Annotated in this window: 117 protein-coding genes, 1 tRNA gene and 3 pseudogenes (1 of these 121 only partly in view); 80 read left to right on the top strand and 41 right to left on the bottom strand. The window is 67.3% G+C overall.

From position 1 onward, the window contains the following. Positions 1-107 precede the first annotated feature (107 nt). From secE to rpoC, 9 genes are all read left to right on the top strand, one after another. Complete coding sequence (gene secE, locus DBV35_RS17165; protein ID WP_108661527.1) at positions 108-293, top strand: preprotein translocase subunit SecE; 186 nt, start codon at positions 108-110, stop codon at positions 291-293. Between the two features lie 46 nt (positions 294-339). Continuing rightward, positions 340-870, top strand: a complete 531-nt coding sequence (gene nusG, locus DBV35_RS17160) for a transcription termination/antitermination protein NusG (RefSeq protein ID WP_108661526.1) — start codon at positions 340-342, stop codon at positions 868-870. A 124-nt stretch (positions 871-994) separates the two neighbouring features. Then, on the top strand, positions 995-1,423 hold the full coding sequence (gene rplK / locus DBV35_RS17155) for a 50S ribosomal protein L11 (protein ID WP_108661525.1): 429 nt from the start codon (positions 995-997) through the stop codon (positions 1,421-1,423). Then, a complete protein-coding gene (gene rplA / locus DBV35_RS17150; RefSeq protein WP_108661524.1) occupies positions 1,423-2,124 on the top strand; it encodes a 50S ribosomal protein L1 in 702 nt (233 codons plus the stop codon). The genes rplK and rplA overlap by 1 nt, the downstream gene beginning before the upstream one ends. Before the next feature lie 546 nt (positions 2,125-2,670). Next, positions 2,671-3,225: a 50S ribosomal protein L10 gene (gene rplJ, locus DBV35_RS17145; RefSeq protein ID WP_108661523.1), complete on the top strand. Its 555-nt coding sequence runs from the start codon at positions 2,671-2,673 to the stop codon at positions 3,223-3,225. Between the two features lie 39 nt (positions 3,226-3,264). Then, positions 3,265-3,657 (top strand): 50S ribosomal protein L7/L12, encoded by a 393-nt coding sequence (gene rplL / locus DBV35_RS17140; protein WP_108661522.1) that lies wholly within the window; start codon positions 3,265-3,267, stop codon positions 3,655-3,657. A gap of 163 nt (positions 3,658-3,820) precedes the next feature. Next, a complete protein-coding gene (gene rpoB, locus DBV35_RS17135; RefSeq protein ID WP_108661521.1) occupies positions 3,821-7,963 on the top strand; it encodes a DNA-directed RNA polymerase subunit beta in 4,143 nt (1,380 codons plus the stop codon). Positions 7,964-7,970: 7 nt separating this feature from the next. Beyond that, complete coding sequence (locus tag DBV35_RS17130; RefSeq protein ID WP_108661520.1) at positions 7,971-8,699, top strand: sulfotransferase family protein; 729 nt, start codon at positions 7,971-7,973, stop codon at positions 8,697-8,699. 49 nt (positions 8,700-8,748) lie between these two features. Then, positions 8,749-12,963 carry a DNA-directed RNA polymerase subunit beta' gene (gene rpoC, locus DBV35_RS17125; RefSeq protein WP_108661519.1) on the top strand — a complete coding sequence of 1,405 codons (4,215 nt, stop codon included), beginning with the start codon at positions 8,749-8,751 and terminating at the stop codon, positions 12,961-12,963. A 74-nt stretch (positions 12,964-13,037) separates the two neighbouring features. Here the strand turns inward: rpoC and DBV35_RS17120 are convergent, their stop codons facing one another. The 3 genes from DBV35_RS17120 to DBV35_RS17110 all read right to left on the bottom strand — a co-directional run bounded on the left by DBV35_RS17120 (position 13,038) and on the right by DBV35_RS17110 (position 15,485). After that, positions 13,038-13,667, bottom strand: a complete 630-nt coding sequence (locus DBV35_RS17120) for a YbjN domain-containing protein (RefSeq protein WP_108661518.1) — start codon at positions 13,665-13,667, stop codon at positions 13,038-13,040. A 36-nt stretch (positions 13,668-13,703) separates the two neighbouring features. Next, entirely contained in the window at positions 13,704-14,465 is a 762-nt protein-coding gene (locus tag DBV35_RS17115) for a sulfotransferase family protein (protein ID WP_157961813.1), read from the bottom strand. Positions 14,466-14,528: 63 nt separating this feature from the next. Further along, complete coding sequence (locus DBV35_RS17110) at positions 14,529-15,485, bottom strand: phytanoyl-CoA dioxygenase family protein (RefSeq protein WP_170134962.1); 957 nt, start codon at positions 15,483-15,485, stop codon at positions 14,529-14,531. Positions 15,486-15,939: 454 nt separating this feature from the next. On the opposite strand from DBV35_RS17110, the gene rpsL reads away from it, so the two are divergent. From rpsL to rplQ, 32 genes and pseudogenes are all read left to right on the top strand, one after another. Next, positions 15,940-16,311: a 30S ribosomal protein S12 gene (gene rpsL / locus DBV35_RS17105; protein WP_075219909.1), complete on the top strand. Its 372-nt coding sequence runs from the start codon at positions 15,940-15,942 to the stop codon at positions 16,309-16,311. Beyond that, positions 16,311-16,619, top strand: a complete 309-nt coding sequence (locus DBV35_RS17100) for a DUF4189 domain-containing protein (RefSeq protein WP_108661515.1) — start codon at positions 16,311-16,313, stop codon at positions 16,617-16,619. Before rpsL ends, DBV35_RS17100 begins: the two co-directional genes overlap by 1 nt. A gap of 88 nt (positions 16,620-16,707) precedes the next feature. Continuing rightward, positions 16,708-17,178, top strand: a complete 471-nt coding sequence (gene rpsG, locus DBV35_RS17095) for a 30S ribosomal protein S7 (RefSeq protein ID WP_108661514.1) — start codon at positions 16,708-16,710, stop codon at positions 17,176-17,178. 26 nt (positions 17,179-17,204) lie between these two features. Next, on the top strand, positions 17,205-19,280 hold the full coding sequence (gene fusA, locus DBV35_RS17090) for an elongation factor G (RefSeq protein WP_108661513.1): 2,076 nt from the start codon (positions 17,205-17,207) through the stop codon (positions 19,278-19,280). A 119-nt stretch (positions 19,281-19,399) separates the two neighbouring features. Then, positions 19,400-20,590, top strand: a complete 1,191-nt coding sequence (gene tuf, locus DBV35_RS17085; RefSeq protein WP_108661512.1) for an elongation factor Tu — start codon at positions 19,400-19,402, stop codon at positions 20,588-20,590. A 237-nt stretch (positions 20,591-20,827) separates the two neighbouring features. Continuing rightward, positions 20,828-21,136, top strand: coding sequence for a 30S ribosomal protein S10 (gene rpsJ, locus DBV35_RS17080; RefSeq protein WP_205648713.1), 309 nt, complete (start codon positions 20,828-20,830; stop codon positions 21,134-21,136). A gap of 50 nt (positions 21,137-21,186) precedes the next feature. Further along, on the top strand, positions 21,187-21,975 hold the full coding sequence (rplC, locus tag DBV35_RS17075) for a 50S ribosomal protein L3 (RefSeq protein ID WP_108661510.1): 789 nt from the start codon (positions 21,187-21,189) through the stop codon (positions 21,973-21,975). After that, on the top strand, positions 21,975-22,637 hold the full coding sequence (gene rplD, locus DBV35_RS17070; protein ID WP_108661509.1) for a 50S ribosomal protein L4: 663 nt from the start codon (positions 21,975-21,977) through the stop codon (positions 22,635-22,637). Before rplC ends, rplD begins: the two co-directional genes overlap by 1 nt. Beyond that, positions 22,637-22,933: a 50S ribosomal protein L23 gene (locus DBV35_RS17065; protein ID WP_108661508.1), complete on the top strand. Its 297-nt coding sequence runs from the start codon at positions 22,637-22,639 to the stop codon at positions 22,931-22,933. The genes rplD and DBV35_RS17065 overlap by 1 nt, the downstream gene beginning before the upstream one ends. 4 nt (positions 22,934-22,937) lie before the next feature. Continuing rightward, on the top strand, positions 22,938-23,771 hold the full coding sequence (gene rplB, locus DBV35_RS17060) for a 50S ribosomal protein L2 (protein ID WP_108661507.1): 834 nt from the start codon (positions 22,938-22,940) through the stop codon (positions 23,769-23,771). After that, on the top strand, positions 23,772-24,050 hold the full coding sequence (gene rpsS / locus DBV35_RS17055) for a 30S ribosomal protein S19 (RefSeq protein ID WP_108661506.1): 279 nt from the start codon (positions 23,772-23,774) through the stop codon (positions 24,048-24,050). Further along, on the top strand, positions 24,050-24,430 hold the full coding sequence (rplV, locus tag DBV35_RS17050; RefSeq protein WP_108661505.1) for a 50S ribosomal protein L22: 381 nt from the start codon (positions 24,050-24,052) through the stop codon (positions 24,428-24,430). Before rpsS ends, rplV begins: the two co-directional genes overlap by 1 nt. Next, the gene (gene rpsC / locus DBV35_RS17045; RefSeq protein ID WP_108661504.1) at positions 24,430-25,152 is read left to right on the top strand and encodes a 30S ribosomal protein S3; all 723 of its coding nucleotides are present in this window, start codon (positions 24,430-24,432) and stop codon (positions 25,150-25,152) included. Before rplV ends, rpsC begins: the two co-directional genes overlap by 1 nt. A gap of 15 nt (positions 25,153-25,167) precedes the next feature. Further along, entirely contained in the window at positions 25,168-25,581 is a 414-nt protein-coding gene (gene rplP / locus DBV35_RS17040) for a 50S ribosomal protein L16 (protein ID WP_108661503.1), read from the top strand. 3 nt (positions 25,582-25,584) lie between these two features. After that, positions 25,585-25,797: a 50S ribosomal protein L29 gene (rpmC, locus tag DBV35_RS17035; RefSeq protein WP_108661986.1), complete on the top strand. Its 213-nt coding sequence runs from the start codon at positions 25,585-25,587 to the stop codon at positions 25,795-25,797. Between the two features lie 7 nt (positions 25,798-25,804). Further along, positions 25,805-26,032 (top strand): annotated as a pseudogene (rpsQ, locus tag DBV35_RS31125) (30S ribosomal protein S17); the annotation flags it as partial. A gap of 272 nt (positions 26,033-26,304) precedes the next feature. After that, positions 26,305-26,673, top strand: coding sequence for a 50S ribosomal protein L14 (rplN, locus tag DBV35_RS17025; protein WP_108661501.1), 369 nt, complete (start codon positions 26,305-26,307; stop codon positions 26,671-26,673). Then, positions 26,674-26,991 carry a 50S ribosomal protein L24 gene (gene rplX, locus DBV35_RS17020; RefSeq protein ID WP_108661500.1) on the top strand — a complete coding sequence of 106 codons (318 nt, stop codon included), beginning with the start codon at positions 26,674-26,676 and terminating at the stop codon, positions 26,989-26,991. It abuts the gene before it with no gap. Between the two features lie 4 nt (positions 26,992-26,995). Beyond that, on the top strand, positions 26,996-27,574 hold the full coding sequence (rplE, locus tag DBV35_RS17015) for a 50S ribosomal protein L5 (RefSeq protein WP_108661499.1): 579 nt from the start codon (positions 26,996-26,998) through the stop codon (positions 27,572-27,574). Positions 27,575-27,584: 10 nt separating this feature from the next. Beyond that, the gene (gene rpsN / locus DBV35_RS17010; RefSeq protein ID WP_108661498.1) at positions 27,585-27,890 is read left to right on the top strand and encodes a 30S ribosomal protein S14; all 306 of its coding nucleotides are present in this window, start codon (positions 27,585-27,587) and stop codon (positions 27,888-27,890) included. 10 nt (positions 27,891-27,900) lie between these two features. Next, positions 27,901-28,299 (top strand): 30S ribosomal protein S8, encoded by a 399-nt coding sequence (gene rpsH / locus DBV35_RS17005; RefSeq protein WP_108661497.1) that lies wholly within the window; start codon positions 27,901-27,903, stop codon positions 28,297-28,299. Positions 28,300-28,311: 12 nt separating this feature from the next. Further along, positions 28,312-28,845, top strand: coding sequence for a 50S ribosomal protein L6 (gene rplF, locus DBV35_RS17000; RefSeq protein ID WP_108661496.1), 534 nt, complete (start codon positions 28,312-28,314; stop codon positions 28,843-28,845). Then, positions 28,842-29,204, top strand: a complete 363-nt coding sequence (gene rplR, locus DBV35_RS16995; protein ID WP_108661495.1) for a 50S ribosomal protein L18 — start codon at positions 28,842-28,844, stop codon at positions 29,202-29,204. The genes rplF and rplR overlap by 4 nt, the downstream gene beginning before the upstream one ends. A 42-nt stretch (positions 29,205-29,246) precedes the next feature. Next, positions 29,247-29,834 (top strand): 30S ribosomal protein S5, encoded by a 588-nt coding sequence (gene rpsE / locus DBV35_RS16990; RefSeq protein ID WP_108661494.1) that lies wholly within the window; start codon positions 29,247-29,249, stop codon positions 29,832-29,834. After that, entirely contained in the window at positions 29,834-30,064 is a 231-nt protein-coding gene (gene rpmD, locus DBV35_RS16985; protein WP_108661493.1) for a 50S ribosomal protein L30, read from the top strand. The genes rpsE and rpmD overlap by 1 nt, the downstream gene beginning before the upstream one ends. Beyond that, positions 30,065-30,547, top strand: a complete 483-nt coding sequence (rplO, locus tag DBV35_RS16980) for a 50S ribosomal protein L15 (RefSeq protein ID WP_108661492.1) — start codon at positions 30,065-30,067, stop codon at positions 30,545-30,547. It abuts the gene before it with no gap. A gap of 579 nt (positions 30,548-31,126) precedes the next feature. Beyond that, on the top strand, positions 31,127-32,458 hold the full coding sequence (gene secY, locus DBV35_RS16975; RefSeq protein WP_108661491.1) for a preprotein translocase subunit SecY: 1,332 nt from the start codon (positions 31,127-31,129) through the stop codon (positions 32,456-32,458). Next, positions 32,455-33,057: an adenylate kinase gene (locus tag DBV35_RS16970; RefSeq protein ID WP_108661490.1), complete on the top strand. Its 603-nt coding sequence runs from the start codon at positions 32,455-32,457 to the stop codon at positions 33,055-33,057. Before secY ends, DBV35_RS16970 begins: the two co-directional genes overlap by 4 nt. A 229-nt stretch (positions 33,058-33,286) precedes the next feature. Beyond that, positions 33,287-33,655 (top strand): 30S ribosomal protein S13, encoded by a 369-nt coding sequence (gene rpsM / locus DBV35_RS16965; protein WP_108661489.1) that lies wholly within the window; start codon positions 33,287-33,289, stop codon positions 33,653-33,655. 52 nt (positions 33,656-33,707) lie between these two features. After that, positions 33,708-34,097, top strand: coding sequence for a 30S ribosomal protein S11 (gene rpsK / locus DBV35_RS16960; protein ID WP_108661488.1), 390 nt, complete (start codon positions 33,708-33,710; stop codon positions 34,095-34,097). A gap of 62 nt (positions 34,098-34,159) precedes the next feature. After that, positions 34,160-35,185 (top strand): DNA-directed RNA polymerase subunit alpha, encoded by a 1,026-nt coding sequence (locus DBV35_RS16955; protein WP_108661487.1) that lies wholly within the window; start codon positions 34,160-34,162, stop codon positions 35,183-35,185. Positions 35,186-35,301: 116 nt separating this feature from the next. Then, positions 35,302-35,718, top strand: coding sequence for a 50S ribosomal protein L17 (rplQ, locus tag DBV35_RS16950; RefSeq protein ID WP_108661486.1), 417 nt, complete (start codon positions 35,302-35,304; stop codon positions 35,716-35,718). A 95-nt stretch (positions 35,719-35,813) separates the two neighbouring features. Here the strand turns inward: rplQ and DBV35_RS16945 are convergent, their stop codons facing one another. The 7 genes from DBV35_RS16945 to DBV35_RS16915 all read right to left on the bottom strand — a co-directional run bounded on the left by DBV35_RS16945 (position 35,814) and on the right by DBV35_RS16915 (position 40,629). Continuing rightward, a complete protein-coding gene (locus tag DBV35_RS16945) occupies positions 35,814-36,323 on the bottom strand; it encodes a YciE/YciF ferroxidase family protein (protein ID WP_108661485.1) in 510 nt (169 codons plus the stop codon). 223 nt (positions 36,324-36,546) lie between these two features. Continuing rightward, positions 36,547-37,032 (bottom strand): F0F1 ATP synthase subunit B family protein, encoded by a 486-nt coding sequence (locus DBV35_RS16940; RefSeq protein ID WP_245943969.1) that lies wholly within the window; start codon positions 37,030-37,032, stop codon positions 36,547-36,549. Further along, a complete protein-coding gene (locus DBV35_RS16935; RefSeq protein ID WP_108661483.1) occupies positions 37,025-37,645 on the bottom strand; it encodes a F0F1 ATP synthase subunit B in 621 nt (206 codons plus the stop codon). Before DBV35_RS16935 ends, DBV35_RS16940 begins: the two co-directional genes overlap by 8 nt. A gap of 20 nt (positions 37,646-37,665) precedes the next feature. Beyond that, positions 37,666-37,893 carry a F0F1 ATP synthase subunit C gene (locus tag DBV35_RS16930; protein WP_108661482.1) on the bottom strand — a complete coding sequence of 76 codons (228 nt, stop codon included), beginning with the start codon at positions 37,891-37,893 and terminating at the stop codon, positions 37,666-37,668. 47 nt (positions 37,894-37,940) lie between these two features. After that, positions 37,941-38,708, bottom strand: coding sequence for a F0F1 ATP synthase subunit A (locus DBV35_RS16925; protein WP_108661481.1), 768 nt, complete (start codon positions 38,706-38,708; stop codon positions 37,941-37,943). 59 nt (positions 38,709-38,767) lie between these two features. Beyond that, entirely contained in the window at positions 38,768-39,097 is a 330-nt protein-coding gene (locus DBV35_RS16920; RefSeq protein WP_108661480.1) for an AtpZ/AtpI family protein, read from the bottom strand. A gap of 131 nt (positions 39,098-39,228) precedes the next feature. Then, positions 39,229-40,629, bottom strand: coding sequence for a glycoside hydrolase family 3 protein (locus tag DBV35_RS16915; RefSeq protein WP_108661479.1), 1,401 nt, complete (start codon positions 40,627-40,629; stop codon positions 39,229-39,231). A gap of 340 nt (positions 40,630-40,969) precedes the next feature. Between DBV35_RS16915 and DBV35_RS16910 the strand changes: the two genes are divergently transcribed. Then, a complete protein-coding gene (locus DBV35_RS16910) occupies positions 40,970-42,406 on the top strand; it encodes a hypothetical protein (protein ID WP_108661478.1) in 1,437 nt (478 codons plus the stop codon). A 730-nt stretch (positions 42,407-43,136) separates the two neighbouring features. Here DBV35_RS16910 and DBV35_RS16905 read toward each other — a convergent pair. Beyond that, positions 43,137-45,038 (bottom strand): ABC-F family ATP-binding cassette domain-containing protein, encoded by a 1,902-nt coding sequence (locus DBV35_RS16905; protein ID WP_108661477.1) that lies wholly within the window; start codon positions 45,036-45,038, stop codon positions 43,137-43,139. A gap of 150 nt (positions 45,039-45,188) precedes the next feature. Between DBV35_RS16905 and DBV35_RS30280 the strand changes: the two genes are divergently transcribed. The 3 genes from DBV35_RS30280 to DBV35_RS16890 all read left to right on the top strand — a co-directional run bounded on the left by DBV35_RS30280 (position 45,189) and on the right by DBV35_RS16890 (position 47,171). Continuing rightward, positions 45,189-45,932, top strand: coding sequence for an MBL fold metallo-hydrolase (locus DBV35_RS30280; protein ID WP_157961810.1), 744 nt, complete (start codon positions 45,189-45,191; stop codon positions 45,930-45,932). A 205-nt stretch (positions 45,933-46,137) separates the two neighbouring features. After that, on the top strand, positions 46,138-46,560 hold the full coding sequence (gene ndk, locus DBV35_RS16895) for a nucleoside-diphosphate kinase (protein ID WP_108661475.1): 423 nt from the start codon (positions 46,138-46,140) through the stop codon (positions 46,558-46,560). Next, a complete protein-coding gene (locus tag DBV35_RS16890) occupies positions 46,560-47,171 on the top strand; it encodes a glutathione S-transferase family protein (RefSeq protein ID WP_108661474.1) in 612 nt (203 codons plus the stop codon). Before ndk ends, DBV35_RS16890 begins: the two co-directional genes overlap by 1 nt. Here the strand turns inward: DBV35_RS16890 and DBV35_RS16885 are convergent. Both DBV35_RS16885 and DBV35_RS16880 read right to left on the bottom strand, forming a co-directional pair. Beyond that, on the bottom strand, positions 47,159-48,025 hold the full coding sequence (locus DBV35_RS16885; protein ID WP_108661473.1) for an HpcH/HpaI aldolase/citrate lyase family protein: 867 nt from the start codon (positions 48,023-48,025) through the stop codon (positions 47,159-47,161). The genes DBV35_RS16890 and DBV35_RS16885 overlap by 13 nt on opposite strands. Next, positions 48,025-48,492 carry a MaoC family dehydratase gene (locus tag DBV35_RS16880; protein ID WP_108661472.1) on the bottom strand — a complete coding sequence of 156 codons (468 nt, stop codon included), beginning with the start codon at positions 48,490-48,492 and terminating at the stop codon, positions 48,025-48,027. Before DBV35_RS16880 ends, DBV35_RS16885 begins: the two co-directional genes overlap by 1 nt. Positions 48,493-48,828: 336 nt before the next feature. Between DBV35_RS16880 and DBV35_RS30670 the strand changes: the two genes are divergently transcribed. Then, a complete protein-coding gene (locus DBV35_RS30670; protein WP_108661471.1) occupies positions 48,829-50,862 on the top strand; it encodes a calcium-binding protein in 2,034 nt (677 codons plus the stop codon). A 23-nt stretch (positions 50,863-50,885) separates the two neighbouring features. Here DBV35_RS30670 and DBV35_RS16870 read toward each other — a convergent pair whose 3' ends face one another. Both DBV35_RS16870 and mobA read right to left on the bottom strand, forming a co-directional pair. Continuing rightward, a complete protein-coding gene (locus tag DBV35_RS16870) occupies positions 50,886-51,659 on the bottom strand; it encodes an NAD kinase (protein ID WP_245943968.1) in 774 nt (257 codons plus the stop codon). A gap of 87 nt (positions 51,660-51,746) precedes the next feature. Continuing rightward, positions 51,747-52,385 (bottom strand): molybdenum cofactor guanylyltransferase, encoded by a 639-nt coding sequence (gene mobA / locus DBV35_RS16865; RefSeq protein WP_157961809.1) that lies wholly within the window; start codon positions 52,383-52,385, stop codon positions 51,747-51,749. A 69-nt stretch (positions 52,386-52,454) separates the two neighbouring features. Here mobA and DBV35_RS31305 point away from each other — a divergent pair, with 69 nt between their 5' ends. Continuing rightward, on the top strand, positions 52,455-53,672 hold the full coding sequence (locus tag DBV35_RS31305; protein WP_108661468.1) for an Mrp/NBP35 family ATP-binding protein: 1,218 nt from the start codon (positions 52,455-52,457) through the stop codon (positions 53,670-53,672). Positions 53,673-53,676: 4 nt separating this feature from the next. Here the strand turns inward: DBV35_RS31305 and DBV35_RS16855 are convergent, their stop codons facing one another. Together DBV35_RS16855 and moaA are read right to left on the bottom strand one after the other, a co-directional pair. After that, entirely contained in the window at positions 53,677-54,885 is a 1,209-nt protein-coding gene (locus tag DBV35_RS16855) for a multidrug effflux MFS transporter (RefSeq protein ID WP_157961808.1), read from the bottom strand. A gap of 289 nt (positions 54,886-55,174) precedes the next feature. Further along, positions 55,175-56,176 (bottom strand): GTP 3',8-cyclase MoaA, encoded by a 1,002-nt coding sequence (gene moaA, locus DBV35_RS16850; RefSeq protein ID WP_108661466.1) that lies wholly within the window; start codon positions 56,174-56,176, stop codon positions 55,175-55,177. A gap of 83 nt (positions 56,177-56,259) precedes the next feature. Here moaA and DBV35_RS16845 point away from each other — a divergent pair, with 83 nt between their 5' ends. The 3 genes from DBV35_RS16845 (at position 56,260) to DBV35_RS16835 (ending at position 57,558) form a co-directional block, all read left to right on the top strand. Beyond that, positions 56,260-56,640 carry a gamma-butyrobetaine hydroxylase family protein gene (locus DBV35_RS16845; protein WP_108661465.1) on the top strand — a complete coding sequence of 127 codons (381 nt, stop codon included), beginning with the start codon at positions 56,260-56,262 and terminating at the stop codon, positions 56,638-56,640. 80 nt (positions 56,641-56,720) lie between these two features. Next, positions 56,721-57,230: a GNAT family N-acetyltransferase gene (locus DBV35_RS16840; RefSeq protein WP_108661464.1), complete on the top strand. Its 510-nt coding sequence runs from the start codon at positions 56,721-56,723 to the stop codon at positions 57,228-57,230. A gap of 28 nt (positions 57,231-57,258) precedes the next feature. Beyond that, complete coding sequence (locus tag DBV35_RS16835) at positions 57,259-57,558, top strand: MmcQ/YjbR family DNA-binding protein (protein ID WP_108661463.1); 300 nt, start codon at positions 57,259-57,261, stop codon at positions 57,556-57,558. Positions 57,559-57,573: 15 nt separating this feature from the next. Here the strand turns inward: DBV35_RS16835 and DBV35_RS16830 are convergent, their stop codons facing one another. Next, a complete protein-coding gene (locus DBV35_RS16830; protein WP_108661462.1) occupies positions 57,574-58,389 on the bottom strand; it encodes a helix-turn-helix transcriptional regulator in 816 nt (271 codons plus the stop codon). A 96-nt stretch (positions 58,390-58,485) separates the two neighbouring features. Here DBV35_RS16830 and DBV35_RS16825 point away from each other — a divergent pair, with 96 nt between their 5' ends. Continuing rightward, complete coding sequence (locus DBV35_RS16825; RefSeq protein ID WP_108661461.1) at positions 58,486-59,367, top strand: SDR family oxidoreductase; 882 nt, start codon at positions 58,486-58,488, stop codon at positions 59,365-59,367. A gap of 13 nt (positions 59,368-59,380) precedes the next feature. On the opposite strand, the gene DBV35_RS16820 is transcribed toward DBV35_RS16825, so the two are convergent. The 3 genes from DBV35_RS16820 to DBV35_RS16810 form a co-directional block, all read right to left on the bottom strand. Next, positions 59,381-59,950 (bottom strand): manganese efflux pump MntP, encoded by a 570-nt coding sequence (locus tag DBV35_RS16820; protein WP_108661460.1) that lies wholly within the window; start codon positions 59,948-59,950, stop codon positions 59,381-59,383. 292 nt (positions 59,951-60,242) lie between these two features. Beyond that, positions 60,243-61,088 carry a peptidyl-prolyl cis-trans isomerase gene (locus tag DBV35_RS16815; RefSeq protein ID WP_108661459.1) on the bottom strand — a complete coding sequence of 282 codons (846 nt, stop codon included), beginning with the start codon at positions 61,086-61,088 and terminating at the stop codon, positions 60,243-60,245. Between the two features lie 139 nt (positions 61,089-61,227). Further along, positions 61,228-63,150 carry a DUF3604 domain-containing protein gene (locus tag DBV35_RS16810; protein WP_108661458.1) on the bottom strand — a complete coding sequence of 641 codons (1,923 nt, stop codon included), beginning with the start codon at positions 63,148-63,150 and terminating at the stop codon, positions 61,228-61,230. Between the two features lie 317 nt (positions 63,151-63,467). On the opposite strand from DBV35_RS16810, the gene DBV35_RS16805 reads away from it, so the two are divergent. After that, positions 63,468-63,541, top strand: a tRNA-Gln gene (locus DBV35_RS16805). 690 nt (positions 63,542-64,231) lie between these two features. Here DBV35_RS16805 and DBV35_RS16800 read toward each other — a convergent pair. From DBV35_RS16800 to DBV35_RS16790, 3 genes are read right to left on the bottom strand one after another with little or no spacing between them, the layout of a single operon-like run. Continuing rightward, positions 64,232-64,450 (bottom strand): hypothetical protein, encoded by a 219-nt coding sequence (locus DBV35_RS16800; protein WP_157961807.1) that lies wholly within the window; start codon positions 64,448-64,450, stop codon positions 64,232-64,234. Next, on the bottom strand, positions 64,447-64,677 hold the full coding sequence (locus DBV35_RS16795) for a hypothetical protein (protein WP_108661456.1): 231 nt from the start codon (positions 64,675-64,677) through the stop codon (positions 64,447-64,449). Before DBV35_RS16795 ends, DBV35_RS16800 begins: the two co-directional genes overlap by 4 nt. A gap of 59 nt (positions 64,678-64,736) precedes the next feature. Then, complete coding sequence (locus DBV35_RS16790; protein WP_108661455.1) at positions 64,737-65,078, bottom strand: HupE/UreJ family protein; 342 nt, start codon at positions 65,076-65,078, stop codon at positions 64,737-64,739. A 62-nt stretch (positions 65,079-65,140) separates the two neighbouring features. On the opposite strand from DBV35_RS16790, the gene DBV35_RS16785 reads away from it, so the two are divergent. The 9 genes from DBV35_RS16785 (at position 65,141) to DBV35_RS16745 (ending at position 73,988) form a co-directional block, all read left to right on the top strand. Further along, positions 65,141-65,458, top strand: a complete 318-nt coding sequence (locus DBV35_RS16785; RefSeq protein WP_108661454.1) for a metal-sensing transcriptional repressor — start codon at positions 65,141-65,143, stop codon at positions 65,456-65,458. A 7-nt stretch (positions 65,459-65,465) separates the two neighbouring features. Continuing rightward, entirely contained in the window at positions 65,466-65,777 is a 312-nt protein-coding gene (locus DBV35_RS31300) for a hypothetical protein (RefSeq protein WP_108661453.1), read from the top strand. Positions 65,778-65,834: 57 nt separating this feature from the next. Further along, on the top strand, positions 65,835-67,205 hold the full coding sequence (locus DBV35_RS16775; protein WP_108661452.1) for an MFS transporter: 1,371 nt from the start codon (positions 65,835-65,837) through the stop codon (positions 67,203-67,205). A 213-nt stretch (positions 67,206-67,418) separates the two neighbouring features. Continuing rightward, the gene (locus tag DBV35_RS16770) at positions 67,419-67,796 is read left to right on the top strand and encodes a hypothetical protein (RefSeq protein WP_108661451.1); all 378 of its coding nucleotides are present in this window, start codon (positions 67,419-67,421) and stop codon (positions 67,794-67,796) included. Positions 67,797-67,853: 57 nt separating this feature from the next. Next, entirely contained in the window at positions 67,854-68,594 is a 741-nt protein-coding gene (locus DBV35_RS16765; protein WP_108661450.1) for a HupE/UreJ family protein, read from the top strand. 13 nt (positions 68,595-68,607) lie between these two features. Beyond that, the gene (locus tag DBV35_RS16760) at positions 68,608-69,519 is read left to right on the top strand and encodes a hypothetical protein (protein WP_342752375.1); all 912 of its coding nucleotides are present in this window, start codon (positions 68,608-68,610) and stop codon (positions 69,517-69,519) included. Positions 69,520-70,402: 883 nt separating this feature from the next. Beyond that, positions 70,403-71,440 carry a sugar ABC transporter substrate-binding protein gene (locus DBV35_RS16755; RefSeq protein WP_205648712.1) on the top strand — a complete coding sequence of 346 codons (1,038 nt, stop codon included), beginning with the start codon at positions 70,403-70,405 and terminating at the stop codon, positions 71,438-71,440. Positions 71,441-71,442: 2 nt separating this feature from the next. Continuing rightward, positions 71,443-72,978: a sugar ABC transporter ATP-binding protein gene (locus tag DBV35_RS16750; protein ID WP_108661449.1), complete on the top strand. Its 1,536-nt coding sequence runs from the start codon at positions 71,443-71,445 to the stop codon at positions 72,976-72,978. After that, positions 72,975-73,988, top strand: a complete 1,014-nt coding sequence (locus DBV35_RS16745) for an ABC transporter permease (RefSeq protein ID WP_108661448.1) — start codon at positions 72,975-72,977, stop codon at positions 73,986-73,988. The genes DBV35_RS16750 and DBV35_RS16745 overlap by 4 nt, the downstream gene beginning before the upstream one ends. A gap of 60 nt (positions 73,989-74,048) precedes the next feature. Here DBV35_RS16745 and DBV35_RS16740 read toward each other — a convergent pair whose 3' ends face one another. Beyond that, on the bottom strand, positions 74,049-74,375 hold the full coding sequence (locus DBV35_RS16740) for a DUF4870 family protein (protein WP_108661447.1): 327 nt from the start codon (positions 74,373-74,375) through the stop codon (positions 74,049-74,051). Between the two features lie 201 nt (positions 74,376-74,576). Next, entirely contained in the window at positions 74,577-75,461 is an 885-nt protein-coding gene (locus DBV35_RS16735) for a LysR family transcriptional regulator (RefSeq protein ID WP_108661446.1), read from the bottom strand. Positions 75,462-75,615: 154 nt separating this feature from the next. On the opposite strand from DBV35_RS16735, the gene DBV35_RS16730 reads away from it, so the two are divergent. From DBV35_RS16730 to DBV35_RS16710, 5 genes are all read left to right on the top strand, one after another. Further along, a complete protein-coding gene (locus DBV35_RS16730; RefSeq protein WP_108661445.1) occupies positions 75,616-76,278 on the top strand; it encodes a pyridoxamine 5'-phosphate oxidase family protein in 663 nt (220 codons plus the stop codon). A 47-nt stretch (positions 76,279-76,325) separates the two neighbouring features. Then, a complete protein-coding gene (locus DBV35_RS16725; protein ID WP_108661444.1) occupies positions 76,326-77,207 on the top strand; it encodes an alpha/beta fold hydrolase in 882 nt (293 codons plus the stop codon). 215 nt (positions 77,208-77,422) lie between these two features. Next, complete coding sequence (locus DBV35_RS16720) at positions 77,423-78,319, top strand: LysR family transcriptional regulator (protein ID WP_108661443.1); 897 nt, start codon at positions 77,423-77,425, stop codon at positions 78,317-78,319. A 118-nt stretch (positions 78,320-78,437) separates the two neighbouring features. Continuing rightward, entirely contained in the window at positions 78,438-79,601 is a 1,164-nt protein-coding gene (locus DBV35_RS16715) for a mandelate racemase/muconate lactonizing enzyme family protein (RefSeq protein ID WP_108661442.1), read from the top strand. Between the two features lie 171 nt (positions 79,602-79,772). Then, positions 79,773-80,735: a hypothetical protein gene (locus DBV35_RS16710; RefSeq protein WP_108661441.1), complete on the top strand. Its 963-nt coding sequence runs from the start codon at positions 79,773-79,775 to the stop codon at positions 80,733-80,735. A gap of 9 nt (positions 80,736-80,744) precedes the next feature. Here DBV35_RS16710 and DBV35_RS16705 read toward each other — a convergent pair whose 3' ends face one another. Together DBV35_RS16705 and DBV35_RS16700 are read right to left on the bottom strand one after the other, a co-directional pair. After that, positions 80,745-84,017, bottom strand: coding sequence for an adenylate/guanylate cyclase domain-containing protein (locus tag DBV35_RS16705; RefSeq protein WP_170134961.1), 3,273 nt, complete (start codon positions 84,015-84,017; stop codon positions 80,745-80,747). 79 nt (positions 84,018-84,096) lie between these two features. Then, a complete protein-coding gene (locus DBV35_RS16700; RefSeq protein WP_108661439.1) occupies positions 84,097-85,080 on the bottom strand; it encodes a GlxA family transcriptional regulator in 984 nt (327 codons plus the stop codon). Between the two features lie 68 nt (positions 85,081-85,148). Between DBV35_RS16700 and DBV35_RS16695 the strand changes: the two genes are divergently transcribed. After that, positions 85,149-85,463 carry a DUF1272 domain-containing protein gene (locus DBV35_RS16695; RefSeq protein ID WP_108661438.1) on the top strand — a complete coding sequence of 105 codons (315 nt, stop codon included), beginning with the start codon at positions 85,149-85,151 and terminating at the stop codon, positions 85,461-85,463. 11 nt (positions 85,464-85,474) lie between these two features. Here DBV35_RS16695 and DBV35_RS16690 read toward each other — a convergent pair. Then, positions 85,475-85,975, bottom strand: a pseudogene (locus DBV35_RS16690) (cysteine hydrolase family protein); the annotation flags it as partial. 2 nt (positions 85,976-85,977) lie between these two features. Between DBV35_RS16690 and DBV35_RS16685 the strand changes: the two are divergent. From DBV35_RS16685 to DBV35_RS31400, 4 genes and pseudogenes are all read left to right on the top strand, one after another. Further along, positions 85,978-86,580: a nitrilase-related carbon-nitrogen hydrolase gene (locus DBV35_RS16685; RefSeq protein ID WP_108661436.1), complete on the top strand. Its 603-nt coding sequence runs from the start codon at positions 85,978-85,980 to the stop codon at positions 86,578-86,580. Further along, on the top strand, positions 86,577-87,269 hold the full coding sequence (locus DBV35_RS16680; RefSeq protein ID WP_108661435.1) for a type 1 glutamine amidotransferase: 693 nt from the start codon (positions 86,577-86,579) through the stop codon (positions 87,267-87,269). The genes DBV35_RS16685 and DBV35_RS16680 overlap by 4 nt, the downstream gene beginning before the upstream one ends. 55 nt (positions 87,270-87,324) lie before the next feature. Next, positions 87,325-87,441: pseudogene (locus DBV35_RS31295) on the top strand (helix-turn-helix domain-containing protein); the annotation flags it as partial. A 12-nt stretch (positions 87,442-87,453) separates the two neighbouring features. Continuing rightward, positions 87,454-87,822, top strand: a complete 369-nt coding sequence (locus tag DBV35_RS31400) for a cupin domain-containing protein (protein WP_342752387.1) — start codon at positions 87,454-87,456, stop codon at positions 87,820-87,822. On the opposite strand, the gene DBV35_RS16670 is transcribed toward DBV35_RS31400, so the two are convergent. From DBV35_RS16670 to DBV35_RS16635, 8 genes are read right to left on the bottom strand one after another with little or no spacing between them, the layout of a single operon-like run. Then, positions 87,809-88,996, bottom strand: coding sequence for a M24 family metallopeptidase (locus tag DBV35_RS16670; RefSeq protein ID WP_157961806.1), 1,188 nt, complete (start codon positions 88,994-88,996; stop codon positions 87,809-87,811). The genes DBV35_RS31400 and DBV35_RS16670 overlap by 14 nt on opposite strands. Next, positions 88,996-89,940 carry an NAD-dependent epimerase/dehydratase family protein gene (locus tag DBV35_RS16665; RefSeq protein ID WP_108661432.1) on the bottom strand — a complete coding sequence of 315 codons (945 nt, stop codon included), beginning with the start codon at positions 89,938-89,940 and terminating at the stop codon, positions 88,996-88,998. The genes DBV35_RS16670 and DBV35_RS16665 overlap by 1 nt, the downstream gene beginning before the upstream one ends. Before the next feature lie 3 nt (positions 89,941-89,943). Next, a complete protein-coding gene (locus tag DBV35_RS16660; protein ID WP_108661431.1) occupies positions 89,944-90,903 on the bottom strand; it encodes an acetamidase/formamidase family protein in 960 nt (319 codons plus the stop codon). Beyond that, complete coding sequence (locus DBV35_RS16655) at positions 90,900-91,673, bottom strand: SDR family NAD(P)-dependent oxidoreductase (protein ID WP_108661430.1); 774 nt, start codon at positions 91,671-91,673, stop codon at positions 90,900-90,902. The genes DBV35_RS16660 and DBV35_RS16655 overlap by 4 nt, the downstream gene beginning before the upstream one ends. A 38-nt stretch (positions 91,674-91,711) precedes the next feature. Continuing rightward, positions 91,712-92,758, bottom strand: a complete 1,047-nt coding sequence (locus tag DBV35_RS16650; protein ID WP_108661429.1) for an ABC transporter ATP-binding protein — start codon at positions 92,756-92,758, stop codon at positions 91,712-91,714. 6 nt (positions 92,759-92,764) lie between these two features. Beyond that, the gene (locus tag DBV35_RS16645; RefSeq protein ID WP_157961805.1) at positions 92,765-94,498 is read right to left on the bottom strand and encodes an ABC transporter permease subunit; all 1,734 of its coding nucleotides are present in this window, start codon (positions 94,496-94,498) and stop codon (positions 92,765-92,767) included. Between the two features lie 13 nt (positions 94,499-94,511). Beyond that, a complete protein-coding gene (locus DBV35_RS16640) occupies positions 94,512-95,564 on the bottom strand; it encodes an ABC transporter substrate-binding protein (RefSeq protein WP_157961804.1) in 1,053 nt (350 codons plus the stop codon). A gap of 5 nt (positions 95,565-95,569) precedes the next feature. Further along, complete coding sequence (locus DBV35_RS16635; protein WP_108661426.1) at positions 95,570-96,823, bottom strand: M20 family metallopeptidase; 1,254 nt, start codon at positions 96,821-96,823, stop codon at positions 95,570-95,572. 101 nt (positions 96,824-96,924) lie between these two features. Here DBV35_RS16635 and DBV35_RS16630 point away from each other — a divergent pair, with 101 nt between their 5' ends. The 7 genes from DBV35_RS16630 to DBV35_RS16600 all read left to right on the top strand — a co-directional run bounded on the left by DBV35_RS16630 (position 96,925) and on the right by DBV35_RS16600 (position 103,433). Continuing rightward, positions 96,925-97,683: a GntR family transcriptional regulator gene (locus tag DBV35_RS16630; protein WP_108661425.1), complete on the top strand. Its 759-nt coding sequence runs from the start codon at positions 96,925-96,927 to the stop codon at positions 97,681-97,683. 151 nt (positions 97,684-97,834) lie between these two features. After that, positions 97,835-98,728, top strand: coding sequence for an NAD(P)-dependent oxidoreductase (locus DBV35_RS16625; protein WP_108661424.1), 894 nt, complete (start codon positions 97,835-97,837; stop codon positions 98,726-98,728). 29 nt (positions 98,729-98,757) lie between these two features. Next, a complete protein-coding gene (locus DBV35_RS16620) occupies positions 98,758-99,591 on the top strand; it encodes a sugar phosphate isomerase/epimerase family protein (RefSeq protein WP_108661423.1) in 834 nt (277 codons plus the stop codon). Continuing rightward, positions 99,588-100,376: an SDR family oxidoreductase gene (locus tag DBV35_RS16615; protein WP_205648711.1), complete on the top strand. Its 789-nt coding sequence runs from the start codon at positions 99,588-99,590 to the stop codon at positions 100,374-100,376. The genes DBV35_RS16620 and DBV35_RS16615 overlap by 4 nt, the downstream gene beginning before the upstream one ends. Before the next feature lie 10 nt (positions 100,377-100,386). Next, positions 100,387-101,151 carry an SDR family NAD(P)-dependent oxidoreductase gene (locus tag DBV35_RS16610; protein ID WP_108661422.1) on the top strand — a complete coding sequence of 255 codons (765 nt, stop codon included), beginning with the start codon at positions 100,387-100,389 and terminating at the stop codon, positions 101,149-101,151. A 210-nt stretch (positions 101,152-101,361) separates the two neighbouring features. Further along, positions 101,362-102,183 carry an IclR family transcriptional regulator gene (locus DBV35_RS16605; RefSeq protein ID WP_108661421.1) on the top strand — a complete coding sequence of 274 codons (822 nt, stop codon included), beginning with the start codon at positions 101,362-101,364 and terminating at the stop codon, positions 102,181-102,183. A gap of 338 nt (positions 102,184-102,521) precedes the next feature. Continuing rightward, entirely contained in the window at positions 102,522-103,433 is a 912-nt protein-coding gene (locus DBV35_RS16600; protein WP_108661420.1) for an NAD-dependent epimerase/dehydratase family protein, read from the top strand. Positions 103,434-103,594: 161 nt separating this feature from the next. On the opposite strand, the gene DBV35_RS16595 is transcribed toward DBV35_RS16600, so the two are convergent. The 4 genes from DBV35_RS16595 to DBV35_RS16580 all read right to left on the bottom strand — a co-directional run bounded on the left by DBV35_RS16595 (position 103,595) and on the right by DBV35_RS16580 (position 108,291). Next, a complete protein-coding gene (locus DBV35_RS16595; RefSeq protein ID WP_108661419.1) occupies positions 103,595-105,115 on the bottom strand; it encodes a tripartite tricarboxylate transporter permease in 1,521 nt (506 codons plus the stop codon). Positions 105,116-105,129: 14 nt separating this feature from the next. Continuing rightward, on the bottom strand, positions 105,130-105,657 hold the full coding sequence (locus DBV35_RS16590; protein WP_157961803.1) for a tripartite tricarboxylate transporter TctB family protein: 528 nt from the start codon (positions 105,655-105,657) through the stop codon (positions 105,130-105,132). A 65-nt stretch (positions 105,658-105,722) separates the two neighbouring features. Next, complete coding sequence (locus DBV35_RS16585) at positions 105,723-106,733, bottom strand: tripartite tricarboxylate transporter substrate binding protein (protein WP_108661417.1); 1,011 nt, start codon at positions 106,731-106,733, stop codon at positions 105,723-105,725. Positions 106,734-106,833: 100 nt separating this feature from the next. Continuing rightward, the gene (locus tag DBV35_RS16580; RefSeq protein ID WP_205648710.1) at positions 106,834-108,291 is read right to left on the bottom strand and encodes an aldehyde dehydrogenase family protein; all 1,458 of its coding nucleotides are present in this window, start codon (positions 108,289-108,291) and stop codon (positions 106,834-106,836) included. A gap of 192 nt (positions 108,292-108,483) precedes the next feature. Between DBV35_RS16580 and DBV35_RS16575 the strand changes: the two genes are divergently transcribed. Together DBV35_RS16575 and DBV35_RS16570 are read left to right on the top strand one after the other, a co-directional pair. After that, positions 108,484-109,152, top strand: a complete 669-nt coding sequence (locus tag DBV35_RS16575; protein WP_108661415.1) for a hypothetical protein — start codon at positions 108,484-108,486, stop codon at positions 109,150-109,152. 67 nt (positions 109,153-109,219) lie between these two features. Beyond that, positions 109,220-109,686, top strand: partial view of a Gfo/Idh/MocA family protein gene (locus DBV35_RS16570; RefSeq protein ID WP_108661414.1) — the 5' portion only. 595 nt of this gene lie beyond the right edge of the window; only the first 467 of its 1,062 coding nucleotides appear in the window; the start codon lies at positions 109,220-109,222; its stop codon lies off the right edge, out of view.

The following is a 109,686-nucleotide window of genomic DNA, read 5'->3' as shown; positions in this document are numbered from 1 at the left end:
CTCGCCGCTCAGACGATCGGTGGTGAATGAGCCTTGTGACAGCGTCGCAAGGCTTCGCTGCGTCTGGTGAGACAATCTCGCCTCGTCTGGCGAATAGAGGGGTCCTCGTGGCGACGAATCCGTTCCAATTCATCCAGGAAGTCCGGACCGAGACGAAAAAGGTGGTCTGGCCGACCCGGCGCGAGACGATGATCACCACCGTGATGGTGTTCATCATGTGCGCGTTCGCGTCGCTCTTCTTCTTCCTGGTCGATCAAGTCCTCGGCTACGGGGTCGGTTTGGTTCTTGGTTGAAGCACTCTACCAGGCTGCGCACCACGGACCATCGAGGCAAGAGCGAATGAAGAAGCGCTGGTACATCGTCCACGCCTACACGAACTTTGAGAACAAGGTGCGCGACGCCATCGTCCAAGAGGCGGAGATGCGCGGCCTGACCGACATGTTCGAGGCGGTTCTCGTCCCCAAGGAGAAGGTGACCGAGGTTCGCCGCGGCCGCCGCGTGGACACGGAGCGCAACTATTTTCCGGGCTACGTCCTGGTGAAGTGTGCGCTGACCGACGAGGTGTTCCATCTCATCAAGAACACGCCGAAGGTCACGGGGTTCCTGGGTGCGACCCAGCGCCCGCAGCCGATCCCCGACCGCGAGGCCGAGCGGATCCTGCACCAGGTGACCGAAGGGGTCGAGCGTCCGCGCCCGACCGTGTCGTTCGAGGTCGGCGAGCAGGTCCGCGTGTCGGACGGTCCGTTCGCCTCGTTCAACGGCTATGTCGAGGAAGTGGACGACGAGCGGGCGCGCGTGAAGGTGGCGGTGTCGATTTTCGGCCGGCCCACCAATGTCGAGCTCGAGTACGCGCAAGTCGAGAAGATCTAGGCGCCGCGTTTCGCGCGCCGACGAGTTGCGGGAGGTGAACCGGGCGGCCAACCCGGCGATCCTGAACCGCGAACGGGCATGGGGCCCGAATTTGGCAGGACCTTCGGGTCCGAAGGAGTGAAGAATGGCAAAGAAGGTTGCCGGCTACATCAAGCTGCAGGTGCCTGCCGGCGTCGCGACCCCGTCGCCGCCGATCGGCCCGGCGCTCGGTCAGCGCGGTCTGAACATCGTGATGTTCACGAAAGAGTTCAACGCGAAGACCCAGGACATGGAAAAGGGCGCGCCGTGCCCGACCGTGATCACCTATTACACGGACAAGTCCTTCACCTTCGAGATCAAGACGCCGCCGGTGTCCTTCTTCCTGAAGAAGGCGACGGGCCTGAAGTCGGGCTCCAAGGCGCCTGGCAAAGAAGTCGCCGGCAAGGTCACGAAGGCGCAGGTGAAGGAAATCGCCGAGGCCAAGATGAAGGACCTCAACGCCGACAGCGTCGAGCAGGCGATGAAGATGGTTGAGGGCTCCGCCCGCTCCATGGGTCTGGAGGTCGTGGAATAATGGCCAAGATCACGAAGCGCATGAAGGCTGTCTATGACGGCCTCGACCGCAACAAGTCGTACGGCCTCGAAGAGGCGGTGAAGCTCATCAAATCGCGCGCGTCGGCCAAGTTCGACGAGAGCGTGGAGCTCGCCATCAATCTCGGCGTCGACCCCCGTCATGCCGACCAGATGGTCCGCGGCGTGTGCGTTCTTCCGAACGGCACCGGCAAGGACGTGAAGGTTGCCGTGTTCGCCCGTGGCGACAAGGCCGAAGAGGCGAAGGCCGCCGGGGCCGACATCGTCGGCGCCGAGGAGCTCGTCGCAGAAGTGCAGGCCGGCAACATCAACTTCGAGCGTTGCATCGCGACGCCGGACATGATGCCGCTCGTCGGCCGTCTCGGTAAGGTTCTGGGCCCCCGCGGCCTGATGCCGAACCCGAAGGTCGGCACCGTGACCCCGGACGTGGCGCAGGCCGTGCGCGACGCCAAGGGCGGCGCCGTCGAGTTCCGCGTCGAGAAGGCGGGCATCGTGCACGCCGGCGTCGGCAAGGTCTCGTTCGACGACCAGAAGCTCGTCGAGAATATCCGCGCCTTCTGGGACGCGGTGAACCGTGCGAAGCCGACGGGCGCCAAGGGCACCTATATGAAGAAGGCCGCGATGAGCTCGACGATGGGCCCGGGCGTGAAGCTCGACCTGTCGACGATGGTCGCCGACGCCTGAGACACGAGGCGCACCGTCTCGCTCCGGCGAGGCGGTGCTGCCGTGAGCTGGAGATCGCATGACGTCAGGCGGGAAACAACCGAGCCGCATCCAGCGCATGGTGCTGGGCGCGTGCGTGGCCGCCGCAACCGTCTTCGTCATCCGCCTCGCGCAGATTTTTCTGGGCTGAGGCGCGGCCGGCGGTCCCTGCGGGGACGGTGTCCGGCGCCGCGCCAGGCTGAGAACGGGCCGACCGTGCCGAGAGGGCCGGGGGCCGGATCTAGAGAGAGTTCTGCGGACCACGGTCCGCGTCAGTGCTTCGTGAGGCCATGGCTTCGCGAGGGTCGCTCCGGCCAACCCTTCGGGGGCGTGTCGGGGCAGCCTGTCCGAGACTGCAGGTGGGATCCTTAGGGATCGCTTAATCGCCCTGCATAGACGGGGGTCGGAACGGGATACCGTTCGCCTTCGGGACGGGTTTTAGCCGTCCGTCCTGGTTCACCACCAGGCCGGGCAAATCGAGCGGATGGGACCTCGCAAAGGTGACCATCCATTGTCTTGGAGAGAACGGTGGACAGAGCCGCAAAGCGCGAAATGGTGAGCTTCCTCGATGAGGTGTTCGCCAACTCCGGCTCCGTGGTCGTGACCCAGTATGCGGGTCTGACCGTCGCCGAGATGACTGAACTGCGTCGCCAGATGAAGCAGGCTGGTGCGAAGTTCAAAGTCATCAAGAACAGGCTCGCCAAGATTGCGCTCGAGAATGTCGACAGAAGCGTGGTGGCGCCGCTCTTCACCGGTCCCGTGGGCATTGCCTATGGGGTTGATCCGGTCGCGGCTCCGAAGGTTCTGACGGAATACGTCAAGAAGAACGAGAAGCTCATCATCATCGGCGGCCTCCTCGGCACGTCGGCGATGGATCAGAAGGGTGTCGAGGCGCTCGCCAAGATGCCCTCGATCGAAGAGCTTCGCTCCAAGCTTCTGGGCTGCATGTTGCAGCCGGGGACCAATCTGGCACGCGTGCTCAACGCGCCGGGCAACAAGCTTGCCTCGCAGCTTAACGCACCCGCCCAGAACCTCATCGGCGTCTTCGCGGCGCAAAAGGCGAAACTGGAAGCGGCGGCTTAACGGCCACTCGAACCGACAACCTGAAAGAGAAGTAGAAACATGGCCAATCTCGAAAGCCTGTACGAAGAGCTGTCGAAGCTGACGGTTCTCGAAGTGTCCGAGCTCGTGAAGAAGCTCGAAGAGGGTTGGGGCGTCTCCGCTGCGGCGGCCGCTCCCGCCATGGCGATGGCGATGCCGGGCATGGGTGGCGGTGCTGAAGCCGCTGCTCCGGTTGAAGAGAAGACGGAATTCGACGTCGTTCTCGACAACGCCGGCGACAAGAAGATCAACGTCATCAAGGAAGTCCGTGCCATCACGGGTCTTGGCCTGAAGGAAGCCAAGGACCTCGTCGAAGGTGCGCCGAAGACGGTGAAGGAAGCCGCGTCGAAGGACGAGGCCGAGAAGATCAAGAAGCAGCTGGAAGAAGCCGGCGCGAAGGTCTCCCTGAAGTAAGGGGGCCGTGCCGGGCCGCTGTTCTGGCCCGCAAGGTGGCGCACGCGCCACCATCCGATGATCTGCCGGCGCTCCTCATGCGAGCGCCGGCCTTTCGCGTCGTTGGGGGCGGCGACGCGGCGAAGGCGCGGGGAAGCCGCGCAGAAGGGGCAAAAAGCACGATATGACGCAAGCGTTCAGCGGTCGTAAGCAGGTCCGGAAATTTTTTGGCTCGATCCGTGAAGTCACGGAGATGCCGAACCTGATCGAGGTGCAGAAGGCATCCTATGATCAGTTCCTCTTGGTCGACAAGCCCGAGGGCGGGCGGGGCGACGAGGGCATGGAAGGCGTCTTCCGGTCCGTTTTCCCGATCTCCGACTTCGCCGGCACCGCGATGCTCGAGTTCGTGGACTACGAGTTCGAGGCGCCGAAATTCGACGTGGACGAGTGCCGGCAGCGCGACATCACGTTCGCTGCGCCGCTGAAGGTGAAGCTTCGCCTTGTCGTCTTCGACGTCGACGAGGACACGGGCGCCAAGAGCCCGAAGGAATTCAAGGAACAAGACGTCTACATGGGCGACATGCCGCTCATGACCGAGAACGGCACGTTCATCATCAACGGCACCGAGCGCGTCATCGTCTCCCAGATGCACCGCTCGCCGGGCGTGTTCTTCGACCACGACAAGGGCAAGACCCACTCCTCGGGCAAGCTCCTGTTCGCGGGCCGCATCATTCCTTATCGCGGCTCCTGGCTCGACATCGAGTTCGACGCCAAGGACATCGTGCACGCGCGTATCGACCGCCGCCGCAAGATTCCCGTCACCAGCCTGATGATGGCGCTCGGCTTCTCGCCGGAAGAGATCCTGCACACCTTCTACGACCGGATCGCCTACACGCGCGACGGCGACGGCTGGCGCATGCCGTTCGACGGCGACCGGATGAAGGGTCTGAAGGCCCACACCGACCTCATCGACGCCGACACCGGCGAGCTCGTGATCGAGGAGGGCCGCAAGATCACGGCCCGCACCGTCAAGCAGCTCACCGAGAAGGGCGTGAAGGCGCTGCGCGTCACCGATGACGAGCTTTATGGCCGTTATCTCGGCGACGACATCGTCAACTTCGAGACGGGTGAGATCTTCGCCGAGGCCGGCGAAGAGATCGACGAGAAGATGCTGAAGCGCCTTCTCGATACCGGCCTTGCCGAGATCACCGTCCTCGACATCGACCACGTCACCAAGGGCGCCTACATCCGCAACACGCTCTCGGCCGACAAGAACGAGACGCGCGAGCAGGCCCTCTTCGACATCTATCGCGTGATGCGTCCCGGTGAGCCCCCCACCATCGAGACCGCCGAGGCGATGTTCGAGTCGCTCTTCTTCGACCCGGAGCGCTACGACCTCTCCGCCGTCGGCCGCGTGAAGATGAACATGCGCCTCGACCTCGATGCCCCCGACACGCAGCGGACGCTGCGCAAGGAGGACATCATGGCGGTCATCAAGACGCTGATCGACTTGCGCGACGGCAAGGGCGAGATCGACGACATCGACAATCTCGGCAACCGCCGCGTGCGTTCGGTCGGCGAGCTCATGGAGAACCAGTATCGTCTGGGTCTCCTGCGCATGGAGCGCGCCATCAAGGAGCGCATGTCGTCCGTCGAGATCGAGACGGTGATGCCGCAGGACCTCATCAACGCGAAGCCCGCTGCGGCCGCGGTGCGTGAGTTCTTCGGCTCCTCGCAGCTCTCGCAGTTCATGGACCAGACGAACCCGCTCTCCGAGGTGACGCACAAGCGCCGTCTCTCGGCGCTTGGCCCGGGCGGTCTGACCCGCGAGCGCGCCGGCTTCGAGGTGCGCGACGTGCACCCGACCCACTATGGCCGCATCTGCCCGATCGAGACGCCGGAAGGCCCGAATATCGGCCTCATCAACTCGCTCGCGACCTTCGCGCGCGTGAACAAGTACGGCTTCATCGAGGCCCCGTACCGCAAGGTCGTCGACGGCAAGGTGACGGACGACGTCGTCTACCTGTCGGCGATGGAGGAATCGAAGCACGCGGTCGCCCAGGCGAACGCGCAGCTTCTGGACGACGGCCGCTTCGCCGACGAGCTCACCATCGCGCGTCACCAGGGTGACGTGTCGATGATGCCGTCCGAGCGCGTCGACCTCATGGACGTGTCGCCGAAGCAGCTCGTGTCGGTCGCGGCCGCGCTCATCCCGTTCCTCGAGAACGACGACGCGAACCGCGCGCTGATGGGCTCGAACATGCAGCGTCAGGCCGTGCCGCTGGTGCGCGCCGAGGCGCCGTTCGTCGGCACCGGCATGGAAGCGACCGTCGCCCGTGACTCGGGCGCCGCGATCGCGGCCCGCCGCACCGGCGTCGTCGACCAGGTGGACGCGACCCGTATCGTCATCCGCGCGACGGAAGATCTCGACCCGACCAAGTCCGGCGTCGACATCTACCAGCTGATGAAGTTCCAGCGGTCGAACCAGAACACGACCGTCAACCAGCGTCCGCTGGTGTCGGTCGGCGACCAGGTCGCGAAGGGCGAGATCATCGCCGACGGGCCGTCCACCGAGCTCGGCGATCTCGCGCTCGGCCGGAACGTGCTCGTCGCGTTCATGCCGTGGAACGGCTACAACTTCGAGGACTCGATCCTCCTGTCCGAGCGCATCGTGCGCGACGACGTCTTCACCTCGATCCACATCGAGGAATTCGAAGTCGCCGCCCGTGACACCAAGCTCGGGCCGGAAGAGATCACGCGCGACATCCCGAACGTCTCTGAAGAGGCGCTGCGCAATCTCGACGAGGCGGGCATCGCCTATATCGGCGCGGAAGTGCAGGCGGGTGACATCCTCGTCGGCAAGATCACGCCGAAGGGCGAAAGCCCGATGACGCCGGAAGAGAAGCTTCTGCGCGCCATCTTCGGCGAGAAGGCGTCGGACGTGCGCGACACGTCGCTTCGCGTGCCGCCGGGCGTGACGGGCACCATCGTCGAGGTGCGCGTCTTCAACCGCCACGGCATCGAGAAGGACGAGCGCGCCCAGGCGATCGAGCGCGAGGAGATCGAGCGTCTCGCGAAGGACCGCGACGACGAACAGGCGATCCTCGACCGCAACGTCTATGCGCGTCTGCGCGAGGTGCTGACCGGCCAGACCGCCGTGTCCGGCCCCAAGGGCTTCCGCAAGGATTCGGAGATCACCAAGGAGGTGCTCGACGACGCCCCGCGCAGCCAGTGGTGGACGTTCGCGCTGACCGACGAGAGCCTGCAGGCCGACATCGAGGCCATGCGCGAGCAGTATGACGATGCCCGCAAGCGCTTCGAGGAGCGCTTCATGGACAAGGTCGAGAAGCTGCAGCGCGGCGACGAGCTGCCGCCGGGCGTCATGAAGATGGTCAAGGTCTTCGTGGCGGTGAAGCGCAAGATCCAGCCGGGCGACAAGATGGCCGGCCGTCACGGCAACAAGGGTGTCGTGTCGAAGATCGTGCCGATCGAGGACATGCCGTTCCTGGAAGACGGGACGCACGTCGACATCGTGCTGAACCCGCTCGGCGTGCCCTCGCGCATGAACGTCGGTCAGATCCTCGAGACGCACCTTGGCTGGGCGTGCGCGGGTCTCGGCAAGCGCATCGGCGAGCTCGTGCGTCTCGCGAAGGAGAGCGGCGACACCGCGCAGCTCAAGACGACGATGATCGACATCTATGATGGCGGCACGTCGGAGCCCATCGCGGAGTATGACGACGAGTCGGTCCTGGCGCTCGGCCAGCAGCTGTCGAAGGGTGTGCCGATCGCGACGCCGGTGTTCGACGGCGCGCGCGAGCCGGACATCGTGGAGTTGCTCGAGAAGGCCGGTCTCGACCGGTCGGGTCAGTCCATCCTCTATGATGGTCGGACCGGCGAGCAGTTCGATCGCCCGGTGACGGTCGGCTACATCTACATGCTGAAGCTGCACCACCTGGTCGACGACAAGATCCACGCGCGTTCGATCGGCCCGTACTCGCTCGTCACCCAGCAGCCGCTGGGCGGCAAGGCGCAGTTCGGCGGCCAGCGCTTCGGCGAGATGGAGGTGTGGGCCCTCGAAGCCTACGGCGCCGCCTACACGCTGCAGGAAATGCTGACCGTGAAGTCGGACGACGTCGCGGGCCGCACCAAGGTCTACGAATCGATCGTCCGCGGCGACGACACGTTCGAGGCCGGTATCCCGGAGAGCTTCAACGTTCTCGTGAAGGAAATCCGGTCGCTCGGTCTCAACGTGGAGCTGACGGACGTCGAGCGGGATCTGGTGATCAACAACGACATCGACGCGCGCAAGCTCTACGCCGCGGAGTGAGCCACGGTTGTCGCAACCGAAGACGATTTTGTTCGTGGGGGGATGCCCGCGGTCCGGCACGACGGCGCTCACGCGCCTTCTCAACTGTCACCCGGACATCCTGCTCGGCAACGAGCGCTACTACTGGCCCATGGACAAGCACCATGCGACGCCCGATCTGTTCGACCGGGCGCGCTTTCTCGAGATCCGGGAGGGAGACACGCACAGTGGCGCCCGTGACCCATACGCAGGATCGGACGCAGACCAGAAGTTCGACGGCGCGCGCTATGTGGGGGACAAATATCCCCCCATCTATCGCGCCTACGACTTCCTGGCCGAGCGCTTCCCGGACGCGCGGGTCATCGCCATCGTGCGCAATCCCTTCTCGGTGGCCGAGAGCTACGAGGTGCGAGCGCGCAATGACGGGGACGACTGGCGGCGTGACCACGCGCAGGGGATCCGGGACTGGAGCGCCTCGGTCGTGCGCACGGCAAAGGCGGTCGAGAGCGGCATGAAGGTGACGGTCGTGAGCTACGAGCGCCTGTTCGCGGCGGGGGCGGATATTTCGCCCCTCTACGCGGCGCTCGGCCTCGATCCCGCCCCGGCCTTTCCCGCCGCTGACGGCATTCTGCAACACGCGCAGCGGGTTGGCGCGAAACCCGCACCGCGCAACGACACCATCCGGTTCGAGGTCGCCCTCAAGGCGCAGTTCGGACCCTATCGCAAGCTCGTCACCGAGCACTGCATTTTTGGTTGACGGCCCTCGCTGACAATTCGGCAGCCAGGGGGACAAGAGGAGAGACGCCTTGAACCAGGAAGTGATGAACCTGTTCAACACGCAGGCGCCCACGCAGACCTTCGACCGGATCCGGATCTCGATCGCGAGCCCGGAGAAGATCCGCTCGTGGTCGTTCGGCGAGATCAAGAAGCCGGAGACGATCAACTACCGCACGTTCAAGCCAGAGCGGGACGGTCTGTTCTGCGCCCGTATCTTCGGCCCGATCAAGGACTACGAGTGCTTGTGCGGCAAGTACAAGCGCATGAAGTTCAAGGGCGTCATCTGCGAAAAGTGCGGCGTCGAGGTGACCCTCTCGCGCGTCCGGCGCGAGCGGATGGGCCATATCGAGCTTGCCGCCCCGGTCGCCCACATCTGGTTCCTGAAGTCGCTGCCCTCGCGCATCGGCCTTCTGCTCGACATGACGCTGAAGGACCTCGAGCGCGTCCTCTACTTCGAGTCCTACATCGTCACCGAGCCCGGCATGGTGACGTCGATCAAGAAGGGCCAGCTCCTGTCCGAGGACGAGTATCTCTCGCTCCAGGACGAGTATGGCGAATCCTTCACCGCGATGATCGGCGCCGAGGCGATCCGTGAGCTTCTCCTCCAGCTCGACCTCGAGCGGGAACGCGAGCAGCTGCGCAAGGAGATCGCCGAGTCGACGTCCGAGCTGAAGCCGAAGAAGCTCGCCAAGCGGCTGAAGATCGTCGACGGGTTCCTGGAGTCGGGCAACCGTCCGGAATGGATGGTCATGACGACGATCCCGGTGATCCCGCCGGATCTGCGTCCGCTCGTCCCGCTCGATGGCGGCCGCTTCGCGACGTCGGACCTCAACGACCTCTATCGCCGCGTCATCAACCGCAACAACCGCCTGAAGCGGCTGATCGAGCTGCGTGCGCCGGACATCATCATCCGCAACGAGAAGCGGATGCTGCAGGAGTCGGTTGACGCGCTGTTCGACAACGGCCGTCGTGGCCGCGTCATCACGGGCGCCAACAAGCGTCCGCTGAAGTCGCTCAGCGACATGCTGAAGGGCAAGCAGGGCCGCTTCCGCCAGAACCTCCTCGGCAAGCGCGTCGACTATTCGGGCCGTTCGGTGATCGTGGTGGGTCCGGAGCTGAAGCTCCACCAGTGCGGTCTGCCGAAGAAGATGGCGCTCGAGCTGTTCAAGCCGTTCATCTATTCGCGCCTCGACGCGAAGGGCTACTCGTCGACCGTCAAGCAGGCGAAGAAGCTCGTCGAGAAGGAGAAGCCCGAGGTTTGGGACATCCTCGACGAGGTGATCCGCGAGCACCCGGTTCTCCTGAACCGCGCGCCGACGCTTCACCGCCTCGGCATCCAGGCGTTCGAGCCGAAGCTCATCGAGGGCAAGGCGATCCAGCTTCACCCGCTGGTCTGCACCGCCTTCAACGCGGACTTCGACGGCGACCAGATGGCCGTGCACGTCCCGCTGTCGCTGGAAGCGCAGCTGGAAGCGCGCGTCCTGATGATGTCGACGAACAACATCCTGCATCCGGCGAACGGCCAGCCGATCATCGTGCCGTCGCAGGACATCGTCCTCGGCCTCTATTATCTCTCGATCCTGTCGGAGAATGAGCCGGGCGAGGGGATGACGTTCGGCTCGATGGCCGAGCTGCAGCATGCGCTCGACGCGAAGGTGGTGACCGTGCACTCCAAGGTGCGCGTGCGCTACAAGACCGTCGACGAGGACGGCAACCCGATCTCGCAGATCCACGAGACGACGCCGGGCCGCGCCCTCATCGGCGACCTGCTGCCGCGTTCGCCCAAGGTTCCCTTCGACATCTGCAACCAGCTGATGACGAAGAAGAACATCTCCAAGATGATCGACGCGGTGTACCGCTCGACCGGTCAGAAGGAGACGGTGATCTTCTGCGACCGCGTGATGTCGCTCGGCTTCTCGAACGCCTTCAAGGCGGGCATCTCTTTCGGCAAGGACGACATGGTCATCCCCGAGGAGAAGTATCGCGTCGTCGAGGAGACGGCCGAGCTCGCGAAGGAATACGAGCAGCAGTACAACGAAGGCCTCATCACCCAGGGCGAGAAGTACAACAAGGTCATCGACGCCTGGGCGAAGTGCACGGACCGTGTCGCCGCGGCGATGATGGAGAAGATCTCTGCCGTGGAGAAGGACCCGGAAACGGGCCGGACCAAGCAGATGAACTCGGTCTACATGATGAGCCACTCGGGTGCCCGTGGTTCGCCGACCCAGATGCGTCAGCTGGCGGCGATGCGCGGCCTCATGGCCAAGCCCTCGGGCGAGATCATCGAGACCCCGATCACGTCGAACTTCAAGGAAGGCCTCACCGTTCTGGAGTACTTCAACTCCACCCACGGTGCGCGTAAGGGCCTTGCCGACACCGCGCTCAAGACCGCGAACTCGGGTTATCTCACCCGCCGTCTCGTGGACGTGGCGCAGGACGCGATCATCTCCGAGGTGGATTGCGGCTCGACCCGCGGCATCACCATGGAGCCGATCGTCGACGCCGGTCAGGTCATCGCGACGCTCGCGAGCCGCGTTCTCGGCCGCACCGCGGCGGAAGACGTGCTCAACCCGTCGACGGGCGAGCTGATCGCGCCGAAGGGCAAGCTGCTCGACGAGAAGGATGTCGATGTGATCGAGGCCGGGCGCCTCCAGAGCATCAAGATCCGCTCGGTGCTGACCTGCGAGACGCGCAACGGCGTCTGCGCGGCCTGCTACGGGCGCGACCTTGCCCGCGGCACGCCCGTCAACATGGGTGAGGCGGTCGGCGTCATCGCGGCGCAGTCGATCGGCGAGCCGGGCACGCAGCTCACGATGCGTACCTTCCACGTCGGCGGCACGGCGCAGGTGGTGGACTCCTCGTTCATCGAGTCCTCGTTCGAGGGCACGATCGCGATCAAGAACCGCAACCTGGTGCGCGACTCCGACGGCAACCTCATGGTCATGGGCCGCAACGTCCAGGTCGCGGTGATCGACACCGACGGCACGGAGCGCGCGAGCTACAAGCTGACCTACGGTGCGAAGCTGCACGTGGACGAGGGCGATGCCATCCGCCGCGGCCAGCGCATCGCGGAGTGGGACCCCTACACCCGCCCGATCCTCACCGAGGTGGAAGGCACGGTGGACTTCGAGGATCTCGTCGATGGCATCTCCGTCCTGGAGGCGGCCGACGAGGCGACGGGTATCACCAAGCGCGTCGTCACCGACTGGCGCACGCACACCCGCGGCTCCTCGCTGCGGCCGGCCGTGATCGTGAAGGGCTCGGACGGCAGCATCCTGAAGCTGCCGCGCGGCGGTGACGCCCGTTATCTCCTCTCGGTCGACACGGTGCTGTCGGTCGACACGGGCAACAAGGTCCACGCCGGTGACGTGCTGGCGCGTATTCCGCTGGAAAGCGCGAAGACGCGTGACATCACGGGTGGTCTGCCGCGCGTCGCCGAACTCTTCGAGGCGCGTCGTCCGAAGGACAACGCGATCATCGCGGAGATGGACGGCACGGTCCGCTTCGGGAAGGACTTCAAGAACAAGCGCCGGATCATCATCGAGCCGGCGTCGGATTCGGGGCTCGAGCCGATCGAGTACATGGTGCCGAAGGGCAAGCACATTCACTTGCAGGACGGCGACCCGATCGAGAAGGGCGACTACATCCTCGACGGCAACCCGGCGCCGCACGACATCCTGGCGATCCACGGCGTTGAGGCGCTCGCCGCCTACCTCGTCAACGAGATCCAGGGCGTCTACCGCCTCCAGGGCGTCGGCATCAACGACAAGCACATCGAGGTGATCGTTCGCCAGATGCTGCAGAAGGTCGAGATCTCGGATCCGGGCGACTCCGATCTCCTCGTCAACGAGCAAATCGACCGTCTGGAGCTCGACGAGCTCAACGACGTGCTCCTCGAGGACGGCAAGAAGCCGGCTTCGGGCCAGCCGGTCCTTCTCGGCATCACGAAGGCCTCGCTGCAGACGCGGTCCTTCATCTCCGCGGCCTCCTTCCAGGAGACCACCCGCGTGCTGACCGAGGCCGCCGTCTCCGGCAAGGCCGACCAGCTCGAGGGTCTGAAGGAGAACGTCATCGTTGGCCGTCTCATCCCGGCCGGCACCGGCGGCATGATCAACCGCATCCGCGAAGTCGCCGCCAAGCGCGACGACCTCATCGAGGAGGCGGAGCGTCAGGCCCAGCGTGCTGGCGAGGGCGCCCAGATGATCGCGGACATGCGCGACACGAGCCCGGTGCCCGGCGAGTAAGCCGAGCGCACCTGTGAACAACGAAACGGCCGCCTTCGGGCGGCCGTTTTGCGTTTGGGGCGCCGCGTCCCGGCCTATTGCGGGTTGGCGCCCTCGATCGGGGGGATGAAGTCGCGCAGGAAGTTCGGGAGCTTGATCTCGGGCGTCGGCTTGCCAGGCGCGCTCTCGGGGAGCCCCGCCTCGATCTGCTCGGTGAGCGGGGAGATCTCCTCCGTCGCCGGCTCGGCCTCCAGGTGCTCCTTGAACTCGCCGAGCGTCACGCGCCACCAGTCGAACGTGTCGTCGAGGTTGCGAGGCGTCACGCCGTAATCGAGGTTCACGTCATATTCGAGGGTCGGATAGCCCTCGTTGTTGATGTAGCCGGTACCGAATCGGTGGTCCCTGTTCCAGGCGTTCATCGATTCGAGCGTCGTCTCGCGCCCGAAGGTGGAGCGGAACTGGATCGCCCGGCACTCCTTGTTGTCCACGCAGCCGTAGAAATAGACGAGATAGGCGACACCCTCGATGCGGCCGCGAATCAGCGGATCGTCGATCTCGTCGGTCTCCATGAGGGCGGAGCCGTAGCCGCGGGCGATGTTGAGGATCGCGTCCGGGTCACGCCCGTCGATGACGTCCTGCGCGAGCGCCGCGCCGGGCAGGAGGGCGAGGAAGGCGAGGGTGCGCGCGAGGCGCCGGCGGTGCGGGGAAGGGATCGGGGCGTGCATCGAAACACCTCATGAGCCTCGAGCGCGGGGTTGCGGTCAGGCGCCGATCTCGGGCGGGTAGCCGAAGAGGGCGAAATCGCGCGCGAAGCGCCTGACGACGCGCTGCTCCATCTCACAGGTATAATGCATGCGCAGCTTTTCGTCGGCCCCCGTTCGATGCGCGTCCTGGCGCGAGGCGTAGAGGGCGGGGTCGATGCCGACCCGGTTCAGCACCGCCGCGAAGTCCGCCTCGAAGCGCTCGGCGCGGCCGATGAAGTCGTAGCGCACGTCCTCGATCATCGTCTCGGTGCTCTGGGGACGCCAATGGAGGTCCATCGCCTCGTCGTCCTGGTCGCAGACGATGGCGACGAAGGTCTCGAACGGGACGGGGTGGGAGAAATCGTCCTCCGGGCGGCCGAGTGCGCCGAGGATCTTCGCCTTCTGCGGCTTCCCGCCGGCGATCTTGTCGAGATAGGCCGACAGGAGCCGGCTGAACGGGTTGCGCACGAAGCAGAAGCGGAAGAAGTCCGGCGCGGTGAAGACGTCGACCGCGGCGAACTGCTCGGGCCGCAGGAGGGGCGAGAGCTCGCGCCGGTGGACGTCCTGCGGATGGGCGTAGCGCAGGCCCGGGCGGCCGAACTCGGCGCTCTGCAGCGTCTGCTTGATGCTGGAGCAGGCGACCTTCGCCGTCTCCACATAGACGTAGCGGTAGCGCGCCGAGATGTTCGTCTTATAGTTGAGGCGATGCCGGCCGTAACGGGCGGCATAGCGCCCGTAGCTCGCGCGAAAAGACTGCTCGATCGTCCGCGCCTGTTCCACCCGCCGCCTTTCGCTCGCCGCAACCTTTGCGCGAGCGATCAAGCCACCGGACGACGCCCGCCGTCAAGTCTCGGGGAGCGTCTCGGCGAGAATCGTTCCGGCATTCTCATAGACGATCGACTTGCCGGCCTTCGCCCGGCGGTCCTGCATCTGGAGGTGCGTGCGCATGACGCGGTTGCGCAGGACCGGGAGATCGAGCGCGTCAACCCCGTTCCACGGCACGAACGGATTGCGCCGCAGCACGCCATAGAGCGACGTGCGCACCGTGCGGTGCGGGCTCGGGCAGCGCCGGTGGAAGCCGTACGTGTCGGCGACGACGAGGGTGTTTCCCGCGACCGGCATCGGCCGCACGCCGCCATGATAGCCGAGCGAGGGAAGGTCCTCCTCGGCGAGGCGGAAGGAGCCGGCGGCGTGGTGACGGTCGTCCCCGGCCGTCGCGAAGAGGGCCTGCTGGTGCTCCCACTCCAGCCGCTCAGGCGTCAGGATGTGGGAGCCGGGGGCGTATGCGAACGGCCCGTCCTCCTCGCCGACATCGTGCAGGAAGAGCCAGAGCTTGGCGGTCGGGTGGAAGGTGTCGGCGTGGAGATTCGCCTGAGGGTCGGCATCGCCCGAGGGGGGATCGACGGCGATCGTCTGGAGCATCCCGACGATGTGGCCGGAGCGCCCGGCCGCGTAGCCCATAAGATTGCGGATGTCGGGCCTCGCGAGATAGCGCGCGAGCGCGGCCATCGCCGACCCGTCGGACTTTGCGGGGAGGGGCATCACCCGATTGACGGCCTGACCCTGGCGCATCTGCCATGCAGGACGCGGGACGCTCGCGACCTCATCGCGCACGCGCTGCAGGAGATCGGCGGGAAGGGCGTTTGGGCGGACGGCGAATCCGTCCCGGTCGATCGATTCGCGCTCGGCCGAATCGATTCGGCCGGCGAGCGCGCGGCGCCGGCGCTGCGACATCGCGTAGGCCCAGGCGACGCGCTGGCGGTGCAATCCCCGCGCATTCAGGGACTTCGACCCGATCACGGGATTCTTTCGGAACGATTTTTCCGACGTGAACACCGCGGGCGCTGCAAGGGAGAGGCGGAGAATGTCGGCCGTCTTCATTGTCATATGCTTGTCGCTGGAGCCATGCAGGCTTACTATACGGCCCCAATAGGTACGGCAATCGGCGGGCCCCGTCGCCCGTTTTCAAGGCAAATCGCCCTTGCGAGAGGCTTGACGCTGCCCGGCCGACCCTCTATGTGAGCCGAACCGAATGACAGGCTGTCGGTGCGGCTCCTGCGGCGCACGCGAAACGCTGTCCGGCACCCCGTTTCGAGTTTGGCCCATTGCGTGTCAGGGGGCCGCTCACGTTCGCGCTGGCTCGGCTTCTACGAATGAGGCCGTGGCGGCGTGCTTGTCCGTATGGGTTTGAACGCCCGGAATTTTGGGTCCTTTGACCCGCGAGTGCGGTGAAAGCCGCGTTTGGGAAGGTGTAATGCCGACGATCAACCAGTTGATCCGCAAGCCGCGCGTCGCCCCGGTGAAGCGCAACAAGGTTCCGGCGATGGAGGCGAACCCGCAGAAGCGGGGCGTCTGCACGCGCGTCTACACGACGACGCCGAAGAAGCCGAACTCCGCGTTGCGTAAGGTGGCCAAGGTTCGCCTCACCAACGGGTACGAGGTGATCGGCTACATTCCGGGTGAGGGTCACAACCTCCAGGAACACTCGGTCGTCATGATCCGTGGTGGCCGCGTGAAGGACCTTCCGGGTGTGCGCTATCACATCCTGCGCGGTGTCCTCGACACGCAGGGCGTCAAGAACCGCAAGCAGCGCCGTTCGAAGTACGGCGCGAAGCGTCCGAAGTGATGCGCGCCGGCGTTCTCATCGCGCTCATGATCCCGCTGGCGCTCGGCGCCGGCGGTGTGGCGACGGCTCAGACCGGCGCTGGCGCGGGGGCTTCCTCCGCGACGTCGGGCGGTGAGGGCGCCAATGCCGGGCTTCCGGCGCTTCCCAAAGGCTGCGCGGCGATTGCGATCGACGCGGCCAAGGGCGGCGAGGGGAACGGCACCGGCGCAACGCTGGCCGAGGCCGAGCGGAGCGCCATCGAGCAGTGCAAGCAGAGCGGTGGCGTGAACTGCACGATCGAAACGAGCGACTGCAACCCCGACGGCTAGCGCCGCGGCGACGACAAACGAATTGACCAGAGAGTGGTGGGGCGTGGGTCGCGCGGGACCCCTGGCCTCGGTGAGGAATTGAAGACGAATGTCACGACGTCATAGCGCTGAGAAGCGGGAAGTTCTGCCGGATCCGAAGTACGGCGATGTCATCCTGTCGAAGTTCATGAACGCCATCATGTATGACGGGAAGAAGTCGGCTGCCGAGAAGATCGTCTACGGTGCGCTCGACATCTGCCAGTCGAAGTCCCGTACCGATCCGGTGCAGATGTTCCACGACGCCCTGTCGAACGTGGCCCCCCAGGTCGAGGTCCGCTCCCGCCGCGTCGGTGGTGCGACCTACCAGGTTCCGGTCGAGGTTCGTCCCGAGCGCCGTCAGGCTCTTGCGATCCGCTGGCTGATCACGGCCGCGCGCAAGCGCAACGAAAAGACCATGGTGGACCGGCTCTCTGGTGAGCTGATGGACGCCGCAAACAACCGCGGCACCGCGGTCAAGAAGCGCGAAGACACGCACAAGATGGCGGAAGCCAACCGCGCCTTCTCGCATTATCGCTGGTAGCCGAAGCACGAATTTCCGAGAGCATCATGTCCCGCACTCATAAAATCGAAGATTATCGCAACTTCGGCATCATGGCGCACATTGATGCCGGGAAGACCACGACCACCGAGCGCATCCTCTTCTACACCGGCCGCAGCCATAAGATCGGCGAAGTCCACGACGGCGCCGCGACCATGGACTGGATGGAGCAGGAGCAGGAGCGGGGCATCACGATTACCTCCGCCGCGACGACCTGCTTCTGGCAGGACAAGCGGCTGAACATCATCGACACCCCGGGCCACGTCGACTTCACCATCGAGGTGGAGCGTTCGCTGCGCGTGCTCGACGGTGCGATCGCGCTCCTCGACGCCAACGCCGGCGTTGAGCCCCAGACCGAGACCGTGTGGCGCCAGGCGGACAAGTACGCCGTTCCGCGCATGATCTTCGTCAACAAGATGGACAAGACCGGCGCGGACTTCTTCCGCTGCATCAAGATGATCGAGGAGCGCCTCGGGGCGAACCCGCTCGTCATGCAGCTGCCGATCGGCGCGGAGAACGAGTTCGCGGGTTGCGTCGACCTCGTGAAGATGAAGGGCATCGTCTGGCAGGACGAGTCGCTCGGCGCGAAGTTCGACTATGTCGACATCCCGGCCGACCTTCAGGACCAGGCCGTCGAATATCGCGAGAAGCTGGTCGAGGCCGCCGTCGAGCTCGATGAGGGCGCGATGGAAGCGTATCTCGAGGGCAACGAGCCCGACGAGGACACGCTGAAGGCGCTCGTCCGCAAGGGCACGATCGAGAACGCGTTCACCCCGATCTTCACGGGCTCCGCCTTCAAGAACAAGGGCGTGCAGCCGCTGCTCGACGCCGTCGTCGACTATCTGCCGTCCCCGGTGGACGTCGAGTCGATCAAGGGCATCGACGCGAAGACCGAAGAGCCGGTGAAGCGCCGTTCGTCCGACGAGGCGCCGCTCGCCATGCTCGCCTTCAAGGTGATGAACGACCCGTTCGTGGGCACGCTCACCTTCTGCCGTATCTATTCGGGTGTCCTCGAGCAGGGCGCCACGCTGATGAACACGGTGAAGGAGAAGCGCGAGCGCGTCGGCCGCATGCTGCAGATGCACTCGAACTCCCGCGAAGAGATCAAGATCGGCTATGCCGGTGACATCGTGGCGCTCGCCGGTCTCAAGGAGACCACCACGGGCGACACGCTGTGCGACCCGTCCGCCCCGGTGATCCTGGAGCGCATGGAGTTCCCGGATCCGGTCATCGACATCGCGATCGAGCCGAAGACGAAGTCCGACCAGGAGAAGATGGGCATCGCGCTCAACCGTCTCGCGGCCGAGGACCCGTCTTTCCGCGTGAAGTCGGACCCCGAATCGGGCCAGACGATCATCTCGGGCATGGGCGAGCTTCACCTCGACATTCTCGTCGATCGCATGAAGCGCGAGTTCAAGGTCGAGGCGAACATCGGTCAGCCGCAGGTCGCCTATCGCGAGACGATCACGCAGTCGGCCGAAGTCGATTACACCCACAAGAAGCAGTCGGGTGGTTCGGGCCAGTTCGCGCGCATCAAGCTCGTCGTCGAGCCGAACGAGACCGGGCTCGGCTTCGAGTTCGCCTCCGAGATCGTCGGCGGCTCCGTGCCGAAGGAATACATCCCCGGCGTCGAGAAGGGCATCTCCTCGGTACTCACGTCGGGTCCCATCGCGGGCTTCCCGATGGTGGATATCAAGGCCCGTTTGATCGATGGCGCCTATCACGATGTTGACTCTTCGGTCCTGGCGTTCGAAATCGCCGGCCGTGCCGCCTTCCGTGAGGCGTGCCAGAAGGCGAAGCCGAAGCTTCTCGAGCCGATCATGAAGGTCGAGGTCGTGACGCCCGACGAGTTCGCCGGAACCGTGATGGGGGACATCAACTCCCGCCGCGGCCAGATCCAGGGCACTGAGACCCGCGGCGTCGCGAGCGTTGTGAACGCCTTCGTGCCGCTGGCCAACATGTTCGGCTACGTGTCGAACCTGCGGTCGATGACCCAGGGGCGCGCGCAGTACACGATGCAGTTCGACCACTACGAGCAAGTGCCGCAGGCGGTCGCTGAAGAAGTTCAGGCCAAGTACGCCTGATCCTTTGCCGCCCGGTGCCGCCGGGCGGCGCCGAGTTAACCGCCGCCCCAGCCGGGGCGGTGCCACCTTGACTTATCTAGCGTCAGCGCCGGACCCAAGAGGACAGTGGAGAATCGCCAATGGCGAAGGAGAAGTTTCAGCGTAATAAGCCGCACCTGAACATCGGCACCATTGGTCACGTCGACCATGGCAAGACGTCGCTGACAGCGGCGATCACGAAGGTGTTGGCGGAAACGGGCGGCGCGACGTACAAGGCTTACGACCAGATCGACGCAGCTCCCGAAGAGAAGGCCCGTGGCATCACCATCTCCACGGCCCACGTGGAGTATGAGACGGAAAACCGTCACTACGCGCACGTCGATTGCCCGGGTCACGCCGACTACGTGAAGAACATGATCACCGGCGCGGCGCAGATGGACGGCGCCATCCTGGTGGTCTCGGCCGCCGACGGCCCGATGCCCCAGACCCGCGAGCACATCCTGCTCGCCCGTCAGGTCGGCGTCCCGGCGATCGTGGTGTTCCTCAACAAGGTCGACCAGGTCGACGACCCGGAGCTCCTCGAGCTCGTCGAGCTCGAAGTTCGTGAGCTCCTGAGCTCTTACGAGTTCCCGGGCGACGACATTCCGATCGTGAAGGGTTCGGCTCTCGCGGCTCTCGAAGATTCCGACAAGACCATCGGTCATGACGCGATCATCGAGCTCATGCGCGAAGTCGACGCCTACATTCCGGAGCCGGAGCGTCCGATCGACGGCGCCTTCCTGATGCCGATCGAAGACGTGTTCTCGATCTCCGGCCGCGGCACCGTCGTGACCGGCCGTGTCGAGCGTGGCATCGTGAAGGTGGGTGAGGAAGTCGAGATCGTCGGCATCCGCGACACCACCAAGACGACCGTCACGGGCGTCGAGATGTTCCGCAAGCTGCTCGATCAGGGCCAGGCTGGCGACAACATCGGCGCGCTCCTTCGCGGCGTTGGCCGTGAAGACGTCGAGCGTGGCCAGGTCCTGTGCAAGCCGGGCTCGGTCAAGCCGCACAAGAAGTTCAAGGCTTCCGCCTACATCCTCACGAAGGAAGAGGGCGGCCGCCACACCCCGTTCTTCACCAACTACCGTCCGCAGTTCTACTTCCGCACGACCGACGTGACGGGCGTGGTGACGCTGCCGGAAGGCACCGAGATGGTGATGCCGGGTGACAACGTCGAGATCAACGTCGAGCTGATCCAGCCGATCGCGATGGAAGAGCAGCTCCGCTTCGCTATCCGCGAAGGTGGCCGCACCGTCGGCGCCGGCGTCGTCGCGACGATCGTCGAGTAATCTCGAAGGCAAGATCAGAGGCGCGGCCACGGCCGCGCCTCTTCCCGTACCCGGCGTCATCTTTTTGTCATCGGGGTGCAGAAAATGCTGGCAATTGGCGCGATCGTTGATTACGTTTCGCGCCGCCCCATACGGATGGGGCGTCAGCCATCGAGTCATGATTTCCAGGTCTGTCGGTCCTCACTCTGAGGGGATCGGGCAGGCGAAGTCGTCCGTTGCGGCGGGTGCAAGAAGAGCGTGATGAACCAGAATATTCGCATACGCCTGAAAGCGTTCGATCACCGTGTGCTCGACAGCTCCACCAAGGAGATCGTGCAGACGGCGCGGCGGACGGGTGCTCAGGTACGCGGGCCGGTCCCGCTTCCCACTCGTATCGAACGATACACCGTGAACCGTTCGCCGCACATCGACAAGAAGAGCCGCGAGCAGTTCGAAATTCGCACGCACAAGCGGCTCCTCGACATTGTCGACCCGACGCCGCAGACGGTCGACGCGCTGATGAAGCTCGACCTTGCAGCGGGCGTTGATGTCGAGATCAAGCTCTAAGCTTGGTCGATCTGAGTTTTGACGAGGCCTTAGGGCGGAAGGGTAGAGCGATGCGTTCGGCGATCATCGCAAAGAAGATCGGGATGACCCGCATCTACAACGATGCGGGCGAGCATGTGCCTGTGACGGTTCTGGCGCTGGATGGCTGCCAGGTCGTGGCGCAGCGGACGGCCGAACGCGACGGCTATGTGGCGCTTCAGCTTGGCGCCGGTCGCGCCAAGGCGAAGAACACCACGAAGGCGATGCGCGGCCATTTCGCGAAGGCGAATGTGGAGCCCAAGCGTGCGCTGGCCGAGTGCCGCGTGTCGGCGGACAACCTCATCGAAGTGGGCGCGGAGATCACCGCCGACCATTTCCTCGAGGGTCAGTTCGTGGACGCGACGGGCACATCGATCGGCAAGGGCTTCGCGGGTGCGATGAAGCGGCACAATTTCGGTGGTCTTCGGGCCTCCCACGGTGTGTCGATCTCTCACCGCAGCCACGGTTCGGTCGGCCAGTGCCAGGACCCCGGCAAGATCTTCAAGGGTAAGAAGATGGCCGGTCACATGGGCTCCGAGCGCGTGACCACGCAGAACCTCACGATCGCCCGCGTCGACACGGCGCGCGGCCTGGTTCTGGTGAAGGGCGCGGTTCCGGGGTCCAAGGGCTCCTGGGTGATGCTGCGCGACGCGGTGAAGAAGCCGGCCCCCGAGGGTGCGCCGATGCCGGGTGCGTTCCGCATGCCGGACAACGACGAGACGCCGAAGGCAGAGGCCGTCGCCGCTCCGGAGGCCGAGGTCAACGAGGCCGTCAACGACGCGCCCGCGACCGTTGAAGACACGAACAAGGGTGATGCGTGATGGACATTGTCGTCAAAACGCTCGCCGGTGAGGACGCGGGTACGGTTAGCCTGCCCGATGAGACGTTTGGTTTGGAGCCCCGCGCGGATCTTCTCCACCGAGTTGTGCGCTGGCAGCTCGCCCGTCGGCAGGCTGGTACGCACAAGTCGCTGACCCGCGGCGAGATCAACGCCACCGGCAAGAAGATGTACCGCCAGAAGGGGACGGGCCGCGCCCGTCACTCCGACAAGAAGGCGCCGCAGTTCCGCGGTGGCTCGAAGGCGCACGGGCCGAAGGTTCGTGACCATTCGCACGAGCTGCCGAAGAAGGTCCGCGCGCTCGGCCTGCGCCACGCCCTCTCGGCGAAGGCAAAGGGCGCGACGCTGATCGTGCTCGAGAACGCGGCCGTCGATGCGGTGAAGACCAAGGCGCTGCGCGAGCAGTTCGCCGCGCTCGGCCTGTCGAACGCGCTGATCATCGATGCGGACGTCGACGCGAACTTCGCGAAGGCCGCCCGCAACATCCCGATGATCGACGTTCTGCCGGTCGCCGGCCTCAATGTGTACGACATCATGCGTCGCGACACGCTGGTCCTGACGCGTTCGGCCCTTGACGGGATCGAGGCGCGCCTCGCCGGTGCCGGCGCCGCGGCAATCAACGCCGCCGAAGGGGAGGCGGCCTGATGGCGATCGCGCTCAACCACTATGACGTCATCGTCTCTCCGGTGATCACCGAGAAGTCGACCGAGGCGTCCGAGAACAACCAGATCGTCTTCCGCGTGACGAAGACGGCTTCGAAGCCGGAGATCAAGGCCGCCGTCGAGGCGCTCTTCTCCGTGAAGGTGACGGCCGTCAACACGCTGGTGCGCAAGGGCAAGGTGAAGCGCTTCCGCGGCGTCAAAGGGCGCCAGTCGGATGTGAAGCACGCCATTGTCACGCTCGCCGACGGTCAATCCATCGACGTGACGACGGGGCTCTAATCCGATGGCACTGAAGACATTCAATCCGACGTCGCCCGGCCAGCGCCAGCTCGTCATCGTCAAGCGGGACGGCCTTTACAAGGGCAAGCCCGAGAAGTCGCTGACCGAAGGTCTGACGAAGTCCGGCGGCCGCAACAATGTCGGCCGCAAGACGAGCCGTCATCGTGGCGGCGGTCACAAGCGCGCTTATCGCATCGTCGACTTCAAGCGTCGCAAGTTCGATGTGCCGGCCACGGTCGAGCGCCTCGAATACGACCCGAACCGTTCGGCCTTCATCGCCCTCATCAAGTATGAGGACGGCGAGCTCGCCTACATCATCGCGCCGCAGCGCCTTTCGGCCGGCGACACGGTGATCTCGGGCGCGAAGGTTGACGTGAAGCCGGGCAACGCGATGCCGCTCTCGTCGATCCCCGTCGGCACCATCATCCACAATGTGGAGATGAAGCCGATGAAGGGTGGCCAGATCGCGCGCGCCGCCGGCGGCTACTGCCAGCTCGTCGGCCGTGACGGCGGCTATGCCGTCCTGCGCCTGCAGTCGGGCGAACAGCGCCGCGTGCCGGGGGCCTGCATGGCCACCTGCGGCGCGGTGTCGAACCCCGACCACGGCAACATCAATCTTTCGAAGGCGGGCCGCTCGCGCTGGCTCGGCCGTCGCCCGCAGACGCGCGGTGTCGCGATGAACCCGTTCGACCACCCGCACGGTGGTGGTGAAGGCCGCACCTCGGGTGGCCGTCACCCGGTGACCCCGTGGGGCCAGCCGACGAAGGGCAAGCGCACCCGCTCCAACAAGTCGACGGACAAGTACATCGTCCGCTCGCGTCACGCACGGAAGAAGTAAATGACTCGCTCAGTCTGGAAAGGTCCGTTCGTCGACGGATACCTCCTGAAGAAGGCGGAGAAGGTCCGCGAGGGCGGTCGCAACGAGGTCATCAAGATCTGGTCGCGTCGTTCGACCATTCTGCCTCACTTCGTTGGTCTGACGTTTGGCGTTTATAACGGTCAGAAGCACATTCCGGTGCTCGTGACCGAAGACATGGTTGGTCACAAGTTCGGCGAGTTCTCGCCGACGCGCACGTACTACGGACACGGCGCCGACAAGAAGGCGAAGAGGAAGTAATGGGTAAGGCAAAACGCCCCCGCGCCCTCGCCGAAACCGAGGCGCGTGCCGTCAACAAGATGATCCGCGTCAGCCCCCAGAAGCTCAACCTGGTGGCAGCCATGATCCGTGGCAAGCCGGTTTCGAAGGCGCTGGCGGATCTGGAGTTCAGCCGCAAGCGGATCGCGGTCGACGTGCGCAAGACGCTCGAGTCGGCCATCGCGAACGCCGAGAACAACCACGACCTCGACGTCGACGCGCTGGTCGTGAAGGAAGCCTATGTGGGCAAGGCGCTTGTCATGAAGCGCTTCCGTCCGCGTGGCCGTGGTCGTGTCGGCGGCATTGAGAAGCCGTTTTCGCACCTCACCATCGTGGTGCGGGAAGTTGAGGAGGCAGCCTGATGGGTCAGAAAGTTTCGCCGATCGGCCTGCGGCTCGGCATCAATCGCACCTGGGATTCGCGCTGGTACGCCGAGGGCGGCGAGTACGGCAAGCTCCTGCATGAAGACATCGCCATCCGCGCGATGCTCATGAAGGAACTGAAGCAGGCTGCGGTTTCGAAGATCGTGATCGAGCGCCCGCACAAAAAGTGCCGCGTGACGATCCATTCTGCGCGTCCGGGGGTTGTGATCGGCAAGAAGGGCGCCGATATCGATCGCCTGCGCAAGAAGGTGTCGGCGATGACCGACTCGGAAGTGCACATCAACATCGTTGAGGTGCGCAAGCCCGAGGTCGACGCGACGCTGGTCGCGGCCTCCATCGCGCAGCAGCTCGAGCGCCGTATTGCGTTCCGCCGCGCCATGAAGCGCGCGGTGCAGACCGCGATGCGCATGGGCGCCGGCGGCATCCGCATCAACTGCGGCGGTCGTCTGGGCGGTGCCGAAATCGCGCGGACGGAGTGGTATCGCGAAGGTCGCGTGCCGCTGCACACGCTGCGTGCGGACATCGACTACGGGATCGCGACCGCGGAGACCGCTTACGGGACCTGCGGCGTGAAGGTTTGGATCTTCAAGGGTGAGATCCTGGAGCACGACCCGATGGCGTCCGAACGGCGCGCCACCGAGGCGTCGAACCAGGGCTCGTCCGGTCGCCGTCGCGGTGATGACCGCGGCGACCGCGCGTAAGAGGGGGCTCTATCAATGTTGCAGCCGAAGCGGACGAAATTCCGCAAGCAGCACAAGGGCCGCATCCACGGCGTCGCGAAGGGCGGCACGGATCTCAATTTCGGCACCTTCGGCCTGAAGGCCATGGAGCCGGAGCGGGTGACGGCCCGTCAGATCGAGGCGGCCCGTCGCGCGATGACCCGTCACATGAAGCGTCAGGGTCGCGTGTGGATCCGTATCTTCCCGGACGTGCCGGTGTCGAAGAAGCCGACCGAAGTGCGTATGGGTAAGGGCAAGGGTTCGGTCGAATATTGGGCGGCGCGCGTGCATCCGGGCCGCATCATGTTCGAGATCGACGGTGTTTCGGAAGAGATTGCGCGCGAGGCGTTCCGCCTGGCCGGCGCGAAGCTCCCGATCAAGACGCGCTTCGTGCAGCGCATTGCGGAGTAGATGATGCGGGCAGAAGAGGTTCGTGCGAAGACGTCCGACGAGCTCGTCGACCAGCTTCGCGATCTGAAGAAAGAGCAGTTCAACCTGCGCTTCCAGCGGGCCACCGGCCAGCTGGAGAACACCGCGCGGGTTCGCGTGATCCGTCGCGACATTGCGCGGATCAAGACGATTTTGGGCCAGCGTCGCGCCGCGGAAGCGGCGACGTCGGCTGAGTGAGGGTTTCATGCCGAAGCGTAACCTTGAAGGGATCGTGACCTCCGACAAGGGCAACAAGACGATTGTTGTCTCTGTGGAGCGCCGCTTTGCGCACCCGCTGCTCAAGAAGACGGTGCGTCGCTCGAAGACCTATCACGCGCATGACGAGACCAACCGGTACCACGTCGGTGACCGCGTTCGGATCGAGGAATGCCGTCCGATTTCGAAGCTGAAGTCCTGGCGGGTCGTCGGTGCGCTGACGCCGGCCGGTGAACTCATCGCTGCGGATGCCGAGGCTCAGGCCGCGGCGGCTGCGGTGTCGGCCGCCGGCGGTGACGCCCAGGCGGTCGAGCGCGCCGCGCATGAGGCGGAAGCCCATGCGGGCGAGGGGACGGCCTGAGGCCGGACCTGGAGGCTCGCGCATTCTTTGCGCGTTTGGTGATTTGGATCGCTGGAGCCGGTTCTGCCGCTCCGGCGGTTGCGACTTGAGTGCCGGACCGCTGTGCGGTCCCAACATGAGATGAAGCTATGATCCAGATGCAAACTAACCTCGCCGTCGCCGACAATTCCGGCGCTCGCCGGGTCATGTGCATCAAGGTGCTGGGCGGCTCGAAGCGCAAGTACGCTTCCGTCGGGGACATCATCGTGGTGTCCGTGAAGGAAGCGAGCCCGCGCGGTCGAGTGAAGAAGGGCGATGTGGCGAAGGCCGTCGTCGTTCGCACGTCGAAGGACATCAAGCGGGCCGATGGCTCGGTGATCCGCTTCGACGGCAATGCGGCCGTCCTTGTGAACAACAACAAGGAGCCCATCGGCACCCGCATCTTTGGCCCGGTGCCGCGCGAGCTGCGCCAATCGAACCACATGAAGATTATTTCGCTCGCGCCGGAGGTTTTGTAGATGGCCGCGAAAATTAAAAAGGGCGACCGGGTGGTCGTTCTCGCTGGCCGCGACAAAGGCAAGTCCGGCGAGGTCTCCAAGGTCATGCCGAAGGAGGGCCGCGCCCTCGTCAACGGCGTGAACACCGTGCAGCGTCATCAGCGTCAGACGGCCCAGACCGAAGGCGGTATCATCGCCAAGGCTGCGCCGATCGACCTGTCGAACCTGGCCATCGCGGACCCGAAGGACGGCAAGCCGACCCGCGTCGGTTTCCGCATCAATGACGACGGGACGAAGGTTCGCATCGCGAAGCGTTCCGGGGAGGTGATCGATGGCTGATGTCATGGACGCGCCGGAGACCGTGGGTCTCCCGGAAGGCTATGAGCCGCGCTTTGCCAAGTTCTACCGCGAGACGGTGGTTCCGGGCCTGAAGGAAAAGTTCAACTACACCAACCCCATGATGATCCCCCGCCTCGACAAGGTGGTCATCAACATGGGCGTCGGTGAGGCGACCTCCGACACCCGCAAGGTGCAGTCGGCGATGAAGGACCTCACGCTGATCGCCGGCCAGCAGCCGGTCATGACGCGTGCGAAGAACTCGATCGCGGGTTTCAAGGTCCGCGAGCAGATGCCGCTCGGCTGCAAGGTCACGCTGCGTCGGCAGAAGATGTTCGAGTTCCTCGACCGGTTCGTGACCATCGCGCTCCCGCGGGTGAAGGACTTCCGTGGTCTCAACCCGAAGAGCTTCGACGGTCGCGGCAACTTCGCTTGCGGCATCAAGGAACATCTGGTGTTCCCCGAGATCGTCTACGACAAGGTCGATCAGGTCTGGGGTATGGACATCATCGTGGCGACGACCGCCAGGACGGACGGCGAAGCGCGCGAAATGTTGCGCTTGTTCAACTTTCCGTTTCGGCAGTAAGGGGCGAGACATGGCCAAGAAAGGCAAGATCGAGAACAACGCCAAGCGGAAGAAGCTCGTCGACCAGTATGCGGCGAAGCGGGCAGCCCTGCGCGAGATTACGCACAACCAGGATCTTCCGATGGAAGAGCGGTTTGCGGCTCAGCTCAAGCTCTCCGCGCTTCCGCGCAACTCCGCTCCGAACCGCGTGAAGAACCGTTGCGAAGTGACGGGTCGTCCGAAGGCGTATTACCGTAAGCTCAAGATGAGCCGTATTGCGCTGCGCGAACTCGGGTCTGCCGGCAAGGTGCCGGGCCTCGTGAAGTCGAGCTGGTAAGGCAACGGCGATGAATCTGACTGATCCCCTGGGTGATATGCTGACGCGTATCCGCAACGCTCAGATGCGCAAGCGTTCGAGTGTCCAGACGCCGGGCTCCAAGCTTCGCGTCAACGTTCTCGATGTTCTGAAGGCCGAGGGTTATATCCGCGGCTACTCGGTGACCACGCACGACAACGGCCGGTCCGAGATCGACATCGAGCTCAAGTACTATGACGGCGCGCCCGTGATCCGCGAGATCAAGCGCGTCTCCAAGCCGGGCCGCCGGGTCTACTCGTCGGTGACGACCTTGCCGCGGGTTCGCGACGGTCTCGGCATCTCCATCCTGTCGACGTCCAAGGGCGTCATGAGCGAGCACCAGGCGCGCGACGAAAATGTCGGCGGCGAAGTGCTCTGCCAGATCTTCTAAGGGAGGGCGCCAGTGTCGCGAATTGGCAAGCTGGCGGTTCCGGTCCCGAAGGGGGTCACCGCCAAGATCGACGGGCAGACGGTATCGGTGAAGGGTCCGAAGGGCGAACTGTCCTTCACCGTTCCCGACCTCGTCACCGTCAAGGAGACGCCGGACGGCATCAAGGTCGATCCGGTGAACGAAGAGCAGCGGGCGCGCGCCATGTGGGGTCTTTCCCGCACCATGGTCGCGAACCTGGTGACCGGCGTGACGGAAGGCTTCTCGAAGGCCCTGCAGATCAACGGCGTCGGTTATCGCGCCGCGGTCCAGGGCAAGGACCTCGTCCTCGCGCTCGGCTACTCGCACGACGTGAAGTATGCGATCCCGGACGGGATCGACATCAAGTGCCCGAAGCCGACGGAGATCGTCGTGTCGGGCATCGACAAGCAGCGTGTTGGTCAGGTCGCCGCCGAGATCCGCAAGTGGCGTCCGCCGGAGCCCTATAAGGGCAAGGGCGTGAAGTATGCGGACGAGACGATCGTGCGCAAGGAAGGTAAGAAGAAGTGAGCCGGGAACGCATTCGCTCCGATCGGCGCCGCGCCCGCGTCCGCCGTCATCTCAAGACTGCCGCCAACGGCCGTCCTCGCCTTTCTGTGTTCCGGTCCTCGCAGCATATCTATGCGCAGGTGATCGACGATCTCGATGGGCGCACCGTCGCCTCCGCGTCGACGATCGAGAAGTCGCTGCGTGATGAGCTGAAGACGGGGGCGGACACGTCGGCCGCGGCGCGCGTCGGCGCGCTGATCGCCGAACGGGCCAAGGCCGCGGGCGTCGAGAAGGTGATTTTCGACCGCGGTGGCCGTCTCTATCACGGCCGTCTCAAGGCGCTGGCGGATGCCGCGCGCGAAGGCGGTCTGGACTTTTAACGCCCGGTACGCGGGGCACCGAACGGCCGGGAAGGGGTAAGTATGGCAGACGAACGTAGGGGTCGCCGGCGCGACCGCGACGAAGAGGACAACGAGTTCACCGACAAGCTCGTCCACATCAACCGTGTGGCGAAGGTGGTGAAGGGCGGCCGGCGCTTCGGCTTTGCCGCGCTCGTCGTTGTGGGTGACACGAAGGGCCGGGTCGGTTTCGGCCACGGCAAGGCGCGCGAAGTGCCTGAGGCGATCCGCAAGGCGACGGACTCCGCGAAGCGCACGCTCATCCGCGTGCCGCTGCGCGAAGGCCGCACGCTGCATCACGATGTGGCCGGCCGCTGGGGTGCGGGCAAGGTCTTCCTGCGTGCCGCCCCTCCGGGCACCGGCATCATCGCGGGCGGTCCGATGCGCGCCGTGTTCGAGACGCTGGGCGTCCACGACATCGTGGCGAAGTCGCTCGGCTCCTCGAACCCGTACAACATGATCCGTGCGACCTTCGAGGCGCTGAAGGATCAGGATTCGCCGCGTTCCGTGGCGGCCCGTCGCGGTCTCAAGGTGTCGGCCCTCCAGGCCCGTCGCCGCGATGCCGAGCATGACGCGCCGGTGGCGGACGAGAGCCAGGCGGAGATGGCCTGATGCCCGACTTTCGTGAGACCGAAGGGGCGAAGGCGGCGAAGGCCGCCGGCCGTCCCGTCATCACGGTCGAGCAGATCGGCAGCCCGATCCGTCGGCCGAGCGAGCAGCGCCAGACCCTCATCGGTCTTGGCCTCAACAAGATGCACCGCCGCCGCGTGTTGGAAGACACGCCGGCCGTGCGTGGCATGATCCACAAGGTCCATCACCTTGTGCGGATCGTGGAGGCGTAAATGAAGCTGTCCGATCTTCGAGACAATCCGGGTGCGGCGAAGCCGAAGCGTCGCCTCGCCCGTGGTATCGGCTCTGGCCGCGGCAAGACCGCCGGCCGGGGTGTGAAGGGTCAGAAGTCGCGTTCGGGCGTCGCCATCAAGGGGTTTGAGGGCGGGCAGATGCCCATCCACATGCGCCTGCCGAAGCGTGGCTTCAACAACATCTTCGCCAAGAGCTACAACATCGTCAGCCTCGGCCGCCTGCAGCAGGCGGTGGAAGCCGGCAAGCTCTCGGCGGGTGAGACGGTGACGGCCGAGAGCCTCGTCGCCGCGGGCGTTCTGCGCCGCGCGAAGGACGGGGTCCGGGTCCTGGCCGACGGCGAGCTCACGACGGCGCTGAAGCTGTCGGTAGCCGGCGCGTCCAAGGCCGCCGTCGAGGCGATCGAAAAGGCGGGCGGCTCGATCGAGCTTCTCGTCAAGGCGCCGGAAACCTCCGAAGCCTGATCCTGATTGTGACCATGACGGCCCGGTCGGCATCCCCGTCCGGGCCGTTTTGCGTTTCCCGCCCGCGACGGCCGGGATCGACGGCGCGCCGATCGTCCCGGTGTGGTGATACCGCCCCGCGCCACGCGGGTGCCAGCGCATCCGCGCCGAGATCGCACATCCCCGATTGTCGGCCACCGGCAGGGCAGGGCGCTCGCGCGCCTTCCATACGCCGTCTGGAGGACGCTGGAGCACGCTCTCGTTGGAGGCGGTGCCCGAATTCGTCCGCAGATTGGGCCGGCCACCTGTGGCCCTCAGCGGCCGCGCGTGGGGTTGCCGACGAGGGCGCGAGCGACCCGCTTGTCACTTTGCGGGGACGTGGCACATTGTTCCCCGACGCTGCGCTTGATAATTGCGCCGTCGTGTTGATATGGGGAGAGGGCCACGGGGCGTTCCTCCGCGGCCCCTCTTGTCGTGCGTGAGAGCGTCTTGCGTCTCATGCCGGTGATTCGCGTGGATCGATCCGGTTCATCTGCGTGTGACGGCGTGCTCGTGTCTTGTCGCGAACTGCCAGCTTTTTATTGAGTCTCGGAGCCGCAAATGGCGTCAGCCGCCGAACAACTTGCCGCCAACCTCAACTTCAAGGCGTTCGCGAAGGCCGATGAGCTGAAGAAGCGCATCTGGTTTACGCTCGGGGCCTTGGTGGTCTACCGGCTCGGAACCTACGTGCCTCTGCCCGGGATCGATCCCGTGGCGCTTGAGGCGGCCTTCAACCAGGCCCAGTCCGGCCTCCTCGGCATGTTCAACGTGTTCGCCGGTGGCGCGGTCGGCCGTATGGCCATCTTCGCGCTCGGCATCATGCCGTACATCTCCGCCTCCATCATCATCCAGCTCCTGACGACCGTGGTACCGCGGCTCGAGCAGCTGAAGAAGGAAGGCGAGCAGGGCCGCAAGGTCATCAACCAATACACCCGCTACGGCACGGTGATCCTGGCGACCGTCCAGGCCTACGGCATCGCCGTAGGGCTCGAGACGGCGGGCAATATCGTCATCGATCCGGGCATGTTCTTCCGCTTCACGACGGTCGTGACCCTCGTCGGCGGCACCATGTTCCTCATGTGGCTCGGCGAGCAGATCACCTCGCGCGGCGTCGGCAACGGCATCTCGCTGATCATCTTCGCCGGCATCATCGCGGGCCTGCCGACGGCGGTCGCGGGCATGCTGGAGCTCGGCCGGCAGGGGGCCTTGTCCACACCCATCATCCTCGCCGTCATCATCATGGCGGTGGTGGTGATCGGCTTCATCGTCTTCGTGGAGCGCGCGCAGCGGCGCCTCCTCATCCAGTACCCGCGCCGTCAGGTGGGCAACCGGATGTTCCAGGGCGATTCCTCGCACCTGCCGCTGAAGCTCAACACCGCGGGCGTCATCCCGCCGATCTTCGCGTCCTCGCTGCTCCTCGTGCCGGCGACGCTCACGAGCTTCGGCAATTCCGACGGCAGCGGCATCCTCGGGACGATCCAGGCGCTCCTCGGCCACGGCCAGCCCCTCTACATGCTGGTCTACGCCTCGCTGATCGTCTTCTTCGCCTTCTTCTACACGGCCATCGTGTTCAATCCGGTCGACACGGCCGACAATCTGAAGAAGCACGGCGGCTACATCCCCGGCATCCGTCCCGGTGAGCGCACGGCGCAGTACATCGACTATGTGCTGACCCGAATCACCGTGATCGGTGCGATCTACCTGGTGATCATCTGTCTCCTGCCGGAGTTCATGATCTCCGCGACCGCCGTTCCCTTCTACTTCGGCGGAACTTCGCTGCTCATCGTGGTCAGCGTCACGATGGACACAGTCGCTCAGGTCCAGGGGCACCTGCTGGCCCACCAATATGAGGGCCTCGTGAAGAAGGCCAAGCTTAAAGGGAAGCGTCGATGAGGTTGATCTTGCTGGGACCGCCTGGCGCAGGAAAAGGCACCCAGGCCAAGCGCCTGATGGAAGAACACGGCATACCGCAGCTGTCGACCGGTGACATGCTGCGGGCCGCGGTGCGGCACGAGACCCCGGTGGGGCTGAAGGCCAAGGACATCATGGCGCGCGGCGACCTCGTGCCGGACGATGTGGTCGTTCAGATCGTGTCGGACCGGATCGAGGAAGAGGATTGCCGTCCCGGCTTCATCCTCGACGGGTTTCCGCGCACGGTCGCCCAGGCCGAGGCGCTGGAGGCCATGCTGCACGAGCACGGCAAGGATCTCGACGCCGTGATCGAGCTGCAGGTGGACGAAGAGGCCCTTGCCGAACGCGTCGAGACTCGGGCGCGCGAATCGGGCGAGGCGGTCCGCGAGGACGACACCGTCGAGGCGCTGAAGAATCGCCTCTCGGTGTATCGGGCCCAGACGGCGCCGCTGATCGACCATTATGCGCAGATCGGGAAGCTGTTAACCGTTGATGGAATGCAAGAGATCGAAGCGGTTTCTGCGGACATTCGGCGGATCCTGAGCGAGGCTCAGAACGAGAAAGTGCGCGCAGCCGGATAAACTCTTGACGGGGGGCTTGCACAACGCTAGGCAGGCTCCCTAACTGGAGAAGTCGCGGAGCTTTTGTTGCTTTTGCGCATCTGGTTCAGGGCACACACCCCAAAGCGTCATGGCTGGTCGCGCCGTCGCCCAACGGCGGAGCCAGCCCGTTGCACGTTCGGAGCAACGCAGTGGGCAGGGGTGGCCTGGTGAATTTTAGGCCGGCCGCGGGACCGGTAGTGGAGGCAATGTGGCTCGTATCGCAGGCGTTAATATCCCAACCAACAAGCGCGTCGTCATCGCGCTGCAGTACATTCACGGCATCGGGCCGGCGAAGGCGCAAGAGATCATCGAAAAGGTGAACATCACGCCGGAGCGTCGCGTCAACGAGCTGTCCGACGCCGAAGTGCTGCACGTTCGTGAAGTGATCGACCGTGACTATCTGGTCGAGGGTGATCTCCGTCGTGAGACGGCGATGAACATCAAACGGCTGATGGACCTCGGCTGCTATCGCGGTCTGCGTCACCGCCGTGGCCTTCCGGTCCGTGGCCAGCGCACGCACACCAACGCCCGCACCCGCAAGGGCCCCGCGAAGCCGATCGCCGGCAAGAAGAAGTAATTCGGAGCCAGTGCCGGTGCGACCCGGCGGCCCGCTGCAAACGAGGAATTGAATGGCGAAAGAAGCCACGCGCGTTCGGCGCAGGGAGCGTAAGAACATCACGTCGGGCGTGGCCCACGTGAACGCCTCCTTCAACAACACGAAGATCACGATCACCGACGCGCAGGGCAACGCCATTTCGTGGTCCTCTTCCGGCGCGATGGGCTTCAAGGGTTCGCGCAAGTCGACCCCGTACGCCGCGCAGGTCGCCGCCGAGGATGCCGCCAAGAAGGCGTCCGAGCATGGCATGCGCACCCTCGAAGTCGAAGTGACCGGTCCCGGTTCGGGTCGCGAATCGGCGCTCCGCGCGCTGCAGGCAGCCGGCTTCACGATCACCTCCATCCGTGACGTGACGCCGATCCCGCACAACGGCTGCCGCCCGCCCAAGCGCCGCCGCGTCTGACGCTTTCGTCGCGACCGCCCGCGATCAATCCGGGTCGTGGGAAAACAATGAGGCATTGATCCGTGACGACAAACCAGAAGAATTGGCAGGAGCTGATTCGTCCCAACAAGCTCGACGTGACGCCGGGCTACGACCCGAAGCGCATCGGCACGGTCGTCGCCGAGCCGCTCGAGCGCGGCTTTGGCCTCACGCTCGGCAATGCGCTTCGTCGTGTGCTCCTGTCCTCGCTCCAGGGCGCGGCCGTCACGTCCGTTCAGATCGACGGGGTTCTGCACGAATTCTCGTCGATGTCGGGCGTGCGTGAGGACGTCACCGACATCATCCTGAACGTGAAGGAAATCGCCGTTCGCATGTCGGGCGAGGGCCCGAAGCGCATGGTCCTGCGCAAGCAGGGTCCGGGCGCGGTGACGGCCGGCGACATCCAGACCGTTGGCGACGTGTCGATCCTCAACCCCGAGCACGTGCTCTGCACGCTCGACGAGGGCGCCGACATCCGCATGGAATTCTCGGTCAACACCGGCAAGGGTTACGTGCCGGCCGACCGCAACCGGCCCGAAGACGCGGCGATCGGCCTGATCCCGGTCGACAGCCTCTACTCGCCGGTGAAGAAGGTGTCGTACCGCGTCGAGAACACCCGCGAGGGCCAGGTTCTCGACTATGACAAGCTGACCATGCAGGTCGAGACGGACGGCTCGCTGTCGCCCGAGGACGCCGTGGCCTACGCCGCGCGCATCCTGCAGGACCAGCTGTCGATCTTCGTCAATTTCGAAGAGCCGCAGAAGCCCGAGGTCCACGAGGACGTTCCGGAGCTCGCCTTCAACCCGGCGCTGCTCAAGAAGGTCGACGAGCTCGAGCTGTCGGTCCGCTCGGCGAACTGTCTGAAGAACGACAACATCGTCTATATCGGCGACCTGATCCAGAAGTCCGAGGCGGAGATGCTCCGCACGCCGAACTTCGGCCGCAAGTCGCTGAACGAGATCAAGGAAGTGCTGGCGCAGATGGGGCTGCACCTCGGCATGGAAGTGCCGAACTGGCCGCCCGACAACATCGAAGAGCTCGCCAAGCGCTACGAAGACCACCACTATTGATCACCCGAGCCCCGGTTCTCCGGGGCTCGTTTCTCATGTCCCGGTGCCCTCGCGGCATTCGGCACAACAGCGCGAACGCCGGTGCGCCCGGCATCACATGACAAGAGGAGGACGCCATGCGTCACAAAAAGTCCGGCCGTAAGCTTAATCGGACATCCAGCCACCGTCTGGCCATGTTCGCGAACATGTCGGCCTCGCTCATCAAGCACGAGCAGATCGTCACGACGCTCCCGAAGGCCAAGGAGCTTCGCCCGTTCATCGAGAAGCTCGTGACCCTCGCCAAGCGCGGCGACCTCCACGCGCGTCGCCAGGCGATCTCCAAGATCCGCGACACCGAGATGGTCGGCAAGCTGTTCGACGTTCTCGGCCCGCGCTATGAGGGCCGCAATGGCGGCTACACGCGCATCATGAAGGCCGGCTTCCGCTATGGCGACAACGCCGCTGTGGCCGTGATCGAGTTCGTGGACCGCGACGAGAGCGCCCGCGGGGCGGACGACCGCGCCCGTCTCGAGGCTGAGGCGGCCGAGGCGTAAGCCCGGACCATCCGGTCGGAAACGATCAAGGGCTGCACCGGCGACGGTGCAGCCCTTTTCTTTTGCCCTCAAGGGGCCGTGCCGGGGGAGGGGCCTCAGGCCGCCTTCGCGACCCGGTTGAGGTGCCCCTTGGCGAGGGTGGTGAGCTTCTGGTCCGCCCCTTCCTCCTCGGCGAGCGTCTCCCTCAGGAGGCTCGCGCAGTCGGGGTGGCCGAGCTGCTCGGCCCAGCTCGCGAGCGTGCCGTAGCGCGTGATCTCGTAGTGCTCCACGGCCTGTGCGGCGGCGACGAGGGCGGCGTCGAGCACGGTCGCATCCTTCACCTCGTGAACGATGCTCTCGGTCTCCTTTATGATGCCGTCGATCGCATCGCAGGTGACGCCCTTGGCCTTCACGCCATGGAGCTCGAAGACCTTCTCCAGCCGCTCGATCTGGCCCTCGGTCTCGGTGAGGTGCCGCTCGAACGCCTGCTTCAGCGCAGGATCGCTCGCCTTGTCGACCATCTTCGGCAGAGCCTTCTTGATCTGATGCTCCGCGTAATAGATGTCCTGAAGGGTGTGGACGAACAGGTCGTCCATGGAACGGATGTGCTTGGTGAACAGACCCATTGTGAATGTTCTCCTTCGGTTGCAACGCGGTGTGCCAGGCCCACGGGGTCGGCGTCGCGTCTGATATCCCTGCAACGCGCGGATCTGAGACGAAGTTCCTTTGTTTCGAGTGATGTGCGGACACGAAAAGCCCGCCGGCGACGGTGTCGCGGCGGGCTTTCAAGGTCGCCGCGCGAGGCGGCGGGTCGGTTCTTCCAGACGGCCCGGTGAAGGGCCGCCGGGCTTAGTTCAGACGCTGGCGAACGGTCTCGATCGAGGAGTCGACCATCTGGTTGGCCTTGTCGCCGGAGACCTTCTTGGTGAGCAATTCGGTCGCCGCGGCGATTGCGAGGTCGGTGGCGCGGCCACGGACCTCTGAGATGGCCTGGGCCTCGGCCTGGGCGATCTTGGCCTCAGCGGCCGCCGTACGGCGCTCCACGAGGTCGCGAAGCTTGGCGTTGGCCTCTTCCGTCAGGCGGCGGGCTTCCTTGCGCGCCTCCTCCACGATGGATTCGGCTTCCGCCTCGGCGTCGCGCCGGCGGCGCTGGTATTCGGCGAGGAGGGCCTGCGCCTCTTCGCGGTTCTTCCGCGCCTCGTCCAGCTCGTTGCGGATCCGGTTGGTCCGGTTGTCGAGCAGGCCCGCGATCTTGCGCGGCGCGCCGACGGCGACCATCAGGATCAGGAAGAGGACGAGGCCGATAAAGGCCCAGAAGGTATCGGTGCTAAGCACGGGCGCTGCCCTCCGACTGGCGGACCGCCTCGGCGACCTCGGCATCGCTGGCCTTGACGTCGGCCAGGCGATCGACGATCGCGCGGGCAGCGTCGCTGGCGATTTCCGTCACGTCGGCGAGGGCCGCGTCACGGCGTTCGGCGATCTGCGCCTCGGCCTCGGCGATGCGGGCGTTGAGCGCCGCCTCGGTCTCGGCCTGCTGGCGGGCCTGTTCCGCCTTGATCTCATCCCGCCGTTCCTGCGCGATACGGTAGGCGTTCTGGCGCGCTGCGGCGAGCTCGGCCTCGTATGCGGCGATGACCTCGTCGGTCTCCCGGGTCAGGCGGTTGGCCTCACCAAGGTCGCTGGCGATGCGATCACGACGGTCCTCCAGGATCCCGCCAACCTTCGGCACGACCAGCCGGTTGACAAAGAAGAAGAGAATACCGAACGCGATCGCGAGCCAGAAGAGGTGCGACGGGAAGGCGTCGATGTCGAAAGGCGGGAACAGGCTGTCCTCGCCGCCGTGAAGCGGCGTGCTGACCTGTCCTTCGGTGTGGGGGAGAGGAACGGCCAGGGCGTCGTGAGCCGGCGCCGTGGAGTGTCCCTCTGCCTGTGCCAATTGCGTCGACATCACGCGCTCTCGTTGTCGTCTTAGACGGCGAAGAGGAGGAGGAGGGCGATCAGCAGCGAGAAGATGCCGAGCGCTTCCGTCACCGCGAAGCCGAAGATCAGGCGGCCGAACTGGCCATCAGCAGCCGACGGGTTGCGCAGCGCGCCCGACAGGTACTGAGCGAACATGTTGCCAAGGCCAAGCGCGGTCCCGGCGAGGCCGAAACATGCCAGACCGGCACCAAGATAACGGGCAGCTTCCGCTTCCATGGGGGGCTCCTTCGATTGCGCTTCTGTCTGAGTGCGCGTGGGGAAGTTTAGTGGTGTGGGTGAACGGCGTCGTTCAGGTAGATGCAGGTCAGCACCGCGAACACGTAGGCTTGCAGGGCCGCAACCAGGAATTCCAACGCCGTGATAGCGAGGGTCATCCCAAGGGGCAACACGGCGCCGACGACACCGATGGCTCCGAACGCGCTCATGGACACGACGAAGGCCGCGAAGACCTTCAGCATGATGTGCCCGGCGAGCATGTTGGCGAAGAGACGGACGGAGAGGCTGATCGGGCGCGAGAGGAACGAGATGACCTCGATCGCGGAGACCAGCGGGATGATGTAGCCCGGCACGCCGGACGGCACGAACACCCGGAAGAAGGAGAGGCCGTGCATGCGGATGCCGGCGATCACCACGGTGAGGATCACGATCAGCGCGAGGGCGAGCGTGACGATGAGCTGGCTCGTCACCGTGTAGAAGTAGGGGAACATCCCGATGAAGTTCGCGATCAGGATGAACATGAAGAGCGAGAACACCAGCGGGAAGAAGCGCATGCCGCCCGCGCCGGCCGAGGACCGGAGCATGTTGCCGGAGAACTCGTAGGCGAGCTCGGCGATGTTCTGCCAGCGTCCGGGGACGAGAGCCCGCTTGTTGGTCGGGAGCAGCATGAGGGCGAGGGTCACGCCCGTCGCCAAGAGCATGAAGAGGGAGACGTTCGTGAACGACAGGTCGACGCCACCGACGTTGATGTCGATCAGCGGTTTCACTTCGAACTGGTGGATGGGATCGAGCCCACCGCCTTCTGTCGTGGCCACGTGTGTTTCCGCGCTCTCGGTTCGCCCCGTGGGGCAGGACTAAGGGACCCGGCGACCCGTCAGGTGCCGTCGGGGCGTCTCTTGCCGACTTGCGGCGTCTGAATCAAGCCCGCTGATCGCAAAACGTTGAGGACACCGGCTGCGAAGCCAAGAAGAAGCAGCACGATCATCAGCCACGGCGTGGTTCCAAGCGCCCAATCTGCGAGATAGCCAAGGCCAAATCCGACCGCTATGGCGCTGATAAACTCGGTAGAGAGGCGGAAAGCCGCAGCATAGCCTGCCATTGAGCTGCGCTCGTAGCGCGCTTTCTCGGCCGCCTCTGCGGCATCATGCTCTTTGAGAGTATTGCGCAGACGCCGGCGTCGCGCTTCGAAATCATCGGGAGCCATGGTCTTCGCCGTCCTGTCGGGGCATGTCGCGATCTTACCGCATTATAGGGCAAGGCCCCATCCGGGCGATGCGCACGCTGGGGTGGTCGTCGCGGGTCGATGCCCGCGCCAATTCGCCGCGAGGGCGCGGATCAGTTCGAGGCGCCGCGGAGCATGCGCGCCTTGAGGTGCGCGATGCGCGTGTAGCTCTGCACGATTCGGGCGAGCACGGCGGGATCGGCCTCGGCCGCCTCGCGGATGCGGCGGTGAAGGGTTGCGACGAGGTCGCGCCCCGGCGCCGCGCCGCCGGCGAAGACGAGGATGTCGTTGCCGGCGAGGATCGCGCGCGCGGCGATCTCCACCGGATCGCCGAGATCGGTGATGGAGCCCATCTCCATGTCGTCGGAGATCACCACCCCGTCATAGCCGAGCGTGCCGCGCAGGAGCCCTTCTATAATGTCTGGGGAGAGGGTGGCGGGCGCGCTCTCGACTGGACCGGCGCCGAGGCTCGCCGTGCGCACCGTGTCGAGCTTCACGTGCGCGACGAGGACCATGTCGGCGAGGCCCTCATTGATCAGCGTCCTGTAGGGGAGGAGCTCGTCGGGTGACCAGCTCGCCGAGATGTCGACGAGGCCGGTGTGCGAATCACCCTTCGATGAGCCGTGGCCGGGGAAGTGCTTGAGCGCGGTCAGCACGCCCGCCGCGTGGTGCGCCTCGATGAAGGCGCGGGCGAATTCGGTGACGAGCCGCGGATCGTCGGAGTAGGCGCGGCCGAGGCGCGCGATCACCGGATTGTCCTTCTGGACGCCGAGATCGACGACGGGGGCAAGGTTGAGGTTGAAGCCCCAGGCGGCGAGATTCTCGGCAAGGCGATCATAGACGAGGCTCGCCCGGTCGAGCCCATTGGTGCCGATCGCGCGCGCCGACGGGGTCTCCTTGAAGCCGACCGCCTTCGTCAGCCGCTCGACGCGGCCGCCTTCCTGGTCGACGGCGAGGAGGACGGGGAGGCCCTGGGGCGAGGCGTCGGTGAAGCATTTGGTGAGGCGGCGCACCGCATCGGCGCTCTCGACATTCTGGCCGAAGAAGAGGACGCCGCCGAGACGGCCGGCCGCGACGTGGCGCGCGATGAGGTTCGCGCCGGTCTCGCCCGCATCGTCGCCGGTGAAGCCGACCATCAGCATCTGGCCGATCATCATCTCGAGCGATTCGCCGTTCGGGCCGACGGGCTCGCCGGGGCGGGGCGGGCGGGGACCCTGATAGGGGCCGATCGAGGGGATGGCGCGGCGCGCGGCGCGCGTCATCGGGTGGCGGTGGGGGATCGGCTCGTGCCGCCGGCCTTCCTCGTCGGCCGCGTCCGCACCGCTCGCAGCGCCCGGCCGGGCGGCGCCGGGCTCGATAGGGGCGGCGATGGCGGACGGGACCATCGCGGCGGCGGCTGCGTCGGGTGTCGCCTGCGCCGCGCCCGACCACAGCATCGCGGCGGCGCACAGCGCCGCGAGCGTGGGGAGCGTCCCAGCGATCCTGACCGTCGCAATCATGTCACTCGCAATCATGGCGAAATCGTCGAAGTCCCGGCCGGCTGGCGCGATCGGTGCGAAGTGAGGATCCGGGCGCACGCCGCTGCGGCGAACACCGCGCGGACCCTCAAGGCGCACCTACTCTGGGTGGCGACATTGCGAAAGCAAAGTTTGCAGGATTTCGCCGTCGGTGTGCAAAAAATGACGCCAGCCGTTGCGCCGGTGCAGCGCAATCGGGGGCAAAAATGGCGCGATCGTGTCGTTCGGACAAAGATTTCGCCAAAACGGAAGTTCACTGAATGGCGAAATGTTGGCCTTGACCGTTGCAGCGGGCAGTCGCAGGCTTCGTCCGGATCTATTTCGACCGGGAGAGGCTATGCGTTTCGTTACCGGCGCGCTTCTTGGCGCCGTCACGATGTGCGTCTTCGCCTCGCCGGCCAGCGCCTTCGACCCAGAACGTTGCGCCAGAGTGAGGAGCGCGGACAACGCGACGCTCGCAGGAGCGCTGCGCGTCGCCGTGGACGAGACCACGGACGCGCAGGAGTGCTACGCGCGAATCGCGTTCCTGCGCCTCAGGCTGCTGACGCCGGACGATTTCGCGTCGGACCGATTCGCGGAGGTCTTCCGGACCTATGCCGGGTCGGAGCCGCTCACGGCGGATGATCCCTATCCCGCGCCGGTGCTCGCCCGCCTCGCCGATTCGCTCCTGAAGGCGGAGCCCGCGGTCCATACCGACACGCTGCGCCGCCGCGCGGTCGCCTTCGTGCCGACGAGCTCGGCCGACCTCGTCCTCCTCGCCGAGCGCGTCCGCGTCGGCCGGGCGGACGGGGACACACCCGTCGCCTCCACCGCCGGCATCCTCGAGGTGGCGGCCGCCGAGGGGACGATGGACGTCGGCGCGCTGCCGCCGGGCGCCGCGGATCCCGAGTTTTTCGGCCGCCTCTCCTCCGACGCGCACATGCCGCGCAACACGCCCGTGCGCCATCCGCGCGCCCTGGAGCGCTCGGCGGTGCTGATGCAGCGCGCGCGGCTTCTCCAGAAGGACGGGTGCCTCCCGGCGGGAACGGTGCGCGATCCAGACGTGCAGCGGAACCGCAGCGAGATGGGCCCCTCGATGTGCATCGAGCGGATGACGCTGAACGAGGGCAGCATCGACTGGGAGTTCGTGTCGATCCGCAACGCCGCCCATCCGGACGGGCCGGTCTGGTACCTGCCGCACGACGACGAGAACGAGGCCTTCGACGCCGCCGTCTACGCGGTGAGGCGCTATGGCGGGCGGCTCGTCGCGGTCGCCGGCACCGAGACGCGCAACTATCGCGGTGTCGACCCCAACCGCTATTTCGCTGCCTCGGCGGCGGCGGCGCGGCCGTGCGCGATCAGCGCCGGGACACCGACCTATACCGGCTTCGTGATGAACCTCTTCGACGGCGCCCGGCACATCCTGTCGATGCACAACAACACGCGCGGCGGCGCGCTGAGCGTGAAGGTGTGGGACCAGAAGACCAAGGGCTACCCGGTGAATGGCGGGCCCTATGCCGACTACGACCATTTCGTCCTGATCGCGGGCGGCACGCCGCTTGACGAGGACGCCGAGGCGAAGACGCAGCGCAACCTCTTCATCTCGCTCGGCCTCAATGTCGTCCACGAGTATGTGAGCGCGAACAACAATGACTGCTCGCTCTCCAACTACGTCGTGCTGAACGACGAGCGCCGCTACTACAACATCGAGGCCGTGCACGGCTCGACCATCCAGAAGGCGATGGTGGCCGCCTTCGTCGGCGCGCTCGGCTACGAGGCCATCCCCGGCGAGTGAGCCGGCGAAGTGCCGTTTCGGACGCGCACACACAGCTCATTGGCGACTGACTAAAAAAAGTGCAGGGTCATTCGACCAGCGCGTGTGGTGCCGTTCGGCCCCACGGTTGTGGCCGTGCGCCCATCCGCGGTTGCATCTCGGCAAGGCGTTCCCGACGCGAAAAGGACCGAAACGCTGGCGGCGAATTCGTTGCCGCAGATTGATAGCGCTCCCAAGCAGCCGCCGAGCATCCGCTGCGTTTGCGGGCAGGAGGAGGCGGTGAGGTCGAGTTGGATAGCCGACGGCAACGAACGAGCCGAAAGTGCGAAGATAATAACTTGACCGCCGCCACAGATAGCGACAAACATAATGTCCAGCGAGGACGTATTGATCAGTAAACGCCTAGCGGCGAATACGTGTGGAAGGAATTTGACGTCGTTCCTGTGTGCGCAAGGGCTGTTGCCCGCAGTGAACGGCGTGTCGAGGTCGAGGAAACACCCAAGGAGGGCGTAGCAAGGCCTAAGGCCAAACCGCCCCGCAAGAATAAGAAATGAAAAGGCGGCCTCCGGGCCGCCTTTTTATTTGTGCGTCTGCGAATGCATTTGTGCATGTGCGAAATGAACGCGAGGCGCGTACCGCCATCCGCAGGTTGTGCGGCCCCGTTCGGCGCTTGGGCAGCGCCGCCACTGAATTGTGCACTTGCGAAATGTTGAGGGCGTTGAATTAACGCCGCCCTCGATCCGGTTGCCTTTCAGCTCGCGGCGAGGGCGTCCTGCTGGGCGGTCTCGTACGCCTCGGAGGCGGTGAGCCACTCCTCCTCGGCCGCGTCCCGCGCCTCCACCCAGCGCGTGCGCTCCTGGTTGATGCGCGCCGCCTTCTGCGGGTCGGCCGTGTAGAGATTCGGATCGGCGAGGAGCGAATCGCGCTTGGCGATCTCCTCCTCCGCCTTCGCGACCGCCTTCTCCGCCGCCTGGATCGTCTTGCGCAGGGGCGCGAGGGCGGCGCGCGCCTCCGCGGCCTCGCGCCGGCGGTCCTGCGCGCTCACCTTTTCGGCCGGCCGCTCCGCCCCGTCCCCGCTGCGCGACTTCTTCGCCGCGCTGAGGATCAAGGCGCGATAGGCCTCCATGTCGTCCTCATAGGGGCGCACGGTGCCGTCGGCGACGAGCCAGAGCCGGTCGGCGCAGGCCTCCACGAGATAGCGGTCGTGGCTGATGAGGATCACGGCGCCCTCGTAGCCGTTGATCGCGTCGATGAGGGCGGCGCGGCTGTCGATGTCGAGATGGTTTGTCGGCTCGTCTAGGATGAGGAGGTTCGCCCCGTTCATCGTCGCGAGGCCGAGAAGGAGCTTCGCCCGCTCGCCGCCCGACAGGTCCTTCGCCGCCGTGTCCATCCGCTCGGTGCCGAGCCCCATCCGCGCGACGCGGGCGCGGACCTCCGCCTCGCCGTCATAGCGCTGGCGGGCACGCACATGGTCGACGGGCGTCTCGTTGGGGACGAGCTCGTCGAGCTGGTGCTGCGCGAAATAGGCGATCTCCATCCGGTCCGCGCGCGTCAGCGAGCCTTCCATCGGGGAGAGACGCCCGGCGAGCATCTTGGCGAGCGTCGACTTGCCGTTGCCGTTCGCGCCGAGGAGGGCGATCCGGTCGTCCTCGTCGATGCGGATATTGACCCGCCGCAGCACGGACTTCCCGTCATAGCCGAGGGCGACGCGATCGGCCGCGATGATCGGTGGGGAGAGGGAGCGCTTCGGGGCGGGGATTCGGATCGGCGGCGTCGCCTCGTCGATGATGGGCTCGACCGCGACCATCTTCTCGAGCCGCTTCAGCCGGCTCTGCGCCTGGCGGGCCTTCGTGGCCTTGGCGCGGAAGCGGTCGACGAAGGACTGCAGGCGGGCGCGCTCCTCGGCCTGGCTCTGGGCGCGCTTCACGAGGAGCATCGCCTTCTCGCGCCGCTGCCGCTCGAACTCGGAATAGTTGCCGCGATAGGTGACGAGCTTGCCGTTGTCGACGTGGACGATCTGCCGGGCGACCGTGTCGAGGAGATCGCGGTCGTGGCTGATGACGATCACGGTGTGCGGGTAGCGGCTGAGATAGGTCTCCAGCCACACCGTCCCCTCGAGATCGAGATAGTTGGTCGGCTCGTCGAGAAGGAGGAGGTCGGGCTCCAGGAAGAGCACGGCCGCGAGCGCGACGCGCATCCGCCACCCGCCCGAATAGGACGAGCAGGGCCGCTGCTGCGCCGCATCGTCGAAGCCGAGGCCGGACAGGATGGAGGCCGCGCGCGATTCGGCGGCATAGGCGTCGATGTCCGCAAGGCGGGAGTGGATCTCGCCGATCCGGTGCGGATCGGTCGCCGTCTCCGATTCGGCGAGGAGGGCGGTGCGCTCGGTGTCGGCGGCGAGCACCGTGTCGATGAGGCTCGCCTCGGTGCCCGGCGCCTCCTGGCTCACCCGCCCGATCCGCTGCCCCTCGCTGCGCGAGATGTCGCCGCCCTCGGCCGACAGATCGCCCGTGATCAGGTTGAAGAGGGTCGTTTTCCCGCAGCCATTGCGGCCGACGAGGCCCACCTTCGCGCCGTCGGGAACGATGACCTCGGCGCCGTCGAAAAGGACGCGCCCGTCGATGCGGTAGGTGAGATTGCGGATCGTCAGCATGGACGCGCTTATCGCGCCCCGACTGGCCGCCACGCAAGAGGATCGTTGCGTGCCCGTGTGCGGCACAAAGCATTCCGCAAACGCCGCATTTGTGACGCGGGAGGGAACACAACGGCCTTTTGTGGTTTAAAGTTTCAGGGGAGGAGAATGATGGCGCAATTTTTTTCGGACAAATCGCAAGCCTTGTTCGACGACATCCTGTGGCTTCCACAGGCCGGCGCGAAGACCGGACCGTCGGGCAGGCCGCCGAACGCCTACGCGATCCTCGGGCGGGACGGGTCGATCATGATCGACGCCGTCTATTCCTGGAACATGGATGCGGTCGACCAGATCGCGCACGCGGGCCTGCCGCCGACGGCCTTCGTGCTGACCCATGTCGACGTCGCTGCGCAAGGTGACGGGTTCGCGACGATCCGCGAGCGCTATGGCTGTCCGATCCTCCTCCACCCGGCCGATGTTGCGCGCCCCGTCTCGGCGAAAGCCGGCGTCGCCTTCATGGACCCCATGAACGACACCGCGCTGCGCAATGCAGGGATCGACGTGCTGCACATGCCCTTCCACACGCCGGGCTCGATCATGCTCCACATGACGAAAAATCGCGGCGTGATCTTCGCGGGCGATTCGGCGGTCGGCCCCGGTCCGCGCCAGGTTCCGACGCCGCCGCGCCTCGAACGGCCCGTGGTCGGGGAGGGCGAGGACGAGGCCTTCCAGGAGGCCTGGCGCGCGATCCTCGCCCAGCGCCTCGTCTCCTCCATCCTGCCGCTGCATGGCACGCCCTATGTCGACCGGTCGGATTTCGGCGACATCACCCAGTCGCTCACCTCCGGCGTTGCGATGGACCCGCGCGCGGTCGTCGAGGGGGCGGGGGAATTGAAGGCGACGGGCGTGCGCTGACCCATTGGCGAGGTCCTAACCGGTCTCGCGCTGGCGTTGCAACATTCGGTCGCGCGATTCGGCGTCTCTCGCGGCGTGGTCTCCTGTTGCGGCGATGGCGACCGCCAGCCTATAGCGGTGGCGACGCCGCGACGCGGCCCATCACCACAATGCCGCGCTGCGGCCAGACCGCCGCCACACCGGCGGCCATCAAGGACGAGACACCATGGCGATCGAACGCACCTTTTCGATGATCAAGCCCGACGCGACCGCCCGCAACCTCACCGGCAAGATCACCGATCGGCTCGAGAGCGCTGGGCTGCGCGTCGTCGCCTCCAAGCGCGTCCTCATGTCGAAGGCGCAGGCCGAGGCCTTCTACGCCGTGCACAAGGCGCGCCCCTTCTATGGCGAGCTCACCGAATTCATGTCCTCCGGCCCGACGGTCGTGCAGGTTCTCGAGGGTGAGAACGCGATCGCCAAGAACCGCGAAGTGATGGGCGCCACCAACCCGGCCGAAGCCGCGCCGGGCACCATCCGCGCCGACTTCGCCCAGTCGATCGGCGAGAACGCGGTCCACGGCTCTGACGCGCCGGAGACGGCCGCCGAAGAGATCGCCTTCTGGTTCAGCCAGAGCGAGATCGCCGGCTGATGCTCCTCATCGGGCGCAACCAATCACCCTATACGCGGCGCGTCGCCATCTGGTGCGCGCTGCAGGATCGTGCCGTCGAGCGCAAGCAGCTCGCCGCGCGCGATCCGGCGAACGCGGCCGAGATCACCCGCTACAATCCCGGCCTGCGCGTCCCGATCCTCGTTCTCGACGACGGCACACCGTTGATCGAGACGGCCACGATCTGTGATTGGCTCGACGAGACTGCGCCCGAGGGCAAGCGCCTCGTGCCGGCGACGGGGGTGGCGCGGCGCGACTGCATGCAGCGCATCGCGCTCGCCCACCAGACGACCGAAAAGCTCGTGACGCTTGTCTACGAGACGCTGCGCCGCCCGGCCGAATATCACTGGCCGGACTATCAGGCCGGCGTTCGCGGCCAGGTGGAAGGCGGGCTCGGCGCGCTGGAGGCGATGGTGCCCGACGGATTCTTCGGCGGCGACACGCCGGACGGTTCCGACGTCACCACCGTCTGCGCCTGGCAGATGGCCGAGACGACGGCGCCGCACATCGTCTCGGGCCGTTATCCGCGCCTCGGCGATTTCGCGGCGCGGATGATGGCCTTCCCGGCCGTCGCTGAGACCTACCCGGCCTGAAGCCGGGCCGCGCGGGCGAGGAGCCGCTGCGCATTGAGAAGATGGGGGCGGTCGAGCATCGCCCCGTCCAGCGAGACGACGCCGGCCCCCGGCTCGGCGTCGAAGGCGGCGACGACGCGCGTTGCGTGCGTCACCGCCGCGTCGCTCGGCGTGAAGGCGGCGTTGATCGGCCCGACCTGTGCGGGGTGGATCGCGAGCTTGCCGAGGAAGCCGTCCGCGGCCGCCGCCGCGCAGGTCGCCAGGAACCCCGCCTCATCCCGAAAATCCGGATAGACCGTGTCGATGGGCGCCGCGTCCGCCGCCACCGCGCCGGCGAGGCAGAGCGTGCGCGCCATCTCGTAGGGGTGGGTGAGCCGCCCGTCCGCCTCGCGCACGCGCGTCGCGCCGAGCGCTGAGGAGAGGTCCTCCGCCCCCCACGCCATCGCGGTGAGGCGGGGGCTCGCGCCGCGATAGGTGCCGAGCCCGAAGAGGGCGCCCGCCGTCTCGGTCGCGATCGCAAGGATCTCCGTGGAGCCGTCATCGAGCCCGTTCTCCGCCTCGTGGACGGCGAGCATCGCCGCGACGCGGGTGACGTCGGCGCCGGTCTCGGTCTTCGGCACCACGATCATCGCGGGCGCGGCGGCCATCACGGCGGCGAGGTCCTCCTCCATCATACCGGAGCCGATGGCGTTGACGCGGATCGCGACCTTCACCGGCGCGTCCCTGGTCGCCTCCGCGACAAGCCCGCGCGCCGCGCCCTTGCGCTCGAACGAGACCGAATCCTCAAGGTCGAGGATCACGACATCGGCGCCCGAGGCGTAGGCCTTCGCGAGCTTGCGTTCCGAATCGCCGGGGATGAACAGGAAGGAGCGCATCAGACGTCCACCGTCGGGTGGCGCTTCTTCATCATCGCGGTGCGCAGCGTGACGGCGACCACCACGTCGTCCTGGTTCACGGCGGTGTGCTCAAGCTCCACGAGCCCGACATCGCCGCGCGAGCGGGATTCGCGCTTCGCGACCACCTTCGTCGACGCATAGACCGTGTCGCCGTGGAAGAGCGGGTGGGGGAAGCGCGTCTCCTTCATGCCGAGATTGCCGACCGTCGTCCCGATGGTGAGGTCGTTGACGGAGATCCCGATCAGGAGGCCGAGCGTGAAGAGCGAGTTGACGATCGGCTGGCCCCACTCGGTGTGACGCTCGCAGAAATGGCGGTCGATGTGGAGCGGCTGCGGGTTCAGCGTCATGTTCGAGAAGAGCATGTTGTCCGCCTCCGTCACCGTGCGGGACAGGGCGTGGCGGTAGACCGCGCCGACTTCGAAATCCTCATAATACAAACCCGCCATCTCGAGCCTCCTCGCGTCCTCACACTGCGGTCGCGTTTCATCGCACATCCAGCGCCGTTTGGGGCGTGCGATCCGTCATGCCCGGCGTTGCCGCAACCTCTTTGCGACTGGAATAGATTTAAGGATATTTGTGATCATATGTAATGCGAATGATCGTCGATTGTTTTCGTATCTATAAGTATTAAACGTCTATAATATAGAATTTGACTCTAGATCCGAGTCGCGAATATTTGCGTCGATGACAAGACGTATTCGACGTCCTCTTGTGGCCGTCGAATCAAATCGACGAGAGCCGCCTGGCTTTGGCCGAGGCGGCCGCGTCACGCGGAGACCCCCATGACACTTCAGACCTTTCTGATCGAGGCGCTGACGGCGCGCGGCAGCGGCGTCGTCGCCGGCCGCATCGACGATTTCATGCGCGACGGCTTCGCCGCGTTCGGCCCCGTGCGGATCATTCCGGTCGAGACCGTGCCGGAGAGCGTCGAGGCGCCGACGGCGGCGCTGACCCCCGCCTATCCCTGGCTCGGTCAGGTCCTCTTCGGGGACCAGACGGACGAGGCGATCTTCCGCCTCAATGATCTCAACGGAGACGGGGACACCGCCGATGCGGGCGAGCAGAGCGTCTTCTTTGACGGGTCGAATGCGAGCGGGATCGAGAGCCCGACCGGCAACATCTTCAACATCCACCAGGCCTCGGACGGGGCCGTCTACGCCGCCGACGGGGACACGGACGCGGTCTACCGCCTCGTCGATCTGAACGCGGACGGCGACGCCAACGACGAAGGCGAGGCGACCGTCTGGTTCTCCGAGGCCGGCAACGCGGCGGGCTTCACGCTCCCGACCCCGAACGGCGTCGCCGAGGACGCGGACGGGGCGATCTACATCGTGAATGCCGGCGTCAGCTCGCGCCCGGCGGACGCGATCTACCGCACGGTCGATCTCAACGGCGACGGGGACGCGAACGACGAGGGGGAAGCCACCGTCTGGCTCGACCTCCAGAGCGTGAACGCCACGTCTTCCGCCTTTGACCTCTCCTTCGTCGGCAACGTCGCCTACCTCACCGACACCAATGGCGGCGACCCGGACACGGTCTACCGGATCGAGGATCTCAACGGGAACGGCGTGATCGATGCCGGCGAGGCGAGCGTCTTCATCTCGGACGCCGAGAGCTACGGTGCGCCGATCGACATCGCGCACGCGACGCAGGACGGCAGCGTCCTGACCTACACCTGGATCGGCAACGACGACGATCCGGCCCGCATCTACCGCCTCACCGATCTCGACGGCAGCGGCGCCATCGATTCGCCGGAAGAGGCGGTCGAGGTGTGGAATTTCAGCGCCCTGCCGGACGAATACGCGGCCGCGAACGGCTTCTCCATCGCCGCGATGGACGGGGGCGACATCGTCTTCACCATCAATGGCGGCGACCCCAACACCAAGAACGTCGTGCGTCTCAGCGATCTCGACGGAGACGGAGACTATTTCGACGCCGGGGAGACGGTGATCGCGCTCTCGAACGCCCTCGACGAGACCATCGCAAACCGGCCCCGCGCACTCGCCTTCTACTCGGACGGGACGACCGGCGCGCACCCGCAGACCTATGTGGAGGGCGGTGCGCCGGTCGCGTTCGCGAGCGACCTCGAACTCGGCGATGCCGATTCGACCGTCCTCTCCGGCGCGAGGATCGAGATCACCGAAGGGCTCGTCGTCTTCAAGGACCGGCTCGCGGTCGACCTACCGGCGGACTCGGAGATCGATGCGCGCTTCGACAAGGTTTCCGGCGTCCTCACCCTCGCGGGCGAGGGCACGCTCGCCGAGTATGAAGCGATCCTGCGCTCGCTCACCTTCGAATCGCGCGGCGACGATCCGAGCGAGGCGACGCGCCACATCACGATCACCGTCTTCGACGAGCGCGGCCTCGACGGGGCGAGCGCGACGGTCGGGACCACCGTCGGCGTCGAAGCGGACGAGACGGTCGCGACGCGCTTCGGTACCGATCTCGGCAATCTTCTCCTCGGCACCAGTGCGGACGAGCAGCTCGTCGGGCTCGGCGGCAACGATGTCATCAACGGGCGTGGCGGGGACGATATCCTCGTCGGCGGGCCGGGGACGGACTGGCTGAAGGGCGGGCCCGGCGCCGACATCTTCATCGTGCGCGGCGACAGCGACCGCGACATCATCCACGACTACGACGCGGACGAGGACACGATCGTCTTCGAGGGGGTGACGCTCGACGGCGAGGCGGTGACGAGCCTCGAGGACGCGGCCGAGGCGGGAGAGTTCGCCGGATGGGGCCGGGTGGAATACACCTTCGACAATGGCGTCAGCCTCGTCGTGCAGAGCGAGGCCGGCTGGGGCCTCTTCGCCTGACGCCGCGCCCCCTCTGGGTCACCTCAATAGGTGAACTGCTCGGCGAGGATCCGCTCGTCCCACGAATGGTCCGGGTCGAACATGATCACGCAGAAGGCCTCGCGGTCTTCGGCGACGTCGACCCGGGCGACACGGCGGATCTCCACATGGTCCGCCGCCGCCGCGATCGGCCGCTTGTCCCGCTCCAGACTCTCGATCGTCACCGTGACGTGGGAGGGGAGGAGCGCCCCGCGCCAGCGCCGGGGGCGGAAGGCGGAGATCGGCGTCAGCGCCAGGAGCTGCGCGTTGATCGGCAGGATCGGCCCGTGCGCTGACAGATTGTAGGCGGTGGAGCCGGCGGGCGTCGCGATGAGGACGCCGTCGCAGATGAGCTCCGGCAGGCGCGGCCGCCCGTCGATGATGATGGAGAGCTTCGCCGCCTGATGCGTCTGGCGCAGCAGCGAGACCTCGTTGATCGCCCTTGCCTCGTAGGCCTCGCCATAGACGTCGAGCGCGCGCATCTTCAGCGGGCGGATCGTGGTGACGTCGGCGGCGACAAGCCGCTCCATCAGCCCCTCGATCGCGAAATCATTCATCAGGAAGCCGACCGAGCCGCGGTTCATGCCGAAGATCGGCTTTCCGGTCGACATGTAGCGGTGGAGGGCGGCGAGCATCATGCCATCGCCGCCGAGCGCGACGATGACGTCGGCCGAATCCGGATCGCAGGAGCCGTAGCGCTCGGTCAGCTCCGTTGCGGCGGCGCGCGCCTCGGGCGTCTCGGCGGCGAGGAAGGCGAGCCGCTCGATGGGGCGGCTCACGGGCCGACCGTGCGGCGCAGGGAGACGGACATGATCATGCGCTCGAACAGGGAGGAGGGCGCCGCGGTGCGCGGCAAGGGGGCGCATTCATCCGCGATTGCCCCCGCGCGTCAATGTTTGGCGCGTGGCGAGGATGCGTTCGGCCGCGCAAAGATCCTCCATTGTGTTGATATTGTGAGCCTCGACGGCGCTGAGGCGCGCCGTCCCCGGCGCCAGCGGGGCGAGGGTGGCGTTGAGGCTCTTTTGTGCCGGCAGGCCGACTAGGCGGGCGCGCTGGCAGAGCGAGATGGTGGGGATCGGCCGGTCGTCCGCCGCGATCGCCGCACCGCGTACCGAAAGCGTGCGGGCGAGCCGGCTTCTGAGATCGGCCGGCAGGAAAGGCGTGTCGGTGGCGCTCGTCAGGAGATAGGGGGCCATGCAGCGGTCGGCCGCGCCGAGGAGGGCGGCAACCGGGCCCTCGAGGCCCGGCCGGTCGGCCCATGCCTCGAGCCGGGCGGCGACGAGGCCGGGCAGATGCGGCTGCACCGCCGCGATGAGGGTGCGCGAATCGTCCACCGTGCGCGCCACGATGCCGATTCGCGTCACCTGCGGGGCGAGCGCCAGGATCACCCAGGCCAGCAGCGGGCGATCGCCGAGGAGGCGCAGCGCCTTGCCGCCGCCGATCCGCGCGCCCTCGCCGCCGCAGAAGATCGCCCCATCGGTCGGCCCTGGCGCGAAACTCGTCATTGGTGCCATAGCTTGGCCGAATGTTGATCGCGCCCCCGTTGCGGGGGACGCGAAGGAGAGTGTGGGACGATGGTGACGAACGAGACCGTGATGGCCGCCCTCGCGACGGTCGCCGACCCGGCGGGCGGCAACCTCGCCTCGCGCGGCCGGATCCGATCGCTTGTGATCATGGAGAGCCGCGTCGGGTTCGCGATCGCGGTGGGCGACGACGAGCGGACGGCCTTCGAGGCGACGCGGCAGGCGGCCGAGGACGCGGTGCGCGCGCTCCCCGGCGTCGAGAAGGTGCTGGCAGCGGTGGTGAGCGAGAACGACGCGCCGCCGGCCGAGGCGCCGGCCGCCGACAAAGGCGGCCTCATGGACCGCGCGCGCCGCTTCGCCGGGCGCCTCTCGCAGCGCGAGGGCGGGCCGGCCCCGTCACCCGCCGCGCCGGCTACGGCTGCGGCGCGTCCGGCGGCGCGCCACGGAGCGGCGCAGGCGCCGGCGCAGCGGGCGGCGGATTTTTCAGGCGTGAAGCGCGTCATCGCGGTCGGGTCCGGCAAGGGCGGCGTCGGCAAGTCCACGGTGTCGATCAACCTCGCGGTGTCGCTCGCCGCGCTCGGCTGGCGGGTCGGGCTTCTCGATGCCGACATATATGGGCCGTCCGTGCCGACGCTGGTCGGCGCGGTCCACCGCAAGCCGAAGAACGAGGGCGGCCTCGTGCCGATCGAGGTGCACGGCATCAAGTTGATGTCGATCGGCTTCCTCGTCGAGCCCGAGAAAGCGGTGATCTGGCGCGGGCCGATGGCGACCGGCGCGCTCTCCCAGCTCATGCGCGAGACGCAGTGGGGCGAACTCGACTGCCTCCTCATCGACATGCCGCCGGGGACGGGGGACATTCAGATCTCCCTTGCCCAGCAGACGCCGCTGACCGGCGCCGTCATCGTGACGACGCCGCAGGATCTCTCCCTCATCGACGTGCGCAAGGCCGCGCAGATGTTCGCCACCGTCAACGTCCCGATCCTCGGCATCGTGGAGAATATGGCGACGTTCGTGTGCCCCTGCTGCGGCACCGAGACGGCGATCTTCGGCGAAGGGGGCGGTGAGCGGGAGGCAGAGACGCGTGGCGTGCCCTTCCTCGGCCGCGTGCCGCTGACGATGGCGATCCGCGAGGCGTCGGATGCGGGGCGGCCGGTGGCTCTCGACGTGCAGTCGAAGCCGAGCGAGGCCTATGCGGAGATCGCCGCGAACCTCGTGTCCGTGCTGGACGAAGGTGACCAGCGCCCATTCCCGCGCATCGTGTTCGAGTGAGGCGTCAGGCGATCATGCGCTGACGCAGGAAGAAGCTGAGGATCAGCGCGATCGTTGCGCCCACGATCATCACGACGAGCATCGGCCAGCGCGCATCGTCGAAGAAATGCGCGTCGGAGACGAGGCCGACCGTGATGCTGGCAATAGCGCCGCTGCCGATCTGGAAGGCGCCGGCGAGGCCCGAAGCGGTGCCGGCAAGGTGTGGGCGCACGCTGACCGCTCCGGCCACCGCGTTCGGCAGGGCGAAGCCGTTGCCGATGCCGACGACGAGCATCGGTGCGAAGAGGGACATCGGGGCGATGATGTCGAGCCCGGCGCACACCAGCGCGCTCACGACGCCGATGAAGGCGATGAAGTTGCCAATAACCACCATCCGCACCAGGCCGATCCGCTCGCCGAAGCGGCCGGTGACGAAGGTTCCGAGCACGTATCCTGACAAGACGAAGATGAAATAGAGCCCGTATTGCGTGGCCGTCAGATGGAAGACGCCGCTCGAGACGAAGATGCCGCCGGCGACGAACGCGAAGAACGAGACGCACAGGAAGGCGAGCGTCGTCGCGAAAAGCCAGAAATGGGGGAGCGACAGCAGCTCTTTCAGTTCACGCGCCCAGCGGCGGAAGGCGCCCTGGCGCGAGGTCGGAAAATGCGTCTCGCCGAGCTTCAGGATCGACATGATGAGGGCGACGAGGCCGAACGCCGTCATCAGCCCGAAGATGTATCGCCAGGAGGAGACCTCCGCGATGAAGCCGCCGAAAGCGGGCGTCACCATCGGCGCGATCGCCATGCCCATCGTCACATAGCCGATGAGGGAGGCGGACGCGTTGGTGCCGTGCACGTCGCGGATGATGGCGCGCGACAGGGCAAGGCCCGCGCAGCTGCCGACCGCCTGGATGACGCGGCCGAGGATCAGGATCTGGATCGTGGGCGCGAAGAAGCAGAGCGCGCTGCCGACGAGGAAGACGGCGATGCCGCCGATGAGGATCGGGCGGCGGCCGTAGATGTCGCTCACCGGGCCGACGGCGAGCTGGCCGAGGGCGGTTGCCGCGAGGAAAACGGAGAGGGTGAGTTGGATCGCCGAGGTGGAGGTGGCGAGGTCGGCCCGCATCTGCGCCATGGCGGGCAGATACATGTTCATCGCCGTCGGCTGGATCATCGAGACGAGGATGAGGAGCGGAAGCGGCGCCACCGCGGCGTCGATCGACTGCCGCGGCATCGACGGATCGGACAGAAGAGCCGGATGTGGAGACGCGGTGGATCTCGCCGAGACCGAGGATGTCTCTTGGAGCGAGTTCATGCGCATGGGCGACTTCTAAACGTCATCGATGGCCGAACAAGTTATACTAGTTTTAACGCCGCAACTATTTAATCTATTTGTATAGTGCGGACGCGGATCCATTGGCGTGCATTTCGTTATTCTGTCACTGAAGTAGCATCAGTGCAATCAGAAGCTATAAGGACTTTTTCTCGCCGGCACAATCGAAACGCGCACCGTCGGGCGCGTTTCAGCCGCCGGTCGTCGACATGTGCCGCGAGACGGCCGGGCGCGCGTTGCGGCGCTCGATCACGAAATCGTGCCCCTTCGGCTTGATGAACATGCCGTGGTCGATCGCCTTGTGGAGGGCCTCGTTGCCCTCAGACTGACGCAACGGCTCCCGAAGGTCCACCGCGTGGTCCTGGCCGAGGCACAGGAAGAGGGTGCCCGTGCAGGTGAGGCGCACGCGATTGCAGCTCTCGCAGAAATTGTGCGTCAGCGGGGTGATGAAGCCGACGCGCCCGCCCGTCTCCTCGACGCGCACATAGCGGGCGGGGCCGCCGGTGGAGTCGGGAAGGTCGGTGAGGGTGAACTGCTCCTCGAGACCGCGGCGCACGGCGCTCAGCGGCAGATATTGATCGGTCCGGTCCGCCTCGATCTCGCCGAGCGGCATCGTCTCGATGAGGGTGAGGTCGTGCCCGTTCGCGTGGCAGAAGCGCAGCATCGGCACGATTTCGTGCGCGTTGGCGTCCTTCAGCGCGACCATGTTGATCTTCACCTTGAGGCCAGCGGCCTGCGCGGCCTCGATCCCCTCCATGACCTTCGGAAGTTCGCCCCAGCGGGTGATGGCTTTGAAGGTGTCGGGATCCAGCGTGTCGAGGGAGACATTGACCCGCTTCACGCCGCAATCGGCGAGGCCCTTGGCGTATTTGGCGAGCTGGGAGCCGTTGGTGGTCAGCGTCAGCTCGTCGAGATCGCCGCTCTCAAGGTGCCGCGAGAGGCCCTCGAAGAGGGTCATCACGTTGCGCCGCACCAGCGGTTCGCCCCCGGTGATGCGCAATTTGCGCACCCCGCGCTCCACGAAGGCGGAGGCGACGCGGTCGAGCTCCTCCAGCGTCAGCAGATCGCGTTTCGGCAGGAACGACATGTGCTCCGCCATGCAGTAGACACAGCGGAAGTCGCACCTGTCCGTCACGGAGATGCGCAGATAGCGGATCGTTCGGCCAAATGTGTCCTGCAGCGGTGCGGTCATCGTGCTCTCAATGCTACCCCTTCATCATATGGGTTCGGGGTGCCGGTTTGCATCCCGTCAGTCTAAGACGCGAGGGAGTCGCAATGCAAAGAGTCTTGTCATGGCCGGAAGAGCTGCGGATCGCGGCCGACCGGACCGAGATGAGCGTCCTCTATCCGGACGGGACGCGGCATGACCTGCCGGCGGAGTTCCTGCGCGTCCTCACCCCCTCGGCCGAGCGCAAGGGGCACGGCACGCCGATGGTGGTGGGCGGCAAGGCGGCCGTGAAGATCGCGGACGTGCGCCAGGTCGGCCGCTACGCGGTGCGCATCGTGTTCGATGACGGGCACGATAGCGGCCTCTACACGCTCGCCTATCTCGACGAGCTCGGCACCGACCGCGAGCGCCTCTGGTCGCAATATCTCGACGATCTCGCCCGCCATGGCCTCACCCGCGACAAGCCGGGCGTCGCGGCGCTCCACTAGGGGCGCGACCGGGGTTGGCCTCGGACGGGTTCCGGCGTTCAATCGGCGTCCGACGAACCGGACCGCCGCGGAGCCATGCCTTGATCGAGACCGACCGCCTTCTCCTGCGGCCCGCGCGCCTTGCCGACGTCCCCGCGATCTTCACCTTTCTCGGCGATCCGGCGGCGATGCGGCACACCCACGTGGACGCGACGCTCGCCGCCTGCCGCCGCCGCGTCGCGGTCCACGAGTGGCGCCGCCGCGTCGACGGCTACGCGCCCTGGACGGTGATCGCGAAGGAGAACGGGCGGATCATCGGCTGGGGCGGACTCTATGACGACCCGTTCGATCCGGGCTGGGGCTGCGAGGTCGGCTACTTCTTCCACCCCGACGCGTGGGGGCGGGGCTATGCGTCCGAGCTGGTGCGCGCGGCGCTCCGCGAGGCCGACACGCGGCACGGGCTCGCCGAGGTCCGCGCCTTCGCCCATCCCGACAATGGCGGCTCCCGGCGCGTTCTGGAGAAGGCGGGCTTCAGGACGGTCCGCTTCGTGCCGGAGATGGACCGCTTTCTCTTCTCCCGCGCGCGGCACGGGCGGGAGATCGCGGCCTAGGCTCCGGCCGGAAGGGAGAGGAGAGACGATGGACGTCGAGGCCTTCCGTGACCTCGTCCTCGCGTTCGAGGGCGTGACGGAGTCGCCCCATTTCGAGAGGCGCGCCTTCCGCGCGCGGCGCAATTTCGCGACGCTCGGCGAAGACGGCTCGCTCAACGTCCTCCTGACGCCGGAGGAGCAGGCTTTCTATGTCGACGCGCACCCGGCGGTGCTGTCGCCGGTGCCGAACAAATGGGGCGCGCGCGGCTGGACGCGGCTCGCGCTCGACAAGGCGGACGCGGCCCTGGTCGAGCATCTGATGCGGGCGGCCTGGGCGGGCTCGCGGTAGGGCAACCGCGGGCGCTCAGGCGAGGAGGGCGCGGATGCGCGCGGCGTCTTTCGCCTCGGCCGGGTTGAAGACGACGAGGCTGAGGTCGGGCCGTCCGTCGACGGCGAAGCTCGAATATTCGAGCGCGATCGGCCCCGCGACGGGGTGATGCACGCGCTTGGTGCCCGGCCCGAAATCGAGGACGTCGCTCGCGCGCCACATCGCCTCGAATTCCGGGCTGATGGCGGTGAGCTCGGCGACGAGCGCCTCGACCTCGCCGACCGCGCCGGCCCGCGCGGCATCGGCCCGGAAGGCGGCGACCACGAAGCGCGCGACGCTGTCCCAATCCTCCTGCGCGGCGCGCACGCGCGCATTCGCGAACATGAGGCGCAGAACGTTGCGCTCCTGGCGCGGCAGGGCGCCATAGTCGGTGAGGACGGCCGCCGCCGCCCGGTTCCACGCCACGACATCCCACGTCGCCGTCCGCACGATCGCGGGCGCGATCTCCAGCGCGTCGAGGAGCCGCTGGAGGCGCGGGGTCACGGTGTCGACGGCCCGGTAGCGCGCCTCGGGCGGGTGGCCGAGGGCGAGCATGAAGAGGTGCTCGCGCTCCGTGTCCGTAAGGAGGAGGCCCCGCGCGATGCGGTTCAGCACGTCGGGCGAGGGCGCGCCGCCGCGCCCCTGTTCCAGCCACGTGTACCAGGTGGGGCTGATATTGGCGCGCTGGGCGACCTCCTCGCGCCTGAGGCCCGGCGTGCGGCGCCGCGCCGTCGGGAAGCCGAAGGCGGCCGGGTCGAGCCGGGCGCGCCGGTCCCTCAGGAACGCGCCGAGCGGGTTGGGGGTCTGGCTCATGGCGAAGGGGGTACCGCGTATACTAGGATAAAGTCACGACTTTAACCGGATATGGTGCGTCCGACATGGCCTCTCCAAGACCATCGGAGACAAGTCATGCGCGTTTTCCTCACCGGAGCCACCGGCTTCATCGGCTCCCGCCTCGTTCCGGAGCTGCTATCCGCCGGCCACCAGGTTCTCGGCCTCACCCGGTCCGATCGGGGCGCGACGGCGCTCGCCGCCATCGGGGCGGAGCCTTTTCGCGGCGACATCGACGATCTCGACGGGCTGGCGCAGGGCGCCGCCCGATGCGAGGGCGTGATCCACACCGCATTCGACCACGATTTCAGCCGCTACATCGAAAATTGCGAGCGGGACCGGCGGGCCATCGCCGCGCTCGGCGCCGCCCTCGAAGGCTCGGACCGGCCCCTCGTCATCACGTCCATCACGGCGATGGGGGCGGTGCGGCCGGGCGTCCCGGCGACGGAGGATGTCTATGACGGCGCGAGCCATCACCCGCGCGCCGCATCGGAGCAGGCGATGGAGGCGCTCGCCGCGCGAGGCCTGAACGTCTCGGCGGTCCGCCTTTCCCAGATCCACGACACCACGGCGCAGGGGCTGGTGACGCCCTATATCGCGCACGCTCGCGCGGCTGGCATGGCCGCCTATGCCGGAGAGGGGCGCAACGGCTGGTCGGCGGCGCATGTCGGCGACACCGTCCGCCTCTTCCGCCTCGCCCTGGAGCGGGCGGAGGCGGGGGCGCGCTATCACGCGACGGCGGAGACGGGCATCGCCTTCCGCGACATCGCGGAGGCGGTGGGGCGGCGTTTCGCCCTCCCGGCGCGCGCGCTCGCGGCCGAGGAGGCGGTGGGCCATTTCGGCTGGCTCGCCCCGTTCGTCGCCGCCGACATGTCCGCATCGAGCGCGCTCACCGCGGCGCGTCTCGGGTGGCGGCCCGTGGGTCCTGGGCTGCTCGCGGATATCGCCGGGATCGCCTGAGGCGGCCTCGCCCTCAGCCGAGGAGGGCGAGATGCTCCACGAGGATCATCGCGCCGATGGCGAAGAGGGCGATGCCCGCGAGGATCTCGGCGAGGCGGCCGAGCCGTGCGCCGATCAGCCGGCCGAGCAGCATCCCGCCAGAGGACATCAGGAAGGTCGTGAGGCCGATCGCCGCCGCGATCACCACGATGTTCACGTTGAGGAAGGCGAGCGAGACGCCGACGGCCATGGCGTCGAGGCTCGTGCCGACGGCGGTCGCGATCAGGATGAGGAGCGAGTGGCTGGTCGGGGCGGCGGCGGCCTCGTCCCGGCCTCCGCGCGCGTTCCACAGCATGTGGAGGCCGACGCCGGCGAGGAGGGCGAACGCGATCCAGTGGTCGACCGCGGCGACATACTGGCTCGCCGCCACCCCCGCGGCCCATCCGAGCACCGGGGTGAGCGCCTCGACGAGGCCGAACACGACGCCCGTCCGCAGCGCCTCGGCAAATCTCGGGCGACCGATCGCGGCGCCACGGCCGACCGATACGGCGAAGGCGTCGACGGACATGCTGACCGCGAGGACTGCGATCCCGATAGGTGACATGGCGTGACTTTCGACCAGAGACAACAAAACAGCCCACCCGCTTGCGCGAGAGGGCGGAGAAAGACTTGCCGGGTCGAGAACGATTTGTTGGCGGCGTTTCGCTCTTCCAACGCATGTCTGTCGATATCGTCCCACGCGGCGCGGTAACGAATCCCGATCGCCATCACATAGTGTGCGATGAGCGTGCGGTCAAATCTTCAAAATACTTGAGAGTGGTTCTGCGTTTCAGTCGCAACTGGCTATTCGGAAGATCGTAAATGCTTGTGGCGGAGCGTTACTGTCGATTGCGCGTCTATCGCTTCAGAATGTCCGACGGGTCGGGCAGGGCGGTGGAGAAGCGGGCGAGGACGGCCTCGGTGTAGGCCTCGCGCGCCTTGCGCGTCTCCTCGGCCCGCCATTCGGCCAGCACGCGCTCGCGCACGCTGGCGAGCGGCGGCAGCGTACCCTCGCGCCGCTCGCCGAGGCGCACGATGTGGCGTCCATAGGCGCTCTCGACGGGGCCGGACCAGGCGCCGGGGGAGAGATGGGCGACGCGCGTCCCGAAGCCGCCGCCGAACACCTGCTCGACCGCGGGCTCGGCCATCGCGTCGATGCGGGCGGGGAGGAGCGCGCTCGTCGTGAGGGTGACGGGATCGGCGCCGTCCTCCAGCGCCGCGGTCGCGGCCGCGACCTCGCCCGCGCTGCTGCCGGCGGGGAGGAGGATCTGCTCGAAGGAGAGGCGTCCGGGCCGCGTGAACCGCGCCGCGTTCTCCCGGTAGAAGGCTTCGAGCGTCGCCTCGTCGGCCGGCGCCTCGGGGGCGGCGGCCTCGGCGAGGAAGATCATCTTCTGGCGCAGGCGGTTGCGGATCGCGGGGTCGCCCTTGTCGAGCCCCAGCGCCAGCGCCTCGCGCACCAACGCCTCCTCGATCGCCCAGTCGCGCATCATGCCCGCGAGCTCGGCCTCGCTCGGAAGGCGGTTCCACGCCGCCGCGAACTCCGCGACGAGCCGGCGCGCGTCCGCGTCGGAGAGTTCCAGCCGGTCGCCGCCTGCGTCCGCCTCCTCGGCGGCGGGGTTCATGAGGGCGTAGGCGAGGAAGACGAGGCCCCCCGCCGCGAAGAAGTGGAGGAGGGGCGATGCGAGGATCGGCCGGAGCTTCAAGACGGCCCGCCCGCGTGATCGGCCGGGCGCGGGCGCGCCGCTGCCCGCCGCGTCGCCGGCCGCCCCTCGCGCCGACGATCCTGGAGCCGCGCTCGCGCCGCGGCCCCGCTGCCGGAGGTCGGTGCCACGCCCGTCCCCGTCAGTTCGGCGAATACCAGATCGGCGAGGTGTAGGCCCGCTCGACGACCTTCATCGGCACCTCGGGCGCGAAGTTCGCGTCCTTGAAGTAGGCGGCGTCATAGGCCGTCCAGCGCGGCGTCGGGATCTCGAGGACGCGGGCATAGTAGAAGGCCTTCAGCGCCGGGTCGAAATCGGGATCGCTCCACACGGTGATGAGCTCGGGCCCGCCGATCGTGTTCGTCCAGGTCGCCTCTTCCACGTTCACCGTGTCGCCGACCGGCGGCAGCTTGCCGTCCGCGCCGGGGGTGCGGTCGCCAGACCAGACGACGTCGTAGATCTTCTCCTGCATGCCGCCGTCGGCGTCGACCCAGCCCTTGATGATCTGGATGCGGTCGAGATTGCCCGAGAGCGGGTCCTTGAGTGCGGCGACGAGGAAGCTCGGCGCGCCCGCCCCGTCCGGCGCCGGCGGCAGGTCGCCGCCCATCGGAACGCCCTTGCCGTAGCCGACAGTGCCCGGATTGCGGCCGAGCGCGTCGTCGGGCACGAACTCCCAGCCGCCGAAGAAGCGCACGAAGATGCGCGTGCCGGTGGTCCCGTAGACCTCCTTGCGCTTCATCGCGTCCCAGATCGAGGCGCGGGTGTTCTCCTGCGCCCACACCGCGGTGAGGCCGGAGGCGCCGAGCTGCCAGTCCTTGATGATGCGCCCCTCGAAATCGAAGGCGTTGCCGGTGGAGCGCTCCGGCCCCGGCTCGCTCGCCGGGAACTTGCCGAAGAAGTTGTTCTCCTCGGTGGAGGAGATGCCGGTGTGATCGTCCGTCGAGCCGAGGAGGCCGAACTTGAAGGGGTTGGTGCCGAGCTCGTCCTCGAGCTTCAGGCCGCGCTTCAACGCCTCGCGCGCGTATTCGTACTGGATCATGCCGGGCGTCTTCGGCACGACGTTGAGGTTGCCCTTGTCCCAGATCTCGAAGTTCGCGAACTCGTCGGCGGGAGCGAGGGAGGGGTGCTGCTCGGAGGTGCCCTTGCTCTGCGTCACCTCGTAGAGCGGCTCGAAGCGCGCGCGCATCGCGGCCCATTGCGCGTCGATCGGCTTGCCGTCCGGCGTCTCCGTCGCGAACATCAGCCCGTTCGAGAGGTTGCCGTTGTGCGGCACCGCGAGGAGACGCCCGCCGGTCTCCTCCTCGAAGTTCGCCATCCAGTCCCACAATTTGTTCGGGATGTCGGTGTCGAACGTCGTCAGCGGACGGACCCGGTCGGCGATCGCCTTGTCGTCGCGATAGATCACGTTGCGGTGGAGGTTGTTGCCGCCGCCATAATTCGACGTCCACTCGTAGCCGATGAGCGCCGTGAAGTGGCCCGGATCATTGTGGCTCTCGACGATCTTGGTCATCTCACGCCACATGTCGAACTGGGTGTTCGGATCCGTGACGGCCTTGGGGAGCTTGCCCTGGCCCTGGAGGGTGATCATGTCGATCACCACCGCGGCGGCCGCCTCGCCGCCTTGCTTCATCCCGTCGTGCCACCTCTTGAGGACGGGGTCGGTGAGGAGGGCGGGGTCGCCCTCATAGACGTTGGCGATGACGCCGAGCGAATCGGAATGGTCGGCCACCACCATCCAGTCATAGGGGCGGGAGAGGCGGACGGGCTGATTGGTGGAGGAGACGATCTCCTCGCCCTTGGCGTAGCGCAGCGCCTCGTCCGGACCGACGCGCGTGCCGCCGGCGAAGGCGTCGGGCGACCATGAGGTGTGGAGGTGCTGTTCGCCCCAGAGTGGCCGCGTCGGGAAATTGCGGCCGGCATAGGGGGAGTAGCCGGGCTGGTTGAAGAAGCGCTGGATCTTCGCCGGATCGATGGTCCCGGCGTCGGTGGTGACCTGGGCGAGCGCGGAGCCGGCGAAGAGGCAACCGGCGAGCGTGAGGGAAAGGCGGCCGATGGGGTGCGTCATCTCACAACCTCCGACGGGCAGACTGGGAATCTGCCTCATTATAAAAAGTCGGCGACGGGCGCGGCGCGCGCGTCCGATGGTGGAGACAATATAGCACGGGGCCCCGCTGCAACATCGCGGCATTGTTGTGGCCGGCGCGGGCGCGTTGGCGAACAGCCCTTTGAAAACCAAGCCATGCGCCACGCGAGGGCCTTGACGCCACACATTCGAACTGCCAAATAGCCCACCTCGACGGGGCGGGGCAGCGCCCGGTCCGCAGAACCTTACCGTGTTCTGCCGGCCAGGCCGCCAAAGACGCAGGCAGTCCGCACCGTTCTTGGGGGATAGTTTAACGGTAGAACAGCGGACTCTGACTCCGTTAGTCGAGGTTCGAATCCTCGTCCCCCAGCCACATAAGCAAGAGCTAGTAATTTCAACGACTTAACCCAAGTGCGCGGGCGGCAAGTGTAGCACCCGCGTATAGCGCTTTGTGCCGTCAGAACGGCGTCAGTGACACCCGTCAGGAGGTCGTTTCCGTCGTGCTCGGTCGAGCTCTTGGCCTTCGCCAAAAGGCCCTGACCCGGAGGGACGAGGCGCGCGGCGTCAGGCTCAGCGCATATCGGGATCCGATCATGGCGGAAGCGTTTGTTGCCGGTGGAACAGTTGGGACACCGGGAATGATTTCCGCGAAGTTGCGTCTTCACAATAGTCGCAACGAAGGGGCTCTCGGAGCTGTTGTTGCTCTGTTCACCCTTCGCAACCCGAATGGGTTTTTTTGACGAATTCATTTAATACTAAAGATCAATAATTAGAGTTCAATGCTCATATGGCACGGTGCCCGTGCCATGTTTACCTGTATTTTGGAAGTTTCGTTGCAATGCTATTTCGTGCGCTGCTCAAAGGTCCGATATTGGCCACGTACGGTGATCGTCACTGTGATCGCGCGTTCCGTCCTGTTGCTCCAGGTCCAGCCGTGCTCCCCTGCAAACACCGCTGTAAATGAGCCTGCCTTCTGCGGGATTCCGTGCCCCCTCCCGTATGGCAATGTGCGATTGCCGTTCCGGCCGGTGAGATCGTAGACAAGGCTGCCACCTGAAGCGCGTCACGCGAATTCGACGGCTGCGCCTTCATCCATCACCAGAGTCACCATGCCAGCGGCTCCAGGTGATAGCGGGACCTCGACCGTCTGCGCGCGCATGATCGCCGGTTCGATCATGTCGGCGGGGGTGCCAGTGGGAGGCGTTTCATCCGCGGTCGCCAATGGATCCTTGTCCACCACGTCAGGGGACATCCCGGACGTCTCTGGATCGGGATCGTTCAAGACAAGGTCGAACGGCTGGCCCGTCTCCAGCTCCCATAGCGTTCGGCTTCAGCCTGCGCGATCCGGTCGGCTTCTGCCTCGGCGGCAAGAGCGACCTTTACTTCCCCCATCTCAGTCAGACCGAGGAGATCGCCGACACCGGTCGGATCGACGCCATACTCGGCTGGGAGCACCAGTGTCAGAACGACCAAAACCGCCCCGAAGAAGGCGAACAGCGTGGAGCGCACGAGCTCTCTCGTTGTTGGCAGTTCGTCTGGGCGGGGTGGACGAGCGTTGTGCATGGTTCTCAACCGATCACGAAGTAGCCGGCGAATTGGGTGAGGACGAGCACGAACCCGGCACTCATTATTGCGACGTTGGCTGAGTAAGCGTGGCGCCAGAAGGAAGTCGATCGGCGCCACCATCCCATCATGACGCGGATCACTGAAAGGGCGGCGATCTGACCGAGTTCGACCCCGGCGTTGAACGCGAGGAGATTGGCAGAGAGCCCGTCTGGCGAGAGGTCGAATCCCTGGATCTTGGTCGTCAGGCCGAGACCGTGGAGAAGCCAAAAAAATGAACGACAAGGCTGGGAGCGGATGAGTGCCGATAGGGTGGCAGCACCTCTCTCAGTGCTCTGTCCTCCCATTCCGCTGCCGTTCCATGGGGCAGGGACTTGCTCTAACCCCTCCAGGGGGATAGGTACAAGCCATGACAGACACAGTGACCGACGAGTCCTCGCGGGTCGACGCCGGCTCGGGACATCGCCATGAAACGCATCCCGACATCATCAAACGGCTCAAGCGGGCCGACGGGCACCTGCGCAGCATCATCGAGATGATCGAGAGCGAGCGTGCTTGCCTCGACATCGCCCAGCAGCTCCACGCGGTCGAGAAGGCCGTCTGCGAGGCCAAACGCGTCCTGATCCGGGATCATATCGACCACTGTTTGGACGAGGCGGTCGGCAGCACCGGCCGGGACCAGCGCCGCACGCTGGATGAGTTTAAGGCGATCACGAAATACCTGTGAGGCGTCCATGCCCGCGTTGGCGGAGTTGCTGAGCCAGGACGCGAGCCACGCCTGGCCGTTGTTCCGAGCGCGGTGGTGCTCGTCGCGCTTCACGGTCTGGAGCCGCTTCATTCGAAAGACGATCGTCGCGGCGTTCATGATCGCGATCCGCGGGGACGTTGCGCAGATTGTGATGCTCGGTGTCGCGGCCACGATATTTCCAAGGCTCATCGCCGAGGTGCTGGCGCTGGCGGCATGTGTCCGCCGACGATTTGCGGATCGCAAAGTCAAACGTTGGCAGATCGACCGGATCGGCCCTGCGGGCGGGCTGAGTTCATAGCCGACGGCTGTCTCGCGCCACCCGACACTATCTCCGAACCCCAACTTTCGAGCTCACATGCTGTCCGTCCTCGCAAACCGCACCTACCGACACATGTTCGCCGCTCAGGTGCTCTCCCTCCTGGGGACGGGTCTGACGACCGTCGCGCTCGGTTTGCTTGCCTATGACCTCGCCGGTGGCGACGCCGGACGGGTTCTCGGCACCGCGCTCGCGATCAAGATGGTCGCCTATGTCGGGATCGCCCCGATCGCCGCCGCGCTCGCCGGTGCCGTGCCACGCCGTGCTTTCCTCGTCACCCTAGACGTCGTGCGGGCCGGGATGGTGGCGTTGCTGCCGTTCGTGACCGAGGTCTGGCAGATCTACGTCCTGGTCTTCGCGTTCCAGAGTTGCTCGGCTGCCTTCACGCCGACATTCCAGGCGACAATCCCGGATGTCCTGCCCGACGAAGCGGAATACACCAAGGCACTTTCCCTCTCGCGCCTTGCCTACGATCTGGAATCGCTCGTCTCGCCAATGGTCGCGGGAGCACTCCTGGTCGTGACGAGCTTCCACTGGCTCTTCCTCGGCAACGCCATCGGATTTCTCGCTTCGGCGGCGCTCGTGGTCTCGGTCGCGCTGCCTGCAATCACGGGCCGAGGCACACCACGGCCATTCGTGCAGCGGCTGACGCGAGGCAGTTGGATCTACCTTCGAACGCCACGGTTGCGCGGGCTCTTCGCGCTCTCGTTCGCGGTCGCCGCGGCCGGGTCGATGGTGATCGTCAACACCGTGGTCGTGGTCAAGGAGATGCTGGGCCAGACCGACCGCGAGGTTGCCTTCGCCTTCGCTGCCTACGGGCTCGGCTCGATGCTCATTGCGCTCGCGCTTCCCCGTATCGTCGCGCCTGACCAAGGCGCGCCACGCCTTACGGCCCGCACTGCGATGCTCCTCGGCGCCGGACTTCTACCCATTGCGCTGGTCTTTGTGAGCCTGTCTCCCGGGATGGCAGGAATTCTCGCCTTGTGGGCCGTGATCGGAGCCGGTTCCTCCTTGGTGGGCACACCGTCAGGTCTCTTGCTGCGACGGTCCTCGCATGCCGAAGACCGTCCGGCGCTCTTCGCGGCGCAGTTCGCATTGTCGCACGCCTGCTGGCTCGTCACCTATCCCACGGCGGGCTGGCTCGGCGCGGCTATCGGCATCGGCCCAACCGCGCTCGTCCTCGCGATGGGCGCGGCCATAGGCGCGCTTGGGGCGGCCTTCCTGTGGCCTCGCCACGATCCGGAGATTGTCGAGCACACGCACGAAGAGCTCGAACATGAGCACGCCGACCCTGACGCGCTCCATCATGACCTGTCTGCGCCGCGGATACATCGCCACGCGGCGATTCGGCATGCCCATGTCTTCGTCATCGACGATCATCATCGGGTGTACCCGCGCGAGGGGCGGTGACACCGTCGGAACCACTCATTTACCATGCGACAGTAGGCTGGCTCCGATACACCAAGCTCGTGCACCTGCGGCCGCAATCGGGCACGCCCATTCGAGAGCAGGCTTCGCCGGGGGGCTTGCGGAATACACGCCGAGGCTTGAGGACGTGTCATTCGCGGATGTCCGCACGCCTTTGGAATATTCGGCACCGATTGGGACGGGGAGCGTAGCGCGTTGGACCAGCTGACCGGACTCAGCCTCAGAGCGACGGGGACGATCGAAAGATTGTTCCCGCATCTGCGGGCTTTGCCTCTGGTCATTCTGTTCGCGGTTCTCCTCACCTCGGTTGCGCCGCAAATCGTGACGCACATCGACCTGGTGCCTGACGTGTCCTCTGATGTGCTGCGGCACGGCCATTCCCATGGCAGCGACGACGGCGCCATCGACTGGCCCGAACACGCCGTCACCGACCACGAGCATCACCTGTACGTCCTGACGGGGCACGATGCCGCCACCAGTCTGCCATTCCGCTCCAGGCCGGTCCCTCGGGCAAATTTTGACGCGCACAGCGTGATCCGGGACGGACCGCGGCGGCCTCCAAGGCTCGGCTGAACGAAACGCAGCGCCCAAAGGGGCACGACCTGTTCCGTTCAGTCACAAGGATTCAACATGCTCAACCTTCCGCTCGCGCGGCGGGGATGGGGTGCGCCGCACGGACGCGCGTTCCTCCTTCTCGTCCTCGCGTTCCTGACGGTCCTGTGGGCCGACGCCGCGACCGCGCACGGTGTCACGCTCGGCGACAAAGGCTATATTCAGGAGATCTCAGGAGTTCACATTCTCCCGTTCCTGTACCTCGGTGCCAAGCACATGGTCACCGGGTACGATCACATCCTCTTTCTCTTTGGCGTGATCTTCTTTCTCTACGGCTTCAAACAGATCTCGACCTACGTCTCATTGTTCGCCATCGGCCATTCGACCACGATGCTTGCCGGCGTCTGGTTCGACATCAGCATCAACGGCTACATCATCGATGCGATCATCGGCCTCTCGGTGGTGTACAAGGCGCTCGACAATCTCGGCGCTTTTCCGCTGTGGTTCGGTTTTGAGCCGTCGACCAAGGCCGCCACGCTGATTTTCGGCTTTCTGCATGGCTTCGGCCTGGCGGCGAAGATCCTCGACTACGGCATCTCGGACGACGGGCTCCTCGCCAACCTCATCGCGTTCAGTTTCGGTGTCGAGATCGGGCAACTGCTCGCGCTGTCCGCGATCCTCATCGTCATGAGCCGATGGCGCGTGTCGCCGTCCTTCGCGCGGCAGGCCTATGCCGCAAACGTCATTCTGATGATGTTGGGATTCGGCCTGATCGGCTTCCAGATCTCGAACTATTTTCTCGCCCCCGTTGCGGCCTGACCGGGAGACAACCATGCGCAACAGCGATATCCGTGGCCCCGGTCTCCGCACCGATGACCGGCCCCAGCGCACTCGCTCCGGACGACGACCGGTGGGCGCCGAGCCTCGCCGAGAGCCGCAATATGATTCAGACTGGAATGAGGAAATTGCGGAGGCCCGTCGGCGACGTCCGCAAGCCGGCGCCGGTCATATCAAGGGCGTCGAGGCAACGCCTGGCGGCCTTTTGAAGTCGACCCTTCTGGCCATGGCCGGTGCGACGGTCATCATCGTCGGCTTCTACCTTCCCGCGGAGTACGGGATCGATCCGACGGGCGTCGGCAGCATCACCGGGCTCACGACCATGGGCGAGATCAAGCAGCAGCTGTATGCCGAGGCGGCCGCGGAAACCGCGGCGACAGCGTCGCCCGGCCCACAAATCCTGGACCGGCTCGACGCGATCGAGGCGCAGGTCTCCGCGATCGCAAACAACGCTGGGGTCTGGACACGGGCGGACCTCGACGTTCCTCAGGTTGGCACGCCGGCGCCAGAGGAAGAGGCCGTGGCGGTCACCGCAGCGCCTCTCCCTGTCGCGGCACCGGCACCTCCGGTGGCAACCGAACAAAGCCTCCCATCGGCCTGGCGCGACGAGGTCAGCTACACTCTCGCCCCGACTGAAGGGATCGAGGTGAAGCTCGTCATGGACGAAGGCGCGAGGGCGGAGTTCGAATGGACCGCGAATGGCGGCGTCCTCAACTATGACACCCACGGTGACGGAGGCGGTCAGAACATCACGTATGAGCGTGGTCGCGGCGAGCCGTCACAGTCTGGCGAACTGGTGGCCGCCTTTCGCGGCAATCACGGCTGGTTCTGGCGCAATCGAACGAGCGAGCCGGTCACGATGACACTGCGCACGCGCGGTCAGTACGCTTCGATGAAGCTGCCCTGACTCGACGGAGGCGAGTCGCGCTGGCAATGCGCGGCTCGCCGCAACGATTGCGCCCGTTCAGCCATCGCTGAGGTCGCCAAACGGTGGTAAATGCCGAAGGCCGTTGGAGGAAGGATGGGTCCAGAGGGATCGACCCGACGAGAAGATTCAGCGGCGCACCGCCTGACTTGATGTTTCCAGCTTTGCGAAGCCAACCCGTGGTCGAGGGCGTCCATCATCTCCACCTTCCGCGAGAGCATCGCATCCGTGAAAGTGTATCGGAAGCTGTAGAGTGGCGAGCTTCCTCGATCCGTCCCTGCTGTGAATGCCTAGCGCTCGGAGGTGGTCGAGGAAGTCGTCGGAAACCTTCGTCCCCAGGGTCCTCGGGAATCGGGCTTCAGATCGCCGAACACTTGTCGCTGGCCGGATCTTGCGGCCACGAACGCTTCAAATCCCAGGTTCAGAAGATCGTGGTGGACGGGGATGATCGGTGCCCGGAGAGGTGAGCTCGCGCAGCTTGGTGCGGCGGATGGACAACCGTTCGATGGGTGCGCGCCAGACTTGCTTCTTCCCGCCGAATGCCTCCCGGAGGTCGAGCGGACACGCTCGGCGTGACTTTGCATGTCCCGACCGCAGATGCTTCTTTGCTCATCGGCACTCCGCAAACCAAAGTCCTTCCACGAAATGCGCCAGTGCGCTTTCGGGCGGCCGGCGAGGCGCTTCGCCATGCCCATATCCCAGCGAACGCGGTTCCCCATTCCCCACTTGCGAGCGCGATACAACAAAGATCATAGTGGGCGCTGCGGCGGCCGAATCTTCGGCCGGACGCCAAATTCATGAGGCATGCTGCGGTGAATTCGCGGCTGACTTCGTGACCATAACAACGACACGGGAAGGACAACGCGTGACAACCAAGGACAATAATATCAATCGCCGCCGTTTCCTGCGCAACGCGAGCCTCACGGCCGGCGCCGCCGGTGGCGCTCTCGCCGGGCTTGGCGGTGACCCGCGCACCATGATGGCGATGGCCCAGGAAATGGGCCGCTCCGAGAAGCCGCTGAAGGCCGCCTTCTCCAATGCCGGCCTGCAGGCCACCTGGTGCGCCCAGGGCAAGGCCGCCGCCGAAGCCTGGGGCAAGCTCTACAATGTCGACGTGACCTGGTTCGACGGCGAACTCGCCGCCCCGAAGCAGCGCAGCGCCGTCGACACCATGTCGACCCAGGACTGGGATTTCGTCGCGATCCAGGCCTTCGGCATCGGCACGCTCACCGATCCGGTGAAGCGGATGATCGACAAGGGCATCCCCGTCATCGACATGGACACGCTGATCGCCCCGCTGGAGCAGATCGACGTCCACTCCTTCCTCGCCCCGGACAACGAGTTCATGGGCGCCTCCGTGACGCGCGCGATCGTGGACGCGATGGGCGGCTCGGGCGGCATCGTCATGACCCAGGGCGCCCTCGGCCACACCGGCGCACAGGGCCGTGCCCGCGGCTTCCACAGCGTCGTCGACGCGATGCCGGACATCGAGGTGCTCGACGAGCAGCCGGCCGACTGGGACGTCACCAAGGCGACGCGCATCTGGGACAGCCTGCTCACCAAGTATGGCGACAAGATCAAGGGCGCCTTCTTCCACAATGACGACATGGCGCTCGCCGCGCAGAACATCATGAAGGCGCGCGGCCGCGACGACATCATCGTCGGCGGCGTCGACGCGATGCCCCCCGCGGTGGAAGCCGTCATCGACGGTCGCATGCACGCGACGGTCCGCAACCCCTCCTGCCGCATCCATGGGGGTGCGATCGTCGCCGGCGTCGCGGCGGTCCTCACCGGCGAGGCGACTGGCGAGGGGATCCCGAAGCACGTGATCACCGACGGTCCCGTCGTCACCAAGGCGAACGCGCCCGGCATGCTCTGGATGCAGAATCACTTCCTGATCTGAGGATGATCGAGGCACAATCCGATCGGCCGGCGCAGTCTGCAGCGGCCGATCCCGTTCTCGAGCTCGCAGGCATCTCGAAGAGCTTCGGCGGCGTGCGCGCGCTGTCGAATGTCGACTTCACCCTCCGTGCCGGCGAGATCCATGCGCTCGTCGGCGAGAACGGCGCGGGCAAGTCCACGCTGATGAAGATCATCGCCGGCGTCCACACCGCGGACGAGGGGGAGATCTTCGTGCGCGGCGAGAAGAAGGTGTTCCGCTCCGCCCGCGACGCGCGCGATGCGGGGGTGGGGATGGTCCACCAGGAGCTCAGCGTCGCGCGTGACCTCACCGTCGCCGAGAATGTCTTTCTCGGCGCGCAGCCGGTCACGCGCTTCGGCCTCGTCGACTGGCGCGCCATGGTCGAGGAGGCGGGCCGCCTCCTCAAGCGCCTGGGCCTCGAGATCGATCCGCGCCAGCGCCTCGGCGACCTGCCGGTCGGGCTTCAGCAGCTGGTGGAGCTCGCCCGCGTCCTCTTCTCGGACGCGAAGGTCATCATCCTCGACGAGCCGACCTCGGCGCTCTCTCCGCCCGAGATCGCCCGCCTCTTCGATGTGCTCGGCAAGCTGAAGGGGGAGGAGGGGCGCAGCTTCGTCTTCATCTCCCACTTCCTGGAGGATGTCCTCCAGGTCGCGGACCGGGTGACGGTCATGCGCAACGGGGAGCGGGTCGCGACCGAGCACGCGGCCGCGATCGACAAGGGCTGGATCATCCAGAAGATGATCGGCGCCGACCATGGTGCGCTCGAAGCCATGTACACCGGCGCCGTCACGATGGCGCCGCGGCCGACCGCCGGCCCCGTGCTCGCGGTGGAGAATCTCTCCAGCGGCTCGGCCTTCTCGGACGTGACCTTCTCCGTCGCACCCGGTGAGGTGCTCGGCGTCTACGGCTTCATGGGGTGCGGCCAGCTCGAGCTCGCCCGCGCCCTCTTCGGCAAGATCGCCCCCGACACGGGGCGCATCGCCGTCGACGGCGCGCCCTGCCGCTTCGGGTCGACTGCGAGCGCCAAGTCGAAGGGGCTCGCCTTCGTGCCGGAGAGCCGCGCGCAGATGCTGTTCGCCGACCAGCCGGTCTTCACGAACATGTCGATCAGCGTGCTCGACATGCTCGACCGGATCTGGCTCCGGCCCGATCGCGAGCGGGAGATCGCGCGCGGGCACGTCGCGACGCTCGGCGTGCGGCCGGCCAACGAGCTCGCGCGGCTGCGCACCCTGTCCGGCGGCAACCAGCAGAAGGTGGCGCTCGGCCGGTGGATGACCCGGCTGCCGCGCATTTTGATCTTGTGCGAACCGACGCGAGGAATGGACGTCGGCGCGAAGGAGGACGTGGTGAGGATCGTCAAGGGGTTGAGCGCCAAGGGGGTCGCCGTCGTCGTGATGTCGACCGAGCCGGAGACCGTGCTCTCGCTCGCGACGCGGGTGATCGTCATGCGGAAGGGCCGCATCGTGGACGAGTTCTGCGACCGCAAGGCCGCCAAAGACGATCTGTTGGCCGCAGCATGAGCACAGGCGATCTGACGGCCCGGCGCTCCTCGGGCGTGCGCGGCTTTTTCGTCAGCAGGATGCGCGAGATCGCGCCGCTCGCGACGCTCTTCTTCCTCGTCGTGATGTTCGCGGTGCTGAGCCCGTCCTTCTCGACCACCGACAACGCATGGAACATCCTGCGCCAGATCTCGATCACCGCGATCATGGCGACGGGGCTGACCTTCGTCCTCCTGTGCGGTGAGATCGACCTCTCCTTCGCCGCGGTGGCGAACGCGGCCGGCATCGTGGTGGCCTTCTTCACGACGCAGGAAGCGTACGTGAACATCGCGAACATCCCGCTGCCGGGCCTCTTCGCGATCATCCTCGCGATCCTGACGGCGTGCGGGCTCGGCCTCCTCAACGCCATCGGCCTCACGGTGATCGGGATTCCGTCCTTCATCATCACGCTTGCGATGATGCAGATCGCGGCGGGTATCTCGGCCCTCCTGGTGCGCGGCCAGATCGCCTACCAGGTGCCCGACCTCGTGCGCGAGCTCGGCGCCGGTTACATCTGGGGGATCCCCTGGATCGTGATCGTCGCGCTCGTCTTCCTCGCGGTCGCGCACATCATCCTCACCTACACGCGGTTCGGCCGGTACGTGTACATGGTGGGCGGCAACCGCGAGGCGGCGGAATATTCGGGCGTGAACGTGCGCCTGATCCTCGGCGCGGTGATGGTGATCTGCGCGTTCTGCTCCGGCATCGCCGGGATGCTCGGCGTCGCCTATTTCGGCTCGGCCCAGCAGAACGAGTTCGACACCTATCTCCTCGACGCGATCGCGGCGGTCGTCCTCGGCGGCACGAGCCTCTTCGGCGGGCGCGGGGGCATCCCCTACACGATCATCGGTCTCCTGGTGCTCGGCGTCCTCAACAACGGGCTCGACCATATCGACATCGACTCGTTCCTGAAGATCCTGATCCGCGGCCTCATCCTGCTCGCGGCGCTGATCATCAACGTCTACGCCCAGCGGCTGACGGTGCAGCGATAGGACAATCGCGGGCGCTGGCTGCGCCCGCGATCTCCGCCGAGGTCGGTGCCGTGGAGGGCGTCAGATCCAGGGCTTGTTGTCGAAGATCCGCACGAGCCCGATCGCGCCCATGATGCCGAGATAGACGCCCGCGACGAACAGGATCGCGAGGCCGATATAGATGATCGCGAGGATGACGCCGATCACCCACATCAGCGCGAACCACCAAAAGACGCGGATCGCCCCGTCGAAGTGGGACTGCATCGGGTCGGTCGAGCGCCGGTCGCGCCACAGATAGGCGAGGATGACGCCGATCACCGCCGGGAACTGGAAGAGCGCGGTGATGAGGTAGAACCCCCACACGATCTTGATGCGGGTGTCGATGCTTGTGCCTTGTGTCGCGCTCACGGCCTGTCTCCTTCTCGCCCCGTGGACCCTAGAGCACGTCCCACTCAAGTGGAATCACTTGAGCGGGAAAAACGTGCTCGCGATCAATGAGATAGAGCATCTTCTCTGCGCTCGTCTGAGCGCAGGATGCTCCAGCGCGCCGATCGCGGGGGGCAACACGGTCGATGACCGCCCCGCGAGCGGATTGACGCGGCCCCGGCTTCATCCAGCCAGCACCTTACCCAGCGCCACGCGCGCATGGTCCACGAACGTGCGCACCTTGGCGGAGGCCTCGCGGCCTTCGGCGCGCAGGATGTAGACGGGGAGTTCGGGCGGCGTCGCGTGGTCGAGGACGGTCACGAGCGCGCCGGAGGCGAGGTCGTCGACGATCTGGTAGGAGAGGACGCGCGTGAGGCCCCAGCCGAGCCGGGCGGCGGCGATCGCGGCGTCGATCGTGCTGACGCGCAGGCGCGGGGTGAAGGCCACCGTCTCCTTCCCGAAGACCCATTCGTTCGCGGCATTCATGGGGCTCGCGGTGACGATCTGGTGGCGGGCGAGGTCGGCGATGGCTTCCGGCCGGCCGTGGCGGGCCAGATAGTCCGGTGCGGCGCACACGATGCGGCGGACCGCCCCCACCCGCGTTGCGTAGAGGCGCGAATCGGGGATCGGGCCGATCCGGATCGCGACGTCGAAGCCCTCCTCGACGAGGTTGGTGACGCGGTCGAGGAAGACGGCGTCGACCGAGACATCGGGGTAGGTGTCGAGGAAACCCGTCAGCACCGGGACGACGTGGAGCTGGCCGAACCGGGTCGGGGCCGTGATGCGGAGCCGGCCGGAGGGCTGGCCGTGGCTGCCGAGCGCTTCCTCCTCGGCCGCGACGATCGCGGCAAGCACGTCCCGGCAGCGGGCGAGATAGAGCGTGCCGGCGTCGGTGAGGCGCAGCGATCGCGTCGTGCGGGTGAAGAGGCGCACGCCGAGCCGTCCCTCGAGCGCGTTCACCGCGCGCGTGACGGCCGGCGCGCTCATCCCCGTCGCGCGCGCGGCGCTCGCGAGGCTGCCCCCGTCCGCCACCGCGACGAAGATCTCCATGGCGCGAAGCCTGTCCATCCGATCCCCCAAGCGCCGACTGGCGTGGAGATTACCGTCACTCAGTGAAAGAGTGAATGGCAGAACGCGATCATTCCGTTCGTCATTCGATGGAGCCATCTGTCGGCCACCGGCCAGCGCCGGTCGTTCCGATCCCCGGAAGGAGGCTCCCATCATGGCCATCAGTCCCGCGAGCGATGTCGCGTTCAGCCCGTCCGTGAAGGCGGTGCAGACGGCGAAGGGCTCCCGCAAAGCCTATGCGGCGATGGAGGCGCGGGACGGGTGGAGCCGCACGATCGACGATCGTCTCGGCGCCTTCCTCGCCGCGACCCGGAGCGCGTTCCTCGCGACCGCGAGCGCCGACGGCCAGCCCTACATCCAGCATCGCGGCGGCCCGGCCGGCTTCCTCAAGGTGCTCGACGACAGGACGATCGGCTTCGCGGACCTCGCCGGGAACCGCCAATATATTTCGATGGGGAACGCGGCCGAGAACCCGAAGGCCCAGCTCTTCCTGATCGACTATCTCCACCGCCAGCGCATCAAAATCTGGGGCACGCTCTCCGTCGTCGAGGACGACCCCGATCTCATCGCCCGCCTGACGCCGCCCGAGATCGCGGACGGCACGTATCGCGCCCGCGTCGAGCGCGCCTTCATCTTCAGCGTCACCGCCTGGGACGTGAACTGCCAGCAGCACATCCCCCAGCGCTTCGACGCGGAGGACGTCGCCCGCGCGCTCACCGCGCGGGACGAGAAGATCGCGGCGCTCGAGCGCGAGCTCGCGGTCCTCAACGAAAAGATCTGGCTGAAAGAGGGCTGCGCCGGGGCGGGCGACGACTGACCCGCGGCGCGCCGCTCACATCCCCCCATCCCATCGGAGAGACTGCCATGAACGCCATCACCACGCGCTACGCCACGCAAAAGGTCGGCGCACTCGACATCTTCTACCGCGAGGCGGGGCCGGCGGACGGGCCGGTCCTCCTGCTCCTCCACGGCTATCCCTCGTCGGGACACATGTTCCGCGACCTCATCTGGCGCCTTGCCGACACCTACCGCGTGATCGCGCCGGATCTGCCCGGCTTCGGCTCCACCAAGGCGCCGCCGCGCGGGACCTACGACTACAATTTCGCGAACCTCGCCAAGGCGATGGAGGGCTTTACCGAAGCGCTCGGCCTCACCCGCTACGCGCTCTACGTGTTCGACTACGGCGCGCCGACGGGGATGCGCCTTGCAGGCCTCCACCCCGAGCGCGTGAGCGCGATCATCAGCCAGAACGGCAACGCCTACGAGGAGGGGCTTCTCGACGCGTGGGGTCCGGTGCGCACCTATTGGGCAAACCCGACGCCGGAGAACCGCGAGGCGCTGCGCATGTTGCAGACCCGCGACGTCACGCTCTGGCAATACACGGCCGGCGTCCCGGACGCGGTGCGCGACCGTGTCGGCCCGGACGGGATCGCCCACGACCAGGCGATCCTCGACCGCCCCGAAGGCGCCGAGATCCAGCTCGACCTCATCGGCGACTACAAGTCCAACGTCGCCCTCTACCCCGAATGGCAGGCCTACCTGCGTGAGCACCGCCCGCCCGTCCTCGCCGTCTGGGGCAAGGGCGATCCGTTCTTCGGCCCGGAGGGGGCAAAGGCCTTCGCCCGCGACGTGCCGGAGGCGGAGATCCACCTCCTCGACACCGGCCACTTCGCGCTCGAAACGCACGCGGCCGAGATCGCCGCATACATGCGCGCCTTTCTGGGCCGCGTCCTTGGGCCCGCCTGACCCGATCGCCCCGGCTGCGGGCATCCGGTGACGGATTGAAACGTTTCAACACGACGCGCGCTCCCCGTCGCCGCGACCTTGAGCGGTGTGGCGGTGGGCGCGCACGGCGGGACCGTTCGCCCACCGCCGGGCCGCACCGGTTGCACGCCGCCGCGCCAGACGCTTAATCGGGAAGGCCTTCGGTCGGGGAGGCCGGGTGAGACCGGGGGTGGGGCGTGGAGCTGGCCTTGCTGGAAGACTTCATCGCGCTTGCAAAGGCGCTGAACTTCTCCCGCGCGGCCGACTCGCGCAACACGACGCAGCCCGCCTTCAGCCGCCGCATCCGCAGCCTCGAGGAGGCGATCGGCACGCCGCTCTTCCACCGCACCAGCCGCTCGGTCGCGCTGACGCCGGCGGGCGCCGCCTTTCTGCCGCGCGCCGTCGCCCTCGTACGCCTCATGGGCGAGGCGCGGCGCGAGGCGCTCGACGCCGCGGGGCATGCCGCGACCACCTTGAGCCTCGCCGCCACCCACGCGCTCTCCTTCTCGTTTGTGCCGAACTGGCTGATGCGCGTCGCGGGGCCGGCCGGCATCGGCACCCTCAACATGGTCTCCGACAGCAAGGAGCGGTGCGAAGAGCTGATGCTGCGCGGCGACGTCACCTTCTTCGTCTGCCACGCGAGCCCCGCCGCGCCCGGCGGCCTGCCGGAGCGCCAGTTCCACCACCGCGTCGTCGGCCATGACCGGCTCGTCCCGCTCGTCGCGCCGGACGCGTCGGGGGCGCCGCGCTGGCGCCTTGCGCCGGGCGAGGCCGTGCCCGCCATCGCCTATGGCGGCGCGTCGGGCCTCAGCCGCATCCTCGAGGCGCACTGGAGCGCGCACGGCCGGCCCGAGATCGTCCCGAACATGAGCTCGCTCCTTGCCGCGACGAACCTCGAGCTCGCCAAGGAAGGGCAGGGGGTCGCCTGGCTTCCCCTCTCGCTCGCGGAGGGGGATTGCGCGGCGGGGCGCCTCGTGCGCGCGGGCGGGGCGGAGTTCGACGTCCCGGTCGAGATCGTCGTCTACCGGCCGCGCTCGCGCCTCTCGGCCCATGCGGAGCGGTTCTGGGAGAAGGTCGCGCCGGCGGACGTTTGATCCATGCCGAATTTGCATGGATCACTTCCCAGTCGGCATTGGCGCGCGGGGGTGGTTCTCCTGTAGCGAGAGAGCATCCCACCGACCCCGCGCCCCCACGGCGCCAGGAGTGACTGACATGCGCATCGTCGACATCTGCGAGGTGACGAAGCCGATCGCCTCACCGATCCGCAACGCCTATATCGACTTCAGCCGCATGACCACGAGCCTCGTCGCGGTGGTGACGGACGTCGAGCGCGACGGGCGCCGCGTCGTCGGGTACGGCTTCAACTCCAACGGCCGCTACGGCCAGGGCGGCCTCATCCGCGAGCGCTTCCGCGGCCGCATCCTGGAGGCGGACCCCGCGAGCCTCATGAACGACGAGGGGACGAACCTCGACCCCCACCGTATCTGGGCGACGATGATGACCAACGAGAAGCCGGGCGGGCACGGCGAGCGCTCGGTCGCGGTCGGCACCATCGACATGGCGGTGTGGGACGCGGTGGCGAAGATTGCGGGCAAGCCGCTCTTCCGCCTGCTCGCCGAGATGAAGGGGCGCGAGGCCGATCCGAAGGTCTTCGTCTATGCCGCCGGCGGATACTACTACCCGGGCAAGGACGACAGCGCGCTCCGGGCCGAGATGCGCAGCTACCTCGATCGCGGCTACAACGTCGTCAAGATGAAGATCGGCGGCGCCCCGCTCGACGAGGACCGCCGGCGGATCGAGGCCGTGCTCTCCGAGATCGGCTCCGAGGCTCGGCTCGCCGTCGACGCCAACGGCCGCTTCGACCTCGAGACCGGCATCGCCTACGCCAAGATGCTGCGCGATTATCCGCTCTTCTGGTACGAGGAGATCGGCGACCCGCTCGACTATGCGCTCCAGGCCGCGATGTCCGAATTCTACGACGCACCGATGGCGACGGGCGAGAACCTCTTCTCCCACCAGGACGCGCGCAACCTCCTGCGCTATGGCGGGATGCGGCCGGACCGCGACTGGCTGCAGTTCGACTGCGCGCTCGCCTACGGCCTCGTCGAATATCTGCGCACGCTCGACGTGATGCACCAGTTCGGCTGGTCCCCCTCGCGCTGCGTCCCGCATGGCGGGCACCAGATGTCGCTGAACATCGCGGCAGGGCTGGGGCTCGGCGGCAACGAGAGCTATCCGGACCTCTTCCAGCCCTATGGCGGCTTCCCGGACGGCGTGCGCGTCGAGAGCGGGCACATCACGATGCCGGACATTCCGGGCATCGGCTTCGAGGGCAAGTCGGACCTTATCAAGGAGATGCGCGCGCTCGCCGAATAGGCGGACGGCCCGCTCACGATCGCGTCAGAGCCGGCGCGGCGCTTGCGCGAGCGCAAATTCGCAGGCGCGCAAAGATGTCATGTCTGTCTGATCTTGCCCGATATTGGGTTTGGCGAAGATCAGGCGGAGACCTTTCCATAGGTCCGGCCGTGGGCGGAACGGGAGAGGGCCATGGCGGCTCGGATCATCGACCGCTCACATGTGAGCGGTCTTCTGCGCTGCGCCGCATTCGCGGCCGCGGTCGGCGTCGGCGCCTTCCTCGTGGAAAGCGTTCTCGGCAGCGGGACGATGGCAGTCCTCATCGTCGCCGTCCTGAGCTGGCTGTTCGCGTTCGGCATCGGCCGGCCGCAACGCTGGTTCCAGAAGGACCTCGTCGATATCGTCTACTACAGCGTGGCGATGGTCGGCGTCGTCCTGCTCTTCACCCATCAGGCGCCCGAGCGGGCGAAGATCGAGGCGCTGGAGAGCCTTGCCCCCGCGCGCGAGGCCGTCGATGAGACGGGGGCGCGCCTTGCGGCGTTCGACGAGGCGGTCGCGCGGCGCAAGCAGATCCTCTCGGCGATCTATCTCGACCGGGACGGGTTTCTGGATGAGCTGAAGCGCGCCGAGGCGTTCGCCGCGGTCCAGCTTACCGACCTCGGCGCGCGCGCCTGCGCCGAGGCGTCCGGCTTCCAGATCGATCTCAACCCCCCGGAGCGGGACAGCCTCCGCGCGGTCGGGGACCGGATCGCCGCCGAGAATGCCTGCACGGCCGCCATGGACACCCTTGCCGCGGAGCGGGAGGCCATGATGGCGCAATCGCTCGATTTCGCGACGATCGAACGGGAGACAGCGCGGTTCAGCGCGCTCACGGAGCGTAGCCTGACGCTCGGCGGCCTCTCCGTGTCCCCGGCCGAGGCCGTCGCCGACCTCACCGACCGACGCGACGACGCGGCGATCGCGGCCGATCGCGCCACGCTCAGCGACGCGTTCGGCGCGGCGGAGAAGGAACTCGCGGCGCGGGAGACGGACTACGCCAACGCGGCGGCCGCCGCCGACCGGGCGCGCTCCACCTTCGTTGGCGCGCTGGCGCTCAAGATCTGGCCCTACGTCCTCATCATCCTCCTGGCGCTGAAGCTCGGCCGCTCGTCCTGACGGCTGCGCTCAGATCGCGCCGAGCGAGGTGCGCCAGGCGTGGAGGGCGAGGCGCCTGGCTTCGGCATTCACGGCGGCGAGAGCGGCGGGTGCCGCCGCGTCGCCCTCCATTTCGAGGAGGAGGGCGCGGCCGCGCTCGGCCTGGAAGACGCTCCAGGCGAGGCGCTCGTCGGCGGGATAGGAATCGGCGAGGGCGGTGAAGCGGGCGAGGAGGGCGGCGTCGCGGAGCCTTGCCGCGACGTCGATCCCGTCCGCGTACACGATGAACTGGTTGTGGCCGACACAATCCTCCGTGCAGGCCTGCGCCGCGCGCTCGATGAGGGCGCGGGCGCGCGCCGGGTCGTCGACCTGCCGGGCGAGGGCGCTGAGGAGGCACGGGCCATGGAAGGCGAAGCCGCCGCGCTCGCTCTCCGCAAGGGCCGCCTCCAGCAGGCGCACCGCCTCCTCCGGCCGCCCGAGCGCGCCGAGCGCCATGCCCGTCGCGTACTGCGAGACCTGCCGGAAACGGCCGGCGCCGAGGCGGGCGATCGCGGCGTCGAGGCCCTCGACGGCGTCGAGCGCCGCCTCGTGGTTCGCCCGCGCCGCCTCGATCTTGACCACCCCGGCGCGGGCGTTGATCTCGGCCCGCAGGTGGCCGACGCGCGTCGCCGCCGCCAGCGCCTCGCGCGTCTGCACCAGCGCCTCGTCGAGGCTCCCGTCATACATCATCGCGTGGACGATCTGCGCAGCGTTGGCGACCTCGACGCGGCCGAGCCCGCGCGCGTGGGCGATGCGCACGCAGGCCTCGAGGGCGGCGCGGCTCGCCGCCATGCGGCCGCGCATGTACTCCGCGTCGCCGAGCCCGCCGAGGGCGGCGGCCTCGAGGTCGGGCCGGCCGGCCTCGCGGGCGAAGGCGAGCGCGGCCTCGTGCGCGCGGTGGCAGCCGGCGATGTCGCCGCGCGGAAAGAGGAGGTTGCCGCGCAACGAATGGAGGCGCGCGTTCTCGGCCAGGAGCCCGGCGCGCCGCGCCTCCGTCTCGGCAAGGTCGAGATCGGCGAGCGCACCGTCGAGATCTTCGGTCACGCGCTTCACCGAGGCGAGGCCGATCAGCGCCCGGCACCGCGTCTCGGGCGTGTCGGCAAGGTCGAGCGCGGCGGCGAAGGCGCGGGCGGCGGGCTCCATTTGCCCGGCATGATGGCGCGTGTCGCCTTCGAGAAGGAGGAGGGCGAGGCGGTCCCCGTCATTGGCCGCGTCGGCGAGGCCGCGCTCGATGAGGCTGAGCGCGATGTCGTAGTGGTAGCGGGCGACCTCCTCCTCGGCGGCGGCGCGGAAGGCGGCGGGGGCGGTCGGCGCGGCGGCGAGGGAGAGGTGCTCGGCGTGGAGCCTCAGGTCGCGCCCGGCGAAATATTCCGCCGCCCGCCCGTGGAGCTCGCGCCGCGCGCCGCCGAGGAGCGAGCCGTAGATCGCGTCGCGGATGAGGGCGTGGACGAAGAGAAGCTCGTCCGCCTGCTCGCGCAGGAGGTTGCTCTCCACCAGCGCGGAAACGCGGCCGTCCTCGCCGGGCACGAGGTGGGTGAGGAGGCGGCGGTCGATCCGCTGGCCGATCACGGAGGCGGCCTGGACGAGGCGCCGGTCCTGCGGGCGCAGGCGGTCGACGCTCGCCTGGACGAGGCTCTGGATCGTCGCCGGGACGCTGCCATTGTCGGACTGGACGGAGTGGCGCAGGAGCTGCTGCAGGAAGAGCGGGTTGCCGCCGGAGCGGGCGATCAGCCCCTCGATCAGCCCTTCCTCGCTGATCTGGCCGGCGCACAGCGCGCGCGCCTCCTCGGGCCGCAGCGTGCCGAGATCCATGGTGACGAGGGGCGTGCCGGCCGTCGCCGCGCGCCAGGTCCGGTCGATCGGGTCGCCCTCAAGCCGCGTCGTGAGGACGACCATCGCGGGAATGTTCGCGATCGCGGCGGTGAGCTGGGCGAGGGCGCGCAGGAGGCGCGGCCGCGCCCAGTGGAGATCCTCGATGAGGAGGAGGCGCGGGGCCTCCGACGTTGCGTGCGCGAGGACGGCCGCGATGGTCTCGCCGAGCCCCTCGGCGCGTCGCGTGTCGTCCATCGCCTCGTAGAGCGCGGCCTCGGCCTCGGGTTGCGGCGCGCCGAGGAGCTCGTTGAGGTGCGGGGCGAGGTCGTGCGCGACGCGGCCCTCGGCGAGCGCACGGGTTGCGGCGGCGGCGAGCGCGCCGGGCTCGGCGGCGGCCGGAACGCCCAGAATGTCGCGCATGACCGCGCGGAGCGCGTCGCGCCCCGCTTCCGCGCCGAAATCGAGTACGAGCCCGCGGTGGACGCGGCAGCCAGCCTCGCGCGCGAGCCGCTCGAACTCCTCGCCGAGGCGCGTCTTGCCGACGCCCGCCTCCCCGCGCAGGAGGATGGCGTGGCCGGTGCGATCGGAGAGGCAGCTCGTCAGGATGGAGCCGAACTGGCGCAGCTCCGCCCGGCGGCCGACCATCGGCCCGGCCGGCGCGTGGCGCTGGGAGAGGCCGCGCACGCGCCAGGCCCGCACGGGCTCGGCGAAGCCCTTGACCGGCAGGAGGCCCGTGTCCTCGCCGATCAGGCGGTCCTCGAGGAGGTCGTGGAGGCCGTTCGAGGCGAGGATCTCACCGGCGCGCGCCGCGTCCGCAAGGCGGGCGGCGAGGTTCACCGAGTCGCCCGTCACCGCATATTCGGCCGCGACGCCCGAGCCGACCCGGCTCGCGACGACGACCCCGGTCGTGACGCCGACATGGACCGCGAGCTCGCGCCCGATCCGCGTGGAGAGGGCCGGCATCGCGGCGACGATCGCGAGCGCGGCGCGCACCGCCCGCTCCGCGTCGTTGCCGTGCGCGACGGGCGCGCCGAAGACGCCCATCACGCAGTCGCCGATGTGCTTGTCGACCCGCCCGCCCTCGCGCTCGATCAGCGCGTCGACCTCGGAGAAGAAAGCGTGGAGGAGCGCGTGGGTCGCCTCGCCGCCGAGGTTCGAGGTGAGGCGCGTGTAGCCGACGAGGTCGGCAAAGAGGATCGCGACGTGGCGCTGGTCGCCGCCGGGCTCCACGGTGGGGGCGGGCGAGGGGGCGGGCGGCGCGGCCTCGGCGTGGCCGTTGAGGCGGGCGAGGGCCGAGAGGATCTTGCGCCGGTGGCCAACGGCGACGACGCCGATTTCCCGCAGGTCGTCGGCGGTCAGGTCCGGCAGCACCTCGCCGTCGACGCCGGCCGCCTCGAAGGCGTCGGCATATTGGCCGAGCCCGAGCCCGGACAACCAGACAGCCACATCCACACGACATCTCCGCTGGAATTTCTTCCAATCACCAACAAGATAATGCCAGTTTCGCGCACGTCTAAAGACAAAAAAGGGTCTAGGCCCGGCAGAATCGTTCGCGATAGTCGGACGGGGCGATCCCCTTTGTTCTCTGGAAGGCGCGGCGCATGCGTTCGGCGCTGCCGAAGCCGAAGTGGCGCGGAAGTTCGGCGAGCTTCGTTTCGCCGTCTTGGAGCGCGTCGCACGCGGCGTCGACACGCAGCGTTTCAACATAGCGCGCCGGGCTCAAACCCATGATCTCGGTGAACCGGCGGGAGAAATTTCTTTCGCTCATGTTCGCCATCTCGGCGAGGCGCGGGACGGAGAGGTCGGCGGACAGATCCTCCAGGATCGTCGCGACGAGCCCGTCGAACGCAGCCCCCTTGCTCAGCGTCTGCCGCTGGAGGGCGGCGCTGAACTGGCGCTGCCCGCCGCTGCGGCGGACATAGAGGACGAGCGATTGGGCAAGGCGCAGCGCTTCCGCGCGGCCGATGTCCTCCTCCACCATCGCGAGCGCCATGTCGATGCCGGCGGTGACGCCGGCCGAGGTCCAGACCCCGCGATCCGCCTCGAAGATGGAATCGGCGCGCACGTCGATGCGCGGATAGCGGCGCTGGAGGTCGGCGCAATTCTCCCAGTGCGTCGTCGCCCGGAGCCCGTCGAGATGGCCGCCCTCGGCGAGGATGAAGGCGCCGAGGCAGACCGAGCCGAGCCGCCGGCAGCGCCCCGCGACGCGCGCCAAATAGGCCTGGAGGGCGGGGGCGGTGGCGGCCGCGAGCGCGCTGTCGCCGCCGGAGAGGAGGACGGTGTCGGGAGCCTTCCCTCGCGCAAAGGGGCGCGTGTCGAGCGCGACGCCCGTGTCGGTCTCGACCGGGCCGCCGGTCTCGGAGACGAGGGTCACCCTGTAGGCCCGCTCGCCGGTGGCAAGCCGCGCGTCGTTGAAGACCTGCAGCGGCCCGACCGCGTCGATCATCTTCGTCCTCGCGAAGAGGACGAGGGCGATATCGAGCGGGCCGGACCGTCTGGCTGAAAAAGAGGGCATATTGTCATTTATGCCAAAGGCCGCGTGTGTCAGCAACGGAGCCGCCAACGGCACCGATGGAGGCCCGAATGCTGGAGCTGCGACCCAATTGCGAACTGTGCGACCGCGACCTGCCGCCCGACTCCGGCGAGGCGCGGATCTGCACCTACGAGTGCACCTACTGCGCCGACTGCGTGGCGCACATCCTCCACAATGTGTGCCCGACCTGCGGGGGCGGCTTCGAGCGGCGCCCGATCCGCCCGCGCCGATCCTGGCGGCCGGAGCGCCGGCTGGGGCTCGCGTTCGACCCTGCGAGCGACACCCGCCGGCACACCCGCTTCAGCCGCGACGACATCGCCGCGCACGTGGCACGGATCAGGGGGCTGCGGCCGGAGGAGCGGTAGGCCGCCCGCGCTCAGGCCGGGAGGTAGGATACGGCCTCGCGCGTCGACATCACGTGACAGTCGATCATGTTGATGATTTCGAGCTCTCGGGCGTGGAGGTCGTCGGAGGCGGCGGCGCTGGCGTCCTCCACCACGATCACCTCGAAGCTTTCGTCCGCGAGGCTGCGCACGGTGGAGCTCACGCACTGGTCGGTGAAGATGCCGGTACAGACCACGGTCCGGATCCCGATGTTGTGGAGGATGAGGCGCAGACTGGTGCCCGTCAGCGCGCTGTCGGTGGTCTTCGTCACCACGATCTCGTCCGCCTTGGGCGCCAGCTCGTCGATGATCGGCACGGCGTAGGCGTTTCGCGGCAGGAGGAGGTTGATCCAGCCGGGCTTCGTCTGGCTGAGCGACCGGTCCCGCCCATCCTCGAGCTGGGAGGCGATGCGGGCATCGAGGACGGCCATCCCGCGGTCCCGGAAGGCGGCGGCGAGCCGCGCGATGTTGGTCGTGACGGCGGACTGGATCCGCGATGCTTGTAATCGACGCCGAGAAGCGGCTCGTCGCCATCCACCGCAAGCTCATCCCCACCTATGATGAGCGGTTGTGCCGGGCACCCGGTGACGGGGCGGGGCTTCTCGTGCACGAGATGGGAGGGCTGCGCGTCGGCGGCCTGTTGTGCTGGGAGAACTGGATGCCGCTCGCCCGCTTCGCCCTCTATGCCGGCGGGGAGGACGTTCACGTCGCCGCCTGGCCCGGCAACCCTAGTGTCGCGATGGGCGCGCCGGAATTCATCGCGCGGGAGGAACGCGTCCACTCGATCAGCGCCATGGGCCCCCTGTCGCTCGACGACGAGCCCGACGACTTTCCCCTGAAGGCCGAGATTGCGGCGAGCAGGGAGACGACCTTCTGCTCCGGTAGGTCGAAGATCGCGGCGCCGACGGGATTCCCTGTCGCCGAAGCCCCGCCCGACGTGGAGACGATCATCGCGGCGACGGTCGACCCGTCCCTCATCGCCGGGGAGCGGCAGAGCTTCGACGTGTCCGGCCATTCGCTGCGCACGGACCTCTTCGGCCTCGCCCTGTCGCGCCGTCGCGATGCGCCCGTCCACCCCGCCCCGTGGGCGCTCTCATGAAGGCGCTCGTCGTTCAGAACGCCACGAACTCAGGCCTCGGCGCCTTCCAGAAGATCCTGGAGGACGACCATGCCTTCGCCATCGATGTCGTCGACGGGCGGACGGCCGCGCTCGATGGGGCGAGCCGGGACGGGTACGACCTCGTCGTGATCCTCGGCTCGGCGCGCGGGGTCTATGAGACCCAGCATCCCTGGATCGTGCAGCAGCTCGAATTCACGCGCACGCTCCTGGAAGAGGACGCGCCCTTGCTCGGCATCTGCTTCGGCGGGCAGCTGATCGCGAGCGCGCTCGGCAGCGCGGTGCGGCCGATGCCGGGCGGCACGATCCGCGGCTGGCACGCCAACGATGCCGCGATCGACGGCGTGTGGCGCGGCCCCTGGTTCCGCTGGCACGGCGACCATTTCGACGTTCCGCCCGGAGCGACGACGCTCGCATCGGATGGGGAACTGTCGCAGGCATTCCAGATCGGGCGCGCGGTGGGGGTGCAATTTCACCCGGAAGTCGATGAACGGATCATCGCGAGCTGGGTCGACGAGGCCATTCATAGCGGCCACCCGCTGGAGTTCGACCCCGCCACCTTCCTTCCAGCCGCGGTCGAGGAGGTGGAGCGCGCCAGCGAACGGACCCGGGCGCTCGTTGCGGACATGTTGAAGCGGACGCTCGGCGGCGAAACAACAAGACGCGGATGAAGCGGGCGGCGAGCCGCCGCGAGATCCGCCGGCGCCGCAAGGCCAAGGAGGGACGCTCGAGGAGCTGAGCCAGCGCAGCGGCGTCTCGATCGCGACGATCTCCAAGGTGGAGAAAGGCCGGTCGAGCCCGAGCTTCGAGACGATCCTGAGCCTCGCGCGCCCGCTCCAGGTGAACTTCGTGGAGATGATGGAGGGACCGGCGCAGACGGTCCCGACCGCGCGGCTGATCTCCACCGCCCCCGGCGAGGGCGAGGTCTACAAGACCGCCCACGATGACGACGAGGTCCACTCCGGCGCCCTCAAGCAAGAGGTCGTGGTGCCGCTGGAGATGACGATCCACGTTGTCGAGCCGCCGCCGCCAGAGGAGTGGAGCCGGCACGATGGGGCGGAGTTCTTCTACGTCCTGAAGGGCACGCTCGTCTTCCACACCGAGCACTACGCCCCGCTCACCCTCCATGAGGGCGAGAGCTGTTATCTCGACAGCACGATGCGCCATGCATTCGTGCGCGGGGGAGAGGAACCGACGGACATCCTGCCTCTCAGCCGACGGTGAGGCTCGCGAGATCGCGCGGACTCGGGGTGAGGTTGTCGGCGCCGGTGGTGGTGACGACGAGGCAGTCAGAGTGGCGGAAGCCGCCGACGCCCGGCCGGTAGATGCCGGGCTCCACCGTGACCACCATGCCGGGCTCCAGCACCGTCGGATCGCCGAGATCGATGAAGGGCCGCTCGCGCGTCAGGACGCCGACCGAGTGGCCGGTGTGGTGGCGCCACGCGCCGGTGAGGCCGAGGCGGGCATAAAGCTGAAGCACCTTCGCCTCGATCTCGGCGACGGCGACGCCGGGGCCGACCATCGCGAGCGCGGCATCCTGCACCTCGAGCCCGCGCGCGAAGAGGTCGCGCACCGCGGCGCTCGCCGCGCCCGCCACCATCGTGCGCTCCACATCGGCATAGTAGCCGCCGATCATCGCCGTCGCGCGGGTGATCAGCATGTCGCCGGGACCGATCATCGGGTCGAGCGCCTCGACCACGTGGTCGGCCGTCCCGCGCGGGCCGATCTGCCCGCCGAAGGAGGCGCTGACCGTGAGGGGGCGCGTCACCGTGCGCCCGTCCGCCGCCTCGCGCAGCGCACGGACCACGCGGCCCGTCGCCTCGCCCGCGACGGCGCTCTCGGTGCAGCCCGCCCGCGCGGAGAGGGTGAGGGAGTCCTGCGCGGCCATCGCCCAGCGGGCGGCGTGCGCGATCAGGGCGATCTCCTCGGCCGACTTCACCTTGCGAAGGTCCTCCACCGCGTCCCGCGCGACGCGGACGGGGCGGGGGCACACATCGGCGAGCGCCGGGCAGGACATCCCGTGCTGGTTCTGGTGGGTGGGCGCGTCGGCGAGGATGTGCGTGCCGGCCGCGCCGAGGAGCCTGCCGAGGAGGACGATCGGGTGCGTGTCGCCCGGATACTCGGCGTAGTGCACCACCTCGTCGGTCCCGGCGGTGCGTGCATCTTCCGCCTTCAGGAGGGGGACGAAGAGCGTCGTGCGGCCGTCTCGGTCGAGGATGAGCGCGAAGGGTCGCTCGCTCTCCGGCACGCGATAGGCGGTGAGGTAGAAGATCGTCGCCGGGGCGAAGGCGACGAGGATGTCGCAATCTTGCGCCGCGAGAAGGGCGAGCGCCGCCGCGCGCCGCCGGACATATTCGGCCGCGCTCGCGCCGAAGGGGCCGGACTCCGGGATCTGCATCAGCGGTCCGCCCACGCCTCGATCATTGCGAGCGTCTTTGCGAAGCCGTCCTCGATCGGGGTCGGCGGCGGGAGGTCGAGATCGCGCGCCGCCGCCCGCGCATCATAGCGCCAGACGATGCCGGCCGTTCCGGGCTCGAAGTTCGGCGCGAAGCCGGAGGCGGGGGCGAGGCGCGCCAGAAGCGCCATCGCCTCGCGCATCGTCACGACGATTCCAGTGGTGTTGTAAACGTCGACGCCGCGATAGGGGGCGTCCATGGCCCGCACCACCGCGTCCGCGATGTCGCCGGTATATTGGAAGTTCACGATGTCGTCGGCGTAGGGGATGGATGTCGCCCTGCCGGCGAGCGCGTCGTGGAACATGCGCGAGCCGAAGGGGCGGCCGCGCTGCTTGCCAGGACCGTAGCCCTGGCAGAAACGCAGGCCGATGACATCGAGCCCATGCCGCTCGCGATAGAGGCGGGCGAGGCGCTCGTTCGCCGACTTGGTGATCCCGTAGAGCGATTCCGGATAGTGGGGGGCGTCGTCGGCGACCGCGACGTCCGGCCCGCCATGCCGCTCGGGCCGGCCGAAGACGCTGGTCGCGCTCGCGAAGACGAGGCGGGCCGTCCGCGCGTGACGCGCGGCCTCCAGCACGCCCACCATCGCGCCCGTCACCTGGTGGAGCGCGACCGCGGCGTCCTCCTCCACCACTGGCGGCATCAGCGATGCGAGGTGGACGATGGTGCGCGGTGCAAGACGAGCGACGATTTCGCGGAAGGCGGCGGTGTCGGCGAGATCGCTCGTCACCATCGTGACACTCTCGGCCGCATCCGCACCCGCGAGGCGCGCGAGCGTCGCGCGATCGTCCCGGCGGTCGAAGAGTGCGACCCTCTCTCCGCGCGCGAGGAGCAACGCGGCGACATGGGAGCCGACCTCGCCGCAACCGCCGGTGACGAGATGCATCGCCTAGGCTCCCACCGGCGCGAGATAGCGCTTGTCGAGGACGACGTGGGCGCCGCGATTGCCGTTCACGGCCTGCGTCACCCGCACGTCCGCCGTGAGCGAGGCGAGCGCGTAGGCTTCGCTCGCGGAGAGCCCGGCCGCCGCCCGCAGGCGTGCGACCATGTCGCCGACGGCGATCTCGACGGCGCGGTCGAGGTCGGCGTGGAAGGCCATCGTGATCACGCAATCGGCGGTCTCGGCGGCGGGCCAGGCGAGCGTCATGTCGTTGCGCGCGGTGAGGCGGAAGGTGCCCTTCAGCGCGGTCTCGAGCGCCGTCTCGCACACCTCACCGTCACCCTGCGCGCCGTGCCCATCCCCGGCGGAGAAGAGCGCGCCGTCCTGGAAGACGGGGAGGTAGAGCGTCGTGCCGGCGACCAGCATCTTGTTGTCGATGTTACCGCCATTCTGGCGCGGCGGGAGCGTGCTGATGCGGCCCCATCCGGTCGGCGGTGCGACGGCCATGACGCCGAAGAAGGGGGCGAGCGGCACTTCGGTCCCCCAAGGCAGACGCGCGACGCCGCGCGCGGCGTCGATCGCCGAGTGGTGGAGCGTCTTCTCCGGGACGAGATCCGGCAGAACGCCGGTCAGCGGCACGGTGGTGGTGAAGGCCCAGTCCGCCGCCATCTCGATGGCTTCGATCGTCACCTCCAGCACGCCCCCCGGCTTCGCCCCCTCCACGTAGACGGGGCCGGTGCAGATGTGACCGGGGAGAAGCTGGCGGCATTCGGCGAGCACGTTGCGGTGCGCCTCCGACACGGTGAAGGGGGCGGGCGGGAGGTTGTCCCGCGCGCCCGACACCGTCTCGATGACGATCCGCTCGCCCGAGCGGATGCGCGCGCACGGCGCGATCCGGGCATCGAAATAGCCCCAATGCACCGTCTCCGCGCTGGGGGTGAGGCGCAGGGGCGCGATGGCTTCGCTCATCGGATGGTCGGGCGGCCCTGGGCGCCGTCGACGGGGATGTGGGCGGCGTTGACCCAGCTCGCGCGCGGCGACAGGAGGAAGGCGACGACGTCCGCGATCTCTTCCGCGGTGCCGAGGCGGCCGCCAGGGAACTCGTCGGCGATGAAGCGGGCCATGTCGTCCGGCCGCGTCCTCGCGGTGCGCTCCCAGCCGCCGCCCTCGTAGAGGACCGAGCCGGGGCTCACGGTGTTGACGCGGATATTGTCGGGGGCGAGCTCGGCGCCGAGCGACTGGGCGAGCTGGATCTCGGCGGCCTTGGCGGTCGCGTACTGCGCGCGCGAGCCGGTCTTCCAACCCGAGATCGAGGCGATGATGACGACGCTGCCGCCGCCGCGCGCCTTGAAGTGAGGCACCGCGGCGCGGATCGTGTCGACCGCGTGGAAGAGGTTGATCCGGAAGGTGGCGGACCAGTCGTCGGAGGTGGACTGGGTGAGCCAGTCGCCCGAGGAGCCGCCGACATTGGCGACGAGGCAGTCGATGCTGCCGAAGCCCGCGACGCAGGCCTCGACCGCGGCGACGGCGCCTTCCGGCGTCGCGACGTCGCTGACGACGGGGATCGCGGCGGCGGCGGCATCGCCGAGCGCGGCGATCGCCGCCTCGACGCTCTGCGCGCTGCGCCCGTTGAGGGCGACGGAGGCGCCTTCGGCGAGGAGGGTTCGGGCGATCGCGTTGCCGATGCCGCGCGTCGCGCCGGTGACGAGAGCGGCCTTGCCGCCGAGTTCGAGGTTCATTGTCGCGTCTTTGTCAGGTCTGAAGGGAAAGATGGGGTTCAGGCGGAGAGGAGCACGGTGTCGTCGGGGTGCCAGCCGAAGCGGACATGGTCGCCCTCGCGCGGCAGAGTCGCGCCCCGCATGTTCTGGGTCTGAACGGTGAATTCGGTCTCGCCGCAGGCGAGGACGGAGCGGACGCGGTCGCCGAGAAAGACCATCTCGATGACGCGGCCGGAGCCCGACGGCCAGTCGGCCGGCACGTCGCCGAGCACGATGCGCTCGGGCCGCACGGAGAGAGACACCGGACCCGCCGCGCCCGCGATGGGGATGCGGAGGTCCCCCGGCCCCGTCAGCACGCCGCCGTCCGCGACGGTGCCGGTGACGAGGTTCGATTCACCGATGAAGCCCGCCACGAAGGCGGTGCGCGGGTCGTTGTAGAGGTCGGCCGGGGTGGCGATGCGCAGGAGGCGACCGTCGTGCATCACCGCGACGCGGTCCGACATCACGAGCGCTTCCTGCTGGTCGTGCGTCACGTAGATCATCGTGGTGCCGAGCGCGCGGTGGATGCGGCGGAACTCGGTCATCATGTGCTCGCGCAGTCGCTTGTCGAGCGCGCCGAGCGGTTCGTCGAGGAGGAGGAGGGGCGGGCGCGAGGCGAGCGCGCGCACCAGCGCGACGCGCTGCTGCTGGCCGCCGGACAGTTCGCTTGGCGTGCGCGCCGCCATCGGTTCGAGGTGGGCGAGCGCCAGGAGCTCGGCGACGCGCGCCTCCACCTCGCTCTCGCGCCAGCGCATCGTGCGCAGGCCGAAGGCGATGTTGTCGCGCACGCTGAGGTGCGGGAAGAGCGCGTAGTTCTGGAACACCATGCCGATGCCGCGGCGATGGGCGGGCACGCGCGTCACGTCCCGCCCGGCGATCTCGACGGTGCCGGTGGTCGGCATCTCGAAGCCGGCGATGATGGACAGGAGCGTGCTCTTGCCCGACCCCGACGAGCCGAGGAGGGTGAAGAACTCGCCGTCGGCGATCTCGAGGTCGACGCCGGCGACGGCGCGGGTCTGACCGAAGGTCTTTTCGATCGCGGTAAGGCGAAGGGCGGGATCGGTCATCGGAACTCAGGCGCGTTCTGGCGTCAGCGCGTCGGGCACGGGGGCGGCCTTGCGGCGCCCCCGGCGGACGATCTGAAGCGTGGCAAGGACGATCGCGGTCGCGAGCACCAGAAGGGCCGAGACGGCGGCGATGGTGGGGTTCACCTCCTCAAGGCTCTCCCACATGCGCTTCGGCAGCGTCTCGGTGCGCAGCCCGCTCACGAAGAGCGCGACGAGGAGGTCGTTGAAGGACTGGAGGAAGGCGAGGAGTGCGGCCGTGCCGATCGCCGCCCCGATGATGGGAAGGGCGATCTTGACGACGGCCATGAAGGGCGAGGCGCCGAGGCTCTGGCCGGCGCGGGTGAGGGTCCAGTCGAACCCCTTCAGCGCCGCGACGAGGACGATGAGGGCCGGCGGCAGCGCCGAGATGGTCTGCCCGAGCCCGACCCCCAGCAGCGACCGGTTGAGCCCGATCGAGGTCATCGTGACGAACACGGACACGGCGATGATGATGGAGGGCACGACGAGCGGAGAGAGCGCCACGACGTAGAGCGCGCCGGCGATGCGGGAGCGGCTGCGGGCGATCGCGAAGGCGGCCGGCAGTCCGATCGCGAGTGCGAGCGCCGCGACCCCCGCTCCGACCATCAGGCTGTTCAGCGTCGCGCGGTACCAGCGCGGCGAGGTCACATATTGCTCGAACCACTGAAACGAGATGCCGGAGGGCGGAAACTCGAAATAGGGTTTAGGGCTCAGCGACAGCGGGATCACCGCGACCACCGGCAGGATGAGGAAGGCGAGGAGGGCGATGCCGATGACGGCGACGAGCGTGTCGAAGACAGGATCGAGCACGCGGTCGATGAGGATGAAGGTGCGCGAGAAGGACGGGATGCGGGTGCGCCGCCGGCCCTTGCCCGACCGGGCGAGCTCGGGCGTCACCGCGCCGAGCCCGCCGCCGAGCGCGTAGACGAGGCCGAGCGTCGCGAAGGTCGCGACAAGCATCACCGCCGACAGGGACGCGGCGAAGCCCCAGCGCAGGAACCCCATCTCGCTCGCGATGGTGTTGGCGATCATCGTCTCGCTCGGTCCGCCGAGCATTGCCGGGGTCACGAAGAAGGCGAGCCCGATGACGAAGACGAGGACGAAGCCGCCGACGGCGCTCTCGCGCGTCATCGGCAGGATCACGCGGCGGAATGTGCCGAACGCGCCCGCGCCGAGGCTCGCCGCGGCCGGGGTGAGGCGGCGGTCCAGTGCGCCGATGCCGTTGAGGAGCAGGAGCACCACGTAGGGCATCAGGATGTGCGTCATCGCGACGACGACGGCGAAGCGGTTGAAGATGAGGCGCAGCGGGCTGTCGATGATCCCCGTCGAGATGAGGATCGTGTTGATCACGCCGCGGTTGCCGAGGAGGAAGATCCAGGCGTAGTTGCGCACCAGATCGCTGGTGAAGAAGGGCACGACGACGCAGATGAGCGCCGCCGTGCGCGCCCCGCCCGAGAGCCGCGCGATGAGGAGCGCGACCGGATAGGCGAGGAGGAGGCACAGGATCGCGACCGTGAACGCGATCTCGAACGTGTTGACGATGACCGCCCAGTAGAGCCCGCTGCCGAGCACGGCGATGTAGTTGCCGAGACCCGCGGAGGGCTCGGTCACGCTGATCACCATGAACCGCGCGAGCGGGATCAGGTAGAAGGCGAGGAGGAAGGCCGCGGCCGGGATCAGCAGCGGCAGAAATCTCCTCGCACCCTGGGCGGACAAGGTCACGATCGAACGTCCGTTACATCAGCGCCGCGGTGCAGGCCGCGACCCAGGCTTCGCGATTTTCCTTCCACCAAGTCTCGTTCTTCTTGATCTGCTTGGCGAGATTGTCCGGCGCGTTCGGCAATTTGGCGAGGGTTTCCTCGTCGATGAAGTCGAAGGCGGCGGGGTTGGTGGGGCCGTTGCCGGTCAGCTTGGCCATCTTGGCCTGCTGTTCGGGACGGCTCGCGAACGCGATGAAGCGCATCGCGTTATCGACATTGGGCGCGCCCTTGAGGACGTACCACACGTCGGAGGTGAAGCGGCCCTCGTTCCATTCGATCTGGATCGGCGCGCCCTGGTCGATGAGGACCTGGAGGCGGCCGTTCGGGGACATGCCCATCACTGCTTCGCCGCTGGCGAGCATCTGGGAGGCCTGCGCGTTATTGCGGGCCCAGAAGGTCGTGTCCTTCAGTTCGGCGAGCTTCTTTGCCGCGCGCTCGATGTCGATCGGATAGAGGTCTTCGGGCGCGACGCCGTCGGCGAGGAGGGCGGCCTCGGGAAGCGGGGAGTGGGAGAGGTCGCACCAGGGCAGGACGCGCTGGCCCGGGAACGCGTTCGTGTCCCAGAATTCCTTCCAGCTGGACGGGCCGCTATTGTCCGGGAAGCTTTCGCTATTGTAGGCCATCACCTCAGAATAGGTGATCGTGCCGACGCCGAATTCCTGGCGCTCCGACTCCGGCATCGATTCCAGATCTTCCGGCGCGAAATACTTGTAGTCGATCGGGACCCAGAGGCCGAGATCGATGCCGACCAGGTTGAACGCCTGGTTGGTGGAGACGATGTCGAAGCTCGGCGAGCCGCTCTCGACTTCGGCGCGGGTGCGGGAAATCTCCGGGTTCGTGCCTTCGATGACCTCGATGCCCGTGGCCTCGGCGAAGGGCGCCATGAAGGCCTCGCGCTGGGCCTCCTGGTAGGTGCCGCCCCAGCTCACCACGGCGAGCTCGTTGGTCTGGAGCGCATCCTGCGCCCGGGCGGGCATCGCCGCGGCGATCGCGGCGACGGATACGGCAAAGAAAAGGCTGGCCTTCATCAGCATCAGGTCCTTTGTTGCGAGCAGATTTCGAGGATGGTGAGCATGTAGATTTTGACCATGTCGATGTAATCGACGATGTCGACACGCTCGTCCGGCATGGTGTTGTAGCGGCCGCCCGGACCGCACACGACGCCTTCGATCCCGCCGACGCGCAGCAGGTGCGCGGCGTCGGTGCCGAAGAAGCCGGGCGGGAGGAAGATTCCGGTCGGCTGGGCGGTGCCGCGCACGCGCTCGTAGGCGCGGTTCACGGCGGCGAGGACGGGGCTGTCGGGCGGCACCTCGAAGTTCGGCATCGAGGGACGGCCCTTGAGGCGCTCCGGCTCCAGCGTGGCCTTCAGGCCCGGAAAACGGGCCTCCAGCGCGTCGAGCTCGGCGCGGATCGCGGCGAGCGCGCTCTCTTCCGTCTGCCCCGGCGCGTAGCGGCCCGAGCCCTTGATGCGGGCATAGTCGGCCACCTGCGGTGGACGCCATTCGACGAGGTCGCGCCCGAGCGCGCCGAGGAGGACGCCGACATGGACGCGGTTGATGCGCGCGTGCTCGGGCGTCGGTGGATCGGGGAAGGTCATCGCGTTGAGGCGGGGGACGAGGTCGCAGGCGGCCGCGACCGCGTCGACCGCGGCCTCGCGCTTCGAGAGATGGCGCGTGTTGCCGAAGAGCTCGATGACGAAGGTGAACGTGCCCGCGTGCATCGTGAGGAGCTGGAGGTCGGTCGGCTCGGAGTTGACGAAATAGTCCGCCCGCAGCCCCTGCTCCATGAGCGCGATGGTGCCGATCCCGCCCTGAAGCTCACCCACCACGTAGGTGAGGATCACGTCGCCGGGGAGGGTGATCCCGGCCCCGATCAGGGTCTTCACCGCGCACAGATAGGCTGCGTCCCCGGCCTTCATGTTGGAGACGCCGATGCCGTAGATGAAGTCGTCGTCGACCTTGCCGCCCCAGGGGTCGACCGTCCAACCCTCCGTCGCGGGGTTGGTGTCGACGTGGCCGTTGAAGAGGAGACTCTTGCCGCCGCCCGTGCCGCGCCAGCGACCGACCGCGTTGATGCGGTCGCCGGGCACCGGGGTCAGCTCGGTCTCGAGCCCCAGCGCGCGCATCTCCTCGGCCATCATCATGACCATGACGCGCTCGCCGTCGGTTTCGCTGTAGCTCTTCTGTCTCGCCATCCGGGAGAGCACGGCGAGGCAGTCGGCCTCGTCGACCTTGGCGAGAAGTTCGGCCGGGTCTGCGCCACCCCAGGGGCGATCGCCAATGGCCATCACACGTCTCCAGATGTAGGTCGTGGTTGAGAACCACCCGCCGGACGACGTCCCCTCTGCTTTTCTATATCTTATAAAGAAATATACTCCACGAGCTTCATATGCCTGTCAAGAAAGGAAATGCCGACGTGACGCCGCCCCGGTCCCTGCCGCTCTACGAGGTCCTGAAGCGCCAAATCGCGGAGAACGTGATGTCGGGCCGATGGCCGGCGGGCATGGTGCTGCCGAGCGAGATGGCGCTGGCGCAGGAGTTCCGCGTCGCGCCCGGCACGATGCGCCGCGCCCTCTCGGAGCTGACCGCCTCGGGCATGTTGACGCGGCGGCGCAAGACCGGAACCGTCGTGACGGGCCGCGCGCCGGACCAGAATCTCGACCTCTATTTCCGCTATTTCCGCCTCCACCGGGCGGACGGAAGTCTGGTGTCCTCCACCGCGCGCAATCTCGACCTCTTTCACGGCGCGCCGACGGCGAGCGAGAAGGAGCAGCTGAAATTGGAGGACGGGCAGGAGGTCGTGCGCCTGCGCCGTCTTCGCCTCGTCGACGGCGCCGCCATCATGATCGAGACGATGACGATGCCGGGCGCGCGCATCCCCGACTTTCCAAAGGAGACGCCCGACGTGCCGCCCCTCATCTTCCAGCACCTCGTCGATGCCTACGCGATCCGCATCACCGCGGTGCGGGAGGAGTTGTCGGCGGTGATGGCCTCGGAGGCCGACCGGCGCGATCTTGGCCTCGACGCGCCGGCGGCGCTCCTGCGGATCGTCCAGACCGCGTTCGACCAGCTCGGCGCCCCGGTGGTGTTCGCCGTGCAGCACGGGCTCACGGACGACTATCGCTACGTCAACGAGGTGCACCAGTAAGGCACGCTGTCGGCGTCCCGGCCCTTTGAGCGCAGTCTTCAGATGCCCTCATATTTCGTATCATGGGATATAATTTGCCATTGACGAAATAGCCTAAAGCTTCGATGGTCGTCCCAAGAGCGGGAGCACCCGCCGACGACGGGAGGGCGCCATGGCGCAAGGCGATGCGGCGAAGGTCGGCTATATCGGCCTCGGCAACATGGGCGGGCCGATGGTCGATCGGCTGCTCGAGGCCGGCTTCGAGGTCTCGATCTGGGGCCGCTCACCCGAAAAGCTTGCCCCCTACGCAGAGCGCGGGGCCAGGATCTGCGCCTCGCCGCGCGAGGTGGCGGCAGCTGCACCCATCGTCATCACCTGCGTGATCGACACCGCCGCCGTGCGCGAGGTCGCGCTCGGGGAAGGGGGGCTCGCCGAGGGCGGTGACGCGAACTCCATCCTCGTCGACATGTCCACCATCTCGCCCGACGCCACCAAGGAGATGGCGGCCGAGCTCGCCCGCCGCTCAGGCATGCGCTGGGTCGATGCGCCCGTCACCGGCGGGACGACGGGCGCGGCCGCCGGAACGCTCGCGATCATGGCGGGTGGCGATGCGGCGGACGTCGATGCGGTCCGGCCGGTGCTCGCGCCCCTCACGCGCCGCGTCATGCACATGGGGCCGACCGGGTCCGGCCAGGCGACCAAGCTCATCAACCAGATCTACGTCTCGTGCATCCTCGCCGTCACCGCAGAGGCGGTGAGCCTTGCCGAGAATGCGGGCATCGACGCCGCGCGCATTCCGGCCGCGCTCCAGGGCGGGCGCGGCGATTCGACGATCCTGCAGCAATTGTGGGGCGGGATGCTCGCGCGCGACTTCACGCTGACAAGCACCGTCGACAGCCTCGTGAAGGATTTCGACCTCGTCCAGCGCTTCGCCCGCGACAACCGCTCGGCCCTGCCGATGACGAGCCTCGCCGCCGAACTGAACCGGATGCTCGTCCAGCATGGACACGGGTCGGAGGACAACACGGTCGTCCGAAAGCTCTACAGCCGCGATCCGCTCCCCTGAGTGTGCGGCATTGTAAAATTTGAAATGACATGACGAAGGAGGTCGACGTGACGAGCCTGCTCGGCATCAACACGTACTCGTACATCTGGAAGAAGTCGGCGGTCGAGACGGTCGAGCACCTCGCCGACCAGGGCTATTCCTGCGTCGAGCTGATGATGAACGCGCCGCATCTGTGGCCGTCCGACACCGCGCAGCGCAAGGCGCTCGCGACGACGCTCGCCCGCCGCGATGTCGAGGTGATGTCGCTCAACCCGCCGATGCTGGATCTCAACCTCGTCAGCCCCGCGCCGGAGATGCGCGCCTACACCGTCCAGCACTATTGCGATGTGATTGCGATGGCTGGCGAGCTCGGCGCGCGCTTCGTGCTCGTTGTCCCCGGCAAGACCCATCCGCTGCTGCCGGCGCCCTCTGTCCACCGCGACGGTTGGTTCGAGGCCGGGCTCGAGACGCTCGACCGGGCGGCGGAGGCAGCGGGGGTCCGTCTCGTCATCGAGAACGTGCCGGCGGCGTTCGCGCCGCGCGCGGAGGATCTGATGGCGATCCTGGCGCGGATCGGAAACCCGCGCCTCGGCATCATCTATGATGTCGCGAACGCGGTCTTCTTCGGCGAGGACCCGTGCGAAGGCCTCAGGACCGTCGCCTCCCGCCTCGACCTCGTCCACATGTCGGACACCGGCCGGAAGGCCTGGGCGCACGCGACGCTCGGCACCGGGATCGTCCCGTTCGACGCCATCGCCGAGACGCTGAACGCGCTCGTCTATGAGGGACCGACGGTGCTCGAAATCATCTCCGACACGCCGGACGCCGACATCGCCGCGAGCCGCGCGGCGCTGGAATCGACCGGCTGGAGGCTCGCCGCGTGACCGCGCTCCTGCCGATCGACGCCACCGGCCAGCGCGTCATCGTCACCGCCGGGGGAAGCGGCATCGGGCGCGTCATCGCGGAGAGTTTCCTCGCGCGCGGCGCGAAGGTCCACATCTGCGACGTCGACGAGGCCGCCCTCGCCGAGACCCTATCGGCGAACCCCGGCCTCACCGGCATCGTCGCCGACGTGTCGGACCCCGCCGCCATCGACGCGCTCTTCGCCTCGGCGCTGGAGGCGCTCGGCGGGCTCGACGTTCTCGTCAACAATGCCGGGATCGCGGGCCCCGTCGCGCGCGTGGAGGACATCAGCCCCGAGGCGCTGCACGCGACGCTCGCGGTGAACCTCGAGGCGCAGTTCTTCGCGAGCGCTCGCGCCGTGCCGCTCCTGAAGGCGGAGGGCGGGGGTACGATCATCAACCTCTCCTCGGTCGCGGGGCGGCTTTCGTTCGCGCTGCGCACGCCCTATTCGGCCGCGAAATGGGGCGTCGTCGGCTTCACGCGGAGCCTCGCGCTCGAGGCGGGGCAGGACAATATCCGCGTCAACGCGATTCTGCCGGGGCACGTCAACGGCCCGCGCTTCGGGCGCGTCGTCGCCGCAAAGGCCGCCGCCGCCGGGATCTCGGAAGAGGAGATGCGGGCCGACATGCTGGGGCGCGTTGCGCTGAAATCGACGGTCGAGATGCAGGACATCGCCAACATGGCGCTCTATCTCGCGTCGCCCTTCGGCGCGACGATCACCGGACAGGCGATCAGCGTGTGCGGCGGCGTCGAGATGATGGGCTGAGGAGGGAATTATGGACAAGCAAACCGTTCTCGTGACGGGCGCGACGGCGGGCGTCGGCGCGGCGGTCGCGCGCCGCTTTGCCGCCCGCGGGGCGCGCCTCGTCCTCGTCGCGCGCCGCGGCGACCGGCTCGACGCGCTCGCCGCGGAGCTTGGGCGGGACGACATCCACACCCTCGTCGCCGACGTCTCCGACGCCGAAGCCTTCGCCGAAGCGCTGAAGGCCCTGCCGGCTCCGTTCGACGCGGTCGACGTGCTCGTGAACAATGCCGGGATCGGGGTGGGGCGCGACCTCGCGCAGGACAGCAACCTCGCCGACTGGTCGGTGATGGTTCGCACCAATATCGACGGGCTGATCGCCGGCACCGGCGCGCTCTTGCCGGGGATGGTGGCGCGGGGGCGCGGCCACGTCATCAATATCGGCTCGGTGGTCGGCGAATGGCCGGGGCCGCGCAACGCGATCTATGGGGCGACGAAGGCGTTCGTGCGCCAGTTCAGCCTGTGCCTGAGAGCCGATCTTCTCGGCACCGGGGTGCGGGTGACGGACGTGGAGCCAGGCATCATCGGCGCGACCGAGTTCACGACGGTGCGTTTCGGCGGCGACATGGACCAGGTGCGCGCGATGTATGAGGGGATGACCCCGCTCGGGCCCGACGACATCGCCGACGCGATCGAGTGGGCGGCGACGCGACCGGCCCACGTGAACGTCAACATCGTCCAGATCATGCCGGTGGATCAGGCCTTCGCCGCCCCGGCGGTCGCGCGACGGGGAGGGTGATCGGAGCGGGTTTGGCGACGCGTGGACCTTGCCACGACCCGGTCATGGCGGCAGAATTGTGGTGATCTGAGACAGCAATTTGATGCATGATTGCGCAGGGTCGTATTGCGCTGCGTAATGTGGCATATCGGTGTTTGCGGTGCAGCATGGGCTGCGCCAGGGCTCCTGGGAGCCTGAGCGCGGTTCGCGCACGAGAGGGGTAGTTGGCGCATGAGTGCCATCGAGGACGATCACGAGGTCGAGGGCAAGCGCAAGGGGCAGCGCGAGAAGACGGGCGTCCAATCCCTGGAACGCGCCTTCGCGATCCTGGAGATCATTGCCTCGCATCGGGACGGGATCAGCCTCGCCAACCTCTCCAAGGAGGTGGGGCTCCATTCGAGCACGACCTACCATCTGGCGCGCACGATGACCTCGCTCGGCTATGTCCGGCAGGACCCCGACAACAAGCGCTATTTTGTCGGGCGCATGGTGTTCTCGATCGCGGCCAACTCGCGATACGAGATCGACATCGTCACGATCGCGGGGCCGATCCTCGACGATCTCTCCCAGGCGACCGGCGAATCCTCCCATCTCGCGATGGTGTCGGGGGACGATATCGTCATCGTCGCGCGCACCAACGGGACCGGGGCCTTCCAGCTCCAGGAGCGGCATGGCGGGGTGCGGCCCGGCCACGCGACGGCGCTCGGCAAGGTCATCCTCGCCGGCATGACGGCGGACGAGCTTGCCCGCTATCTCGAAACCCATCCGATGACGCAGCTCACCCCGAAGACGATCACCGACCAGGGGATGCTGCTGCGCGAACTGGAGCGCACGCGCGAGACCGGGTTCGCCTATGATGATGGCGAGTTCAACGCCGAGGTGCGTTGCGTCGCCTACGCGGTGCGCGACTTCACCGGCCGCGTGATCGGCTCCATCGGCGTCTCCGGCCCGATCTGGCGCGTGACCCTCCAGTCGCTCCAGGCCCTCACCACGATGGTGGAGGAGGCGGGCCAGCGCCTGTCCTCCGAGCTTGGAGACGGCGGCGTCCGCTAGCGACGCCTGAGCCGCCCGCGTCCTCGCCGGGACGCGGCGCCACCCGCCATGATGCCCGCGCGGGCGCTAATCCCCGCGGCGTCGCCCGGCGCGTCGCAGGACCGACGCCGATTGCCGGAAAGTCCGCTCCCGCCACCTCGCCGAAAGATGCGCCGGCGACGCGCCCGCCAGTTGCGAGCGGGTATCTCATAATATAGAAATCAATTCATCATTGTGGGATTTTGCCCGCGCGTTTTCGCACGTGCGGTCGAGGCCCGCCAAAGACCCGCTCAAGAGCGATCGGTCGGGAGCCCTCTGGCGCGCCGGCCCGGTCGCCGGATCCGCCAGGGAGGCATTTCATGCGGTTCAACAAAGTGCTCGTGACCGGGGCCGGGGGGCTCCTCGGCCGTGCGGTGGTCAAGGAGCTCGACGGCAAGTGTTCCGTCGCCGGCTTCGACATCGCCGCGGGCGCGGCCGACATCACGTGGCATGTCGGCGATCTCCTCGACGCCAAGAGCGTCGCCGAAGCTGTCGCCGGGCAGGATGCGATCCTCCACATCGCCGCGATGCCGAACATTTGGTCCGGCAACGGCGAGCGGATCATGTCGGTCAACGTCGTCGGCACCTGGAACATTCTGGAACAGGCCGAGGCCGCGGGCGTGAAGCGGGTGGTGCTGTGCTCCAGCGACAGCGTCTACGGCTTCACCGTGCGCGAGGGGGCGATGCAGCCGCCCCTCTATCTCCCGATCGACGACGAGCATCCGCGCCAGCCGACCGACCCCTACGCCCTCTCGAAGCTGATGGTGGAGGAGGCGGGCCGCGCCTTCGTCGCGCGCGGCAAACTCGAGGTGATCGTGCTGCGGCCGGTCTTCGTGTCCTATCCGGAGATGTACGGCGAGATCGCGGCGCGCGCGAAGGACCCGGCCGCCTACAAGGGGCCGATGGTGGGCGGCCCGTCGTCCGCCGGCGGCGGCCCGGCCTGGCACCATATCGATCCGCGCGACGCGGCGCGGGCCTTCCGCCTCGCGCTGGAACTCGAGAACGTGACGTACGACCGCTTCGTCATCAGCGCGAGCCGCACGCTCGCGCCCGAGCCGACCCTGCCGCGCCTGGAGCGCGCGCTCGGCAAGCTCCCCGAGGTCCGCGATCCGGCCCTCTACGAGGCGAACCCCTACGCCCCGCTCTACGACCTCACCCGCACCCGCGAAGTCCTCGGCTTCGTCGCCGAGCACGACACGATCCCGGTGCCGACGGAGCCCACCCCGGCGTAAGGCGCTCGCCGAAACGGCGGCCGGTTTCGCCGCGCCGCCGATCCTTTCAACGACGATCAGACACAAAGAAAGGGCGGGCCACTCGGGCCCGCCCTTTTCGTTTGTCCGTCGCCGGAGATGCGGCCGCCCGGCCCGGGCCGAAGCCCGCGCCGGGCGCGCGTTCAGGCGGCGCTTCTTCGCATCCGGCTGATCCCGCCCCAGACGCGGACCACGCCGCCGCGCACCAGACGGCTCTGGATGCTGAGCGAGATGATGATCAGCGCGAGGAGGACGAGGGCGACCGGGCGCGTCACGAACGGCTCCAGGCTGCCATTGGAGCCGAGGAGGGCGCGGCGCAGCGAGATGTCCGCCATCGTGCCGAGGAGGACGCCGATCACGGCCGGGGCCACCGGGTAGCCGATCTCCTCCAGGAAGTAGATGACCACGCCGAAGAAGAACATCAGGTAGATGTTGAAGATGTTCAGCCCGAGCGCGTAGGAGCCGAGCACGGCGAGGAAGGCGATGCACGGCATCAGCACCGCCACCGGGAGGCGCAGTACAAGCACCGATATGCGCGCCATCAAGAGCCCGATGATGAGGATGCCAAGCGAGGCCCACATCAGCATCGCCGCCATCTGCGGGATGAGCTGCGGGAACTCGAAGGACAGCATCGGCCCCGGACGGATCCCCTGGAGGTTCAGCGCGCCGAGGAGCATCGCGGCCGGCGGCGAGCCCGGAACGCCGAGCGTCAGCACCGGGATGATCGCCCCGCCGATACAGGCATTGTTGGCGGTCTCCGCGCAGATCACGCCGCGGAAATTGCCCTTGCCGAAGGTCTCGGGCTCCTTGTCGAGCTTCTTGGCCATGTCGTAGGCGGCCCAGGCGGCGATGTCCTCGCCGACGCCCGGGATCGTGCCGACACCGACGCCGACGCCGCCGGAGCGCATGATGCCCCACTTCGTACGCCACAGGACGCCCCAACGCGGGCGCAGGCTCCCGATCTCCGCGACGGTGGCGGCGCGCTCCTGCGCGTTGCGCAGGACGCGGAAGATCTGCGGCAGCGCGAACGCCCCGAGGAGGACCGGGACGACGTCGATGCCGCCGGCAAGCTCCGGGATGCCGAAGGTGAAGCGCTGGTAGCCCTGGATCGTCTCGATGCCCACCGAGGCGAGACCGAGGCCCAGAATGCCCGCGATCCAGCCCTTGGCGGGCATGTCGGGCGAGGTCAGCGAGCCGCAGATGAGGACGCCGAAAAGGGCGAGCAGGAAATACTCGGCCGAAGTGAAGTTCAGCGACAGGTCGATCAGCCAGGGCGCGATCATCACCATGGCGAAGAGGCCGAAGATAGTGCCGATCACGGAGGCGAGCGTCGCGGAGGCGATGGCCTCGCCGCCCTTGCCACGCAGGGCGAGAGGGAAGCCGTCGAGCGCGGTCGCGGCGCCCGCGGCGGTGCCCGGAATGCCGAGCAGGATCGCCGAGTGGGACGGGCCGTAGATCGCGCCGACATAGACGCCGATGAGGGCGAAGATCGCCTCCTCGCTCGGCAGGTTGAAGGTGGCCGTCGACAGAAGCGCGACGGCGAGCGTCGCGGTGAGGCCGGGCAGGGCGCCGAAGACGATGCCCATGATGATGGAGCCCGCGAGGATCAGCAGATTGAGCGGTGTCGCGATCTCGACGAGCTGGATGAAGAAGTCGGCAAGCATGGGTCGCGATATCCTCAGGGGGCCGGAACGTAGAGGAAATGCTCGAACGTGTAGCTCACCGAGAGCGGCACGAGGATCGCGACGGCAAGGGCGATGGCCGCGCGGCTCAGCATCGCCCGGCCCGCGCCCGGCAGCCAGAAGACCGCGATGAACACGAACAGGAAGAGGCTGCTCGCGACGAGGTAGTTCACGTTGCCGATGAGGCCGAAGATGTAGATGGCGAGCCAGACGATCATGAACGCGACGCGCTGTGTGGAGCGGTCGGCGGGGAGGTTCCGCACCCAGGCGCCGAGGCTCCTGAGGATCCCCCGGTGTCCGCCTTCGCGCAGCGCCGTGAGGAGCACGCGGCACGAGAACAGGATGAGCAGCGACCCGATGGTGGCCGGGAAGAGGCCCGGCGACAGGAACCACTGCGATTCACCGCCGGTGCGGGTCGAGGACCACGGCATCAGGCTGGCGCGGTAGATGATGAACGCGCCGAAGACGATCATCAGCGTCGAAATGACGACATCCGCCTTCCGGCGGGCCGGTGTAGGCAACATGAGAGCCTCCAACATCGTGAAAGGCCGACGGCAGAGCCGTCGGCCGACTGAAACGCGGTGGGCTGTCAGGGCTTCTCGATGCCGAGCGTGGCCGGGTCGGTCTCCGCGACGCCGAGCTCGAAGAGCTTGTAGCTCATCACGCGCTCCATCTTGGAGAGGGCCGCATACGCCTCGTCGCCATACTCGAAGGTGAGGGGCATGAAGCGCTCGCTCTCGAGCTTCAGGAGCTCGGGATCTTCGCTGGCCTGCTGGAAGGCGGCGTCGATCTTCGCGATGACCTCGGCCGGGACGTCCTTCGGGATCGCCATGCCGAGCCACTGGCGGGCCGGGATATCGGCGATCTTCGGATAAGTCTCACCCGCGGCCGGGATCACGCCGAAGCCGGCGAAATCGTAGGGCTCCATCTCGATCATGGCGAGCGGGCGATAGCGGCCGGAGCGGATGAACTCGGACTGCTCGGAGACACCGGACACGACGGCGTCGACCTCACCGGTGAGGGCGGCGACCTGGGCCGGAGCGCTGCCCTCGAAGGGGATGTAGCGCAGGTCCGTGTCGGTGCCCTGGCCGAGCGCGATCGCCTTCATGTGCCACACGCAGCCGATGGCGCAGTGGCCGACGGAGATCGAGCCCGGATTCTGGCGGGCCGCGTTGAGGAGATCCTCGAGCGTCTGATAGGGCGAGTTGGTCGGGACCGAGATCACGCCCGGCGCGCCGCCAACGATATACCAGCGCCAATCGTCGGTGCCGGTCTCATGGAACTCCATGACCTTGGCGATCTGCATCGCCTCGGAGGCGCCGAGCCAGTAGTAGCCGTTGTGCGGCTGGTTCCAGACATAGTTCATCGCGACGCCGCCGCCGCCACCGGTGCGGTTGGCGACGTTGATCTTGCCGCCGAGCGCCTTTTCCATGGCGCGGGCCAGGAAGCGGTTGGTCATGTCGGTGCCGCCGCCGGCCGAGGCCCAGACGCTGACATCGATCGGGCGGCTCGGGAAATCATCCGCCGCGGCGGGCCCGGCCGCGAGCGCGGCGACCCCGAGTGACATCGCGCCGAGCGCGATCAGCTTCTTGAATGGCATTTGGTTCGTCCTCCCCTTGAAGCCTTTCTGGCGTGGTTTTTGGCGCGCGGCCCGGCGGCGTGTTCGACGTCTTGCGCGTCTTCCGGTCGGGCCCGCGAGTTCAGTGGTTGAAGAGCACCAGGCGCTCCTCGGTCATGTCCCGCATGGCGTAGCGGGGACCTTCGCGACCGATGCCGCTGTCCTTCACCCCGCCATAGGCGAGCTGGTCGGTGCGCCAGGTCGATGTTCCGTTGATGATGACGCCGCCGGTGCGCAGCGTGCGCACGGCCCGGATGGCGGTCGCGATATTGGACGTGAAGATGCCGGTCTGGAGCCCGTAGGGGGCGCCGTTCAGCGAGCCGAAGACGGTGTCGAGATCGTCGAAGGGCTGGAGCGACACGACGGGGCCGAACACCTCGTCGCACACGACCTTCATCTCGTTGCCGACATCGGAGAGCACGGCGGGCTCGAGCTGCGCGCCGCGCCGTCCGCCGCCGGTGTGGAGCGTCGCGCCCGCGGCGACGGCCTCGCCGATCCAGGATTCGACGCGCTTGGCGGCGGCCTCGTCGATCAGCGTGCCGACATCGGTCTCGGTGTCGAGCGGGTCGCCGATCTTCAGCGTCTTCACGACCTCGACCACTTTCGCGACGAAGCGGTCATAGAGAGAGCGGTGGACATAGACGTTCTGCACCGAGATGCAGCTCTGCCCGGCAAGGCGCATGGCGTTGCGCGCGCACATGGGGGCGGCGGTCTCGAGATCGCCGTCCTCGCACACGATGGTCGCCCCGGTGCCGCCGAGCTCCAGCGCGACGCGGCGCAGGCCCGAGGCGGCCTTTATGTGCGCCCCGACCCGGCTCGACCCGGTGAAGGTGACGAAGTCGACGCGCGGGTCCTTCACCATGTCCGGGCCGGCCGACTGGCCGTAGACCGTGTTGAGGACGCCCGGCGGCGTGCCCGCGTCGATGAACAGCTCCACGAGCTTGTGGACCGTCAGCGGCGTCTGCGGCGGCGGCTTCAGGACGACCGAATTGCCGGCCGCGATCGCCGGGGCGACCTTGTGGCAGGCAAGGTTGAAGGGGGCGTTGAAGGGGGTGATCGCCGCGACGACGCCGACGGGGAAGCGCAGCATCATCGCGATCTTGCCGGCGCCCATCGCGGACCCGTCGAGCGGGATGTGGGCGCCCTCGATGCGGATCGCCTCTTCGGCGGAGAGGGAGATGGTGTCCTGCGAGCGGATGACCTCCGCACGCGCGTCCTTCACCGCCTTGCCCGACTCGCGCGCCATCGTCTCGGCGATCTCGTCGGCCCGCTTCAGGAGGAGTTCGTTGACGCGGCGCAGGAGCGCGGCGCGCTCGTAGGCGGGCATCGCCGCGATGACGGGCTTCGCCGCGACGGCCGCGTCGAGCGCGTCGCCGAGGTCGGCCGCGGTCGATTCGGGCGCGAGGGCGACGACGTCGCCGCGATACGGGTCAACGATTTCCGTGTGCGCCGTTCCGCTGCGCCACTCGGCACCGATGCGCATGGGGACGGTGGGGGCGTCCGCTCCGGGATGGACGGCGGCCGCGGTGGACTGAGGCACGATCTGCGTTCTCCCAATTCGGTGCGTCGGGCTCGCCGCGCACTCTTCTGTCGGGGACTGCGGCGCATTCGCCGCTGTATGCAGGGACGATATTTTTTGTGTTGTGATATGTCAATTCATAATGAGAAGAGATAGGCCATGAACTCGGCAAAGGTCCGGCTCACGGCCAATCTATAGGAGGTTTCGCCCGAAATGCACGATCTTGCGAAGGGTGGGCTCGTCATTTGGCATGATATCGCGCCGGAGCATCGCGACGAAACGCTGACCTGGTACGACCGTCAGCACCACGCCGAGCGCGTCGCCATTCCGGGTTTCCTGACCGGCCGTCGCTACATGGCGCTGCCGGGCACGGCCCCGGAGCTGATGAACCGATATGAGACGACAAGCCCGGATGTGCTGGGATCCGAGGCCTATCTCGACCGGCTCAACAACCCCACCGCATGGTCGCTCAAGTGCCAGCCCACGATCCGCAACAACGTGCGCACCGTGTTCCGCACGGCCGGTCGCGTGGGCTACGGAGAGGGCGGAATCATCGCCACAATCCGCGTTTCGCAGGGTGAAACGGCCGAAGGCCTCGGCTGGCCGCAGCTCGGCGAGGCGCTGCTCGCGATTCCCGGCATCATGTCAGTGGAGCTGTGGCTCGCGGACGCAGCACGCACGGGCCTTGCGAGCCGCGAGAAGGAGTTGCGCGGAGTGGCCGATATCGTCGCCGCCGCGACGCTTTTCATCACCGCATCCGGGCTCGAAAGCCTCAACGAGGCGGTGGCGCGCGCGCAGGCTGGTGCATGGGGCGCCGGGACCGTCGGCACCTACGCGCTGGCCTACAGCCTTGAGGCTTCGGAATACCATATTACGAGTTGACGATGCGTAATATGAAATAATAGGATCCGCCACCAGATAAGAAACACGATACGGGGAGGCGGGTCTCATGCAGCCGCTCAAGGTGGCCGCCTTCGGGACGGGGTTCTTCAGCCAGTACCACTATGATGCATGGTCGCGGATCGCCGGGGTCGAGCTCGCCGGCATCTGCGTCCATTCCAACCGTGACCGGGCCGAGGAATTCGCCAAGCGCTACGGCGCGGCCGCCGTCTTCACCGACCCCGAGGAGATGCTGGACCGCACGAAGCCGGACCTCGTCGACATCATCACGACGCCCGAGAGCCACGCCTCCATCTATGACGAGGTCGCCGCGCGGCGCATCCCGGCCATCTGCCAGAAGCCGCTGGCGCCGAGCTTCCCGGAGGCGCGTGCGCTCGCCGCGACCGCTGGCGATGCCGGCGCGCTCCTCGTCGCGCACGAGAACTGGCGCTTCAAGCCGTGGAACCGGGAGGCGCGCCGGCTGATCGATGCCGGCGCGATCGGCGAACCCTACAACATCCTCTTCCGGATGCGACC

Source organism: Acuticoccus kandeliae, assembly GCF_003073115.1.
The sequence above is the reverse complement of the archived record's forward strand: the minus strand, read 5'-3'. Positions and strand labels throughout refer to the sequence as shown.

What these genes read in the sequence shown, in the direction of transcription:
- nusG (WP_108661526.1), top strand. Translation starts at nt 340, where the DNA reads ATGAAGAAGCGCTGGTACATCGTCCACGCCTACACGAACTTTGAGAAC.
- rplK (WP_108661525.1), top strand. Translation starts at nt 995, where the DNA reads ATGGCAAAGAAGGTTGCCGGCTACATCAAGCTGCAGGTGCCTGCCGGC.
- rplA (WP_108661524.1), top strand. Translation starts at nt 1,423, where the DNA reads ATGGCCAAGATCACGAAGCGCATGAAGGCTGTCTATGACGGCCTCGAC.
- rplL (WP_108661522.1), top strand. Translation starts at nt 3,265, where the DNA reads ATGGCCAATCTCGAAAGCCTGTACGAAGAGCTGTCGAAGCTGACGGTT.
- rpoB (WP_108661521.1), top strand. Translation starts at nt 3,821, where the DNA reads ATGACGCAAGCGTTCAGCGGTCGTAAGCAGGTCCGGAAATTTTTTGGC.
- DBV35_RS17120 (WP_108661518.1), bottom strand. Translation starts at nt 13,667, where the DNA reads ATGCACGCCCCGATCCCTTCCCCGCACCGCCGGCGCCTCGCGCGCACC.
- rpsL (WP_075219909.1), top strand. Translation starts at nt 15,940, where the DNA reads ATGCCGACGATCAACCAGTTGATCCGCAAGCCGCGCGTCGCCCCGGTG.
- DBV35_RS17100 (WP_108661515.1), top strand. Translation starts at nt 16,311, where the DNA reads ATGCGCGCCGGCGTTCTCATCGCGCTCATGATCCCGCTGGCGCTCGGC.
- rpsG (WP_108661514.1), top strand. Translation starts at nt 16,708, where the DNA reads ATGTCACGACGTCATAGCGCTGAGAAGCGGGAAGTTCTGCCGGATCCG.
- fusA (WP_108661513.1), top strand. Translation starts at nt 17,205, where the DNA reads ATGTCCCGCACTCATAAAATCGAAGATTATCGCAACTTCGGCATCATG.
- tuf (WP_108661512.1), top strand. Translation starts at nt 19,400, where the DNA reads ATGGCGAAGGAGAAGTTTCAGCGTAATAAGCCGCACCTGAACATCGGC.
- rplC (WP_108661510.1), top strand. Translation starts at nt 21,187, where the DNA reads ATGCGTTCGGCGATCATCGCAAAGAAGATCGGGATGACCCGCATCTAC.
- rplD (WP_108661509.1), top strand. Translation starts at nt 21,975, where the DNA reads ATGGACATTGTCGTCAAAACGCTCGCCGGTGAGGACGCGGGTACGGTT.
- DBV35_RS17065 (WP_108661508.1), top strand. Translation starts at nt 22,637, where the DNA reads ATGGCGATCGCGCTCAACCACTATGACGTCATCGTCTCTCCGGTGATC.
- rplB (WP_108661507.1), top strand. Translation starts at nt 22,938, where the DNA reads ATGGCACTGAAGACATTCAATCCGACGTCGCCCGGCCAGCGCCAGCTC.
- rpsS (WP_108661506.1), top strand. Translation starts at nt 23,772, where the DNA reads ATGACTCGCTCAGTCTGGAAAGGTCCGTTCGTCGACGGATACCTCCTG.
- rplV (WP_108661505.1), top strand. Translation starts at nt 24,050, where the DNA reads ATGGGTAAGGCAAAACGCCCCCGCGCCCTCGCCGAAACCGAGGCGCGT.
- rpsC (WP_108661504.1), top strand. Translation starts at nt 24,430, where the DNA reads ATGGGTCAGAAAGTTTCGCCGATCGGCCTGCGGCTCGGCATCAATCGC.
- rplP (WP_108661503.1), top strand. Translation starts at nt 25,168, where the DNA reads ATGTTGCAGCCGAAGCGGACGAAATTCCGCAAGCAGCACAAGGGCCGC.
- rpmC (WP_108661986.1), top strand. Translation starts at nt 25,585, where the DNA reads ATGCGGGCAGAAGAGGTTCGTGCGAAGACGTCCGACGAGCTCGTCGAC.
- rplN (WP_108661501.1), top strand. Translation starts at nt 26,305, where the DNA reads ATGATCCAGATGCAAACTAACCTCGCCGTCGCCGACAATTCCGGCGCT.
- rplX (WP_108661500.1), top strand. Translation starts at nt 26,674, where the DNA reads ATGGCCGCGAAAATTAAAAAGGGCGACCGGGTGGTCGTTCTCGCTGGC.
- rplE (WP_108661499.1), top strand. Translation starts at nt 26,996, where the DNA reads ATGGACGCGCCGGAGACCGTGGGTCTCCCGGAAGGCTATGAGCCGCGC.
- rpsN (WP_108661498.1), top strand. Translation starts at nt 27,585, where the DNA reads ATGGCCAAGAAAGGCAAGATCGAGAACAACGCCAAGCGGAAGAAGCTC.
- rpsH (WP_108661497.1), top strand. Translation starts at nt 27,901, where the DNA reads ATGAATCTGACTGATCCCCTGGGTGATATGCTGACGCGTATCCGCAAC.
- rpsE (WP_108661494.1), top strand. Translation starts at nt 29,247, where the DNA reads ATGGCAGACGAACGTAGGGGTCGCCGGCGCGACCGCGACGAAGAGGAC.
- rpmD (WP_108661493.1), top strand. Translation starts at nt 29,834, where the DNA reads ATGCCCGACTTTCGTGAGACCGAAGGGGCGAAGGCGGCGAAGGCCGCC.
- rplO (WP_108661492.1), top strand. Translation starts at nt 30,065, where the DNA reads ATGAAGCTGTCCGATCTTCGAGACAATCCGGGTGCGGCGAAGCCGAAG.
- secY (WP_108661491.1), top strand. Translation starts at nt 31,127, where the DNA reads ATGGCGTCAGCCGCCGAACAACTTGCCGCCAACCTCAACTTCAAGGCG.
- DBV35_RS16970 (WP_108661490.1), top strand. Translation starts at nt 32,455, where the DNA reads ATGAGGTTGATCTTGCTGGGACCGCCTGGCGCAGGAAAAGGCACCCAG.
- rpsK (WP_108661488.1), top strand. Translation starts at nt 33,708, where the DNA reads ATGGCGAAAGAAGCCACGCGCGTTCGGCGCAGGGAGCGTAAGAACATC.
- rplQ (WP_108661486.1), top strand. Translation starts at nt 35,302, where the DNA reads ATGCGTCACAAAAAGTCCGGCCGTAAGCTTAATCGGACATCCAGCCAC.
- DBV35_RS16945 (WP_108661485.1), bottom strand. Translation starts at nt 36,323, where the DNA reads ATGGGTCTGTTCACCAAGCACATCCGTTCCATGGACGACCTGTTCGTC.
- DBV35_RS16935 (WP_108661483.1), bottom strand. Translation starts at nt 37,645, where the DNA reads ATGTCGACGCAATTGGCACAGGCAGAGGGACACTCCACGGCGCCGGCT.
- DBV35_RS16930 (WP_108661482.1), bottom strand. Translation starts at nt 37,893, where the DNA reads ATGGAAGCGGAAGCTGCCCGTTATCTTGGTGCCGGTCTGGCATGTTTC.
- DBV35_RS16920 (WP_108661480.1), bottom strand. Translation starts at nt 39,097, where the DNA reads ATGGCTCCCGATGATTTCGAAGCGCGACGCCGGCGTCTGCGCAATACT.
- DBV35_RS16915 (WP_108661479.1), bottom strand. Translation starts at nt 40,629, where the DNA reads ATGATTGCGAGTGACATGATTGCGACGGTCAGGATCGCTGGGACGCTC.
- DBV35_RS16910 (WP_108661478.1), top strand. Translation starts at nt 40,970, where the DNA reads ATGCGTTTCGTTACCGGCGCGCTTCTTGGCGCCGTCACGATGTGCGTC.
- DBV35_RS16905 (WP_108661477.1), bottom strand. Translation starts at nt 45,038, where the DNA reads ATGCTGACGATCCGCAATCTCACCTACCGCATCGACGGGCGCGTCCTT.
- DBV35_RS30280 (WP_157961810.1), top strand. Translation starts at nt 45,189, where the DNA reads ATGGCGCAATTTTTTTCGGACAAATCGCAAGCCTTGTTCGACGACATC.
- ndk (WP_108661475.1), top strand. Translation starts at nt 46,138, where the DNA reads ATGGCGATCGAACGCACCTTTTCGATGATCAAGCCCGACGCGACCGCC.
- DBV35_RS16890 (WP_108661474.1), top strand. Translation starts at nt 46,560, where the DNA reads ATGCTCCTCATCGGGCGCAACCAATCACCCTATACGCGGCGCGTCGCC.
- DBV35_RS16885 (WP_108661473.1), bottom strand. Translation starts at nt 48,025, where the DNA reads ATGCGCTCCTTCCTGTTCATCCCCGGCGATTCGGAACGCAAGCTCGCG.
- DBV35_RS16880 (WP_108661472.1), bottom strand. Translation starts at nt 48,492, where the DNA reads ATGGCGGGTTTGTATTATGAGGATTTCGAAGTCGGCGCGGTCTACCGC.
- DBV35_RS30670 (WP_108661471.1), top strand. Translation starts at nt 48,829, where the DNA reads ATGACACTTCAGACCTTTCTGATCGAGGCGCTGACGGCGCGCGGCAGC.
- mobA (WP_157961809.1), bottom strand. Translation starts at nt 52,385, where the DNA reads ATGACGAGTTTCGCGCCAGGGCCGACCGATGGGGCGATCTTCTGCGGC.
- DBV35_RS31305 (WP_108661468.1), top strand. Translation starts at nt 52,455, where the DNA reads ATGGTGACGAACGAGACCGTGATGGCCGCCCTCGCGACGGTCGCCGAC.
- DBV35_RS16855 (WP_157961808.1), bottom strand. Translation starts at nt 54,885, where the DNA reads ATGCCGCGGCAGTCGATCGACGCCGCGGTGGCGCCGCTTCCGCTCCTC.
- moaA (WP_108661466.1), bottom strand. Translation starts at nt 56,176, where the DNA reads ATGACCGCACCGCTGCAGGACACATTTGGCCGAACGATCCGCTATCTG.
- DBV35_RS16845 (WP_108661465.1), top strand. Translation starts at nt 56,260, where the DNA reads ATGCAAAGAGTCTTGTCATGGCCGGAAGAGCTGCGGATCGCGGCCGAC.
- DBV35_RS16835 (WP_108661463.1), top strand. Translation starts at nt 57,259, where the DNA reads ATGGACGTCGAGGCCTTCCGTGACCTCGTCCTCGCGTTCGAGGGCGTG.
- DBV35_RS16830 (WP_108661462.1), bottom strand. Translation starts at nt 58,389, where the DNA reads ATGAGCCAGACCCCCAACCCGCTCGGCGCGTTCCTGAGGGACCGGCGC.
- DBV35_RS16825 (WP_108661461.1), top strand. Translation starts at nt 58,486, where the DNA reads ATGCGCGTTTTCCTCACCGGAGCCACCGGCTTCATCGGCTCCCGCCTC.
- DBV35_RS16820 (WP_108661460.1), bottom strand. Translation starts at nt 59,950, where the DNA reads ATGTCACCTATCGGGATCGCAGTCCTCGCGGTCAGCATGTCCGTCGAC.
- DBV35_RS16810 (WP_108661458.1), bottom strand. Translation starts at nt 63,150, where the DNA reads ATGACGCACCCCATCGGCCGCCTTTCCCTCACGCTCGCCGGTTGCCTC.
- DBV35_RS16790 (WP_108661455.1), bottom strand. Translation starts at nt 65,078, where the DNA reads ATGGGAGGACAGAGCACTGAGAGAGGTGCTGCCACCCTATCGGCACTC.
- DBV35_RS16785 (WP_108661454.1), top strand. Translation starts at nt 65,141, where the DNA reads ATGACAGACACAGTGACCGACGAGTCCTCGCGGGTCGACGCCGGCTCG.
- DBV35_RS31300 (WP_108661453.1), top strand. Translation starts at nt 65,466, where the DNA reads ATGCCCGCGTTGGCGGAGTTGCTGAGCCAGGACGCGAGCCACGCCTGG.
- DBV35_RS16775 (WP_108661452.1), top strand. Translation starts at nt 65,835, where the DNA reads ATGCTGTCCGTCCTCGCAAACCGCACCTACCGACACATGTTCGCCGCT.
- DBV35_RS16765 (WP_108661450.1), top strand. Translation starts at nt 67,854, where the DNA reads ATGCTCAACCTTCCGCTCGCGCGGCGGGGATGGGGTGCGCCGCACGGA.
- DBV35_RS16760 (WP_342752375.1), top strand. Translation starts at nt 68,608, where the DNA reads ATGCGCAACAGCGATATCCGTGGCCCCGGTCTCCGCACCGATGACCGG.
- DBV35_RS16750 (WP_108661449.1), top strand. Translation starts at nt 71,443, where the DNA reads ATGATCGAGGCACAATCCGATCGGCCGGCGCAGTCTGCAGCGGCCGAT.
- DBV35_RS16745 (WP_108661448.1), top strand. Translation starts at nt 72,975, where the DNA reads ATGAGCACAGGCGATCTGACGGCCCGGCGCTCCTCGGGCGTGCGCGGC.
- DBV35_RS16735 (WP_108661446.1), bottom strand. Translation starts at nt 75,461, where the DNA reads ATGGACAGGCTTCGCGCCATGGAGATCTTCGTCGCGGTGGCGGACGGG.
- DBV35_RS16730 (WP_108661445.1), top strand. Translation starts at nt 75,616, where the DNA reads ATGGCCATCAGTCCCGCGAGCGATGTCGCGTTCAGCCCGTCCGTGAAG.
- DBV35_RS16725 (WP_108661444.1), top strand. Translation starts at nt 76,326, where the DNA reads ATGAACGCCATCACCACGCGCTACGCCACGCAAAAGGTCGGCGCACTC.
- DBV35_RS16715 (WP_108661442.1), top strand. Translation starts at nt 78,438, where the DNA reads ATGCGCATCGTCGACATCTGCGAGGTGACGAAGCCGATCGCCTCACCG.
- DBV35_RS16710 (WP_108661441.1), top strand. Translation starts at nt 79,773, where the DNA reads ATGGCGGCTCGGATCATCGACCGCTCACATGTGAGCGGTCTTCTGCGC.
- DBV35_RS16700 (WP_108661439.1), bottom strand. Translation starts at nt 85,080, where the DNA reads ATGCCCTCTTTTTCAGCCAGACGGTCCGGCCCGCTCGATATCGCCCTC.
- DBV35_RS16695 (WP_108661438.1), top strand. Translation starts at nt 85,149, where the DNA reads ATGCTGGAGCTGCGACCCAATTGCGAACTGTGCGACCGCGACCTGCCG.
- DBV35_RS16685 (WP_108661436.1), top strand. Translation starts at nt 85,978, where the DNA reads ATGCTTGTAATCGACGCCGAGAAGCGGCTCGTCGCCATCCACCGCAAG.
- DBV35_RS16680 (WP_108661435.1), top strand. Translation starts at nt 86,577, where the DNA reads ATGAAGGCGCTCGTCGTTCAGAACGCCACGAACTCAGGCCTCGGCGCC.
- DBV35_RS31400 (WP_342752387.1), top strand. Translation starts at nt 87,454, where the DNA reads ATGATGGAGGGACCGGCGCAGACGGTCCCGACCGCGCGGCTGATCTCC.
- DBV35_RS16670 (WP_157961806.1), bottom strand. Translation starts at nt 88,996, where the DNA reads ATGCAGATCCCGGAGTCCGGCCCCTTCGGCGCGAGCGCGGCCGAATAT.
- DBV35_RS16665 (WP_108661432.1), bottom strand. Translation starts at nt 89,940, where the DNA reads ATGCATCTCGTCACCGGCGGTTGCGGCGAGGTCGGCTCCCATGTCGCC.
- DBV35_RS16660 (WP_108661431.1), bottom strand. Translation starts at nt 90,903, where the DNA reads ATGAGCGAAGCCATCGCGCCCCTGCGCCTCACCCCCAGCGCGGAGACG.
- DBV35_RS16655 (WP_108661430.1), bottom strand. Translation starts at nt 91,673, where the DNA reads ATGAACCTCGAACTCGGCGGCAAGGCCGCTCTCGTCACCGGCGCGACG.
- DBV35_RS16650 (WP_108661429.1), bottom strand. Translation starts at nt 92,758, where the DNA reads ATGACCGATCCCGCCCTTCGCCTTACCGCGATCGAAAAGACCTTCGGT.
- DBV35_RS16640 (WP_157961804.1), bottom strand. Translation starts at nt 95,564, where the DNA reads ATGAAGGCCAGCCTTTTCTTTGCCGTATCCGTCGCCGCGATCGCCGCG.
- DBV35_RS16635 (WP_108661426.1), bottom strand. Translation starts at nt 96,823, where the DNA reads ATGGCCATTGGCGATCGCCCCTGGGGTGGCGCAGACCCGGCCGAACTT.
- DBV35_RS16630 (WP_108661425.1), top strand. Translation starts at nt 96,925, where the DNA reads ATGCCTGTCAAGAAAGGAAATGCCGACGTGACGCCGCCCCGGTCCCTG.
- DBV35_RS16625 (WP_108661424.1), top strand. Translation starts at nt 97,835, where the DNA reads ATGGCGCAAGGCGATGCGGCGAAGGTCGGCTATATCGGCCTCGGCAAC.
- DBV35_RS16620 (WP_108661423.1), top strand. Translation starts at nt 98,758, where the DNA reads ATGACGAAGGAGGTCGACGTGACGAGCCTGCTCGGCATCAACACGTAC.
- DBV35_RS16610 (WP_108661422.1), top strand. Translation starts at nt 100,387, where the DNA reads ATGGACAAGCAAACCGTTCTCGTGACGGGCGCGACGGCGGGCGTCGGC.
- DBV35_RS16605 (WP_108661421.1), top strand. Translation starts at nt 101,362, where the DNA reads ATGAGTGCCATCGAGGACGATCACGAGGTCGAGGGCAAGCGCAAGGGG.
- DBV35_RS16600 (WP_108661420.1), top strand. Translation starts at nt 102,522, where the DNA reads ATGCGGTTCAACAAAGTGCTCGTGACCGGGGCCGGGGGGCTCCTCGGC.
- DBV35_RS16595 (WP_108661419.1), bottom strand. Translation starts at nt 105,115, where the DNA reads ATGCTTGCCGACTTCTTCATCCAGCTCGTCGAGATCGCGACACCGCTC.
- DBV35_RS16590 (WP_157961803.1), bottom strand. Translation starts at nt 105,657, where the DNA reads ATGTTGCCTACACCGGCCCGCCGGAAGGCGGATGTCGTCATTTCGACG.
- DBV35_RS16585 (WP_108661417.1), bottom strand. Translation starts at nt 106,733, where the DNA reads ATGCCATTCAAGAAGCTGATCGCGCTCGGCGCGATGTCACTCGGGGTC.
- DBV35_RS16575 (WP_108661415.1), top strand. Translation starts at nt 108,484, where the DNA reads ATGCACGATCTTGCGAAGGGTGGGCTCGTCATTTGGCATGATATCGCG.